Source organism: Klebsiella sp. CN_Kp100 (genome assembly GCF_040065315.1).
Classification (GTDB): domain Bacteria; phylum Pseudomonadota; class Gammaproteobacteria; order Enterobacterales; family Enterobacteriaceae; genus Klebsiella; species Klebsiella oxytoca.
Genome location: NZ_JBEAIJ010000028.1, coordinates 1 through 109,825, shown reverse-complemented (window position 1 = coordinate 109,825; position 109,825 = coordinate 1). Strand labels below are relative to the sequence as shown.

Below are 109,825 nucleotides of genomic sequence, written 5' to 3'. Positions count from 1 at the left end.
CAGGCATCAAACAAGTGAAGAGCCCATCCTGACGGATGGGCTTTTTGCGTTTTTGTCGTCTGAAAATACCAACAGAAACCTTCAGGTCGATAGATCATGGCTATGTACCTGAAAATTTACCTGCTCCTGGCTAAACCCCTTTTAACCACTGCATAATAAAAGCGGCTATCTGCGGAACATCGTTTAAATCTAACAGTGGAAGCGACGTCTCGACCGGCCTATCGCTGGCGATAGCAATCACATTATTGTCAAACACTAATTCTTCTGTACTATGCCCGCTGTTGTGCCGATAAAGCAGGATTTTGGGCACGGGTTCATGTTTAAAACCCTCAACCAGGACTAAATCCAACGTTGAGGCATCCATTCGGCTGACCAGCCATGCCAGATCCAGTGAAGGCTTATCTGGCGTTTCCGTCATTAATGCCCAACGCTGCGAACTGGCGACAATGGTCTGAGCCGCTCCGGCTTTACGCAGTTCATAACTGTCTTTACCCGGCTTATCCACGTCCATATCGTGATGGGTATGTTTAATTAGCCCTGGCCGTAAACCTTCTGCGCGCAGTGCCGGAATCAGAGCCTTCAATAAGGTTGTTTTACCTGTACCGCTCCAGGCGGCGATGGCTAAAAGTGGGATCATGATGGCACCTGCATATGTTGCAAATCGTCGAGAGTATTAACGTTTATAAATGCTGATTTTACATCGCTAAAATCGACGCTATGACCGCCAATTTTGTGCAGAAATACCATTACTCGCCGCTCTCCTGCGGCCAGATACGTTTCCAGTTCGCCGATCACCTTGCGATTTACCAGAGCAATGGCCGGATGGTCTCGTTCACCATCGTGTACCCAAACGGCCAGGGCTGATGTTTTGTGCTGCATTAAGCGAGTCGCCAGAAATGATGGGATAAATGGCGTATCGCACGGACAAAACAGAAACCATTCGCCCTCGACCTGATGCATTACGGAAAGCATGCCGGCCAACGGCCCGGGAAAGTCGTTCAGAGAGTCGGTAATAATCGGGTAGCCGCTGCTTCGCCAGCAATCAAGATTGCGGTTAGCGCTAATCACCAGCCTGGCGACCTGAGGCTGCAGCGTATCGGCGACATGACGCCACAGGGCCTTACTATTCAGCAGCTGTAATCCTTTATCTATTCCTCCCATGCGCGTGCCTCTTCCCCCCGCCAGCACGACGCCGGTTATTACCTCACCCTGCATATCAATATCGCCTCTTTCATTGTGGGTTTGTCCCTGCTAACGTACTCCTATCAAGATTAAGGAGCATTGCTATGAAATGTAAACGCCTGAATGAAGTGATTGAACTCCTCCAGCCGGCCTGGCAGAAAGAACCTGAACTGAATTTGATGCAATTCTTGCAAAAACTAGCGAAAGAAGCGGGTTATGCTGGCGAATTGAGCGATCTTTCCGACGATATTCTGATCTACCATTTGAAAATGCGCGACTCGGCAAAAGAGGCCGTTATTCCGGGTATCCAGAAAGATTATGAAGAAGATTTTAAAACCGCCTTGCTACGCGCCCGCGGCGTGATTAAAGAGTAAAAGGTTGTAAGCGCTGCCGCGGAATCGGCAATGAGATGATATCCTGTATCATTCGTACGATTATCGGATGTCAGGATGCACGATAAGGCTTTCACTTTTCAGACGCTTCACCCGGATACCATCATTGATGGTTTATTTGATCTGGGTATGCGGGTAGATTCCGGTCTTACTCCGCTTAATAGCTATGAGAACCGAGTTTACCAGTTTCAGGACGAAGATCGTCGCCGCTATGTGGTGAAGTTCTATCGTCCTGAGCGCTGGTCTGCCGAACAAATCCTCGAAGAACACCACTTTTCGCTTCAGCTCGTTGAGGACGACGTGCCCGTTGCGGCGCCTTTGTTGTTTAACGAGAGCACGCTTCACCAACATCAGGGATTCTTTTTCGCCGTTTTCCCCAGCCTGGGTGGACGTCAGTTTGAGGCGGATAATCTCGATCAGATGGAGTGGGTTGGGCGTTATCTTGGCCGTATGCATCAAACGGGACGCAAACAGCGCTTTGTCGCTCGTCCGGAGATAGGCACCAATGAGTATCTTCTGGAGCCCCGACAGGTCTTTGAGCTCTCCCCACTGATTCCTGCTGGCCTGAAAGATGCCTTTCTCAGCGCTACCGATAAACTCATTGACGCGGTAATGGCGCAATGGCACGGACGCGCCAATATTTTACGGTTACACGGTGATTGCCATGCGGGAAACATCCTCTGGCGCGATGGCCCCTTGTTTGTTGATTTAGATGATTCACGTAACGGCCCTGCTATCCAGGATCTGTGGATGCTGTTGAACGGTGATAAACCCGAGCAGCGTATGCAGCTTGAGATGATTATTGAAGCGTATGAAGAGTTTAGCCCTTTCAATACGGATGAGATTGCTCTCATCGAGCCTTTACGTGCAATGCGGTTAGTTTATTATCTGGCGTGGTTGTTAAGGCGCTGGGAAGATCCCGCTTTCCCTAAAAATTTCCCATGGTTGACCGGGGAAGATTACTGGCGCGGGCAGACAACAACTTTTCTTGAGCAGGTAAAGGTTCTGCAAGAACCGCCTCTTCAGTTAACGCCAATGTATTAATGTGATATATCCAGGAGAGAGTTAATCATGAAAAAAATTTGGCTGGCGCTGGCTGGTATGATTCTGGCTTTTAGTGCATCCGCTGCCCAGATCACCGACGGTAAGCAGTATATTACCCTCGATAAACCCGTTGCTGGTGAGCCTCAGGTGCTCGAGTTTTTCTCGTTCTATTGCCCGCATTGCTATCAGTTTGAAGAAGTCCTTCACGTATCAGATAACGTGAAGAAAAAGCTGCCGGAAGGCGTCAAAATGACAAAATACCACGTTGAGTTCCTGGGCCCACTAGGCAAGGATCTGACTCAGGCATGGGCTGTGGCGATGGCGCTGGGCGTGGAAGATAAGATCACCGTCCCAATGTTTGAAGCGGTACAGAAAAACCAGACCGTCCAGACCGTGGCCGATATTCGTAAGGTCTTCGTTGATGCCGGCGTCAAAGGTGAAGATTACGATGCGGCCTGGAACAGCTTTGTGGTGAAATCTCTGGTGGCTCAGCAAGAGAAAGCCGCTGCTGATTTCCAGCTGCAGGGCGTGCCTGCTATGTACGTTAATGGTAAATACCAGCTTAATCCGCAGGGTATGGATACCAGCAACATGGACGCATTTGTTGCCCAGTATGCTGATACCGTTAAGCAGCTGGTTGATAAGAAATAAAAAATAAACGCCGGTCACTGACCGGCGTTTTTCTTTTCTGCGTCCCAATTCACTTCTTTGCCTGCTGCATGATTTCCGTTAGCTGCCGATCTTTCTCTTCCCAGAGCGTATTTAGCCAACGCTGAAAGCGTCGCTTAAAGTTTTTATCATTTACATAGTCGCCATGCAGCTCTTCAGCTACGGGCTCAAGATGGATTCGCACCACAATGTGCGTTAATCGACCGCTCAGCATATCGTAAAACGGTCTTTGGTTATTTTCCGGGTAACACACCGTGACGTTCAACAGCTTATCAAACTGCGAGCCCAGCACGCTTAATGCCATTGCGATACCCGCCGCTTTTGGCGCTAACAGATTGTGGTATGGCGAACGGGTTAGCTGTCTCTTTTCTTCAGTAAAACGTGAACCTTCAACAAAGTTGACGATAGTGGTGGGATGCGCGCGGAATTTCTCGCAGGAGCGGCGAGTAGTTTCAACATCTCTGCCACGGCGCTCGGGATGGCGGAGTAAATAGCCTCGGGAATAACGGCGCATAAAAGGCATATCCAGCGCCCAGCAGGCCAGCCCAATAAACGGAACCCAGGCGAGCTGTTGCTTGAGGAAATATTTATTCATCGGAATATGTTTGCGGAACAGCACGCAAAGTACCACGATATCGGCCCAGCTGTGATGGTTGCTGATAAGCAGATACCAGTTCTTTTTACTCAGACCATCAAGGCCCTGTACATCCCATTTAAGCCAGGGATTAAGGCGCAGCAGCCACGCCAGTCCTTCACACCAACAGTACATCATGAAATTGCAAAAAACGGATATCGAGCGCCAGACCGCAGGAACGGGCACAAGAAGTTTAATCAGCCCGGCGATGATGATTGGCACGGAGCAGATGACGGTGACTATGATAGTCAGGGCGATACTCAGCGGGAGCGTTATCGCGGCGAGTAATCTCGGCATAGTTAAATGATTCAGAAAGTTAGGCTGATAAAGAACGCCTATAAACAGCGCAAGGGGCTGATTTTATCAGAAAATAGAGTAAATAACGGGTCTTACCAGAACAGAAAAATTTCTGGATCTTATATCCACATGGAACATCGAGTCGCCATGATGATAATAAAGCAGGTTGTGAACCTATAATTGCATGATAAATATGGAATATTTTTCCGTTATATTATTTTATTAATCATTGGTCGATCAACGTTATAAAACTATTCACAAAGTTATCCACAGGTTAGGCTGCAACGCGATCCTGGGGATCGCTGAATCTTTTCGACGAAATGTGGGAAAAATTCAGGATTTACTGTCCGTCTGTGGCATCCTTTACCGATAATCTGATAAACAGGCACGGAAAATATGGTTCAGATCCCAGAAAACCCTCTCATCCTCGTTGACGGCTCTTCTTACCTTTATCGGGCATACCACGCGTTCCCCCCGCTGACGAACAGCGCAGGCGAACCGACAGGCGCCATGTATGGCGTGCTGAATATGCTGCGAAGCCTGATCCTGCAGTATCAACCGACCCATGCTGTCGTTGTGTTTGATGCCAAGGGAAAGACTTTCCGGGATGAACTGTTTGAGCACTATAAATCTCATCGTCCACCGATGCCGGACGATCTCCGTGCGCAGATCGAGCCGCTGCATGCCATGGTGAAAGCGATGGGCCTTCCGCTAATGGCCGTTCCTGGCGTGGAAGCAGACGATGTCATCGGTACCCTGGCCCGTGAAGCTGAAAAAGTAGGGCGTCCGGTGCTGATTAGCACCGGTGATAAAGATATGGCTCAGCTGGTTACGCCGGGTATTACGCTCATTAATACCATGACTAACACCATCCTTGGCCCCGACGAAGTCGTGACAAAATACGGCGTTCCACCGGAACTGATCATCGATTTTCTGGCCCTGATGGGTGACTCCTCGGATAACATTCCGGGCGTGCCTGGGGTGGGGGAGAAAACCGCGCAGGCGCTTCTGCAGGGACTGGGTGGTCTTGATACGTTATATGCTGAGCCTGAAAAAATCGCCGGATTGACTTTCCGCGGCGCGAAAACGATGGCGGCAAAGCTGGAACAGAATAAAGAGGTGGCTTACCTCTCTTATCAGCTGGCGACGATCAAAACGGACGTTGAACTGGATTTGGGCTGTGAAGATCTGCTGGTTGAACAACCTGTTGCGGATGAACTGCTGACGCTGTTTAAAAAATATGAATTTAAACGCTGGATCACTGATGTAGAGTCCGGTAAGTGGATGCAGGCAAAAGGCGCTAAGTCTGCGGCCAGGCCGCTGGCAGCGGCTGCCGACGTGGCCGAGGCAGAAGAAGAAACCGCGACAGTGCTCTCCGCTGAAAACTACGTCACCATTCTGGATGAACAAACATTGCTCACCTGGATTGAAAATCTGAAGAAAGCGCCGCTTTTTGCCTTTGATACCGAAACCGACAGCCTGGATAACGTATCCGCCAATATGGTGGGCCTCTCCTTCGCCATTGAACCTGGCGTGGCGGCCTATGTGCCGGTCGCCCATGATTATCTGGACGCGCCGGATCAAATCCCTCGCGACCGCGTCCTGGAATTGCTGAAACCGTTACTGGAAGATGACAAGGTTCTGAAGGTTGGACAAAACCTCAAATATGACCGCGGGATCCTGGCTAACTACGGCATTGAACTGCGCGGTATTGCCTTCGATACCATGCTGGAGTCCTACATTCTCGACAGCGTGGCGGGCCGTCATGATATGGATAGTCTCTCCGATCGCTGGCTGAAGCACAAAACCATTACCTTCGAAGAAATCGCGGGGAAAGGTAAAAACCAGCTCACATTTAACCAAATTGCGCTGGAAGAAGCAGGCCGCTACGCGGCGGAAGATGCGGATGTCACCCTGCAGCTGCACCTCAAAATGTGGCCTGAACTTCAGCAAAATGAAGGTCCGCTGAACGTCTTTAAAAATATTGAAATGCCGCTGGTGCCGGTGCTATCCCGCGTGGAGCGTAACGGCGTGAAGATTGATCCGGCCGTGCTGCATGCGCATTCTCAGGAGATAGCCAAGCGCCTGATTGAACTGGAGAAGAAGGCGTACGATATTGCGGGTGAAGAGTTTAACCTCTCGTCGCCGAAGCAGCTGCAAACGATCTTGTTTGAAAAACAAGGCATTAAGCCGCTGAAGAAAACCCCTGGCGGTGCGCCTTCTACCTCGGAAGAGGTGCTGGAAGAGCTGGCGCTGGACTATCCGCTGCCGAAAGTTATCCTCGAATATCGTGGACTGGCAAAACTTAAATCCACCTATACCGATAAGCTACCGCTGATGATCAGCCCGAAAACGGGGCGGGTTCATACTTCCTATCACCAGGCGGTGACCGCTACGGGGCGTTTGTCGTCTACCGACCCGAACCTGCAGAATATTCCGGTACGCAACGAAGAAGGGCGACGTATCCGCCAGGCGTTTATTGCACCGGAAGATTATCTCATTGTCTCGGCCGACTACTCGCAAATTGAACTGCGCATCATGGCGCATCTCTCCCGCGATAAGGGTCTGCTGACCGCATTTGCGGAAGGCAAAGATATCCACCGCGCGACGGCGGCTGAGGTCTTTGGTTTGCCGCTGGAGAGCGTTAGCAGCGAGCAGCGCCGTAGCGCGAAGGCGATCAACTTTGGTCTGATTTACGGCATGAGCGCATTCGGTCTTGCGCGACAGCTCAATATCCCACGCAAAGAAGCGCAAAAGTATATGGATCTCTACTTTGAGCGCTATCCGGGCGTTCTGGAGTATATGGAGCGTACTCGCACCCAGGCCAAAGAGCAGGGGTATGTTGAAACGCTGGACGGTCGTCGTCTCTATCTGCCGGACATCAAATCCAGCAATGGCGCGCGCCGCGCTGGCGCCGAACGTGCGGCGATCAATGCGCCAATGCAGGGTACCGCGGCCGATATCATTAAACGTGCAATGATCGCGGTAGACGGCTGGCTGCTAAGCGAAAAACCTCGCGTGCGGATGATCATGCAGGTGCACGATGAACTGGTCTTTGAAGTGCATAAGGACGATCTTGAAGCGGTCGCGAAAAAGATCCACGAACTGATGGAGAGCAGTACGACGCTGGCGGTTCCGCTGCTGGTGGAAGTCGGTAGTGGAGAAAACTGGGATCAAGCGCACTAAGTATTCGTCGGGTAAGGTCATTTTTTGTAAGTGAGTAACATAACTTATCGTGTTTTGTGATGATCATTTGAATTTGCTATGTAAAGAGTGAAAAAAAACTACAAAAAATGCTTTATCCGTAACCGAAAGAAGAGTAGAGTTAAAGACGTAGGGTACAGAGGTAAGATGTTCTATCTTTCAGACCTTTTACTTCACGTAATCGGATTTGGCTGAATATTTTAGCCGCCCCGGTCATTTATGACCGGGGCGTTTTTTATTGCGCGAAAGAAAATTTTACGCATCGATGCATGCAAAGGCGGGGAGCCCGGATAAGGCTTCACGCGCCGCTATCCGGGTTTTTTGCGAACTTATTCGCCGTCTTCGGGTTCTTCCTGCGGCGGGATATCGTTATACCAGCTATCCAGCTTCTGACGCAGTTTATCCACACCTTGCTTCTTCAGGGAAGAAAACGCTTCTACCTGCACATCTCCGTTAAAGGCGATGACCGCTTCGCGAACCATATTGATCTGCGCTTTCCGCGCACCGCTGGCGAGCTTATCGGCTTTAGTCAGCAGTACCAGCACCGGGATATCGCTTTCGACGGCCCACTGGATCATCTGCTGATCGAGATCTTTAAGCGGATGACGAATATCCATCAGCACCACCAGCCCTTTCAGACAGAGGCGTTTCTCAAGATATTCACCCAGCGCGCGCTGCCACTTGATCTTCATCTCTTCCGGAACCTGGGCGTAACCATAGCCCGGCAGGTCGACAAGGCGTTTGCCCTCAGCGACTTCAAACAGGTTAATCAGCTGCGTACGCCCGGGCGTCTTCGACGTGCGCGCCAGGCTTTTTTGGTTAGTCAGCGTATTCAGAGCGCTGGATTTCCCGGCGTTAGAGCGGCCAGCAAATGCCACTTCAATACCGGTATCGGCAGGAAGATGGCGGATATCTGGCGCACTAGTGACAAAATGCGTCAGTTGATAATTCCAGTTGGTCAAGACGGTCGTCTCCGTTAAATCAGGCTATGGCGGGGATTATACCTGAACAACAGAAAAAGACTGTTTTTACCGCATCTCATTGATGTAAGTTAAAACCACACTCTTTGTGAGATATTGGCTATTGGTTATATGAGATATGAGTGAGAAAAATCCGAGCATAAATAACACAAAAGCTTATAAATCATGATATTAAGCTGAAAGAAAATTCTGAAATTAGATTTTTTTCTGTACAGTCAGTTGTAGGTTTTCCTCAAACCAGTAAAGTAGTGACCAAGGGCGAGGATGCTAACAGGATGATGACTCAGGATGAGGGGTCAGGAAGCGCCAGGAGGCGAGGACTACGGATTGTCAGGATGACAAACGTCTGGAAGACGTTTTAAAGGGAAATGGAAGTAACAGGGACCGTTAGTAGCTGAAGGAAAGACAGGGTGTGTCGTTAGCTAACAGGGAAAGTAGAAGCCCTTTAAGGGTTGTCAGTACGGAAAAAGGCGACAGAGTAATCTGTCGCCTTTTTTCTTTGCTTGCTTTCTGCTAGATTCCGCCTCAATTCTATACTGAAGAAAATGGCCTGAAGATTACCCAACATGAAAAAACCGACATCCGTACCTCGTGGCAAAAAAAATCGCAAAACGCGTGAAGAATTGAACCAGGAAGCTCGCGAGCGTAAGCATCAGAAGAAGCATCGCGGCCATGCGGCAGGCAGTCGTGCGACCGGTGGCGACACCGCTTCAGCAGCCAAAAAACAAGGTCAGCAGCAAGATCCCCGAATTGGCAGTAAAAAACCCATCCCGCTGGGCGTAACTGAAAGCGCTCCGGCGATTAAGCAGCATAAACCAAAGAGCGAGAAACCTATGCTTTCACCGCAGGCTGAGCTGGATTTTCTGGAGAACGATGAGCGCCTGGATGCGCTGCTGGAACGCCTTGAAGAGGGCGGCACCCTGAATGCTGAAGAGCAAACCTGGGTTGATGCCAAACTGGATCGCATTGATGAGCTGATGCAGCAGCTGGGCCTCTCCTATGATGATGACGAAGATGAAGAAGAGGAAGAGCGCAAAGAAGATATGATGCGCCTGCTGAAGGGTGGAAACTAACGTTTGCATCCCATCGGATTCCCGGTCCTGCTTATAACCCTTCTGGTTATATGTTATCTGCTGTGGTTATTCGTTAAACTACGACGGTTGTCGCGGCGTCAGAAATGGCTGCGCAACCGGCTCATTACCCGAGGTGCGGTTGGGCCGGGGCGGCGTACCCGCCGACGGCACCATCGGAAGGAGTGAGCATGTCTGTGCAGTTAATCGACTGGGATCTGGCCCTGATCCAGAAATATAATTATTCCGGGCCGCGTTATACTTCGTATCCCACCGCGCTGGAGTTTTCTCCAGAATTTGGCGCTGCTGAATTTGATGCGGCGGTTGCCCGCTATCCGCAGCGTCCTCTATCGCTATACGTGCATATCCCGTTTTGCCATAAACTCTGCTATTTCTGCGGCTGCAACAAAATCGTCACCCGCCAGCAGCATAAGGCTGACCAGTATCTGGATGTGCTTGAGCAGGAGATTATTCATCGCGCTCCGCTTTTTGCTGGCCGCAAGGTTAATCAGCTGCACTGGGGCGGCGGTACGCCGACGTATCTGAACAAAGCGCAAATTAGCCGCCTGATGGGGTTGCTGCGTACGCATTTCGATTTTAACGCGGATGCAGAGATTTCCATTGAAGTCGATCCGCGTGAAATTGAGCTTGATGTCCTGGATCATTTACGCGCCGAAGGCTTTAACCGCCTGAGCATGGGCGTGCAGGACTTCAACAAAGAAGTGCAGCGTCTGGTGAACCGCGAGCAGGATGAAGCATTTATCTTCGCGCTCCTTAATCACGCGCGTGATATCGGCTTTACCTCAACCAATATCGACCTGATTTACGGTCTGCCGAAGCAAACGCCGCAGAGCTTCGCTTATACGCTACAGAAAGTGGCGGAGCTTAATCCCGATCGTCTGAGCGTATTTAACTATGCGCATCTGCCAACGCTGTTTGCTGCACAGCGCAAAATCAAAGATGCCGATTTGCCCTCAGCTGAACAAAAGCTGGATATTCTTCAGGAGACGATTGCTTCGTTAACCTCTGCGGGATATCAGTTTATCGGCATGGACCACTTTGCCCGCCCTGATGATGAGCTGGCGATAGCCCAACGGGAAGGTATTCTGCATCGCAACTTCCAGGGATATACCACCCAGGGAGACACCGACCTGCTGGGGATGGGCGTGTCGGCGATCAGTATGATTGGCGATTGCTATGCGCAGAACCAGAAAGAGTTGAAACAGTATTATCAACAGGTCGATGAAACCGGGACGGCGCTGTGGCGCGGTATTGCGTTGACGCGCGATGACTGCATTCGTCGTGATGTCATTAAGGCGCTGATTTGTAACTTCCGTCTCGACTTTGCGGCGGTAGAGAAACAGTGGGCGCTCATCTACGATGACTACTTTGCCGAAGATATGAAATTGTTGGCGCCGCTGGCTAAAGACGGGCTGGTGGATGTGGATGAGAAGGGCATTCAGGTTACGCCGAAAGGCCGGCTGCTGATTCGCAATATCTGTATGTGCTTTGATGCTTACCTGCGGCAGAAAGCGCGGATGCAGCAGTTTTCTCGCGTGATATAAGCTATATCCCCTCTCCTTACCGGAGAGGGGATATATATCAGTTAAACAGCCCAACCATCGCCGCGCACAGGACGGCAGCTACCGCCGTCTGCGGCGTATGACCTGCTGCAACTCCGCTCGATATAATATTAATGAGTGATTCAAGCATGATTACCCCCCCGTCTTTCCGGGCAAGATCATACTCAATGCATAGTAACAGTAAAGTACAAAATAGCAGCAGTTTGCGCTGGATGACTATTTTTTACGCGCCGCTGCGCTGCTACTCCATTCCCAACTCTTTTAACTTACGCGTCAGAGTGTTACGGCCCCACCCTAGCAGCCGCGCCGCCTCTTGTTTATGCCCCTGAGTATGGCGTAACGCGGTGGTCAGCAGCGTACGCTCCATCTCAGGCTGCGCTTCTGAGAGCAGGTTTTGATGACCGGAGCGCAGCGCGCGATCGGCCCATTGCCCCAGCAGCGTCGCCCAGCTATCCGGCAGCATTTGCGTCGGATTATCCGGTATCGCGGTTTCAAACAGCTCACTGGGGAGATCCTGCGTCAGAACTTCCTGACCCGCGGCCATCACCGTCAGCCAGCGGCAAGTGTTTTCCAGCTGACGAACGTTGCCCGGCCACGCCAGCCGGGTTAACGCCATCTCCGTCTCCGGATGCAGCTGTTTGGCCTCCACGCCCAGTTCACGAGCGGCAATTTGCAGGAAATGCCTCGCCAGGCGAGGAATATCTTCCCGACGCTCGCGCAGCGGCGGCAGATGGACGCGAATCACGTTCAGGCGATGGAACAAATCCTCACGGAATTTCCCCTCCTGGACGCGCAGCTCAAGGTTCTGGTGGGTGGCGGCAATAATACGCACATCCACTTTCACCGGCGCATAGCCGCCCACGCGGTAAAACTGACCATCGGCCAGGACGCGCAGCAGACGGGTCTGGACGTCCAGCGGCATATCGCCAATCTCGTCAAGGAACAGCGTACCGCCGTCTGCCTGCTCAAAACGTCCCTGACGCACGGTATTGGCGCCGGTAAAAGCGCCTTTCTCGTGGCCAAAGAGCTCTGACTCAATCAAGTCTTTAGGGATTGCCGCCATATTCAGCGCAATAAACGGCGCCTTGGCGCGCGGGCTGTGGCGATGCAGAGCATGGGCAACCAACTCTTTGCCGGTACCGGATTCGCCGTTGATCAGCACGCTGATAGAAGAGCGCGACAGGCGGCCGATAATGCGAAAGACGTCCTGCATTGCCGGCGCTTCGCCGATGATATCGGCCGTTGGGCTATTAATCGGCGCATTACGCGGCTGTTGTTGCTCCTGGTAATGGCTAATTGCCCGGTCAACCAGCGCTACCGCTTCATCGATATCAAACGGTTTCGGCAGATAATCAAAGGCGCCTTGCTGATAGGCGCTTACCGCCGCATCAAGATCCGAATGCGCCGTCATTATGATGACCGGTAGCATTGGATGGCGCTGTTTAATTTGCTTTAACAGCGCCAGCCCATCCATTCCCGGCATGCGGATATCAGACAGCAGCACATCCGGGGTTTTGGTCGTGAGGGCATCAAGCACCTCGTTACCGCTCTCAAACGTTGTACAACTCAAGCCTGCCCCGGTGAGCGCGCGTTCAAGCACCCAACGGATGGAGCTATCGTCGTCAACGATCCATGCTATCCCTCGTTGCATAAACACCTCTACTTCCGAATAGGCAGGTACACCGAGAATTCGGTATGCCCTGGCCAACTGGTAAATTCAATTTTCCCGGAGTGCTGATCGATAAGGCTGCGGGCAATAGACAGACCGAGTCCGGTACCGCCTTCGCGCCCGCTCACCATCGGATAAAACAGCGTGTCCTGTAAATGAGACGGTATTCCCGGGCCGTTATCTTCAACGTCAATGCGCGCAGCGAGGCGGTAGCGTACGCCGTGTAAGGTTAACTGGAAGGCCGTGCGGGTGCGCAGAGTGATCTCGCCGCCCTCGGGTCCCAGCGCCTGCAGCGCATTACGGACGATATTCAGCAACACCTGTTCGATTTGGTCAGGGTCGTGCGGGAGTTCCGGCAGGCTGGGGTCGTAATCGCGAACCAGTTTGACGTTATCCGGCAGCTCCATCGACACCAGCTTCACTACCCGCTCAGCGACCTTATGGATGCTTTCCGTCACGTGCATCCCGGGATGCTGCGGCCCCAGCAGACGGTCGACCAGATTTCTTAACCGATCGGCCTGTTCAATAATGACTTTGGTATATTCCATTAACGCAGGATCGGGCAGCGCTTTGCTCAGCAGCTGTGCCGCTCCGCGCAAACCGCCCAGCGGGTTTTTAATCTCATGGGCCAGACCACGCACTAAGTCGCGTGCGGCAATCTGCTGTGCGTGCTGCAGCTGCTCCTGGCTCAGACGACGCTGATTATCCATCGGCGCCATTTCCAGCAGAATATAGCCTTCCGGCAGGCGCTGCGCCGTCAGGGAAAGGATATGCGAGCGGCTATCAATGACCAGCGTCACTTCATTATCGGTAAAACCTTGCCCCGCAGCGAGGCTCTCCTGCATGAGGCCGATATTCAGAGAGAAATAGCTCAACAGTTCCGGCAGCGGCGTGCCGAATAGCTTACGAGAACTTTGCGCCAGCAGCTGCTGCGCCGCCGGGTTCGCGTAATGAACCGCCAGGTCATCATCGACCAGTAAGATACTGTTGATTAAAGAGTTAAGGATCTGCCCAGCATCGGGCAGTGTGCCTGTTGCCATTCGACAGTCTCCAGAAAAAGAGTGCACCATTTTAGTGCAGTATAGCTTTTTATGAATAAAAAGCTCACGAGATCAGCGTGTTGGTGGAGAAAAAAGCCCATCCTGAGATGGGCTGAAAGTTTCCACGGCAACAAAACATCCCTGGTACCCCGCGCCACAACACGAAGCACCATGGATTTACAGCAAAATCAGACGCTGTAGTACAGCTCGAATTCAACCGGGTGCGGAGTCATACGGATGCGGTCGTTTTCTTCCATACGCAGGGCGATGTAAGCATCGATAGCGTCGTTGGTGAATACGCCGCCGGCGGTCAGGAATTCACGGTCTGCGTCCAGCGCGTTCAGTGCTTCTTCCAGAGAGCCTGCAACCTGTGGGATCTCTTTCGCTTCTTCCGGCGGCAGATCGTACAGGTTTTTATCCATGGCTTCGCCCGGATGGATTTTGTTCTTGATACCGTCAAGGCCAGCCATCAGCAGCGCGGCGAAGCACAGGTACGGGTTAGCCGCCGGGTCCGGGAAGCGCACTTCGATACGGCGCGCTTTCGGAGAGGTGACAACCGGAATACGGATAGACGCGGAACGGTTACGGGCAGAGTAAGCCAGCATTACCGGCGCTTCGTAGCCCGGGACCAGACGCTTGTAGGAGTTGGTGGTCGGGTTAGCCAGGGCGTTAATCGCTTTAGCGTGTTTGATAACGCCGCCGATGTAGTACAGCGCTTGTTCAGACAGGCCCGCGTATTTGTCGCCGGAGAACAGGTTTACGCCGTTCTTGGACAGGGACATGTGGCAGTGCATACCGGAACCGTTATCGCCAAACATCGGTTTTGGCATGAAGGTCGCGGTTTTGCCGAAACGGTGTGCGACATTGTGCACAACGTATTTGTAAATCTGAATTTCATCCGCTTTTTTGGTCATGGTGTTAAAGCGGGTGGCGATTTCGTTCTGACCGGCAGTCGCCACTTCGTGGTGGTGAGCTTCAACAACCAGGCCCATCTCTTCCATGATCATACACATGGTGGAGCGGATATCCTGAGAGGAGTCTACCGGCGGAACCGGGAAGTAACCGCCTTTCACGCCCGGACGGTGGCCTTTGTTGCCGCCTTCGTATTTGGTGGAGGAGTTCCATGCGCCTTCGATATCATCGATAGCGACGTGGGAACCGGAGATGGACGCACCAAAACGGATGTCATCGAACAGGAAGAATTCTGGTTCTGGCCCGAACAGTACGGTGTCAGCCAGGCCGGTAGAGCGCAGATACTCTTCAGCGCGCTTAGCAATGGAACGCGGGTCGCGGTCATAGCCCTGCAGAGTGCCGGGTTCCAGGATGTCGCAGCGGATGATCAGAGTCGGTTCTTCATAGAACGGGTCGATCAGCGCGGTGGTTGCATCCGGCATCAGAACCATGTCGGATTCGTTAATACCTTTCCAACCGCCAATCGAGGAGCCATCAAACATTTTGCCTTCTTCGAAGAATTCGGCATTTACCTGATGAGAAGGAATAGTTACGTGCTGTTCTTTACCTTTGGTATCGGTGAAGCGCAGATCGACAAACTTCACTTCATGCTCGTTCAGCATCGTCAAAACGTGTTCAGCGGACATACTTAAACTCTCCCGGATTGGTCTGTGTCGTCGTGGAAACGAAAACTTTTTTGCTACTAAAAGTGGCGTTGTTGCCTTAAAAAATACAAAGCGAAATCTGTGCCAACTTTTAAATTGCCCCCAAAAGGCGTTATCATGCACGTCATCGTGCAAAAGGGCTGCACCAAAATGAATGCATTGCACCAATATAGTGCATTTGTGTGAACATTGGGCACTTATTTGGTGCAATTGGACTCGAATAACCCTTTTAATGCTCCGTGAAAGCGATCACAAAGAATCTCTGCAATACTTGTTTGCGGAGGATGTTTGTGATCCTGTTTTGTACTGCGATTAATCCGTGTACAATAACGCGCTATTTCTAATGCCTGAGGCAAAGTTGTGATCGAAAATCTGCGTAATATCGCCATCATCGCGCACGTTGACCATGGTAAAACTACCCTGGTTGACAAGCTGCTACAGCAATCTGGTACGTTCGACGCGCGTACTGAAGCACAAGAACGAGTGATGGACTCCAACGATTTGGAGAAAGAGCGTGGGATTACCATCCTCGCTAAAAACACTGCTATCAAATGGAATGATTACCGTATCAACATCGTTGATACCCCTGGGCACGCCGACTTCGGTGGTGAAGTTGAACGTGTCATGTCCATGGTAGATTCTGTGCTGCTGGTGGTTGATGCCTTTGATGGTCCGATGCCGCAGACGCGCTTCGTCACCAAGAAAGCTTTTGCCCACGGTCTGAAGCCGATTGTTGTTATCAACAAAGTTGACCGTCCTGGCGCGCGCCCTGACTGGGTTGTCGATCAGGTATTCGACCTGTTCGTTAACCTTGATGCTACCGACGAACAGCTGGACTTCCCTATCGTTTACGCTTCCGCGCTGAACGGTATCGCGGGTCTGGATCACGAAGATATGGCTGAGGATATGACTCCGCTGTATCAGACTATCGTCGATCGCGTACCGGCACCGAACGTTGACCTTGATGGCCCGCTGCAGATGCAAATCTCCCAGCTGGACTACAACAACTACGTTGGCGTCATCGGCATCGGCCGCATCAAGCGCGGTAAAGTGAAGCCGAACCAGCAGGTCACTATCGTTGATAGCGAAGGCAAAACCCGTAATGGTAAAGTCGGTAAAGTTCTGACCCATCTGGGTCTGGAGCGTATCGAGAGCGACATCGCTGAAGCGGGCGATATCATCGCGATCACCGGTCTGGGCGAGCTGAACATCTCTGACACCATCTGCGATACGCAGAATGTTGAAGCGCTGCCGGCGCTGTCCGTCGATGAGCCGACCGTTTCCATGTTCTTCTGCGTTAACACCTCTCCGTTCTGCGGTAAAGAAGGTAAGTACGTTACCTCTCGTCAGATCCTTGACCGCCTGAATAAAGAGCTGGTGCACAACGTGGCGCTGCGCGTTGAAGAAACTCCGGATGCAGACGCATTCCGCGTTTCTGGCCGTGGTGAACTGCATCTGTCCGTTCTTATCGAAAACATGCGTCGTGAAGGTTTCGAAATGGCGGTTTCCCGTCCGAAAGTTATCTTCCGCGAAATCGACGGCCGTAAGCAAGAGCCGTTCGAGAACGTGACGCTGGACGTCGAAGAGCAGCACCAGGGGTCTGTCATGCAGGCGCTGGGTGAGCGTAAAGGCGACCTGAAAAACATGAATCCAGATGGCAAAGGCCGCGTACGTCTCGACTACGTGATCCCAAGCCGTGGTCTGATCGGCTTCCGTTCAGAATTCATGACCATGACCTCCGGTACCGGTCTGCTGTACTCCACCTTCAGCCACTACGATGACGTTCGTGCGGGTGATGTGGGTCAGCGTCAGAACGGCGTTCTGATCTCCAACGGTCAGGGTAAAGCGGTGGCGTTTGCGCTGTTCAGCCTGCAGGATCGCGGTAAGCTGTTCCTGGGCCACGGCGCAGAAGTTTACGAAGGCCAGATCATCGGAATTCACAGCCGTTCTAACGACCTGACGGTAAACTGCCTGACTGGTAAGAAACTGACCAACATGCGTGCGTCCGGTACTGACGAAGCAACGGTTCTGGTTCCGCCGGTTAAGATGACCCTGGAGCAGGCTCTGGAGTTCATCGATGACGACGAACTGGTTGAAGTTACCCCTACTTCCGTTCGTATCCGTAAACGTCATCTGACCGAGAACGACCGTAAACGCGCAATGCGCGGCGCGAAAGAAGAGTAATTAACGCTTCTTTTCGCTATCTGAACCCTGCCTCAATGGCAGGGTTTCTTTTTTGTACAAAGCCCTGCCACCCATAGTCAAACTCCCCCTTTCCCGCTACAGTTAATTTTCCACGGTGCAAAAGGAGAGGGCCATGCTCTATATCTTTGATTTAGGTAATGTGATTGTCGATATTGACTTCAACCGGGTGCTCGGGACGTGGAGCGATTTAACGCGGATCCCTCTTGCGACGCTGAAGCAGCATTTCACTATGGGTGAAGCGTTCCATCAGCACGAGCGCGGCGAAATTAGCGATGAGGATTTTGCGGCGGCGATGTGCCACGAAATGAACATGCCGCTTAGCTACGAGCAGTTCTCCCACGGCTGGCAGGCGGTTTTCGTCGCCCTGCGACCGGAGGTGACGGCAATTATGCAAAAATTACGCGAGCAGGGGCATCGAGTCGTGGTCCTGTCCAATACTAACCGTTTGCATACCACCTTCTGGCCGGATGAATATCCAGAAATACGCGCCGTGGCTGACCATATCTATCTCTCCCAGGAGATGGGGATGCGTAAACCCGAAGCGCGGATCTACCAGAGCGTGCTCGAATCGGAAGGTTTCTCCGCAGAGGATACGGTTTTCTTCGATGATAACGCGGATAATATTGCCGGCGCTGATCAGTTAGGTATCACGTCAATTCTGGTGACCGGAAAGGAGACGATACCGAACTACTTTGCGAAGCAGCTATGCTAAAAACCGTTCATCAAAAAACAGCGCGCCATCTGCGGCCGCTGGTGGCCTGGCTGAAGCTGCTATGGCGGCGTATTGATGAAGATCATATGACGACCCTGGCGGGAAACCTGGCCTATGTGTCGTTACTCTCCCTGGTGCCGCTTATCGCCGTTATATTTGCGCTGTTTGCGGCCTTTCCGATGTTTTCTGATGTCAGTATCCAGATTCGACACTTTATTTTTGCCAATTTTATTCCGACCACCGGCGATGTGATTCAGGGCTATATCGAGCAGTTTGTCGCCAACTCCAGTCGGATGACCGCCGTGGGCGCTTTCGGCCTGATTGTGACATCGCTGCTGCTGATGTATTCCATTGATAGCGCATTGAATACTATCTGGCGCAGCACCCGAACCCGGCCAAAAACCTACTCCTTTGCCGTCTATTGGATGATCCTCACGCTGGGGCCGCTGCTGGCGGGGGCCAGCCTTGCGATCAGCTCCTATCTCCTGTCGTTACGCTGGGCCAGCGATCTGAATAGCGTGATTGACGATGTGCTGCGTATTTTTCCGCTCATTTTATCGTGGGTGGCATTCTGGCTGCTGTACAGCATTGTGCCGACGGCCGAGGTCCGTAACCGCGATGCGATAATCGGTTCCCTGGTTGCGGCGCTGCTCTTTGAGGCGGGGAAGAAAGCTTTTGCTTTATATATCACTGCGTTCCCGTCCTATCAGCTGATTTATGGCGTGCTTGCCGTGGTACCCATTTTGTTCGTCTGGGTGTACTGGACGTGGTGTATCGTCTTGCTTGGCGCTGAAATTACTGTCACTCTCGGTGAATACCGCAAACTGAAAAAAGAAGAAACAGAACAATCATGATTGCATTAATTCAACGCGTATCCCGAGCTAGCGTTACCGTGGAGGATGAAGTGACGGGCGAAATCGGTCCCGGGCTTCTGGTGCTGTTAGGCGTCGAGAGAGACGATGATGAGCAAAAGGCGAATCGCCTGTGCGAACGCGTGCTGGGATACCGTATTTTTAGCGATGCTGAAGGCAAAATGAATCTTAACGTGCAGCAGGCTGGCGGCAGCGTGCTGGTGGTTTCACAGTTTACGCTGGCAGCGGATACCGAGCGCGGGATGCGTCCTGGATTTTCTAAAGGCGCGGCACCGGATAAAGCGGAAGCGCTGTACGAGTATTTCGTTGAGCGCTGCCGCCAGCAGAAAATGAATACGCAGACCGGGAGATTTGCTGCCGATATGCAGGTTTCTCTGGTGAATGATGGTCCTGTGACCTTTTGGTTGCAGGTATGAGCCAGCTTCCGGGCAGGCTGCGGGTAACAAAAGAGAGTACAGCTATGTATCACCTTCGCGTACCGCAAACAGAAGAAGAGTTAGAGAGCTACTACCAGTTCCGCTGGGAGATGCTGCGTAAGCCGCTGCATCAGCCGAAAGGGTCCGAGCGCGATGCGTGGGATGCGATGGCGCACCATCAAATGGTGGTCGATGAAGAGGGTAATCTGGTTGCCGTTGGGCGACTGTATGTGAACGCGGAAAACGAAGCCTCGATCCGTTTTATGGCCGTACATCCGTCAGTACAGGATAAGGGGCTGGGAACCCTGATGGCGATGACGCTGGAGTCCGTCGCCCGTCAGGAAGGCGTTAAGCGCGTGACCTGTAGCGCCCGTGAAGACGCGGTAGAATTCTTTGCCAAGCTCGGGTTTGTGAACCAGGGTGAAATCACGACGCCGACCACCACGCCGATTCGTCATTTTTTGATGATTAAGCCAATAGCCTCGCTGGACGATATTTTACATCGCGGCGACTGGTGCGCTCAGCTGCAGCAGGCCTGGTATCAGCACATCCCTCTTAGTGAAAAAATGGGCGTGCGTATTCAGCAGTATACCGGGCAAAAGTTTATCACCACTATGCCGGAAGCCGGTAACCAGAACCCCCACCATACGCTGTTTGCCGGCAGCCTGTTTTCGCAGGCAACGTTAACCGGCTGGGGGCTTATCTGGCTGATGCTGCGCGAGCGGCATCTTGGCGGCACAATTATTCTCGCAGATGCTCATATTCGTTACAGTCAGCCCATTAGCGGACGCCCCAGCGCTGTTGCCGATCTCGGCTCATTAAGCGGCGATCTCGATCGCCTGGCGCGTGGGCGCAAAGCGCGGGTTCAGCTGCAGGTTGAGCTATTCGGTGACGATCGGCTCGGCGCGGTTTTTGAGGGTATCTATATCGTGCTTCCTGCGAAGCCGTTCGGCTCTTATGAAGAGGGTGGCAACGAAGAGGAGTAGCCTCCCTTTACGCTTATCTACTGGCCCGGTGATTTTACCCGCCAGGCGATATCTCTCATCGCGCTGGCTGCCGCTGGGCTGATACCGCCCAGCTGGAAGAAGCCGTGAATCACTCCGAGATAGCGCTGACAGGTGCACTCTACGCCCTGTTCAAGCAGACGCTGGTAAAGCGCTTCGCCTTCATCACGCAAAGGATCGTATTCTGCCGTCAGAATATGCACCGGCGGTAAGCCGTTAAAGTCTTTACGCCATAGCGGGCTGGCTTCCGGGTGGTGGAGTGTCGTCGACGAAAGGTACATTTCATAGCCGCTGAGCAGAGTGTCTTCGGTGATAATGTAATCTTTACCGTTATCGATATAGCTCTTCATACTGGCGGTGGCATCCAGCATCGGATAAATCAAAACAAGCTGCGCGGGTTGCCATGCCCGGGTGGTTTTCAGCCGCAGAGCGGTGACCAAGGCCAGATGACCCCCGGCGCTATCGCCCGCAAGCGTAATACGCGAAACGTCGATGCCTAACTGCGGCGCGTGGCGGTGAATAATCAGTGCGCCTTTTTCAGCATCGTCATGGGCGGCGGGAAAAGCGTGCTCCGGCGCCAGCCGGTATTGCACGGCGATAACCCGGCAGCCGCTGTGGTAAGCCAGCTGACGGAGCTGATGGTCATGCGTGGCGAAACTACCGCTGATAAAGCAGCCGCCGTGAAAATAGATGACCGCAGGGAGAGCGCCTGAGGCGTTGAGGGGGGAGACAATGCGAAATGTCATGCCTTCGAGCTCGATATCTTCTACCTGAACGCGCTTTTCTTGCTCCCCAGCCAGTACCGTGCTGGCGATATAGCCGCGTCTCCGGTCATCAATACTCTGAGCGCGCGATGAGGGGCGACCCGCATCGATAAACTCCCGCACCTGTATTGCAATACCCTTTTCAAGCGCCATTTTTATTCCCTTAACCTGTTTGGATATACAGGTTTATAGCCTGATTGTGAGCAAAAGAAAACCGGGGATTTTCGTTGGGAAGTGATTCTGGAAAGCGGCTCGCAAAAGTGAAACCCATTGCTGGACGAAGCAGCAATCGCAGGGAGGAGTATGGGATAAAGCTGCCGGATGCCATCGTACTGGCAACAGCGCAAATAGATCGTTATGAACTGGTCACGCGCAAAGCAAAAGTTTTGCCGGCATACCGGGAGTGATTACGCCTTATCATTTGTAAGTCGGGCAGCAGAAGAGGCTGCCCGACATGCTGCTCGCCGTTACTCCCCCTCTCCCGGGAACAGGAACGGGTTGATGGAGCTGCGGGCAAAGCCCTCTTGTTCCATCCGTGCGTCCAGCACCAGTGAGGCGAGGTCGTCGGCCACGGCTTCTACTTTGGGATCCTTTTCCTGATAAAGAATCTTCAGGTAGGTACCGCAGTCGCCGCAGCTTTCGGCTTTAATGGCCGCCTGCTCGTTATCTAAAGACCAGTAGTGCAGATCGCGCGTCTGTTCGCAGTTGCTGCATTTCACGCGCACCACGTGCCACTCGGTTTCACACAGGTTGCAGTGCAAATAGCGCAGGCCCTGAGTGGTGCCAATTTGCACTATGCTGGAGACCGGCATCGAGCCGCAAACCGGGCAGAATTGACGCTGCTCACCGTATTCGGCGCGAGCTTTACCGGGTATCAGGCTGGCCATCTGCGCCCAATAGAGCGATAGCGCGGCCCAAATAAACGGTGCTTTATCGCTGCTAACGGAGGCAAAATCGGAGACAAATAGCGCGCTTGCCATCAGTTCCAGCTCTTGCTCTGACGCTTTTTCCAGATTCTCGATAACCGCCAGCGCCGGGCCGCTCATCTCTGGCTTCAGTTCGGCAATCAGCGAATGCAGTAGCTTGTGCCAGTGCTTGTCGCGCGGTAAAACGTGAATATCGAGCGGCGGTTTGCCCTGATCGTTCGCTTCTTTAATGCGTGCGGTGAGATCCATCTGCAGGGGATGATCGTACAGCACCACTTCCTGCGCGTGGGCGATAAGCGCAGCAAAGCGCAGATAATCCCCCAGCGGATTATTTTCAGCCAGTTCGCGCAGGCGCTCGGCACGACGGTTATATAAATTTTTGAGTCGAGGAAACAACAACGGTGGAATCATATCCGTCGCGCGTTTCTCGCTCTTTTCCAGCTCATCTTGCGGGATGATACGAATGCTCATTCAGTCACTTCCTGGTTTCAGCAGATTCGGCGATGGTCGCGTCCGCTCTGTGATTTGGCGGGCATCATGCGCCCGCTCTGGTGATGTCATTAATGATAACCGTAATCGGCATACGGGATATACCCATGACATCGCAATGTGTGCGCTACGATACCTGATATCGATACCCCAGACTATGCGCCGTTAGGATTAGCCATCCTGCCCCATGAGTTTACAGTGCCAATCCCGCCTGCGGTGCATGATGGCTGGAGGCGGCAAAAGCGAACGGTATCCGCAAAAAAATGGCGTCGATATACGACGCCATTTATAAGACCAGCAAAGCGCACGCTTACGACTGGCGCTTATCCTGCTTTTCGCGGACTTCACGATACCAGCGCGGATGATGCTTCTTCGCCCAGGTCTTCGTGACCCAGCCTTCCACCATCGCGGTTATCGTGCCCTTCACCCACAGCGCGGCGTAAATATGCACCATGATCACCACAATCAGCGCCACCGCAGAGAAGGAGTGCAGCATCAGCGCGAAGCGGATAACCGGGATGGAGAACGCCGGCGCAAAGTACGGACGCCAGATAATCACCCCGCTGACCAGCAGCAGCACCAGCAAGATAATCGCTGCCCAGAACACGCATTTCTGGCCGAAGTTATAGCGTCCGGTATCGCCCACTTCCTCGTTGACGACAATCTTGCGAATATTCTTCGCCCAGAAAATATCGTCCCGGTTGATCAGGTTGTGGTGCCAGTAGCGGAAGAACATGATGATGAACGAGGCAAACATGATCACGCCCACAAACGGGTGCAGAATGCGCGCCAGCTGCGGTGTGCCCATGATTTGCATCAGCCAGTTGAAGGACGGGAAGAAAAAGCCCAGCCCGCTCACCGCCGCCAGCACGAAGCAGAAGGCGGTGACCCAATGGTTGATTCGCTCCGGCGCGGTGTAGCGCACGATGGTGTCACGTCTTTTCATTTGCGCACCTCGTCTTTCTTTTCATCCAGATTGTCCTCTTCCTCTTCCGCGCGGTTCGGACCGACGCCGACGTAGTGGAAGATGCTGGCGGCGAAGGTGGCCGCAAATCCGACCGCGGCCAGCGGTTTCCAGATCCCTTTCCAGAACTTCACGGTAGCGCTGATTTCCGGATTTTCCGGCAGGCCGTGATAGAGATTCGGCTTGTCGGCGTGGTGCAGCACGTACATCACGTGCGTGCCGCCAACGCCTGCCGGATCGTACAGACCTGCGTTGTCATAACCGCGGGTTTTCAGCTCGGCGACGCGCTCGCCTGCCAGCGTTTTCATATCCTCTTTGGAGCCAAAGTGGATAGCACCGGTCGGGCAGGTTTTCACGCAGGCCGGTTCCTGGCCAACGTTAACGCGGTCCACGCACAGCGTACATTTATAGACGCGGTTGTCTTCCGGATTCAGACGCGGCACGTTGAACGGGCAGCCAGCAATGCAGTAGCCGCAGCCGATGCACTGCTCAGACTGGAAGTCGACGATGCCGTTGGCATACTGAATGATTGCCCCTTCCGCCGGGCAGGCCTTCAGGCAGCCCGGATCGGCGCAGTGCATACAGCCATCCTTACGGATGAGCCACTCCAGTTTGTCGTTCTGCTCCACTTCCGAGAAGCGCATCACGGTCCAGGATTTGGCGGTCAGATCGGCGGGGTTATCGTACACCCCGACGTTATGACCCACTTCATCACGAATGTCGTTCCACTCGGAGCAGGCCACCTGACAGGCTTTACAGCCGATACAGGTCGTGACGTCGATAAGCTTCGCCACCTCTTCCTGATGGTCCCGCGCGTGCGGCGCGGGGGTGAAGCCGTTAGTCGCGGAACGACGGATAATGTCTTGCGATTGATAAGCCATAATTCGTCTCCGTTACGCCTTTTCCACGTTCACAAGGAAAGCCTTGAACTCCGGCGTCTGCGTGTTCGCATCCCCGACAAACGGCGTCAGGGTATTGGCGATAAACCCTTTCTTCGCCACGCCTTCGTAGCCCCAGTGAATCGGAATACCGATAGTATCGATATCCTTGCCGTCCGCTTTCAGCGTGCGAATACGCTTGGTCACCACCGCCTTGGCTTTAATATAGCCGCGGTTAGAGGAGACCTTCACGGTATCGCCATGGGCGATGCCGAGCTTGTTCGCCAGCTTCTCGCCGATCTCCACAAACTGCTCCGGCTGCGCGATGGCGTTGAGAAGCGCGTGCTTGGTCCAGTAGTGGAAGTGCTCGGTCAGACGGTAAGTGGTACCGACGTAAGGGAATTTTTCCGCTTTGCCCATCTGCTCAAGGTCGCCTTTAAAGACGCGAGCGGCCGGGTTAGAGACGACATTCGGGTGCAGCGGGTTAGTGCCCAGCGGCGTTTCAAACGGCTCGTAGTGTTCCGGGAACGGCCCCTCCGCCATCTTATCGATAGCGAACAGACGTCCCATCCCTTCCGGCTGCATGATAAACGGCCCGACATCGCTGTCCGGCGCCGCGGCGCTGTAGTCTGGAATATCCACGCCGCCCCACTTCGCGCCGTCCCATTTCAGGAGCTGACGCTTCGGATCCCACGGTTTACCCTGCGGGTCAGCGGAGGCGCGGTTATACAGGATACGGCGATTAAGCGGCCACGCCCATGCCCAGCCGAGGGTATTGCCAAGGCCTGATGGATCGGCGTTATCGCGACGGGCCATCTGGTTGCCGTCAGGCGTCCAGCTGCCGGCGAAGATCCAGCAGCCGCTGGAGGTCGTGCCGTCGTCACGCAGCTGCGCAAACGAACTGAGCTGCTGGCCTTTCTTGACGATCACAGCACCGGTTGCCGGGTCGGTGATGTCAGCCAGTGCCTTGCCGTTGCTCTCCATCGCCACTTCTTCCGATGCCGGTTCATGCGGCGTGGCGTAGTTCCACGTCATGTTCAGCACCGGTTCCGGCGCCGGTCCGCCCTGTTCGGCGTACATCTTGCGCAGGCGTAAGAAGATACCGGCGAGGATTTCACCGTCGGTGGCCGCAATCCCCGGGGCGTCAGCGCCTTTCCAGTGCCACTGCAGCCAGCGGCCGGAGTTAACGATGGAACCGTTCTCTTCGGCGAAGCAGGTGGACGGCAGGCGGAACACTTCGGTCTGGATTTTCGCCGGATCGACGTCGTTCGACTCTCCGTGGTTTTGCCAGAAAGTGGAGGTTTCGGTGTTGAGCGGATCGATGGTCACCAGGAACTTCAGTTTCGACAGCGACGCAACAACCTTGTTTTTGTTCGGGAACGAGGCTACCGGGTTAAAGCCCTGGCAGATATAGCCATTCACTTTACCCTGATTCATCATCTCGAAGTATTGCAGGACGTCGTAGCCCTTGTCCCACTTCGGCAGCCAGTCAAAGCCCCAGCTGTTTTCCGCCGTTGCTTTATCGCCAAAGAAGGCCTTCATCATCGAGACGAAGAATTTCGGGTAGTTACCCCAGTAGTTCACCTGATCCTTCAACAGCGGTTTCGGTGTATTGGCGGCGAGGTAGGTTTGCAGGTCAGTCTGTTTCTCGCTCGGCAGCGTCATATAGCCAGGCAGGCTCTGCGACAGCAATCCTAAGTCGGTGAGACCCTGAATGTTGGAGTGGCCGCGCAGGGCGTTTACGCCGCCGCCCGCCATGCCCATATTACCGAGCAGCAGCTGGATCATCGCCATGGTGCGAATGTTCTGCGCGCCGATGGAGTGCTGCGTCCAACCCAGTGCGTACAGGAAAGACGCGGTTTTATCCGGAGCGCTGGTTTCCGCAATGTACTCGCAGACTTTCAGGAAGTCCGCTTTTGGCGTTCCGCAGATATTTTCAACAACTTCTGGCGTATAGCGGGAAACGTGCTGCTTCAGCAAATTCCAGACGCAGCGCGGATGCTGCAGCGTGGTATCGCGTTTAGCAAAGCCGTTTTCATCCAGCTCATAGTTCCAGGAGGTTTTGTCGTACTTGCGGGCTTCGGCGTCATAGCCGCTGAATAAACCGTCTTCAAAGCTGTAATCTTCACGCACGATCAGGCTGGCGTTGGTATAGGCTTCGGTATATTCACGGTTAATCTTTTCATTGTTCAACAGGTACAGGATGACGCCTGACAGGAAGGTAATGTCAGTACCGGAACGAATTGGGGTATAGAAATCAGCCACCGACGCGGTACGCGTAAAGCGCGGATCGATCACAATCAGCTTCGCGCCATTGTGGATCTTGGCTTCCATCGCCCAGCGGAACCCAACCGGGTGAGCTTCAGCGGCGTTGCCGCCCATCACCACGATAAGATTGGCGTTCTTAATGTCGACCCAGTGGTTGGTCATCGCACCGCGACCAAATGTTGGAGCAAGACTTGCTACCGTTGGTCCGTGTCAGACGCGCGCCTGGTTGTCGACCGCGAGCATACCGAGCGCGCGGGTAAATTTCTGGGTTAAATAACCGGTTTCGTTACTGGAGGCGGAGGCGCACAGCATACCGGTGGTCAGCCAGCGGTTGACGGTGGTGCCTTCGCTATTCTGCGCGACAAAGTTGGCGTCGCGGTCTTCTTTCATCAGCTTAGCGATACGGTCGAATGCTTCATCCCAGCTGATTTGCTGCCATTTATCAGAGCCTGGCGCGCGATATTCTGGAAATTTCAGGCGACTTTCGGAGTGGATAAAGTCTACCAGACCGGCCCCTTTAGGGCAGAGCGCACCACGGTTGACCGGATGGTCCGGATCACCTTCGATATGGAAGATAGACGCTTTGGCATTTTTTGCGCCGTCGCCGAGGCTGTACATTAACAGCCCACAGCCAACGGAACAGTAAGTGCAGGTGTTACGGGTTTCGCGGGTGCGCAGCAGCTTGTACTGCCGTGTTTCCGCTAGCGCTAAACCGGGCGCAAAGCCCAGCGCCGCTGCCGTGGTTCCTGCCATACCGCCAGCGCAGATCTTAAAGAACTGCCTTCTGCTGACCTGCATGGTTCGCTCCTTGTTTCGACATTGTCACGTATAGTTATTTGCTTTGCGGTAAGGGCCGCAAAGGTTCAGAATTGGGGGTAATTTCCCTCGTTCCCGGAGGGATATAAACAGAATACCACATTGTGTGTATGCCTGTTCCAATACGGTTAAGACAAAGTGAACAAGAAGCCTCTTGAACAAATCGAAAATGTGACCGATATCACAGGTTATCGCCAGGTATCGCTCTGGAAGCGCCCAAATTTGCAACATCCTCAGCCAGACGAGTTAGCTGAAGAGGTACCCGTTGCGCTGGTTTATAACGGCATCTCGCACGTGGTGATGATGGCGACGCCGAAAGACCTGGCGCAGTTCGCCGTCGGCTTTTCCTTATCCGAAGGGATTATAGAGAACCGGCGCGAGATTTATGGCATCGATGTCGTTCAGGCCTGTAACGGCCTGGAAGTGCAAATTGAGCTCTCCAGCCGCCGCTTTATGGGATTGAAAGAGCGCCGTCGCGCGCTAGCCGGCCGCACCGGCTGTGGCGTATGCGGCGTGGAACAGCTCAACGATATCGGTAAGCCCGTGCAGCCTCTGCCTTTTACCCAGACGTTCGATCTGGCGAACCTCGATCGCGCGTTGGCGCATCTGCGGGATTTTCAGCCGATAGGCTGCCTTACCGGCTGCACGCACGCGGCGGCTTGGGTAACGCTTTCCGGCGAGCTCGCGGGCGGCCACGAAGACGTTGGCCGCCACGTGGCGCTGGACAAACTCCTCGGACACCGCGCGGAAGATGATGGCGCCTGGCAAAACGGTGCGGCGCTCGTCTCCAGCCGCGCCAGCTATGAAATGGTGCAGAAGGCGGCGATGTGCGGGGTGGAAATTCTTTTTGCGGTCTCTGCCGCGACCACGCTGGCGGTTGAAGTTGCTGAGCGCTGTAACCTGACGCTGGTGGGCTTCTGCAAGCCGGGTAGGGCAACCGTGTACACGCATCCGCAGCGGTTAATTGCAGGTTAAAATTAAGTCAGTTTTTTTGAATGATAACAGCAAATCCTTCCACTTTTTGTTTGGCGATGTGAGGGCTACTATTTATCACATCAAGGCACGGCGCCTTATCAAAACAACTAACGTAAAGGGTTTATCTCATGAAAAGCATCAAAACTTTTGTCGCTGTTATCGCACTGTCCGCTTCTTTTGGTTCCTTTGCTGCGGAAACCGTCACCGCTACCGCAGCAACGATGGACGGTGCGGAAGCGAAGATCGCCGCTCAGGCCCAGGCCGCAGGCGCGTCGTCTTACAAAATTACCGAAGCGTTTACCGGTAACCGCGTGCACATGACCGCTGAACTGAATAAATAAGCTTAAAGCTACTGTCGAAAGAGCGCCCAAGGGGCGCTTTTTTTTTGTCTGAAATTTATTCCCTGGGGTGCTTTACGTAGGCGCCTTTGCCGTGAGGAGCGACGATATCAGCACCAAACAGGTGGAATGCAGCTTTGCGCGTAGGGCCCTACAACAATGGACAGGCAGCAGATGAGAAAGTCGTGAACCCTCCCGACGCAAAAAAATGCGCTATTTATCACATTTCCGCCTTTTCATTACCGCCGGGTTTATTGGTCGAAACCGTCAAGCTGGCCGCAGAACGGCTCATTCAGGCAACTTAATGATCTTAAAGAAAATAAAAAAATAATTGTTAAGGCGATCGCCTTTTATAAAGGAGAGATTGATCACAAAAAACGTGATGATAAACCCGGTGTCAATATTAGGTGTGTCTAAATTTATCGACATATTGTGATCTCTATTGCAAATAACAGCCTTGAAGTCGGGGAAAAATGTTGGCAGGAAAAACGGCGGGGGCAGACAATGAAAATTGGCATTGTTATTAGCGGTGGCGATGTTTCTGGAATTAATAACTTTATATTTCAGATTGCCAGACTGGCGAGCGCCGATATCACCGTTTTTAACGGGGGCATACCCGGGTTATTGGATAAAAATCATCACGAAGTTGCGTGGCGCGATCTGGTTGATTTCTCCATAACGTCTATTCCGATCATCACATCCGGTCGGACCAGCCGCAAGCTGTTGCGCAGTGAATATGAAACCATAGCTAAAAAAATTAAATCATTGCGTATCGATGTGCTGATTATGGCCGGCGGCGACGGCAGCCTGCAGTTTCTCAATACGCTGAGTGAATTTGATATTAACTGCTTTGGCGTCGGGATGACTATCGATAATGATGTATACGGCAGCGATTATACGATTGGTTTTTCTACGGCCTGCGAGCAGATTCTTAAAGAAGTTTCCCGCTTAAGAAATACCGGAAGAGCATTACCGGGTCGGGTATTTATGGTTGAAATATTAGGAGGCTATTGTGGAGAGTTAACGTTGCAATCCGCTATTAAATCTAATGCTGATATTGCCCTGATTCCGGAATCACAGATGCCGTTAGAAGCGCTGGCCGAGCGGGTGAAGCACAAGCTAAAACAGCAAAATAGCGTGGTGATCCTCTGCTCTGAAGGCTACACCAGAGAGTATTCTCCCGGTTTTCAGGGGGCCATTGATACCATGATTAAGCAGCTTGAACCGCAAATTGGCGTACGCATCCGCAAAACCATCGTGGGCTACGGTTTACGCAGCGGCGACCCGACCTGCGAAGAAATCTATCAGGGGACGATTATGGCCTGCGAAGTGGTTCGCTGCATTCAGTCCGGCATGAAAAATAAAGCCATTATAATTAATTCCAGTAACAAACCTATTCCGATTGATTTAGTCAGTATGAAAAAACGTCTGGTCGATACCGAAGGACACCATTATAAACTTGCCAAACAACTCAATATTATTTGAGGAGACCCTACATGCTGAAAATTCTTTGCGTATGTGGCTGCGGCCTCGGTTCTAGCTTTGCCATCGAAATGACGGCGAAGGCGGTTTTAAAGAAACTGGAAATTCCGGCGCAAATTGAACATACCACAATTTCCGAAGCCGGGGCGTTTAAATCAGACATGATTCTGACGCAAAAAACCTTTGCCGATATATTAACCGCAGATGCCAGTGAGGAGGAAATTAAACGTGTGGTGGTACTGCATAAACTGACGGACAAAGATGAGGTTGAAGCCAAAATCGTCGCATTCTTAAAAGAGCGTAACCTGAAGGTGGCAGATTATGAATAGCTTTGTAGAGTTTATCGTCAAAGATTTGCTCGGCCAGGCTTCGATATTAATTGCATTTATTGCGATGCTGGGCCTGATTTTACAAAAAAAATCAGCGGGCAAAACGGCGGAGGGAACCTTTAAAACGCTGCTCGGTTTCTTAATAATGATGGCCGGAATCAACATTATTGTCGCCACGCTTACGTTCCTTAACGATATCTTCACCCAGGGATTCGGCATGAAAGGCTACATTACTGATGTTGCCGCCATCGCCGGGTTAGCCAATCGTGAATTAGGTTCCGAAGTGGCGCTGACCCTGATGGTCATTTTTGCCGTTAACATTATTATCGCCCGCCTGACGCCGCTCAAATATATCTTCCTGACCGGCCAGGCTTTGCTGTGGATGGCGACCATCGGCGCGGTAATAGGCTATAAAGCCGGGCTGACCGGACTGTCGCTGATTTTAACCGGCGGTATTTTCGGCGGCGTAATGGCGGTATTGATGCCCGCTCTTGCGCAGCCGGTGGTCAGACGTGTTACCGGTTCCGATGATGTGGCGCTGGGGCACTTCTGCACCATCGGCTATCTGGTGCAGGCGGCGGTGGCTAAAGTGGTCGGGAAAGGTTCCCGCTCAACCGAAGATCTTGAGCTACCTGATAACTTTAAGTTCCTCCAGGATACCTACCTTGCGATGGCGGTGGTAATGGTGCCGATGTACCTCATTCCCGCGCTTGCCGCAGGCCCGGAATATATCGCTCAGTTCTCCGGTGGTATTAACTACCTGATGTACGCCTTTATGCAGTCTATTCAGTTTGTGGCGGGGGTATTCGTTCTCTATAGCGGCGTGCGCTTATTGCTTAACGAGCTGGTGCCGGCATTCCGCGGCATCGCCATGCGCATTGTCCCGGACGCAAAACCCGCGCTGGATTGCCCGGTACTGTTCCCCTATGCGCCCAATGCGGTGATTGTCGGCTTCCTGGCAACGACCGTCGGTTCCATTATCGGCATGCTGGTATTCCCGATGTTTGGTCTGGCGATGATCCTGCCTGGCCTGTTAACCAACTTCTTTGCCGGCGGTACGGCAGGCGTGTTTGGCAACGCGCTGGGCGGCCGGCGCGGAGCGATGATTGGCGGCGTCATTCACGGCCTGTTTATTACCTTTCTGCCCGCCATTTTAGTGCCGATGCTGGAAAGCTACGGCTTTACCGGCGTCACTTTCAGCGATTCTGACGTCATTAGTTCCGGTCTGGTATTGGGCCACGCCTTCCAGAATAACTGGCTATTTGTTGCTCTGTTCATTGTTTTTGTTGCCGCACTGGCATGGTTCGTAAACGGTAAATCAGCTAAGCCAAAAGGGGAAAATATTCATGAGTCTGTATAACTTCAACGCGATTCTGCGCATTGCCCGGGAAAGGAATTTTAAAGCCATTGGCTCGTTTAATTTGCACTGTATTGAAATGCTGCCGGCGTTTTTTAAAGCGGCGCAAAAAAGCGATAGCCCATTAATGATTCAAATCTCTACCGGGACGGCGGAATATCTCGGCTATCGTTTACTGGTGGATGCCGTGCGCTCGCTCGCGGAAAGTGAAAACGTGCCGACCTGTCTGCATCTGGATCACTGCTCTGATATCAGCGCCATTGAAACGGCAATGGATGCCGGATTTTCATCAGTGATGTATGACGGCTCCCATCTGGGGCTGGAGGAGAATATCGGCAATACGCGTATCGTGGTGGAGATGGCGCGCCCGCGGAATATCACGGTAGAAGGCGAGCTGGGGGCAATAGGCGGCTCGGAAGATGGCAAAGCCGTTGCCGCAGAAGATATTTGTTTCACCACGGTGGAAGACGCCAAACGCTTTGTGAAGGAGACGCAGGTGGATATGCTGGCGGTCTCCGTAGGCACGGTACATGGCCTCTATACCGGCAAAGCGCAGATCCAGCATCAGCGGCTGAAAGAGATTAGCACCGCCACAGGCGTACCGTTAGTGCTCCACGGCGGTACCGGCGTCAGCGATGATGATATGCGCCTGGCCGTAACGGAAGGCATCAACAAAGTGAACGTCGGTACTGAAATGAACGTTCAGTGGGTCGATCAATGTAAAACCACTTTTGAAAAAGGCAAAGTTAACGACAGCGTGCGCAAATTCTTAATTCCGGCGAATAATGCGGTCACCCAGGTATTAATGGAAAAAATCGCGCTATTTAAATAATACTTTATTTTTAATCGTATTCCGTTGCCCTGCTGTCCGTCAGGGAGGAGCTCGCTATGTTTGAATCTTTGAAAACGCTGTGGAAAAAAGAGAGTAGCCCGCCGCAGGATTATGACGCACAGTCCCGCCAGCTGGCGGGGGAAATCGCCAGGCTGGAAGGCGAATTACGGGGCGACCCGGGAAATGGCGAAGTACAGAAAGCATTAATGCTGGTTTATAACCGGGCGCTGTCGGTATATGCCAAAAGCCATACGCATCGCCAGGAAATAGATGCGCTTTTTGTGCGCATTGATGAGTTACGTAATGTTATTCGCCGTAATATATAGGAAGTGATAATGACGATAAAAGAACTGCTTATTGAGGCCGATGCGATTCAGGTCGGCGTCACGGAGTCCGACTGGCAGAAGGTGATCCAACTGGCGGCCAGCCCGCTGGTGGCAAAGGGATATATCTCGGCAGATTACGGTCAGGCGGTGATCGATAATACCCTGCATCATGGCGCCTATTACGTTTTTGATGAGGGCATCGCCATCCCGCATGCCAGACCGGAGTGCGGCGTAAAGCGCAACTGCTTTAGCCTTGTTGTGCTGGATAAGCCAATTCAGTTTGCTGATAGCGAGAAGGCGGATATCGTCATTATGTTCGGCGCGCAGGACAGCAATGCCCATATAGAAGAGGGGATTCGTGCGATTGTCGCTCTGCTCGATAATAACGAGACCATGGAGAAGCTGCGGGCCGCCAGCAGCAAGGAGGAGGTCGTTGCGTTGCTATGAACAGATATCTCACACCCGGCTGCAAAACGGTAATTTTAATTAACGGCATTCCCGCCTCGGGTAAAAGCACCGTCACCCGGCAGCTATCGGCAGCGTTTAATCTGCCGCAGCTGGCCATCGACGGTATTAAAGAGCCGTTTATGGCGTGCTTTACCGGGATCGATCGGTCCTTCAACCGGCAGCTGGGCTGCGCCGCGTATGAAGTGATATGGTCGATTGTCGGTCAGTCACCGGCAGGCTGCATCTGGCTCATTGACGCCTGGTTTGGCTTTCAACCGCGCGACACGCTGCTGCAGCTGCTACAACAAGCGGGCGTTGAAAAGGTTCTGGAGGTCTGGAATCACATCCCGCCTGAGCTTGCGGTGGCGCGCTATGCCAGCCGGTTACACGATCGTAAGCCGGGGCATCCGGGCGAAGAGTATCTGCCGGAACTGGCTCGGCTGGCGCAGCAGGCGGAACCAATGCGGCTGGGGCCGGTATTGACCGTGGATCAGCAAAAACCGCTGGATATCGAGCGCGTTATTCTTTGGATTGCAGCACAGATTTAGTCAGGCTAAATAACATCATTAGTTTAAAAGCGCCTGCGGGCGCTTTTTTTGTATCGGCATAAAACGATTATGCGATATGATTTATCCTCCTGTCTTTAGATTGGTTTAATTGTTTTTAATAAAGGATAGTTATGAAAAGGAATTTATTGGCGGCAGCAATAAGCTGCGTCTTATTAATGGGGCTTGTTGGATGCGACGATAATAAATTACCCGAAAGCGCTCCTGCTCCTGCAGCAGCTCCGGCTAGTCCATCCGCATCTTCAGGTGCAGATAACAAGGAAGTTAAAAACGCCAGCCCAGACCGCATTATTAGCGAAAAGATGAGCGTATATATTGAGTGTTATAATGATATCGATGAAGATATTTATCGTAGCATTAAATACTATGCTCGCTGGTTAGACGATCTGAAGGTCGGTCCCACCGGAAAAGAAAAGAGTGTTGGTGGTATCACGGATGTTTCCGCAGAGTTTGATCAGTGCCTGGCCAATATGACGCACGTTTCGAGTTTAAAGCCGTCGCTGGATCCTATCGATAATCTCGCTTTACCTTATATTAATTCATCCATTAAGCTGGCAGAAGTCATCAATAAGATGAATAAATATTACGAACAGCAAGATTATAAAGATGATGCTTTCGCTAAAGGCAAAGCGCTGCATACTCAGTTTATTCAGGCATTAGCCGCGTTCAAACCCGCATCAGATGCTTACTCAGAAGCGATTCATGAAATTAATAACCGCCGTCAGGAACAGCAGTTGAAAAAGATTGAGGCCAAAGAAGGCAAGTCTTTTGATTACTATTCGCTATCCATTATGTTGACCAGCAAAAAGGTTAACCAGGCGCTTGAGGCGGATAAATTTGATACCGATGCTGCGATGAAACTCGTCCAGGATCTGGGTGAACAAATTGAGCAATTGAAATCAAAACAGGGCGAAACCAAAAAAGGTCCCCGGATGCGTGAGATCAGAGCCCCGACGTTTATCGAAGCGGCGGAAAAGTACCTTCTGGATGCCAAAACGCGCGTCCGCCGCGTTCGCGATAACACGCCGCTGACGTCTGGGGAAGCCATGTTGATGGATGGCGCCCCGCAAATGGTGGATGGCTCTTTTGAACATCTCATGGCGAGCTATAACCAGCTCGTAAGATGGTTTAATACATTGAGTGATTAACCTGGCTGAAGAATGATAAAAGCGCCTGTGGGCGCTTTTATCGTAAACCCGCCATCCGCAGCAGCGCCGTCACCACGGCAGCGGCGATAATCACCACGATCAGCGGCATCTTACGCCAGGCAAGAAATACCGCAAAGCCCACGCCCAGCACCCGCGCCATCCCGGCAAAATGTTCACCTTCGTAGAAGGTGGTTGCCAGCGCGACGGAAAAGAGCAGCACCGTTGCCGCATCGGAGAGTAGCGCCTGTGAGCGCTCAGAAAAGGCCAGCCGACTGCCGAGCTTCGCTCCGCCTAAGCGCATTAAGTAAGTGCCCAGCGACAGAATCGCGATACCGGCGATAAATAGCGTCATATTGCCCATTATTTTCTCCTCGTCAGCAGGCCAAACAGCGACAGTAAAACCGGCAGACCAACCGGCGCAAAAGGTACGGCGGCCAGCGACAGAGCTGCTCCGCTGCAGGCGCGGATCAGGGTGGTGCGATTTTTAAATGCCGGAACCACCAGCGCCAGCAGAATGGCCGGAAAGACCGCATCGAGGCCAATGGTTTCCGGAGCCGGGAGCAGTTTGCCGACCCCCGCGCCCAATAGCGCGCCCAATGGCCAGATCAGCGCCACGCCCAGACCGCACAGCCAGTAGGCCGCCCGCCGCTGCTCGGGGGTTTTCTGCGACAGACCAAACACCACGCTTTCATCGTTCATAATATGGCAGCCGAGGAAGCTGGCGGCGCGCTGGCCGACCAGGTCGCGAACCGTCACGCCGAAGGGAATATGACGAGCGTTGACCAGTAAACCGGCCGCCGCCGCCGCCAGGGGATTTCCGCCGCTGGCGACAATGCCGATAAACATAAACTCCGAGGCGCCCGCCAGGACGCTGACCGAAAGCACAAAGGGCACCCAAATCGGGAAACCGTAGGCAATGGCCAGCGAGCCATAGGACATACCAACGATGCCCACTGCAAGGCAGACTAAAACAATTGCTCTGAGGGTGTCGCCTTTAAGACTGGCGAAGTGATGTTTCATACTCTTTAGCCATATCGAACGAATTTCCATTATAATGAACGCAACAGAATCGTATTTCAAGACGAACGAAACGTTCGTTATAAAAAACACGGAGGGCTGGATGACTCAGCCAATTAGCCTGATTGCCAAAAGCCTGGTTCGTGAACGCGCGCGCACCGGTCTTTCCCTTGCTGAAGTTGCGCGACGGGCGGGAATTGCCAAATCAACGTTATCGCAGCTGGAGTCCGGTAACGGTAACCCGAGTCTGGAAACGCTGTGGGCGCTGTGCGTGGCCCTCGATATTCCTTTTGCCCGGCTGCTGGAGCCGCAGGTCAACACCACCCAGGTGATCCGCCGCGGCGAGGGGACGAAAGTGATTGCCGAGCAGGCAAACTATCAGGCAATTTTACTCGCCGCCTGCCCGCCGGGCGCGCGGCGCGATATCTATCTCCTGCTAACCCAGCCGGGGGCTGACCGTATCTCTCACCCTCATCCACCGGGTTCCGTGGAACATATTATTATCACCCAGGGGCGGGCGCGGGTCGGCCTCACGGAGGCGCCGGAAGAGTTGGGAGAGGGGGATTACATCTGCTATCCCGCCGATCGGGAGCACGTTTTCCAGGCGCTGGAACCGGATACCCAGGCGCTATTGGTCGCCGAGCAGAACTAGTCACGGCGGCAGGGTGGACGCCATGCCCGTATTGCGGGACACTAGCCGCATTCTCCCGCGAAGACAGGGAAACTTATGTCGCTGAAAGCCATTGCTAAAGAACTTGGGATCTCGGTTACAACCGTCAGCCGCGCGTTGAACGGCTATGACGACGTGTCGCAGGAGACGCGCGCCCGCGTCGAGGCCGAAGCGCAGCGTCGCGGCTATCGGCCAAACACCTTTGCGCGCCGCCTGAAAATGGGCAAAATCGACGCCGTCGGCCTGGTGTTCCCCGTGCGTCCCGCGCCGTTGAATAACAACGTCTTTCTCGAAATGGTAGGCGAAATCAGCCACGAGCTGGCGCGCTATGAGATCGATTTACTGCTGATAGCCGATGACGAACAGGCCGATAAACACGGTTATATGCGTATGGTGCAGAGTCGTCGTGTTGATGCGCTGATTGTTGCCCATACCCTGGACGATGATCCGCGCCTGATTCAGCTGCTCTCTTCCGGCTTTCCTTTTCTCGCCCTGGGGCGCAGCCGTCTGCCACAGCCCTATGCCTGGTTTGATTTCGATAACCAGGCGGGAACGTACCGCGCAACCCGCCATCTGATTAGCCAGGGGCACCAGCGTATAGCGCTGCTGAGCGAAAATAACAATCAGGCGTTTATTACGCAGCGCCGCAATGGTTACCTGCAAGCTCTGCGCGAAGCGGGGCTGGCTGAAACCTGGCTGCGCAGCGTGTCGCCCACCCGCCGCGGAGGGTTTCAGGCGACGATGGAGCTGCTGCGTCTGCCCGAACCGCCTACGGCGATAGTCACCGATTGCAACACCCACGGCGACGGCGCGGCGATGGCACTTGCTCAGCTCGGGCGTCTTACCGGCTCCGATCGCGTCTCACTGGTGGTTTATGATGGCTTGCCGCAGGACAGCATCATCGAAACTCCGGTGGGCGCGGTGATCCAGTCCACCCGGCAGGGCGTGGGCCGCCAGATAGCCAGCATGGTTCGCCGCTTAATCGCCGGCGACGATCTCGCCTCTCTCCAGGTGCTCTGGCAGCCTGAATTTATCCCCGGCGAAACTGCCTGATTCCCCTCCCGTCAGATTAATTTCCTGAACTCGATCACGGATCCGAAACGTTTTGGTTGGCGTCCGAAACGTTTCGGATCAACAGTAAGCTATTCCTTGTTGTGGAGAAGTCTGATGTCTGATTCGATTTTACGCCTGCAAAGCGCAGCGGTTGATGTGGTGATCAAAACCCGCCCGTTCGCCGAAATTATCTACTGGGGGCCGCATTTAAGCCATTTTTCGCCGCAGGATGCCCTGAGCATTGCCCGCCCGGTGGCCAATGGTCGTCTTGATGTGGATTCACCGGTGACCTTAATGGCTGAGCTGGGTCACGGCCTGTTCGGCGCGCCGGGCATCGAAGGCCACCGTCATGGGCTGGACGCTTCGCCGATGTTCACCACGACCGAGGTGGCGCAGGATGGGCAGAATTTAACCATCATCAGTGAAGATGCTCAGGCAGGCCTGCGGTTATGCAGTGAAATTCAGCTTGATAACAGCGGCGTGCTGAGCGTTCGCCATGGCTTGACCAACCTGCGTCCGCAGCCGTGGCAGGTAGATCGCCTGGCCGTCACGCTACCGGTCGCCGAGCGCGCCCGCGAAGTCATGGCCTTTCATGGCCGCTGGATCCGCGAATTCCAGCCCCATCGTCTGCTCCTTGAACATGACAGCTTCGTGCTGGAAAACCGTCGCGGACGCACTTCCCATGAACATTTTCCGGCGCTGATTACCGGCAGCCAGGCCTTTAGCGAGATGCAGGGGGAAGTATGGGGCGTGCATCTGGGCTGGAGCGGTAACCATCGCCTGCGGGCGGAAGTGAAAACCGATGGCCGTCGCTACCTGCAGGCGGAAGCGCTCTATCTGGCGGGCGAAATGGCGCTGGCGGAGGGGGAAACCCTCTGGACTCCGCACCTCTACGGTAGCTATTCAGCGCAGGGGCTGAACGGCATGAGCCAGCAGTTCCATCGTTATCTGCGCGAACGGATTATTCGCTTTCCGGGTAACAAACCGCGCCCGGTGCATCTCAATACCTGGGAAGGGATCTATTTCGACCACGACCCGCAGTACATCATGCGCATGGCGGATGAGGCGGCGGAACTGGGCGTTGAGCGCTTTATCATTGATGACGGCTGGTTTAAAGGGCGCAACGACGACTGGGCGGCGCTCGGCGACTGGTATCTTGATGAGCAAAAATATCCACACGGTCTGACCCCGGTTATCGACCACGTAAAATCGCTGGGCATGGAGTTCGGCATCTGGGTTGAGCCAGAAATGATTAACCCTGACTCCGATTTATACCGCGCGCATCCTGACTGGGTGCTGGCGCTGCCGGGCTATACGCCGCTTCCCGGGCGCCATCAATTTGTGCTGAATCTGAATATCCCGGAAGCCTTTGATTATCTGCTGGAGCGGATGAGCTGGCTGCTGGGCGAGCACGCGGTGGATTATGTGAAGTGGGATATGAACCGCGAACTGGTACAGCCCGGGCATAACGGTAAAGCTGCCGCCGATGCGCAAACCCGCCAGTTCTATCGCCTGCTCGATACGCTGGTGGCTCGCTTCCCGCATATTGAATTTGAGTCCTGCTCCTCCGGCGGCGGGCGAATCGACTACGAAGTGCTGAAGCGCAGCCATCGCTTCTGGGCTTCAGATAATAACGATGCCCTGGAGCGCAACACTATCCAGCGCGGCATGAGCTACTTCTTCCCGCCGGAAGTCATGGGCGCGCATATCGGCAACCGCCACTGTCACGCCACCTTCCGCCAGCACAGCATTGCGTTTCGCGGCCTGACGGCGCTGTTCGGCCATATGGGGCTTGAGCTGGACCCGGTAAGCGCTGACGAACAAGAGCGTGCCGGCTACCGCAAATACGCGGCGTTGCATAAGCAGTGGCGCGATGTGATTCATCACGGCGTGCAGTGGCGTATCGATATGCCGGACGCCACGACGCTGGCGCACGGCGTGGTAAGCGAAGATCGAAGCCAGGCGATTTTCCTCGTCAGCCAGCTGGCGATGCCGGACTACACCCTGATGGCGCCGCTGCGCGTGCCGGGACTGGAAGCGGGAGCGCGCTACCAGGTCACGCTGCTCGACCATCCGAATATTCAGATTACGGGAGAGGGCGGCCACACCATGCGTAAGCTGCCGGAATGGATGACGACGCCGCAGACCGTAAGCGGCGAGTGGTTGCAACTGGCGGGGCTGGCGCTGCCAATCCTTGACCCGGAAAGCGCCATTTTGATTGGCCTGCAACGCGTGTGATGACGACGGGCCGCGCGGCGGCCCTTTTTGAGGAATACACTATGAACCCGACCGTCTGTACCCATAAAAACAACCCCAATTTCTGGATTTTCGGGCTGTTCTTCTTTCTCTACTTTTTCATTATGGCCACCTGCTTTCCGTTTTTGCCGATCTGGTTATCGGATGTCATCGGCCTGAATAAAACCGAGACCGGGATTGTTTTCTCCAGCCTGTCGCTGTTTGCTATCTGTTTTCAGCCGATACTGGGCGTGATCTCCGATAAGCTGGGGCTGAAAAAGCATCTGATGTGGATTGTCACCGTGCTGCTGGTGCTGATCGCGCCCTTTTTCCTCTACGTTTTTGCGCCGTTGCTGAAAACCAATATCTGGCTCGGCGCGCTGAGCGGCGGAGCCTATATTGGCTTTGTGTTCTCCGCCGGCGCCGGGGCGATGGAGGCCTATATCGAACGCGTGAGCCGCAATAGCGGGTTTGAATACGGCAAGGCGCGGACTTTTGGCTGCCTCGGCTGGGCCCTGTGCGCCACCACGGCGGGGATGCTGTTCAGCGTTAACCCGGAGTGGGTGTTCTGGATGGGCTCCGCCGCCGCGCTGGTACTGGTTGTGCTGGTGGCTATCGCTAAACCGCAGGCCAGTCAGAGCGCACAGGTGATGGATTCTTTAGGGGCTAATCGTCCGGCGGTGGATTTAAAAACTGCCGTGAGCATGTTCCGCCAGCGCAAAATGTGGATGTTTATTCTGTACGTCATCGGCGTCGCCTGCGTTTATGACGTCTTCGATCAGCAGTTTGCCACCTTCTTTAAATCCTTTTTTGCCACCCCTGAATCGGGCACCCGCGCTTTTGGTTTTGCGACCACCGCCGGGGAAATATGCAACGCGATTATTATGTTCAGCTCGCCGTGGATTATTAACCGCATCGGGGCGAAAAATACGTTACTGATTGCCGGAATGGTGATGGCGGCAAGGATGATCGGTTCATCGTTTGCCACGACGGCTGCGGAAGTGGTGGCGCTGAAAATGCTCCACGCGCTGGAAGTGCCGTTCCTGCTGGTGGGGGCCTTTAAATATATCACCGGCGTATTTGACGTCCGCCTGTCGGCGACGATTTATCTGGTTGGCTTCCAGTTTTCCAAACAGGTGGCGGCGATCTTCCTCTCCGCTTTTGCCGGCAACATGTATGACCGCATCGGCTTCCAGGACACCTATATGATCCTCGGCGGAATTGCCCTGGCCGTTACGCTAATATCCGGCTTTACCTTATCGGGTAAGGCAAAGCCGGAAAAGATTAGCGATAGCGCTATGACGGTTTAGCCAACGGAGCAATTATTCACCGTGACAGGAGCGGTTTGTATGATGGATATGAAAGAAAGAATGAACAGCGGCGAGCTCTATATTGATTCAGGATATGGCTTACCGCAGCAGCGGTTGATGGGGAAGGCGCGAGCCTATGAGTACAACCACTCCCATCCGTTTAACCAGGAATTAAGAAACGACATTATTCAGCGGATGTTTGCCCGCGTGGGTAAAGAATGCTGGATAGAACCACCGATTAATTTTGCCTACGGAACTCACATCTCCATTGGCGATAATTTTTACGCTAACTTTAATCTGACGCTGGTTGATGATGCTGAGATCACCATTGGTAATAACGTGATGTTTGCGCCAAATGTGACGATTTCAACCGCCGGCCACCCGATCCATCCGGATCTGCGCCACACCCAGCAGCAGTTCTCTTTGCCGGTGGTTATTGAAGACGGCGTCTGGCTGGGCACCGGGGTGATTATCAATCCTGGCGTCACTATCGGAAAAAACTCGGTCATTGGCGCCGGGAGCGTGGTGAACCGTTCCATACCGGCAAATGTTGTCGCCGCAGGCGTCCCTTGTCGGGTATTAAGAGACATTACCGATGAGGATAAAAATAAATATCAGCTGTTCGTAGGCTGAAATTCAATAATAAAACAGAAAATCTTCCTGATATAAAAAATAAAAATATATACGGGTGAGTTTATAACTCACCTGGCCCTCTTTTACCTCCGGAAAATAAAAATGAATAAAACAGCATTATCGATAGCCATAGGTTTGTCTTTGATAACCGGTTCAGCGGTAGCGAAAAATAATCATCTGACGCTGGAACAAAGGATGGAGCTGCTTGAAGCGCGGCTTGCCGCCGCTGAAAGCCGGGCGGCGGTGGCCGAAGGCCAGGTGCGGGATTTACAGGCGAAGCAGAATTCCGCTATACAGGCGGCGCAAACCAGCGTAGCGGTTAAAAGCATGGCCCCTACCGCTGAGAGTAAAAAAAATATTTCAGTTCCTGAGCTGAAATTATCCGGCTATGGCGATCTGAAAATCTACGGCGATGTCGAATTCAATATGGATGCGGAAAGCAAACATGGCTTGCTGGCCATGACCAATGCCGACGTTGGCAGCGATACAACCTATGATAAGTGGGATTTAAACGGCCGCATTCTGCTCGGTTTTGACGGTATCCGTAAAATGGAAAACGACTATTTTGCCGGGTTCTCTATCCAGCCGCTAGCGGACATGACCGGTTCGATGAACCTTGATGATGCGGTTTTCTTCTTTGGTCAGGAGAACGACTGGAAGGTGAAAGTGGGGCGTTTTGAGGCGTACGATATGTTCCCGCTAAATCAGGATACCTTCGTTGAGCACTCAGGAAATACCGCTAACGACCTGTACAGTGACGGACATGGCTATATCTATATGATGAAAGAGGGACGCGGTCGTTCTGACGCAGGCGGTAACTTCTTGCTGAGTAAACAGTTAGATAACTGGTATTTTGAGCTTAATACACTGTTGGAAGACGGTACTTCGTTGTATAACGACGGCGGTTATCACGGTCGCGACATGGAGCAGAAAAAGAACGTGGCGTACCTGCGTCCGGTGGTGTCCTGGGCAAAGGATGAATTTTCCGTTGCGGCGGCCGTGGAAGCGAACGTGGTACAGAATGCCTACGGCTATAAAGATACGCAGGGTCACTTCGTCGATCAGTCTGACCGCACCGGCTATGGCCTGACCATGACCTGGAACGGCCTGAAGAGCGACCCGGCGGATGGTGTGGTAGTAAACCTGAATACCGCTTATATGGATGCCAATAACGAGAAGGATTTCACCTCCGGGGTGAACGCGCTATGGCGGCGCTTTGAGCTGGGATATATCTACGCGCATAATAAAATCAGCGATTATGCCGGCGTGATTTGCGAGAACGACTGCTGGATTAAGGACCAGGGCACTTACAATATTCATACTTTGCACGCCTCGTATCAAATTCCGAACGTCATGAACATGCAGAACTTTAATATTTATCTCGGCGCTTATTACTCCTTTCTCGACAGCGACGACAAGCTGAGTCAGGGGGATGATGACGATCGCTACGGCGCGCGGGTGCGCTTTAAGTATTTCTTCTGATAATTATCGTTATAGCCAGAGTACATTCTATTAAATTGCACATTACTTTAACGAACGGTAGCCGCTATATATAATTAAGCCAGCACTTCTCATGCCTCATCCTGAGTGAAGATGTCATCTGACACTCTGTCGTTTACTCGGCAAAAAGGATGAGGTGCCTTCATGCGTTCAATACCTTTCAGCTAAATCCCACACGACCACCAGCAATATTTTTTTGACATAATATATTATTCTTTTACGCTGATTTATGCTTTTGTATAGTCCGGTCTTTAAGCTATGTAAGGAATAATAAAATTGCGAAGGCTAAACGTCATTCCATGTAACGCGACAACATGTGAACTGGCTTACATTTTCGATTTAGCTCACAATTTATAGTGAGCTCCAGAAGTCAGAAGGCGTATTCAATTACCATGGCATCGATTAAAGACGTAGCAAAAAGAGCTGGGGTCTCGACGGCAACCGTATCACGAGTCCTGAATAATCATCCCAGCGTGGTCGCGGAAACGCGTAAGGCGGTGCGGGAGGCGATGGATTATCTTTGCTATGTTCCCAGCAAAAGTTCGTTTCAGCTTAGCGGTAAATGTTCCGGACTGATTGGTGTGGTTGTGCCTAATCTGGTCAATCCTCACTTCTGTGAACTGTTGGCGACAGTGGAAGAAGAGGCCCGGTACATCGGTAAATCGGTGATCGTCAAAACGCACCAGAATCAACCGCAACAAGATAAGCATATTATTCATACCCTGGTGGGGATGGGCATTGACAGTTTGCTATGGGTGCCGACAGAAGCAGAAGCCGGTCTTTCAGAATGGTTAACTATTACCCGAATCCCGGTTGTCGTCGTTACGCAGGTGTCCCGGTTCTTTAATTCTGTATCGATTAATCAGGATCGCGGGGCTGAAAGTATTGCGGAGCATTTCATACACACCGGACATGTTGCATTTGGTTTTGTTGCCCAGGAAGGCGTTGATAACCGCAAGGTATCGTCGTACAGCAAAAAAATAGCGAGTCATGGTTTAAAGCTTGCCAAAGATAATTCGTTCTGGATAACAAAAGGTGAGGGTGAGAAGGTCTCAGGTCATATAAGCATTCTTGATGATATTATTGAGAAACTCAGCGAGCCGAAGCGAACCTGTACATGTCTGTTAGTTTATAACGATATTGCGGCAAACTATCTTATCGATGGGCTAGAAGCAAAAGGCATCGCCGTTCCAGAAGATATTGCGATTGCCAGTTTTGATAATACCTTGCTGGCGCAAACAAAAAGAATTACCAGCGTTGCGCAGCCGGTAAGTGAAATCGCTCATCTCGCTTTCCAGATGGTGAAATATCAACAGCAGCCGGACAGTATTGAAATGCACGAAATTGTCTCTCGGTTAATTATTCGTGAGAGCAGCGTAAAAATTAATATTACTACCCTGTAAAAGATTTATGTTTAGCAATGGCGCGACGACTGGCGCCATGGGTCCCTTTTAATAAAAAAATAGGTATATTTATGTCTGCTACCGCAATGGAAAGGCCGAGCGCTTATGAAAAGCTGGGGCTGAGGGAGAAGATCGGCTACGGCATGGGTGACGCCGGATCAGGAATGATATGGAGCGTGCTGGCACTGTATCTGACCTGGTTTTATACCGACGTGTATGGCTTAAGTGCCGGAGTTGTGGGGACCTTATTCCTGGTTATCCGTATCTTTGACGCTTTTAGCGATCCGCTGATGGGGGCCATCTGCGACCGCACCGTGACCCGTTGGGGTAAGTTCCGCCCATGGTTATTATGGATGGCGTTTCCGTTTGGGCTGGGTGCGGTGCTGATGTTCACTACGCCAGAACTAAGCATGAATGGCAAGATTATCTATGCCTGGGTCACCTATTTAATGATGTCGCTGATTTATACCGCGATCAATATTCCCTATTGCTCGGTTGGCGGCGTGATTACTCTCAATCAGAAAGAGCGTATGGGCTGCCTGTCATGGCGTTTTTTCCTTAACGGACTGGCAACGTTAATTATCTCCTCATCTATTTTGCCGTTAACGGACTGGCTGGGTAATGGCGACCGCGCCTCCGGTTTCCAGCTGACGATGATGATTATGGGCGGTGCGGCAACCCTGATGTTCCTCTTCTGCTTTTCCAGCATAAAAGAGCGCGTGGTGTCGGTTAAGGAAAACGAGTCATTAAAGAAAGACCTGCGGGATATTATCAAGAACGATCAGTGGCTATTGATGATCTCTATAACCTTTCTAAATGTTTTCCCGGCCTTCATCCGCGGCGGCGTCACCATTTATTATGCTACCTATGTGATGAAGGCCTCTGTCGGATTTATCACATTGTTTATGGCGCTGGGTGTGGCCTGTAATATGCTGGGCAGCGTGCTTGCCAAACCGCTGACCGATCGCTTTGATAAACTCGCGCTGTTCCGCATTATTAATATTATTCTCGGTGTTCTGTCATTTGCGCTGTGGTTTATCGATCCGCAATCCCTGACCCCGCTGATGGCGTTATTCATCATTATTAACGTTCTGCATTTAATTCAGTCAGGCCCGATTCTGTGGGCGATGATGTCCGACGTTGATGACTACGGTGACTGGAAGTTCGGCAAGCGCCTGACCGGTATCTCCTTCGCGGGTAACCTTTTTATGCTGAAAATGGGTTTGGCGGTGGCCGGCGCTATCGTCGCGTGGATTCTGGCGTTTACCGGCTATGTCGCTAATGAGCCGCAGCAAAATGCGCAGACCATTCAGGGCATCATCATGATGTTCTCACTACTGCCGATGGTGAGCTATTTCATCAGCGCGTATCTGGTGCGCTACTTCAAGCTGAATAACGCGTTCCTTGAAAAAATCAAAGCCGATCTTGCAAAACGTGAACTGGAAAAAGGACGCGATTAATCGCCAGCGGATCAGGCTATCCGTATTATTTATCATTAAATATCAGTGTTAATCAAAACAGTTTTTTAATTGATTTTCTGTTCATAGCAGAGGAGGTTCTTCATGACGCATAATAATTATTATGACGTGACGCAGTGGCATATCGGTAATCCGTATAAGGATATCGGCGAAGTTATCAACAGTATTATTCTCGATATTAAAAATCGGCAAACCGCAACCGACATGAATAATGGTGGAAAACCCGGCGCCGCTATCTATATCCCGCCCGGCGATTATCATCTGACGACTCAGGTTTTGATTGATATCAGTTATTTAAAAATAATGGGCGCCGGACACGGGTTTGTCTCTTCAAGTATTCGCTTTAATACGCCGGCTGACGAGTGGGCGAATTTGCATGATATATGGCCGGGTGGTAGCCGTATCCTGGTCGATCTTTGCCCGCAGCCCGGTGATGAAGAACACGCTGGCGCTGCATTTTACGTGAAACGCAGCGGAGCACCGCGAATAAGTTCAGTGGCGTTTGAAAACTTCTGTATTGATGGCTTGCATTTTATTGATGATGGGCTGGGAAACAACGATCCGGAAAATAGCTATATTAACGGCAAAACCGGGATTTATATCGCCAGCGCTCAGGATGCTTTCCGGATTACCGGCATGGGATTTATCTATCTTGAGCATGGTCTCACGACGTACAATAGTGATGCTATGGCGATCCATAATAACTTTATCGCCGAATGCGGCAACTGCATCGAGCTTCGTGGCGCTGGACAGGCTTCTAAAATAACCGATAACCTGATTGGCGCAGGCTATAAAGGCTATTCGATTTATGCCCAAAACTTTGGTGGGTTATTAATTTCTGGCAATAATATCTTTCCGCGTGGCGCCAGCAGCGTTCATTTATCTGGCGTTGTTCGTTCTACCGTGACCGGTAATCGGTTGCACTCATTTTATCCAGGGATGTTGGTACTGGAGAATAACAGTGCGGAGAATCTCATCGCGGCCAATCATTTTTTCCGCGATCGCGAACCCTGGCCGCCGATGCAGACCTATGACAACGGCCTGGATGATGCCTATGGTCTGCTGCATATCAATGGTAATCATAATTCGTTGATTGCCAATCATATTTCCGAAACGATTGATATCCAGTATCTCAAGCCGCTGGGAATAAAACCGGTCATCATCCGGCTGGTTTCCGGGAAAGGGAATTATATTGCGAATAACCATATCGTGGCGACCACGGAGACGTCAGCGGCGCAGGCGCAGCCCTCCGAAGAGGATGCCTGCTTTGCGGCGCAGGTCAGCGCTTTGCTGACGACGGCCAGGTTAAAGGAGCTTGATGCGGTTGCCGTGCAGGTAGAAAAAGAATCCGCGCAAAACACGATACTGGATAGCGGAAGCGACGATCGGGTGCTGATGGACAGGGCGGTAAACGCCTTCAGGGCCACGCCCGTTCCCGGAACGATGTAACGCTCTTCGGTCTGAAGCGGTGGCCCCGCTAAATGCAGCGGGGCCGTCATGGATTTAATCGAGATAAAACACCTCTTTGAGCTCCGCGCTTACCGGACTGTTGTCCGGATTGGCCGGCATAACATCGCGCATATACTGCCACCAGCGCTGACACACCTCTGTCCCGGCGACGGCGTTCCAGCGCGCTTCGGATTCAATCTCCACCGTGGCGAACAGCAGATGGCGCTCTTTATCGAGATAAATCGCGTAATGGTGCGCGCCGTGGGCTTTCAGCACCGCTTCCAGCTCCGGCCAGATGGGATTATGGCGGCGCTGATACTCTTCATGCGCGTCCGGGTTTACCTGCATCACGAAAGCTTTGCGGATCATAATGCCTCCAGATACAGGTCGCGGACTTCGTCGCGGCTGGCGGTGCGCGGGTTGCACGGCGCGCACGGGTCGGCCAGCGCTTTGTCCAGCCAGCCTTCGATATCGGCTTTGCTAACGCCAAGCTGACTAAAGCCTTGCGGGATGCCGACGCGTTTACTCAGCGCGCGGATGGCGTTGATGGCCTCCATGCTGGCTGCCTCATCGCTCATGCCGCGGGTATCGACGCCCATCGCCTGCGCGACGCGAGCGAAACGGGCAACCGCGTTCGGGCGATTAAAGTTTTCGATGATCGGCAGCAGGATGGCGTTGCACACGCCGTGCGGCAGGTTGTGGGTAGCGCCTGGCTGATGAGCCAGCGCATGCACCAGGCCAAGACCGGCGCTGTTAAACGCCATGCCCGCCAGATACTGGCCAAACGCCATTTGCTCGCGGGCTTCAAGATTGTGCCCGTCGTCCACGGCTTGCGGCAGCCATTGGTTGATCAGGCGAATCGCTTCCAGGGCATTGGCATCGGTCAGCGGGTGCGCGCCAACGGAAACAAAAGCTTCAATGGCGTGGGTCAGCGCGTCCATGCCGGTGGCGGCGGTAATGGACGGCGGGATATCCAGCATCACGCTGGCGTCATCGACGGCAATATCGGGAATGATATTGGGGTCGATGATCACCTCTTTCACCTGACGTTCGGCGTCGATAATGACCGCATTGCTGGTCATCTCCGCGGCTGTTCCTGCTGTGGTGTTGATTGCTACCAGCGGCACCCCGGCGTTTTTCACTTTGCCGACGCCGGAGTAGGCGGTCGATGGCCCCGGGTTGGCGGTGAGGATTTTCACCGCTTTAGCGGTATCGATCGGGCTGCCGCCGCCGAAGGCGATAAGGTAATCACACCCGGCCTCGCGATACGCCGCGTAGCCTTTTTGCACCAGCGCTTCCGTTGGGTTAGGGAACACCTCATCAAACAGATGATAAGACATTTGCTGTTCATCCAGGGCGGTAAACAGGCTGTCGAGCAGACCCATCTTGACCAGATGACCGTCGGTGACGATCAGCGCTTTACCCCACCCTTTACCTGCCACCAGCTTAACCATATCACCGATTGCGCCCGCGCCGTGGAGGCTGATTTTGGGTAGTGCCAACATAAAACTCATGATAATTCTCCTTAATGTTGATTTGGGTAATCCGTTTCCCTTCACCCGCTCCCGGGTCGCGGCTGGCGCCTTACCCGGGCTACAGGTTCACTGGCGTCTGCAGGCCGGTAGCCAGGACAGGTGCGTAGCACCGCCTCCGGGATTTAGGGTGAAGGGGAAATTAAATCCGTCTTCGTTGCAAAATCCGCCGGGTAATAATCGGCAGCGAAATAACCACAATCAGCATCGCGCCGATGATGATCGACATCACGATGCCCGGCACGTTGAGCAGGCTCAGGCCAAACGTCACCAGCCCCATCAGGAAAGCGGCGATAATCACCCCCACCATGCTGCCGGAACCGCCGAGAATATTGACGCCGCCGAGTACCGCCATCGTGACGACCGCCAGCTCCCAGCCCATCGCCAGCGTCGGGCGGGTACTACCGAGCCTTGAGGTCAGCAGAACCGCCGCCAGGCCGGCCATCAGTCCGACCAGCGCGAACAGCACCAGGTTGTGGCGCTTGACGTTAATCCCGGAGTACCAGGCTCCGGTCGGGTTATTGCCGATGGCGTAGGTCCGGCGGCCAAAGTTGGTTTTATGCAGCAGGAAGGTAAAGGCGGCAGCAAGAAGGATAAACAGCGCAAACTCAAAAGAGAGCGCGCCCCACACGTAGCCCTGGCCAAACCAGGCGAAGCTGTCCGGGTAGTGATTGAGCGCCTTGTCGCCCAGCAGAATGTAGGTTATCCCGCGATACAGGCTCATGGTGCCGATGGTGATCACAATCGACGACAGGTTAAAGCGCGTCACCAGGATACCGTTGAACAGGCCGCACAGCAGCCCCACACCCAGCCCGACGGCCACCAGCAGCGGCGTATCCATACCCGCTGCCGCGCAGAAGCCCATCGCCGTTGAGCTCAGCGCCATCGTCGAGGCTACCGAAAGGTCGATCTCTCTGGCGATAATCAGCATCGCCATCGGCAGCACGATGATCGCTTTTTCGGTGAAGTTAAACGTGGCGTCCGACAGATTCCAGATATTAAGGAACCAGGGGGATGCCAGGGCGTTAACCATAAATACCGCCAGGGTTACCGCCAGCAGAAAACCTTCCCAGCACAGCAAGCGGCGCAGCGGCGACGGCGCGGCCGGGACGCTTTTCATCTCTTCAGACATCATCATTTTGCTCATGATTTCACCGCCTGTTTCTGTCGGGCTAATGCCGCGTCGCGCAGGATTAACCGTCCGTGGCCTTTATTGCCTCGTTCGTTAAGCAGCACCGCAATGACGATCACCGCGCCGGAAATGGCCATTTGCCAGAACGGCGAAATACCGATCACCGGTAGCGCGTTATTAATCACTCCAAGGAACAGCGCCCCGCACAGGCAGCCGAGCACGCGACCGGTTCCGCCCATGGTGCTGATGCCGCCGATGACGCAGGCGGCGACCACCTGCAGTTCAAAACCGTTGGCGACATCGACATAGGCGACAGCGAAACGTGAGATCCACAAATAGCCGCAGAACCCGGCCAGCGCGCCGGAGAGGCAGAAGCTGACAAACTGCATCTTCCCGGCGTTAATCCCGGTGTAGTACGCCGCCGTCGCGTTGCCGCCCGCGGTGTACAAGGCCCGGCCGGTGCGGCTGTAGCGCAGGAAATAGCCTACCAGCAGCAGCGCGGCGATGGCGCACCAGCTCAGCAGCGGCATTCCCAGCAGCGAGGCGCGCGGCAGGCCGAGAAAATCGGCGCTCATCTGGTGCGAGTTAACCCAGCTACCCTCGGAAAGCAGAAAGATAATCCCGCGATAAATACTCATGGTGCCCAGCGTGACCACGATGGCCGGAATACCGAGCCGCCAGACCAGCAGGCCGTTAATCATCCCCATCAGCAGGCCAAGCAGGGTCGCCAGCGCCAGCAGCGCCGCCACCGGGATACCCGGATAGTGGGCGTTGAGCAGAGCGACGATCATTCCGGTCAGCGCCAGATTGGCGGCCATCGACAGATCGATGCCTTTGGTGAGCAGCACCATCATCTGCCCGAGGGCGAGGATGATCAGAATGGCGGTGTCGTTAAACATCTCCACCAGATTGCCCGGCGAGACGAACGACGGCGCCCGGCTGCCGATAGCGCCGATCATCAAAATGATCACCGCCGCCAGCAGCGCTTCGCGGTGTTTAAGCAGCTGTTTGCCCATTACGCTGCCTCCTGATTCACGCCGCTGGCGGCGCTGACGATGGTTTCCGCCGTCGCTTCACCGGCGCGATACTCGGCCACCATCAGCCCCTCGTGCATCACGATAATCCGGTCGGCCATACCCATCACTTCCGGCAGCTCCGAAGAGACCATAATGACCGCCAACCCCTGGCTGACCAGTTCGGACATAAACTGGTGCACCGCCGCTTTGGAACCGATATCGATGCCTTTGGTCGGTTCGTCGAGGATAATCACCTCGGGATGGGTCGCCAGCCATTTGCCGATCACCACTTTTTGCTGATTGCCGCCGGAAAGGGTTTCCACCGCCTGCCGCCAGCTAAAAGCTTTGACCTGTAAGCGCGAAGCGTACTCATCCGCCAGCCGCCATTCGCGGGCGTCGTTCAGTACGCCGTTGGGGTTGAGTTTGCTGAGCTGCGGCAGGCTGATGTTCTGGGCGATCGGCAGGGCGATAATCGCTCCTTGCTTCTGCCGCTCTTCCGGCACGCAGACGATACCGGCGTTGATGGCGTCGGCCGGCTGGCGAAAGCGCATCGCTTTGCCCTTCAGTACGATGTTGCCGGAGGAGGGGGTCGAGACCCCGGAGAGCGCCTGCATCAGCTCGGTGCGCCCGGCGCCCACCAGGCCGTAAAAGCCAAGAATCTCCCCTTTGCGCAGGCTGAAATTGATATGGGCAAACTCGGTGGGGTGACAGAGGTCTTGCACCTCCAGCACCGTTTCCCCTGGGGTACAGTCAACTTTCGGGTAGGTTTGGGTAATCGCGCGGCCCACCATCATCGCCACCATCCGCTCTTCGGTGATGTCGTTTATCGCTCCGGAGCTGACGTAAACGCCGTCGCGCAGAATGGTGTAGTAGTCCGCCAGCTCGAAAATCTCATCAAACTTATGCGAGATAAAAAGAATCGCTTTGCCGTCCTGCTTCAGGCGCTCAACGATTTGATAAAACTCCAGAATTTCATGCTGTGAGAGCGCGGCGGTCGGCTCATCGAGGATCACCACCTGGGCTTCAAAGGAGAGCGCCCGGGCGATGGCCACCATATGGCGCTGGGCGATGCTGAGGGTTTTCAACGTCGCGCGCGGGTCAATCTGCACCTCCAGGCGGGTGAGAATCTCGCTGGCTTTGCGGTACATGGCGGGCCAGTCGAGCCTCTTCAGCAGACCGCGATGCAGATACTGGCCGACGAAAATATTTTCAGTGACCGACAGCTCGTCGAACAGCACGGTTTCCTGATGAATGGCGGTGATCCCGACCTTGTGCGCTGACTCCGGGGTCGGCAGCTGGATAGGGATCGCTTTATAGAGAATCTCGCCCTCTTCGGGCTGATAAATACCGGTCATCACTTTGACCAGCGTGGATTTGCCCGCGCCGTTTTCGCCGATTAAGGCGGTGACTTTGCCGGGCCAGAGATCGAGCTGTACGTTCTCAAGTGCGCGCACGCCGGGGAAAACCTTGGTGATGCCCTTAAGCGACAGCAGTGGGGTGGATGCTGACATGATAGTTCTCCGTAAAATCACCCTAACCCTCTCCCTAAAGGGGCGAGGGAACCGCTCAGAGCTCTCTGCCAACATTGCGCAGAGGGCCTGGCTTTCTCCCTCTCCCTTCGGGAGCGGGCCGGGGTGAGGAAGCAGGGTTAGAATATCTTCGAGAACTTATCGATATTGCTCGCATCGTAGACGAACGGTTCGGCCATCGCGCCGCTACCGTCGGCGTCGAGCTTCACTTTGCCCAGCTTGCCCATATTGGCTTCGGTTTTGGTCGCCGTGCCTTTAACTAAATCGTCGGCCAGATACGTGGCGGCATAGCCAAGGTCGATCGGATTCCAGATAGCAAAGCTTTTGCTGGCGCCGGACCTAATCGCCCCCGCCATTTCCGATGGCAGCCCCAGGCCAGTCACGTAGACCTTGCCGATTTTGCCCTGATCTTTCACCGCCTGCGCGGCGGCAACGATCCCCACCGACGAAGGCGAAACAATCACTTTCAGGTCAGGATATGACTTCAGCAGGCCCACCGCTTCGCGGTAGCTTTTATCCGACAGATCGTCACCGTAGGCGACGGTCACCAGATTGACGGACGGATACTGCGGCAGCACCTTTTTCATCTCCTCAATCCAGATGTTCTGGTTGGTGGAGGTTGGGGTGGCGCTTAAAATCGCCACATCGCCTTTTTCCACGTTCAGCGCCTTCAGCGCATCGGCGGCGAGCTTAACGTTGGTTTCGCCAATCAAGGCGTTATTGGACGGATTAAGATGGATCTGGCGTCCCGCCGGCGCGACGCCGGAGTCCCAGGAGACCACCTTAATGCCGCGCTGCATCGCTTTCTTCAGCACCGGCACCACGGCATCGGGATCGTTAGCGGAAATGGCGATCGCATCCACCCCTTGGGCGATCAAACCATTCAGCACTTCGATCTGTGCTTCGGCGGTGGTGGTGGTCGGGCCGGTATAGATCACTTTGACATCGCCTAACTCTTTGGCCGCTTCCTGCGCGCCGACGTTCGCTGCTTCGAAGAATCCATTTCCCAATGATTTCGCCACGAGGGCGATTTTGACTTCGGCTAAAGCGGAACCGGACAACGCCAGGATGGCAACGGTGAGGATCAAGCTTGTCTTTGTTTTCATTGCTTTTACTCCACAAGAGTCAGTTTGGTAGGGTTTGCAGGTGATGTTTCGCCCCGTCTCGGTGAGCGGGGCGCGATGTTGTTATTGATAAAGGTCTAACGCGGACTGCATCGGTTGAACGTTGAAGCGTTTGCCAAGAGCGACCAGCTCTTCGCGGGTGATGGTTTGTTTCATCCCGCCCATTGAATAGACTTTCACCAGTACCTCAGCGGATTTCTCGGCGGTATCGATCAGGCCGAAGGTTTCATCCAGATTGGGGCCGCTGCCGAAAACGCCGTGGAACGGCCACAGCACCAGCGAGTGTTTCTGCATCGCCTCAGCGGTGGCCTTGCCGATTTCGTCGGTGCCCGGCACCATCCACGGCAGAATGCCGACGCCGTCCGGGAAGACCACCAGGCATTCGGTACTGCCTTCCCAGAGCTTACGGGTGAACAGATCGCTGTTGTTCTCCAGCACGTAGGTCAGGGCAATCAGGTTAGTGGCGTGGCAGTGCATGATCACCCGGTCTTTGCCGTTGGTCAGGCGGATGCGCTCGCTGTGCGACAGGAAGTGCGCCGGTAGCTCGGATGTCGGTACCGCATCGTTGGTCAGACCCCAAAGAATATGGTATCCCGCGCCGTCGCTGTCGACTTTCACCACGCCGAGGTTCGCCGCCGGGTCGAGCTGGACGTTACGGAAGAATTTACCGGAACCGGTGACGATAAACGGCTGGTTGGCCAGCGTTGGCATCGGCTGGCTCAGGGCGATATAGCGCGGTTTAGCGTGGAAATCCGCCGCGTAGGGTTCAATATCCGCTTCGTCGAGGCGCAGCGTCAGGTTGCCGCCGTTGCGCTCGTCCCAGCCTTTCAGCCAGGCGTCGGAAGTGGCTTTAATCATGCCCTGGACGAACCAGGCGTCGATAATGGTCTGCATAGTCTTGTCTTTCCTGTTGATTCGGCGCGGGGTTGGCCCCTCGCCCTGAATATGTGCGAGCCCCCGGATTGCGCCGTAAATGGCTTATCCGGGCTACCGGTTCGTAGCCCGGCTGCGTCCGGGGAAGTCCAGGCATTACCCGCGCTGGCTCAGAACCGCATTTTCATAAGCGCGTACGTTATCCAGCCACTGGCTGCCTGCCGGCGTATCGTGACGCTGACAGTACATTTCCCAGATGGCCTGCCACGGCAGGCACTTCTGCTCTTCCAGCAGCGCCAGACGGGCGGTGTAATCGCCGTCGAGCTCCAGCTGACGCAGCTGCTCGGTTGGTTCCAGCAGAGCGCGCAGCAGCGCTTTCTTCATATTGCGGGTACCAATCACCCACGCCGCGATGCGGTTGATCGAGGCGTCGAAGAAATCGAGACCGATATGCACGCGGTCGAACAGATCGTGGCGGATGATTTCGCTGGCGATGGCCTGGGTTTCATCATCCAGCAGCACCACGTGGTCGCTGTCCCAGCGTACCGGACGGCTTACGTGCAGCAGCAGACGCGGGATATAGAGCATGGCGGCGGAAATCTTATCGGAGATGACCTCCGTCGGATGGAAGTGGCCGGCATCCAGGCACAGGGCAGTCTGGCGGCTGGTGGCGTAGCCCATATAGAACTCATTGGAACCGACGGTGTAGCTTTCCGCGCCGATACCGAACAGTTTGCTCTCTACGGCGTCAATATGGTGCGCCGGGTCGAGCTTCTCGCTGATCACTTCATCAAGCGCGTTCAGCAGGCGCTGGCGCGGCGCGAAGCGGTCAACGGTAATATCCTTCATGCCGTCCGGGATCCAGATATTCATCACCGACGGCGTGCCCAGCTGCTCGCCGAAGTAAGCGGAAATACGGCGGCTGGCCTTGCAGTGATCGATCCAGAACTGGCGGATTTCATCGTTGGCGTGCGACAGCGTAAAGCCGTCAGCGCTCAGCGGATGCGAGAAGCAGGAGGGGTTAAAATCCAGCCCCAGCTTGTTGGCTTTCGCCCACTCAACCCAGTTTTTAAAGTGCTCTGGCTTAATTTCATTACGCGCTACCGGCGCGTCGGATTCCAGATAGAGGGCGTGCAGGTTCAGGCGTTTTGGCCCGGGGATCAGGCTCAACGCCTGCTCAAGGTCGGCGCGCAGCTCGCTGGCGTTACGCGCTTTCCCCGGGTAGTTGCCGGTGGCCTGAATACCGCCGGTCAGGCTTCCTTCCGGGTTTTCGAAACCGACGACGTCATCGCCTTGCCAGCAGTGCATGGAAACGGGCAGGCGGTCCAGCTGGCGCAAGGCCTCCTCGACATCCACGCCGACGCTGGCGTAGCGCTGTTTGGCAATTTCCCAGGCTTGTTCAAGTTGAGTGGTCATGCGCAAAGCTCCTTGGTCTGTTGTGGCTGAAACTGCGCGCTAAAGCGGGCAATTTCACTTTCATGATTGGGGGTAAAGGTGGTGAGGGCGTAGTTTTGCCGCACGACCTGACGGAATTCATCGACGTTGTGCAGCTCGTCCAGGGTCATCAGCTGAATGCCGATATTGCCCAGGGTGGAGGCCTCAACCGGGCCAGCGACCACGGTGATGCCGCAGGCGTCGGCGCAAAGCTGATTGAGCAGTTCGTTCTGGCAGCCGCCGCCGACAATATGCAGCTGGCTGAACGGCTGACCGCGCAGCGCCGCCAGTTCGTTAAGCACCCGAGCGTAGAGCAGCGCCAGGCTGTCGAAAATGCAGCGGGCCAGCTCGGCGTCGCCGGCAGGAACCGGCTGCCCGGATTCGCGGCAGGCGGCCTGGATTTCCGCGCTCATGTTGTCCGGGTTGATAAAGCGGTCATCGTTACAGTCGATAACGCAGCGGCAGGCCGGAAGCGCAGCAGTGCGTGCGATCAGCGCCGGCAGGTCGCTGACGTTTTGCTCCTTGAGCACCCGCTGCAGCAGCCAAAGACCCATAATATTTTTCAGTACCCGATAGCGGCCTTCGGCCCCGCCTTCGTTGGTGATATTGGCCTTTAGCGCCGCATCGCTGGTGCAGGGGGTTTTGCTTTCAAAGCCCATCAGTGACCAGGTGCCGGAAGAGAGATACGCGGCGTTTTTGCTGGCCAGCGGCGAGGCGATAACCGCGCTGGCGGTATCGTGACTGGCGACGGCGACCACCGGGATGTTATTGCCCTGCGGACATATCCAGTGGCCGATAACGTTGCCGGGGTGCGTCGGCGTACCGAACCATTCGCGCGGCGCGCCGCTCCAGTTCAGTAGCTCTTCATCCCAGTTATCGCTGTTAATGTTGACCAGCTGCGTGGTGGTGGCGTTGGTGTACTCCCAGTTCATGTTGCCGGTCAGGCGGAAGCTAAAGTAGTCCGGGATCAGCAGCGCATGCGCGGCCTGGCTGACCAGTTCCGGCTGTTGTTCAACCAGCGCGCGGAGCTGGTAAAGGGTGTTAAACGGCAGAAACTGAATGCCGCTGCGGCGGTAGATCTCCGCCCGGCCCAGCTGCTCTTCGGCATGGCGCATCAGCCCCTGGGTACGAGAATCGCGATAGGAAACCGGCAGGCCGACGCGCTGGCCCGCTTTATCCAGCAGGACATAATCCACGCCCCAGGTATCGATGCCGATGCTGTCGATCAGGATGCCCTGTTCGCAGACCTTCTCCAGACCGCGGCGAATTTCCCCTTCCAGGCTATCGAGATCCCAGCAGTCGAAACCATCCACCTTCTGCAGGCTATTGGTAAAACGGTGAATTTCACGCAGCGCCAGCGTTTGCTGCCCGGGTTGATAACCGGCGAGCATCACCCGCCCGCTGGAGGCGCCTAAATCAACGGCGACACAATGACGAAAACTCATGGGAAGATCCTTGTGAAAATCATTGCATGCAGTCTAAAAAAGTCGCCTCAGGCTCACCTTCTTGTTACTGACAGGGAAAATTGGCCGCTGGCAAGAAAGCAAAGGTGACCGTGAGAGAGGTCACAGTTTCGTTTTATCTGCGCTGCATGGAGGGATGTGATGTTGTCCGCAGTTCCCGATCTTTCCCGCCATTTCTTGAAAAAGCGGCAGGCTTTACGAATTTTGCGGTCAAAAATTGAAGGCCGGATCGCCGCCCCTTAATTACTATTTGCTCCACTGATTGATAACTTTTCTCATTTCGAGGAGCGGCTATGACTATGTTGCACAGTGTGGATTTCTTTAAGTCCGGCGTTTCAGCTGTCGCCATTGAGCCGCGGCTCCCGCAATCCGCTTTTCCTGAGCATCATCATGATTTTCATGAGATTGTTATTGTGGAGCACGGCACCGGGATTCACGTTTTCAACGGCCAGCCCTATACCATCAGCGGCGGATCGGTGTGCTTTATCCGCGATCACGATCGTCATCTCTACGAGCACACGGATAATTTATGCCTGACTAATGTGCTCTATCGCGCGCCGGACGCATTTCGCTTTTTGTCCGGCCTGAACGAACTGTTGCCGCAAGAGCAGGAGGGGAACTATCTCTCACACTGGCGGGTGAATCAGAATGCATTGCAGCAGGTGCGGCAGATTGTGGAGCAGATGGAGAACGTTGGCGCGGATGCGGATATGCATGCCATCGCCAGCCGCGAGATTTTATTTATGCAGCTGCTGGTGCACCTGCGTAAAAGCAGCCTCGCCGAAGGCGCAGCCAACAATGACGCGCGGCTCAACCATTTAATGGCCTGGCTGGAAGATCATTTTGCCGAAGATATCTGCTGGGAAGAGGTGGCGGCGCGGTTTTCGCTCTCTTTGCGAACTCTGCATCGTCAGTTAAAACAGCAAACCGGACTGACGCCGCAGCGCTACCTGAATCGGGTGCGGTTGATGAAAGCGCGCCATCTGCTGCGCCACAGCGATGACAGCGTGACCGATATCGCCTATCGCTGCGGATTCGGCGACAGTAACCACTTTTCGACGCTTTTTCGCCGTGAATTTGACTGGTCTCCGCGCGATATTCGCCAGGGGCGCGACGCCATTCTTCAGTAACGGGAGAGCAGTCAACGTTTTAGCAGACATAAACGCGAATAATGAAACGTTATTTATGTTCGGAGTTGATGTCGTGGCAGGTCAGCTGATTCTTCGCAAAGATGAATTTTTTGCCTCCCCCGCTCAGGCGGTGGCGGTAGCGGATCGCTATCCGCAAAATGTCTTCGCCGAGCACACCCATGAGTTCTGCGAACTGGTGCTGGTGTGGCGGGGAAACGGCCTGCACGTTCTTAACGATCGCCCGTGGCGCATTACCCGCGGCGATCTGTTCTATATCCGCGCGGAAGATAAGCACTCCTACGCCTCGGTAAACGATCTTGTCCTGCAAAACGTCATTTATTGCCCGGATCGGCTGCGGCTTAACTTTGACTGGGCGGCGCACATTCCGGGTCTGTTCGGCACCCCGTGGATCCCACACTGGCGAATCGGCAGCAGCGGTATGGCCCAGGTCAGACAGGTGATTACCCAACTGGAGCATGAGAGCTGTCGTAGCGATGCCCAGGCCAATAATATGGCCGAACTGCTGTTTGCGCAGCTGGTGCTTATTCTTCAGCGCTATCGCTACGCCACCGATAATCTGGCGGCAACTCAAAGCGAAGCGCTGCTCGATAAGCAGCTCACCAAGCTGGCGGGCAGCCTCAATCGTCCCTTCTTTCTTGACCGTTTTTGCGAGCGGGAAGGGTGCAGCGAGCGCGCGCTGCGCCAGCAGTTTCGTCAGCAGACGGGGATGACTATCAACCACTACCTGCGCCAGCTGCGTATTTGCCACGCGCAGTATCTGCTGCAGCATACCGAACGGCTGATTGGCGAAGTGGCGATGCAGTGCGGGTTTGAAGACAGTAACTACTTTTCGGTGGTGTTTAACCGCGAGATAGGCATGACGCCGGGGCAGTGGCGGCAGCGCAGTCGCGCCGCCGCCTGACGACGCTAGTTCGCCATTCCCAGACCGACGATATTGGCGGCGATGATAATCACCACGCAGCCGAGGCTGAGGACGCCCACCGGACGACGACCGGCGTTGTTCCACTCTTTGAGGATCAGGCCTACCAGCCCGCCGCACAGCACATAGAAGCTCATATGCAGCATCCAGCTCATGTAGTCGTACTGCGCCGGGATGCTGGCGTGGCCCCAGGCGTAGAAGAAGAACTGGAGATACCACATCAGGCCGCCTAACGCGGAAAGCAGGATATTGCTGATGATGAGCGGTTTTGCCAGCGAGAAGTCGGCTTTTATCGACAAATTTTTCACTTTTGCCAGCCGGATAAAGCAGAAGCCGAGGTTAACCAGCGCGCCGCCGCCCATGATCACCACATAGCTTGGCAGCGCGGTGTAAAGCGGGTCGACGCCGAGCGCGGCGGCGGCTTCGTGCATCGGCTTGGCGGCGTTCATGGCGAACGACATACCTGCGGAGAAGATGCCGCACATTACCGCCAGCAGCAGGCCCTTTTTCAGATTGAAGTCTTCGGCCTTGATGCCCATTTTGCGTTCTTTCAACTGGCCTGCACGGGTGACGATGCCCACGCCAATCACCGCAACCAGCACGCCGAGCAGCGTCATCTGGCCGCCTTTAGTGTTAATGAGAACATCAAACTGACCATTGAGAATCGGGGTCATGAGCGTACCGACAATCAACGTAATACCAATGGCGATGCCGATCCCCATCGACATGCCGAGATAGCGCATCGTCAGGCCGTAGTTAATATTACCGATGCCCCACATGGCGCCGAACAGGAAAACGGGCAGAAGCGTGGAGGCGTTAAAAGAACCGTAATAGGCCCAGAAGTCGGGCAGCAGCATGGCGCTGATGGCCCAGGGGAGGATCAGCCAGGAGACGATCCCGCCGATTGACCACATTGTTTCCCAGGACCAATGTTTAACTTTCTTGAACGGGGCATAGAAACAGGCTGCACTGGCTGCACCTATCAAATGCCAAAAAATACCCATCGTAATCGCATGATTCATTGATTTTATCCTCATCTATTTTTTATCGGATAAATCTTCTTCCGACCCGATGAGTGTAAAAATCGGTCAGTTTTTCCGCCTTTAAGCTGTTGCCACCAGAAGGCGGAACCTGGCAACCAAAAACTTAATTAGTTGTTCTGTATCACAAAACTACATCTATTCCCCCTTGTTATAACCTTATTAAAAATACGGCATTGATAAGCGTTTTCAATATCATTTAATTAACTATAATGAACCAACTGCTTACGCGGCATTAACACTTTCCGCCGCTCGACAATAATGGAGATGATTATGAGTTATACACTGCCTGCCCTGCCGTACGCTTATGACGCCCTGGAACCGCATTTTGACAAGCAGACGATGGAAATCCATCACACTAAACACCACCAGACCTACGTTAATAATGCCAACGCAGCGCTGGAAAGCCTGCCTGAATTCGCGAACCTGTCCGCAGAAGAGCTGATTACCAAACTGGATCAGCTGCCGGCAGACAAAAAAACCGTGCTGCGTAACAACGCCGGCGGCCACGCTAACCACAGCCTGTTCTGGAAAGGCCTGAAAACCGGTACTACCCTGCAGGGCGACCTGAAAGCGGCTATCGAGCGTGATTTCGGTTCCGTTGACAACTTTAAAGCGGAATTTGAAAAAGCGGCTGCTACCCGTTTCGGCTCCGGCTGGGCGTGGCTGGTGCTGAAAGGCGACAAGCTGGCGGTGGTTTCTACCGCTAACCAGGACTCCCCGCTGATGGGCGAAGCAATCTCCGGCGCTTCCGGCTTCCCGATTCTGGGCCTGGACGTATGGGAACACGCTTACTACCTGAAATTCCAGAACCGTCGTCCGGACTACATTAAAGCGTTCTGGGACGTGGTGAACTGGGACGAAGCCGCAGCGCGTTTTGCCGCCAAAAAATAAGGTTGCATTGTGCTGAGCGAGAAGCGAGTCTGATGACTCGCTTTTTTTATATCCGCAGCAAAGGAGCAGCGATGCACTATCCGGTGAATGTCTTTGTGGGCAAGGTAAGGGATTACGACGGCAGCCGTCCAAGCGCCATCGGTAAAATTCAGATCGACGGTGAACTGACCCTCGGCGATTTGGGGCTGGAGGGCGATGAGCAGGCGGAGAAGAAAATTCACGGCGGGCCGGACCGCGCGCTGTGCCACTATCCCCGTGAACACTATGCCCACTGGGCCCGTGAACTTCCGCAGCAGGCGGATCTTTTCTGCGCCCCGGCGTTTGGCGAAAATCTCTCGACCGAAGGGCTGACGGAAAAAAATGTCTATATTGGCGATATCTTCCGCTGGGGAGAGGCGCTGATTCAGGTGACGCAGCCGCGATCGCCGTGCTTCAAGCTTAACTACCATTTTGCCGTCAGCGACATGGCGCAGCTTATGCAGAATAGCGGCAAAACCGGCTGGCTGTATCGGGTAGTGGCGGGCGGACGAGTGTCCGGCGATGCGCCGCTGGCGCTGGTTTCCCGCCTCAGCGACGTTAGCGTTCACGAGGCGGGAGCTATTGCCTGGCAAATGCCGTTCGATGACGAGCAGTATCACCGCCTGCTATCGGCGGCGGGGCTGTCGGTAAGCTGGAGCCGTACCATGCAGAAACGGCGCCTGAGCGGGAAGATCGAAAATAATTCGCGGAGATTGTGGGGGAAATAGCGCTTCCGTGCGCGTTCCCGGATGGCGGCGCGTTGCGCCTTATCCGGGCTACCCGTTTCGAACCCGGCCTGGCGAAGCGCAGGCCGGGGGAGTCAGGTACGCTTGTACAGCGGCAGCCACAGGGTTAAGCGCAAGCCGCCCAGCGGGCTGTCGTCGGCTTTTACCCAACCGCGATGCTGCTGGATTGCCGCTTCGACAATCGCCAGCCCCAGCCCGGTACCGCCAGACTCGCGATCGCGCGCCTCATCGGTACGGTAGAACGGACGGAAAATCTGCTCGCGATCCTCCGGACTTACGCCCGGGCCGTCATCATCGACGTTAACCGTGATGCCATCTTTATCCACCGAGAAGCTTACCGAAATTTTGGTATGCGAGTAGCGCAGCGCGTTACGCACGATATTCTCCAGCGCGCTTTCCAGCGCGTTGGGGTTACCGTACAGCGGCCAGGGTCCTGGCGGATACTCGACGGTGAACGATTTCCCCATCTGTTCGGCTTCAAAGGCGGCGTTATCCAGCACCTCGCCCCACAGCTGGTTGGCTTTCACCGTCTCGCTGACCAGCGCGGTTTTGGCCTGATTGCGCGACATCACCAGCAGGTCGTTGATCATGCTATCCAGCCGGTGCGCTTCCATCTCAATCCGCTCCAGCTCTTTGCTTTCCCCGCTGCGGCGGCGCAGCAATGCGGTGCCTAACTGCAGGCGGGTCAGCGGCGTGCGCAGTTCGTGCGAGATATCGGACAGCAGACGATGCTGGCTGGACATCATGCGCTCCAGCGCGGTCACCATCTGGTTAAAACTGGTCCCGGCGGCTAAAAACTCCTGCGGACCGGCTTCCAGCTCCGGATGCTGACGCAGGTTGCCCTGGGCGACTTCATCGGCGGCATTTTTCAGCTTACGCGCGGGTTTCGCCAGGCTCCACGCCAGCCATAGCAGCAGCGGGGCGCTGACTAACATCGTGACGATGAGCAGCAACAAAGGCCGGTCGAACAGCAGATTGATGAAGTCTGATTGTGAGGTATTAGCAGGGCGAATCAGATAGAGCTGGTAGTTATCTTCTCCATCCCTGACGGAAAAAGGCCCGACCATTTCCAGACGACCATAGCGTTTTTTCTGCGGATGGTCGGCGTTATCCGCCTGGCCGATAAAGTTGCGGATAATCTGCATTTCGTTGCGTTCCGCGCCGATGACGCGCCCCTCGCTGGTGACCAGCAGCAAACGCTGGCCCGGCGGAGCCCACTTATCGATAGCGCGAAACAGACGACGCCACCACATCAGGTCGTTCGGCGGATCGTTCGCCAGTTCGGCCTCGACGTGCTGTTCAATCATGATGCCCTGACGTTGCTCGCTCTCCAGCAGCTCGGTCATCTGGCGCGAGTCCAGCTTGGGCAGCATCAGAACCAGCATCAACACCAGCGCCAGCGTGAGCCAGAAAATAGCGAAGATGCGTGCGGTTAAACTTCCAATCATGAAGCCGATACCATCAGATAGCCGCGTCCGCGCAGCGTTTTAAACCACGGATGGCCGTCCTTGCGCTCCGGCAGCTTACGCCGCAGGTTGGAGATGTGCATATCGATTGCGCGGTCGAATGGCGTCAGGCGTTTACCTAATACTTCCTGGCTAAGATGTTCACGCGATACCACCTGGCCAAGATGCTGCGCCAGAAGATAGAGCAGGGTGAACTCGGTGCCGGTCAGTTCCAGGGTCACGCCATCGAAGCTGGCTTCCTGGCGACCGGGGTTAAGGCTTAGCGCATCCACTTCCAGCGTCGGTGAACCGGCTTCGGTTGTCTGCTGCTGCTCGCTCCAGTGCGATCGGCGCAGAATAGCGCGTATACGCGCTACCAGCTCACGATCGTTGAACGGCTTAGGCAGGTAATCGTCCGCGCCCAGCTCGAGGCCGAGAACGCGATCCAGCTCGCTCCCGCGGGCCGTTAGCATGATAACCGGGGTCTGGTGCGTCTGACGCAACTCTTTGAGTGTATCGATACCGTTTTTCTTCGGCATCATCACATCAAGCAAAAGTAAATCGATGCTGTCGTCCAGAAGGGCCAGCGCCTGTTCCCCGTCATGGGCTACGAGCACATTAAAACCTTCCATATCGAGCAGCTCTTTTAACAGGGAGGTGAGCTCCCGGTCATCATCTACTAACAGGATTTTATTCATTGTTTAAATACCTCCGAGGCAGAAATTACGTCATCAAGGCTCGCTAATCCATGACTTTACGTTGTTTTACACCCCCTGACGCATGTTTGCAGCCTGCATCGTAAACTCTCTATCGTTGAATCGCGACACAAACGTTTTGGGAGTATGTGATGCGCAATGTTATCGCTGCCGTCATGGCCTCAACGCTGGCGCTAAGTGCATATAGCCAAGCCGCTGAAGTCGTCACCAGCGTTAACTGGCTCCCCGGAGACGAAGGGGTCCAGCGCAGCAGCCAGAGCCATATGTTTGACGGCATAAGTTTAACTGAACACCAACGGCAACAGTTACGAGATCTTATGCAGCGGGCACGCCACGAAAGGCCACCCGTTAATGTTAGCGAAATGGAGACAATGCATCGCCTTGTCACCGCAGAAAATTTTGATGAAAACGCTGTACGCGCTCAGGCAGATAAGATGGCGCAGGAACAGGTTGCCCGCCAGGTTGAAATGGCAAAAGTTCGCAACCAGATGTACCACCTGTTAACGCCAGAGCAGCAAGCGGTTTTAAACGCTAAGCACCAGCAACGAATGAACCAGTTGCGTGAGGTTGCAAGGATGCAAAAAGGCTCAGCGATGATGCTTTCGAGTAGTAGCAATACCCTGCAACCCCAGTAACAACCCTGTTTTCCTTGCCATAGACACCATCCCTGTCTTCCCCCACATGATGTGGGGGTTTTTTTTGCCTGTTATTCAGCCTCTTCCCGGCTCCCCGTCGCGGTAAATTATCGGGTTATACTAAGCGCATCGCGAAGTAAGGAGCGTTTATGAATCAATCCTATGGGCAGCTGGTGAGTCGCGCGGCGATTGCGGCGACGGTGATGGCCTCTGCGTTACTTTTAATTAAGATTTTTGCGTGGTGGTATACCGGCTCAGTGAGTATTCTGGCGGCGCTGGTTGATTCGCTGGTGGATATCGCCGCCTCGTTAACCAACCTGCTGGTGGTGCGTTATTCGCTACAACCCGCCGATGAAGAACATACCTTTGGTCACGGCAAGGCGGAATCGCTGGCCGCGCTGGCGCAAAGCATGTTTATTTCCGGATCGGCACTGTTTCTGTTCTTGACGGGTATCCAGCATCTCGTGCGGCCTGAGCCGATGAACGCGGCGGGTGTCGGGATGGTAGTGACGCTGGTTGCGCTGATAAGCACGCTGGTGCTGGTGACCTTTCAGCGCTGGGTAGTGAGAAAAACGCAAAGTCAGGCGGTGCGGGCGGATATGCTTCATTATCAGTCTGATGTTATGATGAACGGCGCAATCCTGGTGGCGCTGGCCCTCTCATGGTACGGCTGGCATCGTGCTGATGCGCTGTTTGCATTAGGTATAGGCGTCTATATTTTATATAGCGCGCTGCGCATGGGTTATGACGCCGTTCAGTCGTTATTAGACCGCGCGTTACCTGATGAGGAACGCCAGGAAATTATCAATATCGTGACCGCATGGCCAGGCGTCAGCGGGGCGCACGATCTACGTACGCGGCAGTCAGGGCCGACTCGCTTTATTCAGATTCATTTGGAAATGGAAGATAATCTCCCGCTGGTTCAGGCACATGTGATTGCCGATCAGGTGGAGCAGGCGCTGTTGCTCCGATTCCCGGGTTCCGATGTGATTATCCACCAGGACCCCTGTTCGGTGGTGCCGTTAGCGCAGCAGGGTGTTTTATGATCTTTAAGTTGTTATCTGTAAACTCGATGTAAAAATGTGGGGCGGATCGGCATTATTTGTATAAATTACCGCCATTTGGTCTGACCTGAATCAATTCAGCCAGAAGCGTTTGATATACTATTGCAATTATCGTTGTGCACTCCTGGTGAGGGGCGCTTCAGGCAACAGGATTATTTTTTGCTTCCTAAGTTCAGAGGTAGTCATGATTAAGAAAATCGGTGTGTTGACAAGTGGCGGTGATGCCCCGGGCATGAACGCAGCAATTCGCGGCGTTGTGCGCGCGGCATTAACGGAAGGTCTGGAAGTTTTTGGAATCTATGACGGTTACCTCGGCCTGTATGAAGATCGCATGGTTCAGCTCGACCGCTACAGCGTTTCCGATATGATCAACCGCGGCGGCACCTTCCTGGGTTCGGCGCGTTTTCCAGAATTCCGCGAAGAACATATTCGCGCCGTCGCGATTGAAAATATGAGAAAGCGCGGCCTCGATGCGCTGGTAGTCATCGGCGGTGACGGTTCTTATATGGGCGCCGTACGCCTGACTGAGATGGGCTTCCCTTGCATCGGTCTGCCGGGCACCATCGACAACGATATTAAAGGCACCGACTACACCATCGGTTTCTTTACCGCTCTGAGCACCGTGGTTGAGGCTATTGACCGTCTGCGTGATACTTCTTCCTCTCACCAGCGTATTTCCGTTGTTGAAGTGATGGGCCGTTACTGCGGCGACCTGACCCTGGCGGCAGCCATCTCCGGCGGCTGCGAATTCATCATGGTTCCTGAGGTTGAGTACACTCGCGACGATCTGGTTGCTGAAATCAAGGCGGGTATCGCGAAAGGCAAAAAACACGCGATTGTGGCGATCACCGAGCATATGTGCGACGTCGACGAACTGGCTCACTATATTGAGAAAGAGACCGGCCGTGAAACTCGCGCAACCGTACTGGGCCACATTCAGCGCGGCGGCTCCCCGGTTCCTTATGACCGTATTCTGGCATCCCGCATGGGCGCGTACGCGATTGACCTGCTGCTGCAGGGATTCGGCGGCCGTTGCGTCGGTATTCAGAACGAGAAGCTGGTTCACCACGACATCATCGACGCTATCGAAAACATGAAGCGTCCGTTTAAAAGCGACTGGCTGGATTGCGCTAAGAAGCTGTACTAAGCTCAGACGCAAACAAAAAGGCCTTCTCAGAGAGAAGGCCTTTTTTATGGGCGGGACACGCTACTCGATATCCAGAGCATCCTCCGAAAGGATGATCCCGGTGTTATCGGCGTAGAGATGGTCGCCGGAAAAGAAGGTGACGCCGCCGAAGTTGACGCGAACGTCGCTTTCGCCGATGCCTTCCCCTGCGGCGCCAACGGGAATGGCGGCCAGCGCCTGGATACCGATATCCAGATCTTCCAGATCGTCAACCTGACGCACTGCGCCATAGACGACCAGCCCTTCCCACTCGTTTTGTACGGCCAGACGCGCCAGGTCAGCGTCAATCAATGCGCGCCGAACGGAACCACCACCGTCAACTAACAGGACATGGCCACGGCCGTTCTGTTCGAGCATATCGTAGAGCAACCCGTTATCCTCGAAACATTTTACCGTGATGATTTGTCCACCAAACGACGAGCGCCCCCCAAAGTTGGAGAACAGAGGTTCCACGACGTTGACATCCTCCTGGTAGATGTCACAAAGCTCGGAAGTATCGTATTTCATAGGCTTAACGTTCAGTTGCTGCGAGAATTTTCAGTATATCTCGTGAATCGTGCTGTTGGCAAAATCATCAATTGTTAATTGATATTTGTCAGTTAAGCCGCGAGTCGGCTGCAAATAATCCCGATAACAAACAGCAGGTTGGTTAACAGGGCGCCTTTTACGGTTCTTTCCAGCATTGGGCGCATGGCGACCGGATCGCGCTCGCGCATGACATAACGCGCCTGCTTAACCAGCAGCGGGGTGGCCAGCAGGAACAGCCAGCCCCACGGATTATGCAGTGAGATCAGATTAAACAGCGCCAGGCATAGCAGCGCGCCAAGCAGCAGGCAGGCATGATAGCGACGAGCGTTAACCGGCCCGAGGCGTACCGCAAGGGTGTTTTTACCGTTTTCACGATCGCTGTCGATATCACGCAGATTGTTAATATTCAGCACCGCCGTCGCCAGCAAACCGCAGGCAGTGGCGGGTAAGAAAATGACCGCTTCCACGCTGTGCGCCTGAAGATACCAGCTTCCCACGACGCTCAGCCAGCCGAAGAAAATCAGCACTGAAATGTCGCCAAGGCCGATGTAGCCGTAAGGACGGGTGCCGACGGTATAGGTAATTGCAGCAACGATTGAGAGTCCGCCAAGCACCATAAAACCGATAAAATCGGCCATGGTTTGCCAGGCCAGGAATAGCAGCGCCAGGCCAGAAAGGCAAATCAGCGCTACGGTGAGTATCAACGCGCGTTTCATCTGCGCCTGGGTAATTGCCCCTTTCTGCATGCCGCGCAGGGGGCCGATACGGTCGGGCTTATCGCTGCCTTTTACCGCGTCGCCATAATCATTGGCCAGATTGGAGAGGATTTGCAGTAAACCGGCGGTAATGATTGCCAGCAGGGCAACCCAGGGATCGAAACTTCCCTGATGCCAGGCCAGAGCGGAGCCGACAATAATGGCGGCAAAGGCCAGAGGCAACGTTTTGGGGCGCAGGCTTTCCAGCCAGGCCTGAGTGCGAGTGATAGCGTGTTCGGTCATAAGTCCCGGCCAATAAAAAATGGGGCTCTACCCTTGATACGTCAAGCTGCAGGTGCGTTGGCTACGCTCATTCAACCCAGCCATGTACTCAGGTACACTGCCGGGAAAAATGAGGGCACTCAGCCAAAGGCCGCCTTGCGACAACTCGAATTATTTAGGGTATCTATAGCCCCATCTATAGTGATGAAAATATATTGAACCGGATTATAAGATAAAACGACTCAGATCTTCATCTGCCACCAGAACATCCAGATGCTTACCGACATATTCCGCATCAATGGTGACGGTTTGGCCATTCATTTCGCTGGCATCGTAGGAGATATCTTCGATCAGACGCTCCAGGACGGTATGCAGGCGACGCGCGCCGATGTTCTCGGTGGTTTCGTTGACCTGCCAGGCAGCCTGCGCGATACGCTTGATGCCGTCATCCGTGAATTCGATATTGACGCCTTCGGTGGCCATCAGCGCTTTATACTGTACGGTGATGGACGCGTTCGGCTCGGTCAGAATACGTTCGAAGTCGTGGGTGGTCAGCGCTTTCAGCTCAACGCGAATCGGCAGACGACCCTGTAGTTCAGGAATCAGGTCGGATGGGCTGGCTACCTGGAACGCGCCGGAGGCGATAAACAGGATGTGATCGGTTTTCACCATGCCGTGCTTGGTGGAAACGGTGCAGCCTTCAACCAGCGGCAGCAGATCGCGCTGTACGCCTTCACGAGAGACATCAGGACCGGACGAGTTGCCGCCGCGCTTACAAATTTTGTCGATCTCATCGATAAACACGATACCGTGCTGTTCAACGGCGTCGATGGCATCCTGCTTCAGCTCTTCCGGATTGACCAGCTTAGCCGCTTCTTCTTCGATCAGCAGCTTCATCGCGTCTTTGATTTTCAGCTTACGCGGCTTTTGCTTCTGTCCGCCCAGGTTCTGGAACATCGACTGCAGCTGGCTGGTCATCTCTTCCATGCCCGGAGGGGACATGATTTCTACGCCCATCGGCGCGGCGGCGAGGTCGATCTCAATCTCTTTGTCGTCGAGCTGCCCTTCGCGCAGTTTTTTACGGAAAGACTGGCGCGCGGCGGAGGGTTCCTGAGGCTGTTCAGCCTGGCCCCAGTTGTTTTTCGCCGGTGGGATCAGCACGTCGAGGATGCGCTCTTCCGCCAGCTCTTCGGCACGGTAGCGGTTTTTATCGATGGACTGCATGCGTACCATTTTGATCGCCGCATCGGTCAGATCGCGGATAATCGAGTCCACTTCCTTACCAACATAGCCCACTTCGGTGAATTTAGTGGCTTCCACCTTGATGAACGGCGCGTTGGCGAGCTTTGCCAGACGACGGGCGATTTCTGTTTTACCGACGCCGGTCGGACCGATCATCAGAATGTTTTTTGGCGTGACTTCGTGACGCAGCTCTTCGTTGAGCTGCATACGACGCCAGCGGTTACGCAGAGCGATGGCGACGGAGCGCTTGGCTGCGTCCTGGCCGATAATGTGTTTGTCCAGTTCGCTGACAATTTCGCGTGGGGTCATTTCAGACATGGGAGATCCTTACGCTTTAGACGGTAATTCTTCGATGGTATGGAAGTGGTTGGTATAAATGCAGATATCACCTGCAATATTCAACGCTTTCTCTGCGATATCGCGTGCGCCCATATCGGTATTTTCCAGCAGGGCGCGAGCCGCGGCCTGGGCGTAAGGACCGCCGGAGCCGATAGCAATCAAATCATTTTCTGGCTGCACCACGTCACCGTTACCGGTGATGATGAGGGATGCGTTTTCGTCAGCCACGGCCAGCAAGGCTTCCAGCTTGCGCAGCATGCGGTCGGTACGCCAGTCTTTCGCCAGCTCAACGGCGGCTTTCACCAGATGGCCCTGATGCATTTCCAGCTTACGTTCAAACAGTTCGAACAGCGTGAAGGCGTCAGCGGTGCCGCCCGCAAAGCCGGCGATCACTTTGTCGTTGTACAGGCGGCGCACTTTTTTCACGTTGCCTTTCATTACGGTGTTGCCCAGCGTAGCCTGGCCATCACCGGCAATAACGACATGGCCATTACGGCGAACACTTACAATTGTAGTCACGAGCAGACCCCTTGGTTGCAAAAGCGGAATAGGGGCCCCGCGGTTTACGCGGGGCAGAATGCAATTATAGATGGGGGGGTTTTTAAGGGTTTCAACCCCTGGCGGCGAGACGAATGCAGTTTGCGTGTCCGGCCATCTTCAGCCGTTCAATCATATTGCTGGCGTTTTCTTTGCCCTTCAGCGGCCCAATCACTACGCGGTTCCAGCCGTTATTGGTGGTGATATGCGAGGCGAAGCCTTCAAACGCCAGCTGCGCGCGAACGGTCTCCGCCTGCTCTGCGCCTTTAAAGGACCCGCACTGGATCATCCAGCTGCGATCGTCTTTTTTCTCCGCGGTAGCGGTTTTAGGCGCTTCTTCAACGCGGGTTACCGGCGCGGCGGCCTGCGTTTTTGGCTGGGCGGTGCTGGTATGCGCCGGCGTTTGCAGCAGATCCTGATACGGCTGCTGATTCGATGCCGTTTGCTTCGGCTGCTGCTGTACCGGTTTGGCCTGCTCGACGGCCCGAGGCTGCGTACGCGGTTGCTGTAACTGCGTCTGGGCCTGCGCTAACTGCTGTTGCTGCACCTGCTGTTGCGCTAAACGCTGACGCTGTAGGGTTTGCTGGCGCTGCGCCGGGGTTTGTTCATTCCACGGCACCTCGGTCAGCTGCGTAGGCTGCTGACGCATATCGGCCTGCATTTGCGCTAACAGCTGGCGCTGCTCGTCCGTCAGCTGCTCCGGTTTCATGACTTCACCGCCTGCCGTGGGTTCCGTAGGCGCGCGGACGCCGGGCTGGCGACTCTCCAGCTCTTTAATATAGCGCCAGCGTTCTTCGGGTTTCGGCGGCAAGCCATTGCCCGCCGCCTGGCGATTCTGCAGCGCTTCAGCTTCTTCTTTCTTGTGGTGCGTGATGAAGTACAGTCCACCGATAAAGGCCACCAGCACCGCCGCGGCGATCGCCACCATAGCAGGTGAAACCGCCGAAAGGCCGCCTTGCTTGTTCCTTGAGCTTCGGGAGTTGCTCTTTTTGCGCCGCGAAGAAGCCGGTTGGCTGCGGCGTACATAATCTCGTTGTGCCACTATCGTTTCGCTGTCTTATTCGTTTTTCAGCCCGCCATGTTACTTAAGCGGCGGGCCTTTGACCAGAAGAGCAGGCCCGAAAGCCTGAAGATTATGTTCGGATTTTGCGCGTACTGCCGCGAACGATAAGCTCGCAGTCGAGCAATCGTGACCCGCTGCTGACGCTGTGGCCGTGCAGTTGATCCAGTAAAAGTAGCATCGCTTCGCGGCCAATATCAAAACGTGGTTGCGAGACCGTCGTCAATGGCGGATCGCAAAATTCAGATAAAGAGATGTTATCAAAACCAATAATAGACAGATCTTCAGGAACTTTCAGGCCGCGACGCTTCGCCAGCGATAATGCGCCCAGCGCCATGATATCGCTATGGCAGAAAATCGCCGTCGGTGGTTCCGGGAGCGTCAGCAACTGCTCCAGGGCGTTGGCGCCGGCTTCATAGGTAAAATTACCGCGGGCGATATAGTGCGGATCGACGGTTATTCCGCTCCGGCGTAGCGCCTGGACATAGCCCTGCAGGCGGTAATGGCATAACGGCATCTCTTCCGGACCGGCGATACAGCCAATGCGGCGATGCCCCAGTTCGTGCAGATAGTTAACGGCGTTGAACGCGGCGGTGAGGTTGTCGATATGCACCGTCGGCAGTTCCAGCTCGGGAGCGAATTCATTGGCCATGACCATCGGCGGCAGGTTGCGCTGTTCTTCTACGCCCGCATCGAAGGGCAGACGAGAGCCCAGCAGCAGCATGCCGTCGATCTGCTTGGTAATAATCAGGTCAATAAAGGTCTTTTCCTGACGATTCTGATGGGCGCAATCGCCAATCAGTACCAGATACTCTTGCTCCGCCGCGGTGACTTCAATGCCGCGAATAATCTCGCTAAAGAAGGGATCGCAGATATCCGGCACTATCACCAGAATGGTGCGCGACTCGTTGCGTTTCATGTTGCGCCCGAGCGATTGCGGTAAATAGCCGACTTCAAGCGCGGCCTGTTCAACCCGGTTGCGCGTGCTCTGCGAAACCTTATCCGGGTTCATTAACGCTCGGGATACGGTTGCCGTGGAGACGTTTGCCTTCTGGGCGACGTCTTTCATGGTGGCGGCAACGATCTGTTTTTTGGGCTTCACCTGTTTTCTCCTCGCTGGCTTGCGCAGACACATCCCTGGCGTTCTGACATCAGCCACATTTTTAACAGATAGTACATCCAGAGAGTTACAGAATTTTCATGAAAAACGTGATGGTGGTTGAATTTTTCGATCCGCCTCGCAACAGAAGCCTTAACCTTCAATAGGATCGACATCCAGAACCCATTTCACTTTTCGCGCTTCCGGCAGCGTGTTGATCAACGCCAGCGTCCCGCTGACGATATGCTGTAGCTGACTACGCGACGGATGCTGCAGGAGTATTTGCCAGCGCCAGCGGCCTCCGCGCTTTGGCGCCAGCGCCGGAACCGGACCGAGCACCCAGAGCTTGTTATCCGCCAGCGGGCTGGCCTGCAGTAAATTCCGCAACTGCTGTAAAAAGAGCGGCGCCTGCTGATTGTTATGGTCTTCGGCGCGAATCAGCACGTGGCTGGTCCACGGCGGCAGCTGCATGCTTTGCCGCTCCGCCAGCGCCTGCTCAGCAAACGCGTCGTATCCTTTATAGAGGAGCGTTTGCAGCAGCGGATGTTCAGGATGATGGGTCTGCAGGATCACCTCGCCCTGTTTGCCGGCACGGCCTGCGCGGCCCGATACCTGGGTATAAAGCTGAGCGAAGCGTTCCGCCGAGCGGAAATCGGCGGAGAACAGCGCACCGTCAACGTCCAGCAGGGAAACCAGGGTGACATCCGGGAAGTGGTGACCCTTCGCCAGCATCTGTGTGCCGATAAGAATGCGCGCGCCGCCGCGATTAACATCGGCAAGATATTGCTCAAGCGCGCCTTTGCGGCTGGTGGTATCTCTGTCGATACGGGAAATCGGGATATCGGGGAACAGCGGTCCCAGCGCCTGTTCAAGCTGCTCAGTGCCCAAACCTACCGGCACCAGATGCGTAGAGCCGCAGGAGGGGCACTGGCGCGGGATCGGACGCTGGCTGTCGCAGTGGTGGCAGCGCAGATGATGCTGAGCCTGATGCAGCGTGTAGTAGCTGTCGCAGCGCGGGCACTCTGCTATCCAGCCGCAGTCGTGGCACAACAGCGCCGGCGCGAATCCGCGGCGGTTCAAAAACAGAATGACCTGGTTATCGGCCTGCAGATGCTGGCGCATGCGGCTAATCAGCGCCGGGGACAGCCCGGCCTGCAGCTGCTGGCCTTTTAAATCCAGGACATGCTGTTGAGCCGGCCGCGCATTTCCCGCGCGCCTGGTCAGCTTGAGCTGGCGATACTTGCCCTGGCGGACGTTATGAAGCGTTTCCAGCGCCGGGGTTGCCGTGCCCAGGATGATCGGGATTTGCTCGCTGTGGGCGCGCCAGACCGCCAGATCGCGCGCATGGTAGCGCCAGCCCTCCTGCTGTTTGTAAGAGCTGTCGTGCTCTTCATCGATCACGATTACCCCGAGGTCTTTAAAAGGGGTAAATAGCGACGAGCGGGTTCCAATCACAATCGCCGCTTCGCCGTTTTTGGCTTTTAGCCACGCGGAGAGGCGCTCGCTGTCGTTCAGCCCGGAGTGCAGGACCTCTACCGGGGCGTTAAAACGGTGGCGGAAACGGGCGATTGTCTGCGGCGTCAGGCCGATTTCCGGCACCATTACCAGCGCCTGGCGCCCCTGCGACAGCACGTTTTCAAGGACGCTCAGATAAACTTCCGTTTTGCCGGAGCCGGTGATCCCGGCCAGCAGCCAGGCGGAAAAACGGTCCGAGGCGCTATGAATCGCGCCAACGGCGGTGGCCTGTTCGGTATTAAGCCGCAGGCGCTCTCCGGGCACCGAGAAGCCTGTTCGCCAGTCGGTGATAGCGGGCGCTTCGCTGGCGAGTTCGGCAAGGCCTTTACCCCGCAGCGCCTGCAGCGCGGCATCGTTAAATTCCAGTTCGGCAACCTGATGGCGCCAGATTTTTCCCTGACGCAGCGCCGCCAGCGCCTGCTGCTGTTTGCGCGAGCGCTTAAGGCTATTGATATCAACCGCTTGCCCCTGTTCGGTGGCAAACCAGTACCACATTGGCGCCGCGCTGGCGGGTTTCCCCTGGCGCAGCATGATCGGTAGCGCGTGAAACAGTACATCGCCGATGGGGTGGTGGTAATAGTCCGCCGCCCACAGCAGCAGCCGCCAGACCGAAGAGGAGAAGACCGGCTCGGCATCAAGAACTTCGGCCACCGGCTTGAGTTCGTCAAGCGGCAGCTCGCTGCGTTCGCTGACTGCCGTCACGATACCTATCCGCTCCTGCTTGCCGAACGGAACGCGCACGCGACAGCCCGCTTTGACCGGCATACCTTCAGGCAGCAAATAGTCAAAAGTGCGGGGCAGCGGAACGGGCAGGGCAACATGAGCGACGGGCATTTAATCTTCCTGACTTGAAATCTGGCGGGTTAGTATACACATTGTGATAAGGGCTCGCGGATCAGTTTGCATATGCTGGTCAAATTCTGTATGATTCGCCGCCTTTGATGTGCTTCGTGCAGCATCAAAATCTATTACCCGGTAGTGTAATCGCTCCGGGAATTATTAACATCGCGTGGTGTCTGGCGTTAGGGCTGGAAGAGCGACGCGGCCTTAACTGAGGTTCTCCCATGAAAAAAGATATTCATCCGAAATACGAAGAAGTTACTGCTTCCTGCTCTTGCGGTAACGTCATGAAAATCCGTTCTACCGTAGGTCACGACCTGAACCTCGACGTGTGCGGTAAATGCCACCCGTTCTACACTGGCAAACAGCGTGATGTTGCTACCGGTGGTCGTGTTGACCGCTTCAACAAGCGTTTCAGCGTACCGGGTACCAGCAAGTAATTTGCTGAAGAAGCCGCCTCAGGGCGGCTTTTTTGTCTCTGCTTTACAGAGGATAGCAGTATCGATTCAGACAGCTTTTATTCTCTTCTACCGCCTTCATCACGCTTCCCGCCGTCAGTTTTAACGAAGTGTTCATGGTCATTCCCGCGCTTTCCAGTCCCTTTGCCGTCCATTTATTACAGGTATTAAATATCCCGTAGCGGCCGTTTGCTGCGTAAAACTGGCTGTCGCCGTAGATCCCTTTTTTCAACGGTATCAGCTCCCCTCGTTCATTACGGGCAAAGCTGCGACCGATGTAGCGCAGCAGGCTATTATTCTGGCCCGGGGTAAGACTTAATGCCGTCATTGCGCTTGCGGAAAAATAGCTTTCGGGCGCTCCTGAAAAGGCGACTACGTGCATTACCGCGCCGGATGACCAGAACATAGCCTGCAGCGTAAGTCGGGTGGTTATCTCCTGCGATTGATAAAAACCTTTATCGCCCCAGCCGATCTCATACCACTGTTCCCGCTGAGGAAAGCGTACGTTAAGCTGCGGCAGAATTTTGTTCACGTCATTGGCGGCCAGGATAATCCCGGTGTGCCAGCCGTGATTGACGATATAGATTTCTGGCCCGGACGACGGTTTTTCTGGCATCGGTTTGATGGCCTGAGGATAGGTGGCGCAGCCGTAAAGCAGGAGGACTATCCAGGCAACAAGCAGATTTTTCACGATCAATTACCTCGGGAACAGAGGCCAGTTTTTTTCAACGGTTTCCAGCTGCGGCGCGTCAAAGAGCGCCTGCGGCGAGATGACGGTTTCGTCCATCGGGATCGCCTGACCGTAACGCTCTCTGAGTCTGGCACGAACGAGCGGCGATCTGAGGTCGAATTCGCTCAGCTTTTGCAGCGGCGTGTAAACCACGGGCCCGATGGCTTCAAAGACGTAAGGTTTTTTATGACGGATCACCACCATACCGGTGTGGCTGTAAGCGGAATGGGTCGCCAGCTGAATGGCTTTCCTTTGCGATGAGCGGGAGATTTGAAAAACGATATCGCCGGTTTGCGGCACCCAGGCGTGCGCCGGAAAGGCTGACGCCAGGCTCAGCGCCAGTACGCAGTATTTCATGGCATAACATCCTTGTTATCCAACTAAAAGAGCGGCTGGTTTACCCCGCCGCCCTGAGTGATTTTAGTATTCCCACGTATCCGGGTCGATGCCCAGTTCGCGCATAATCTCTTTTGCCGCTTCCGGGATTTCATCGCTGCGCTCTTTACGCAGGTCTTCATCGTTAGGCAACGGTTGACCGGTAAAGGCATGCAGGAACGCTTCGCACAGCAGTTCGCTGTTAGTCGCGTGACGCAGGTTGTTCACCTGACGACGCGTGCGTTCATCGGTGAGGATTTTTAACACCTTCAGAGGAATGGAAACCGTAATTTTTTTTACTTGTTCACTCTTCTTACCGTGCTCAGCGTATGGGCTGATATATTCGCCGCTCCATTCAGCCATGAGTTACCTTTAATCCTCTATTCATTAGTTAAGGGCCTGAACGTGGGTCCCGGCCATAATTGCGCGTAGTTTACCGTAGAGGGGCGCTTCTGACACCAAACAAGCCGCCACGGATGTGCGCTAATGCATATAATTTTAACGGCTATTTCCGGTTTGCTCAATCTATACGCAAAGAAGTTTAGATGTCCAGATGTATTGACGTCTATTATAACAATGATTACTCTGACACCTGACTTTTCACCGACTCAGCCAGGAACTCCCCAACATGACGCGTAAACAGGCCACCATCGCAGTGCGTAGCGGTTTAAATGACGACGAGCAGTACGGTTGCGTTGTCCCGCCCATTCATCTCTCCAGCACCTATAACTTCACCGGGTTTAACGAACCGCGCGCCCACGACTACTCTCGTCGCGGTAATCCGACACGTGATGTCGTGCAGCGCGCGCTGGCGGAACTGGAGGGCGGCGCAGGGGCGGTCCTGACGAATACCGGGATGTCGGCAATTCTGCTGGTGACTACCGTCTTCCTGAAACCGGGCGATCTGTTGGTGGCGCCTCACGACTGCTACGGCGGCAGCTACCGTCTGTTTGATAGCCTGGCGAAGCGTGGCTGCTATCGCGTGCTGTTTGTCGATCAGAATGACGAACAGGCGCTGCGCGCCGCACTGGCGGAAAAACCGAAGCTGGTTCTGGTCGAAAGCCCAAGTAATCCATTGCTGAGAGTTGTGGATATTGCGAAAATCTGCGGTCTGGCGCGTGAGGCTGGAGCGGTCAGCGTGGTTGATAACACCTTCCTGAGCCCGGCTTTGCAGAATCCGCTGGCGCTGGGCGCCGATCTGGTGTTGCATTCATGCACCAAATATTTGAACGGTCATTCTGATGTGGTGGCCGGGGTGGTTATCGCCAAAGATCCGGCGACCGTCACCGAACTGGCATGGTGGGCGAATAATATCGGCGTCACCGGCGGGGCGTTTGATAGCTATTTGCTGCTGCGCGGTTTACGTACGCTTTCTCCGCGTATGGAAGTGGCGCAGCGCAACGCGCTGGCGATTGTCGGCTACCTGAAAACCCAGCCGCTGGTGAAAAAACTGTACCATCCGTCCCTGCCGGAAAACCAGGGGCATGAGATTGCGGCGCGTCAGCAAAAAGGCTTTGGGGCGATGTTAAGCTTCGAGCTGGATGGCGATGAGCAGACGCTGCGTCGTTTCCTGAGCGGGTTATCGCTATTTACGCTGGCGGAATCGCTGGGCGGCGTGGAAAGCCTGATTTCTCACGCCGCGACGATGACCCATGCGGGCATGGCGCCTGAAGCGCGTGCGGCCGCCGGGATCTCAGAAACGCTTCTGCGTATTTCGACCGGTATTGAAGATGGTGAAGATTTAATTGCCGACCTGGAAAATGGCTTCCGGGCAGCAAACGAGGAATAAACATGAGTGTGATTGCGCAGGCAGGGGCGAAGGGTCGTCAGCTGCACAAATTTGGTGGGAGTAGTTTAGCGGATGCGAAATGTTACCTGCGCGTCGCGGGTATCATGACGGAGTATTCGCAGGCGGGCGATATGATGGTCGTCTCCGCCGCCGGCAGTACCACCAACCAGTTGATCAGCTGGCTGAAGCTCAGCCAGACCGATCGCCTCTCTGCGCATCAGGTGCAACAATCGCTTCGTCGTTATCAGATGGAGCTGATTTCCGGACTGCTTGCTCCGGACGCTGCCGACGCGCTAATCGCCACGTTTATTCTGGATCTTGAACGCCTTGCCGGGCTGCTTGATGGCGGCGTAACGGACGCGGTCTATGCCGAAGTCGTCGGCCACGGCGAAATCTGGTCGGCCCGCCTGATGGCGGCGGTGTTGAATCACCTGGGCGTAGAAGCCGCCTGGCTGGATGCGCGTAGCTTCTTACGCGCCGAGCGCTCCCCACAGCCGCAGGTGGATGAAGGTTTATCCTATCCGCTTTTGCAGCAGCTGATAGCGCAGCATCCGAATAAACGCCTGGTTGTAACCGGCTTTATCTCGCGTAACAACGCCGGGGAAACCGTACTGCTCGGGCGTAACGGTTCCGACTATTCCGCCACCCAGATCGGCGCGCTGGCCGGGGCGTCCCGCGTCACTATCTGGAGCGACGTGGCCGGGGTCTACAGCGCGGATCCGCGCAAAGTGAAAGATGCCTGCCTGTTACCGCTGCTGCGTCTTGATGAAGCCAGCGAACTGGCCCGTCTGGCGGCTCCGGTACTGCACGCCCGTACGCTGCAGCCGGTTTCCGGCAGCGATATCGATTTACAATTACGCTGTAGCTACACCCCGGATCAGGGCTCTACGCGCATCGAACGCGTACTGGCTTCCGGTACCGGCGCGCGAATCGTTACCAGCCATGATGATGTCTGCCTGATTGAGTTCCAGGTGCCCGGCGGCCAGGATTTCAAACTGGCGCATAAAGAGCTGGACGCGATTTTAAAACGCGCTCAGCTGCGTCCACTGGCGGTTGGCGTACATGCCGACCGTAAGCTGCTGCAGTTCTGCTACACCTCTGAAGTCGCCGACAGCGCCCTGAAGCTGCTCGACGAAGCGGGGTTGCCGGGCGAGCTGCGCCTGCGTCAGAAGCTGGCGCTGGTGGCGATGGTCGGCGCTGGCGTGACCCGTAACCCGCTGCACTGCCACCGCTTCTGGCAGCAGCTAAAAGGCCAGCCGGTAGAGTTCACCTGGCAATCAGAAGAGGGGATTAGCCTGGTCGCGGTGCTGCGCGCCGGGCCGACAGAAAGCCTTATCCAGGGCCTGCATCAGTCGCTGTTCCGCGCGGAAAAACGCATTGGTCTGATACTGTTTGGTAAAGGCAACATTGGTTCCCGCTGGCTGGAGCTGTTTGCTCGCGAGCAGACCACGCTTTCCGCCCGCACCGGGTTTGAATTCATCCTTGCCGGCGTCGTGGATAGCCGCCGCAGTCTGCTCAATTATGAAGGGCTAGACGCCAGTCGCGCGCTGGCTTTCTTTAATGATGAGGCCGTTGAGCAGGATGAAGAGTCGCTGTTCCTGTGGATGCGCGCGCATCCGTATGATGATTTAGTGGTGCTGGATGTAACCGCCAGCGAGCAGCTGGCCGATCAGTACCTCGATTTTGCCAGCCATGGCTTCCACGTTATCAGCGCGAATAAGCTGGCTGGCGCCAGTAGCAGCAGTAAATATCGCCAGATCCACGATGCGTTCGAGAAAACCGGGCGCCACTGGCTGTACAACGCCACCGTCGGCGCCGGTCTGCCGGTCAACCATACGGTGCGCGATTTGATTGATAGCGGCGATACCATTTTGGCGCTGAGCGGTATTTTCTCCGGCACTCTCTCGTGGCTGTTCCTGCAGTTTGACGGCACCGTACCGTTTACTGATCTGGTCGATCAGGCCTGGCAGCAGGGGCTGACGGAACCGGACCCGCGCGTCGATCTTTCCGGGAAAGACGTCATGCGTAAGCTGGTGATCCTGGCACGAGAAGCGGGCTACGACATCGAGCCGGATCAGGTGCGCGTAGAATCGCTGGTGCCCGCCCACTGTGAAGAAGGTTCGGTGGATCACTTCTTCGAGAACGGTGAAGCGCTGAACGACCAGATGCTGCAGCGTCTGGAAGCAGCGCGCGAGATGGGGCTGGTGCTGCGCTACGTGGCGCGTTTTGACGCCAACGGTAAAGCTCGCGTCGGCGTGGAAGCGGTGCGCGAAGAGCACCCGCTGGCGGCGCTGCTGCCGTGTGATAACGTCTTTGCCATTGAGAGCCGCTGGTATCGCGATAACCCGCTGGTGATCCGCGGCCCGGGCGCTGGTCGCGATGTGACCGCCGGGGCGATACAGTCGGATATCAATCGTCTGGCGCAGCTGCTGTAAGCGTCGCGTTATACTCTTGAGCCAATGAGACCAGTATTTGCGTCACCCGCCCTGCTGAAAACAGGGCGCTTCGCGTGAACTCGGGTCTCTTTTCCAGCCAGGTTGTGAAGCGTCGGCTGGCCGTGAGGTCAGGGGGCGAGGCGTTCTCGTCCGGCGTTCCGGCAAGCTGGCAGACCATTTTTCGGTTCTCTCCCTGCGTCCAGAGCTGCCACGGATTTTGCCACCAGCCATGATGCGTTTTGCCCTGCAGCCGCCACGGTGCCGAACTGGCGGGGTTGTTTATCTCTTCCTCCACATACCACAGCTCTCCTTTCCGCTGGCGAAACAGAGGCGCCCAGGCAACGATCGCCGCGCCGCGTAAAAAACATTCATGAGCAATGATGTGCGTTTTTATCGCTGGAAAACGATGGCTGAGCAGCTTGAAATGACCGTGTGCGGCGATGACCGGGCGCAGAATGGCGCCGCGGGAATGACGCTTTGGCGCGGCGCTGCCGTACTGTATTTCATCGAATTGACTGCGCTGTAAAAAGCCCGCTTCGGTCTGAGAGATTCGCTGAACGATATCGCCCGCAATGCCCTGAGGCGCTTCTCTTCCCCGCCAGCGATAGCGTAGTGATGCGCCAACCGGAAAAGGCGTGAAGTTCGACGAAAGATGGAGAACATTGCCGCGTACGGCGTCGAAGCTGAGTAAGAGATAGAGTTTCTGCCCGGCCTCATGACCCTGAAACGGCACAATCAACGGTACGCTGCAGATATGCTGCGGGTACTCCATTACCGGGCTATGGTGATGTTTTGGCGTCCAGACTTTTTCACAGCGGCGGCACTGAAGCCGCTGGGTTCCCTTCGGGTTGTAGCCATAGCGAATTATATCTCGCCGATAACAGGCCGGGCAAAAATAGCCAGAGCGCCGGGCGTTATCCGTCAGATAGGCGGCCAGCCAGGGTCGGAACTCATCATCATTAAACAGCGGTGGATAGCTGCCGCAGGCTGCGCAGTACAGCGCGGGATAACCCAGCCGATAGTCCGGAAAACGGTAGTCGGCCGCAGAGGATAAACCCAGGTTACGGCAACCGTAGGTTTTACAGGCGTTAATGGTAAAAAGAGTCTCCACGAGCGGGCCAGCACCAACGATTTTTGCAGGTCGTTAATTTTGCCCTGCTCAGGTTGCATACAAATGTGAATACTCTCACATAAAAAAGTCTTTCAGAACGTAACTTAGCGCTTCTTGACCTCTCTGAAAGGAACTCCGATGAAATTAAAAACAATTAGCGCCGCCCTCCTGCTGACTTTGCCTTTCTGGGCCTGCGCCAAAGATGTCACCCTCATTTACACCAACGATCTCCATGCCCACGTCGAACCCTATAAAGTGCCGTGGATTGCCGACGGTAAACGGGACATCGGCGGCTGGGCGAATATCACCACGATGGTTAAGCAGGAAAAGGCGAAAAATAGCGCGACCTGGTTTTTTGATGCCGGCGACTATTTTACCGGACCCTATATCAGCAGCCTGACAAAGGGCAAAGCAATTATCGATATCATGAACACCATGCCCTACGATGCGGCGACGATAGGTAACCATGAGTTCGATCACGGCTGGGACAATACGCTGCTCCAGCTTAGCCAGGCGAAATTCCCGATTGTGCAGGGCAACATTTTTTATCAGAACAGCGATAAAGCGTTCTGGGATAAGCCCTATACCATTATCGAAAAAGAGGGCGTGAAAATCGGCGTGATCGGCCTGCACGGCGTTTTTGCCTTTGACGATACGGTATCCGCCGCAACGCGGGTGGGTATCGAAGCGCGCGACGAGGTGAAATGGTTACAGCACTATATCGATGAACTGAAAGGTAAAGTGGATCTGACGGTAGCTCTGATTCACGAAGGCGTCCCGGCACGCCAGTCGAGTCAGGGGGGGACCGATGTACGGCGTGCGCTGGATAAAGATATTCAGACCGCAAGCCAGGTCAACGGGCTGGACATTTTGATTACCGGCCATGCCCATGTCGGCACGCCGGAACCGATTAAAGTCGGTAATACGTTAATTCTTTCTACCGATAGCGGCGGCATCGACGTAGGGAAACTGGTGCTGGATTATCAGGAAAAACCGCATCAGTTCACCGTGAAGAACTTCGAGCTGAAGACTATCTATGCCGATAAGTGGAAACCTGACCCGCAGACGCAGCAGGTCATCGACGGCTGGAATAAAAAGCTGGATCGCGTGGTGCAGCAGGTTATTGCTCAAGCGCCGGTCGAGCTTACTCGCGCTTATGGCGTCTCTTCACCGCTGGGCAACCTTGCCGCGGATGCCTTGATGCAGGCGGCAGGTAAGGAGACGCAGCTGGCGTTAACTAACTCAGGCGGTATTCGTAATGAAATTCCCGCCGGGGCAGTGAGCATGGGAGCCGTTATCAGTACCTTCCCGTTCCCTAACGAGCTGGTCACCATGGATTTAACCGGGAAGCAGCTACGTAGCCTGATGGAGCATGGCGCGGGATTAAGCAACGGCGTGCTGCAGGTCTCCAGAGGCCTGGAAATGAACTACGACAGCAGTAAACCGGTGGGCCAGCGCGTCGTATCGTTTTTGCTCAATGGTCAGCCGATTGAAGATGCCACGGTTTATCATATTGCCACCAACAGCTTCCTTGCCGATGGCGGCGATGGTTTTGCCGCGTTTACCCAAGGGCAAGCGCGTAATACTTCCGGCGGCTACTACGTTTCAAATGCGGTAGTGGACTACTTCAAAGCCGGAAATAAGGTGACGGACGAGCAGCTTAACGACATGCGTGTCGTCGATGTGAAGAAATAGTCGTTTCAGGCCGGGCGGTTAGTCCGGCCTGCCGATCGCTGCGCTGCGAAAACTTCTTTAGCGGCAAACAGGCCATTCAGGGCCGCCGGGAATCCGGCATAGACCGCCATTTGCATGATAACTTCCGTCATCTCTTCTTGCGTCAGACCGACATTTAATCCGGCGGCGATATGCACTTTTAGCTGCGGCGCGGCGTTGCCGAGAGCCGTAAGCGCCGCGATGGTCGCGATTTCCCGGCTGCGTAAATCGAGCCCTGGCCTGGCATAAATATCGCCGAAGGGAAACTCAATCAGATAGCGGGCGAAATCGGGGGCAATATCCTTCAGGCTATTGACGACGGCATCACCGCCTTTGCCATCCACGCGCTGTAGCATTTCTTGTCCGATAGTAAAACGTTCGCTGGTCATCGCTTTTTCCTCAGTGTGATTGTGCATAGCGATGAAGGTTAGGTAAGTTTACCGGGCTTGAGTAATACCCTTTTCGTGATACCTTTTCAGTATGACAAATTCACGTTTACAGAATCTGGATATTCGCCTGCTGCGCTACTTCGCCGTGGTTGCGGAGGAAAACAACATCAGCCGGGCGGCGCAGCGGCTATTTATTTCGCAGCCGCCGCTGAGCCGTCATATCCGCCATCTCGAGGCGCAGCTGGGGCTGACGTTATTTTTGCGCCATACCAAAGGCCTGATTCTTACCGAAGAGGGAAGGCGAGTGCTGGACATGGTCCGGCCGCTGCTGGCGCTTCAGGAACGCACTCTGGCAGCGCTGAGCCAGCTCTCGGCACACTCGCAGCAGCCTCTTCGTCTGGGCCTGACGACCGCTTTTGAACAAGGAGTTTTCGCCGCCGCAGAAGCTGCTTTGGGCGAACATAACCGCGCTTTGCATATTACCCGTCAGCCCTCGCCGGCGCTGGCTCAGCGGGTGCGCAAGGGTACACTCGATGCGGCGCTGATCGCCCTGCCGCTGAATACCGATGGCCTTCACCTGCGCGCTTTATCGTATTATGAACCGCTCATCGCGGCCCTACCGGCAGCCTGGCCAGAGGTCGGTCAGGCGGATCTGGCGTTAAGCGCGCTCAATCACCGGCCGCTGTTTTGGTTTAAACGCGAGCGTAATCCCGATTTTTTTGACTATACGCGACGCATTTTTGACCGGGCTGGCTATACGCCCGCCTACGTGGAGGAGCCCGCCGAGCACGATGTTCTGCTGGCGCGGATTGCGCGTGGGGAAGGGATGATTTTACTGCCGGCATCCTTTTCTGCTATTCAGCGTCAGGGTGTGGTTTTCTGTCCTCTTCAGGATGCCAGTCAGCAGCTTCCGCTCAGGCTGGGCGTGGTCACGATGCCGGCAAATAAGATGTTGTTGGAAGAGTTGACCGCAGTACTTGAAAAATCATTGCCTTAGTAAAGAGGAGATGAATTAATTTCATCCAGGCTGAATATTCCTCACTGTTTACGCTGATTTTTCTATTGACGCCAGTGTCCTTTTCCGTCATTTTTACATCTGGACGTCTAAACGTATAGAAGTTCGCGATACAACAAACAATAAAATGCGATTGATGAGGTAAGGTATGAGCTTTTTTCACGCCAATCAGCGGGAAGCCCTGAATCAGAGCCTGGCGGAAGTACAGGGCCAGATTAACGTCTCCTTTGAATTCTTTCCGCCGCGCACCAGTGAAATGGAGCAAACCCTCTGGAAATCCATCGATCGCCTCAGCATCCTGAAGCCGAAGTTTGTCTCCGTAACCTACGGCGCCAACTCCGGTGAACGTGACCGTACCCATAGCATTATCAAAGGTATTAAGGAGCGTACCGGACTTGAGGCCGCGCCGCATCTGACCTGTATCGACGCCAGCCGTGATGAGCTGCGTACCATTGCCAAAGATTACTGGGATAGCGGGATCCGCCATATTGTTGCGCTGCGCGGCGACTTGCCGCCGGGCAGCGGAAAGCCGGATATGTATGCCGCTGACCTGGTGACTCTGCTGAAAGAGGTCGGGGATTTTGATATTTCCGTCGCGGCTTATCCGGAGGTTCATCCCGAAGCCAAAAGCGCGCAGGCAGACTTGCTCAACCTGAAGCGTAAAGTCGAAGCCGGAGCAAACCGCGCGATTACCCAGTTCTTCTTCGATGTGGAAAGCTACCTGCGTTTCCGCGACCGCTGCGTCTCCGCGGGTATCGATGTCGAAATCATTCCGGGTATTCTGCCGGTCTCTAACTTTAAGCAGGCGAAAAAATTTGCCGACATGACCAACGTGCGTATCCCGACGTGGATGGCGAAAATGTTTGAAGGTCTGGACAATGACCCCGAAACCCGCCAGCTGGTAGGGGCGAATATCGCAATGGATATGGTGAAGATTTTAAGTCGTGAAGGGGTGAAAGATTTCCACTTCTATACCCTGAACCGCGCGGAAATGAGCTACGCGATTTGCCACACGCTGGGCGTGCGTCCGGCGTAAACAAGATTCTGTTTCCTCCCCTTATCTTCCTTCTTTTCTCTGCGGTGCCGAAAACGCATTCGACGCCGCTGCTTTTGGTTTATCGTCCCGCCAGCAAAGCGAGTATAGTGCCCGCAAAATATTCATGATGGTTGGATGATGATTATGGCAGGGAAAAATAGCCCGTTGGCCTTCGGCGGCCTGATTGTGCTGACGCTTATCTGGAGCTACAGCTGGATTGCGATGAAGCAGGTGACGCTCTATATCGGCGCGTTCGATTTTACCGCGCTGCGCTGTATTTTGGGGGCGGCTTTGCTGTTTATCGTTTTGCTGCTGCGCGGTCGCGGAATGCGGCCCACGCCATTTGGCTACACGCTGGCGATTGCCCTGCTGCAGACCTGCGGGATGGTTGGGCTTGCCCAGTGGGCGCTGGTCAGCGGCGGGGCCGGGAAGGTTGCGGTTCTAAGCTATACCATGCCGTTTTGGGTGGTCATGATGGCGGCGCTATTTTTAGGCGAACGCATGCGGCGGCTGCAGTATGCCGCGATAGGCGTGGCGGCGCTGGGTTTATTGCTGGTGCTGCAGCCGTGGCAGCTCGATTTTTCGTCGATGAAAAGCGCCCTGCTGGCAATCCTCTCTGGCATAAGCTGGGGGGCCAGCGCGATTGTGGTGAAGCGGATGTATGCCCGCTATCCGCGCGTGGATTTACTGGCCTTGACCAGCTGGCAAATGCTGTATGGCGCGCTGGTGATGAGCGCCGTCGCCTGGCTGGTGCCGCAGCGCAGCATTGACTGGCAGCCTGGGGTTTTTTGGGCGTTGGGATATAGCGCGATTCTGGCCACGGCGCTGGCCTGGTGCCTCTGGTTATTTGTGTTACGCAATTTGCCCGCCAGCGTCGCGGGGCTGAGCACCCTGGCGGTCCCGGTCTGCGGAGTCCTGTTTTCATGGTGGCTCTTAGGGGAAAACCCGGGTCCGGTTGAAGGCGCCGGTATTGTTCTGATTGTCCTGGCTCTGACCCTAATCAGCCTCAGGAAGCGTGACGCTCGGGGGCAGGACGCATAAGTATTATCAACGCAAAACGCTCAATTACCCCTATGCGGACGCCGGGCCATCAGAAGCGATTTTCAGCCAGCAGTAGCTGTACGTTTTGCCTGTCCATCAGAGAGAGAATATCGGCGGAAAGACCGGACTGGCAAACGGCGAAGTCAAGGTCTGCCAGACGGCCGTAACCCGCAAGAAACGTTTGGCCAAATTTCGTTTTGTCCGCCAGCAGGATTTTCTGTCTTCCGGCCCGCATCAGCGTTTGCTTGACGTGCGCGCCGGCCATGGTTGCTACCGTCAGCTCGCCCTCGTCGTTGATTCCCTGAGTGCCAAGGAAGACCTTGTCGGCATGGATGTTATGAAAGAAGTCGGCGGTACTGAAAGAAATCATTCCCTGAGCCTCCTCGTCATATTCGCCAGGCGCTACGATCAATTTAATATTTTTACGCCCTTTCAGCAGATTAACGACCGGGAAGGAATTGGTTATCACCATGATTCTTTTATCTAAAATAAACTGAGCGAGCGCCAGCGGCGTGGCGCCGCAGTCGATAATAAGGGTATCGCCATCTTCAATCAGTTCGGCGGCTTTCTGGCCTATGAGATGCTTATCATCATCCATTTGAATCGAGTTCAGCAGAAAGCTGTGACCGGCGCTGGCGCCGCTGGTCAAATAGGCTCCGCCGTAGGTCGTTTTAACAATACCTTGTTTTTCAAAGAAGGAGAGGTCGCGACGGATGGTCATTTTAGTGACAGCGAACTTTGCGGCGAGCTCATTGACGACGACTTTTTTGTCCTGCTGCAGAATAGCGTAAATGCTCATTCTTCGATCTGATGACTGCATATCTACGACTCACCCAAAGGAAAATCGCACTATAAAATACATCGTTTTGGCGGGCAATGGCGGGCGAAAAGAAGATACCCGCCTGCTGGCGGGTATGTCGGGAGGGGTTATTCCCACTCTTGCAGGAAGCGTTGACCGTACTGGTCGGCAACCAGAAGCGCGGCATAAACCTGATCCGGCGTTGCGCCGCCGGGCATATTATGGATGGTTTCGCCTTCTGCGCAGGCGGCTTCCGCTACGGTACGCATTTTGCCTGGGATATCGGCTTTAATATCCAGCTGCGCCAGGGTGATAGGCAGTCCGACGCTATGGCACAGCGCCGCTACGGTTTCGATCTCTTCTACCGGCGCGTTTTCCAGTACCAGCTGCGTGAGCGTACCGAAAGCTACTTTTTCACCATGATAGTAATGGTGAGCATCCGGGATCGCGGTCAGGCCGTTGTGGATAGCGTGCGCAGCCGCCAGGCCGCCGCTTTCAAAGCCGACGCCGCTCAAGTAGGTGTTGGCTTCAATTACCCGCTCCAGCGCTGGCGTCACAACGTGCTGCTCTGCCGCCAGCATCGCTTTTTCACCTTCTTCAATCAGCGTGTTGTAGCACAGTTCAGCCAGCGCCAGCGCTGCCTGAGTACATTTGCCGCCCGCCATGGTGGTGGCGCCGCTGCGGGAGCAGGCACGCGCTTCAAACCAGGTCGCCAGCGCGTCGCCGATACCGGCCGCCAGCAGGCGCGCCGGGGCTCCGGCAACGATTTGCGTATCGACAATGACCATGTTCGGGTTGCGCGGCAGCATCAGGTAGCTATCAAACTCGCCGTCATCGGTATAGATGACAGAGAGCGCGCTGCAGGGGGCATCGGTGGAGGCAATCGTCGGGGCAATCACCACCGGCAGATTCATAAAGTGTGCTAATGCTTTTGCGGTATCCAGCGTCTTGCCGCCGCCGATACCCAGCACAGCTGTGCAGCGGGCGGAACCGGCAATATCACGCAAGCGGTTGATTTCATTGTGTGAGCATTCGCCGCCAAACGGCGCGATTTCGCCAACCAGATCGGCATCCGCCAGGCTTTTACGCAGTTTTTCTTCGGCAAAACCGAGTACAAATTTATCGCCAACGATGAGCCAGCGCTCAGCCAGCGGTTTGAGGTATCCGCCAAGGCGAGAAATTGCGTCCGCGCCCTGAATGTACTTACCGGGTGATTGAATAATGCGATCCATTTCTATTCCTCCTGGATGACCGGGATGCCGCCTCCTGGGGCGGTCCGCCGATCGGGTTACAGGTTCAGAGTTCCAAAAGCGTTATTCCAGTCCTGCTCAAACTTCTCAATGGCTGACTCTACCGCAGGGGTGCCGAGCATTTGTTGCGCTACATCTAACGGCAGGGTAATAGCTTCGCAACCGGCTAACAGGCAATCCAGCGCCTGGCGCGGCGTCTTAAAGCTGGCGGCCAGCACTTTGCTTTCCGGCGCATGCAGCTCCAGCAGAGATTGCAGCTCCTGGACCATGCGGATGCCGTCGCCGCCCTGGGCGTCGACGCGGTTTACATAAGGTGCAACGTATTTTGCCCCGGCCAGCGCAGCCAGCAGGCCCTGAGATGCGCTATAGACCGCCGTACCAAGCGTGGGGATACCTTCTTTTTTCAACAGTTTGATCGCAGCGAGGCCTTCGGCAGTCACCGGAATTTTTACCACGATACCGGGAACGGCGTTGCTCAGACGCTTGGCTTCTTCCACCATGCCCTGCGCGTCGCGGCTCATGGTCTGGGCGAACAAAATACCTTCCGGGCCGACGGCTTTTTGCAGGCGCGGCAGAACATCCCAAACCGGCGTTTTGCCTGCGGCGATAATGCTCGGGTTAGTGGTCACGCCTGCCAGCGGGTAAATACGGGCCAGGCGTTCAACTTCTGCTACGTTTGCGGTGTCCAGATAGAGTTCCATATTGCTTTCCTCAGTGCTTAATTCGTGGTGTCGTTGAGGTAAGAATACGGCTTTCACTCGAAGGGTCGCCAGATGACAAATTTGCCAAAAACTGGATAAATGTACGCATTACGACTAAGGGTGATTTAGATCACATTTATCTCGAGAGCAGGATCAACAGTGGGATAAAACTACGTACAAAAGTCAGGTTTAACACACAAAAATCTAGTTTTCCGGCGAAGCGGTTTTTTCCGTCAACTGGCTATGATACTGACGGCGATACTCTGACGGCGAGCGTTCGGTGTTTTTGCGGAACAGGCGGCAGAAGTAGTTGCTGTCGGCAAAACCGCAGGCATGGGCGATATCTTTCACTTTCATATCGTGGCCTTTTAACAGCATTCTGGCCTGTTCCAGGCGAATATGATTCAGGTATTCGTTAAACCCCATTGGCCCGCATTTCTGGAACAGATGGGAAAGATAGTTAGGCGAGAGATAAAACGCTTGCGCCACCGACTCCCGGGTTAACGGATCGGCAAAGTGGGCATCAATATGCTTACGAATCGCTTCAAACAGCGCCTGGCTGCGCGATGACGTTTGCACCTGACTGCCCAGCAGATCGGCGCAGTGGCTGAGCAGGCTGGTGACGATACAGCGGGCCGTGTGCTGTTCCTGCGGCTGCATCTGCATTTCATTTAGCGCCTGCAGAAGAAAAGAGCCGACCCGGGGGCCGCGGCGCGGAACCTGCTGTTTATCCAGCACGCTAAGCGCGCCGCCGTCCCAGCGGCGCAGGGCGAATTCCAGCTGTTGTTTACCGAACAGGATGGTTAACAGCGTGGAGGGCACCAGCCATTGAGGAGCGTTCCATCCACCAGCCGGAATATAGAGCACATCGTGCGGCATGAGCCGGGCGCAATCGGCTTTAATCGCCGGATCCTGAAGCTGACCCTCAAGCATGATTTCGAGGCGCGGAAAATCGACGCATAGCGCTTTTTCAGAAGCCGGTCTGGACTCTGTGGGAAAATGGACTTTGCCGATTACCGCCTGACCTTTAATAAAAGAATCAATAACCTGATTGATGCCGTTATCCATTATCGCTCCGCAAAACATGCTTTATCTGCATCATACCGAACATCGTGGAAAAGGCAGAATACCAGAGGGTGGCATAAGATACTCCATCCAAGCAGGATTATTCTTCGGCTCTGTCTGTTTTTATATTTTTGCAATCATGTGCTTACAAGTTATTTCTGCGTACGGCGGATTGCTTCTGGCGGCATCACATATCAGGATTTTTCATTACTTAACATGGGAGTGAGCGAGGGGAATATCTTGTCGACAATCAGCTAACGGAAAGAGAGCTGGCTTAACCAGGAGGTTAGTCCAGTCTCTTTTGTTTATTGCCTGGTCAGTGACTGATTGAGGCCAGATTGTACTTCCATAAGCTCATTTTTGGCTTCTTGTAGCTTCTTCTCTTTTTTTCTGATTTTTTCTGGATCGCCTGAAGCCTGGGCGTGGCGTAGTTCTTCCATGCGCTCGCGGACCTTACTCTCCTTGTCCGCAACCTTCTCTTGCCACTCAGAAGTAAGTTTACCGTCTGTGCAGTAGCGTTGTACTTTTGTCAGCGCGCTTTCCAGCCCCCTGATTCTATGTATATTTCCGTAAGCTTTGGCATACTCCAGCTGTTTTTGAATTTGATATTCTTTTTCCGCACAACCAGACCATTTATCGGATGCAGTGGCTGCGGCAGAAACAAAAGGGCTAAGTAATATAAAACAGGTAAGTGATTTAATTATAAACTTCATGATAAGTCCTTTATCAATTTAAACAGTAAGGGCGAGAGTTTTGTAGTTATTTAATATTGAATGTTATTTGAGAAAAGAGACCCGGTCAATAACCATTGGCCAGGATTTCTCTTATAATTATATGATGTAAAGTTAATTGTTAACTTTATGATTTATAATCAAAAATATAAAATACAACAATCCCGTTGAGTTGCGTGTGGCTACCTCGCTGGTAAAATATAAAGTAAAAGGTGCGCGGACATTCAGATGATGGTTTTAATAAATCAATCACTTTATTTTTTTAGAAATATTGATATCTATGAGGTTTATTTGTTTGTCGATGTTTTGCCCTTTTGCAAGAAAATGCACAACCACTATTGATGGATAAATCAGGCATAGGTTTTTTCATGATATCTGCTGTTTTTTTATCTGGCCACTGAAAACCCATCTGCTAAAACAGATCTCAGGGATTATTTTCTGACCAAAGCGGCTGCTTTTCGGCGCAATGGGTATCCCGAAAAGGGGAAGTCAGGGTATGAAAGTGTGTTGCATAATATTAATGTTATGTTATACCGTAACATATTATTGCTAACCTAAACTCAGGAGAGAGTGATGACCCGAAAGATTTCCGCGCTTATGCTTGGTATGAGCCTGGTCCTGGCGAGCAGCCAGGCTGTTGCCCACGGCCACCATAGTCATGGCCCGGCGCTGACCGAAGCAGAGCAAAAGGCGAGTGACGGCATTTTTGCCGACCAGGATGTAAAGGACAGGACGCTGAGCGACTGGGACGGTATCTGGCAGTCGGTAAATCCCTATCTGCTGAACGGCGATTTAGATGCCGTGCTGGAGCAGAAGGCCAAAAAAGCCGGTAAAAGCGTGGCGGAATATCGGGAATACTATAAGAAGGGCTATGCCACCGATGTGGACCAGATTGGTATCGAAGATAACGTCATGGAGTTTCACATTGGAAAAACCGTGAATACCTGTAAGTACGCCTATTCCGGTTACAAAATCCTGACCTACGCATCCGGTAAAAAAGGCGTGCGCTACCTCTTTGAATGCCAGCAGGCGGATTCAAAAGCGCCAAAGTTCGTCCAGTTTAGCGATCACACCATTGCGCCGCGCAAATCCCAACATTTCCATATCTTTATGGGCAATGAGTCGCAGGAAGCGCTGCTGAAAGAGATGGATAACTGGCCGACCTACTACCCTTACGCGCTGCATAAAGAGCAGATTGTCGACGAAATGCTGCATCACTAATAAAAAGCCCCGGTAAACGCGATGCTTACCGGGGCCGAGGTTTTTAACCCGGCTCGCGCTACGCACGCTTAGCCGGGCTACAGGTTTCTCAAGGCGAATTAGCCGGTGTTACGCATACCAGCCGCAACGCCTGCGATGGTGACCATCAGCGCTTGTTCAACGCGCGGATCCGGTTTTTCACCTTTCTCTTCCGCCAGGCGTGAACGATGCAGCAGTTCGGCCTGGAGTACGTTCAGCGGGTCGGTATAGATATTACGCAGCTGGATGGACTCCGCGATCCACGGCAGGTCGGCCATCAGGTGGGAATCGTTGGCGATGGCCAGCACCACGTTGATGTCAGCAGACAGCAGTTCGCGCAGCTCTTCTCCCAGCTTCCACAGTTCGGGCTTCACCAGACGCTGATCGTAATATTCCGCCAGCCACAGATCGGCTTTTGAATAGACCATCTCCAGCATGCCGAGACGAGTAGAAAAGAACGGCCAGTCGCGGCACATGCTCTCCAGCTCGCTCTGCTTGCCGCCTTCGACGACTTTTTGCAGCGCAGCGCCGGCACCCAGCCAGGCTGGCAGCATCAGGCGGTTTTGCGTCCATGCGAAGATCCACGGAATGGCGCGCAGCGACTCGACGCCGCCGGTCGGGCGACGTTTGGCCGGGCGCGAGCCCAGCGGCAGTTTGCCCAGCTCCTGCTCCGGCGTCGCGGAACGGAAGTAAGGAACGAAATCTTTATTTTCACGCACGTAGCCGCGGTACATCTCGCAGGAGACGTCGGACAGCTCGGCCATGATGTCGCGCCATTGCGCTTTTGGCTCTGGCGGCGGCAGCAGGTTGGCTTCCAGAATCGCGCTGGTGTAGAGCGACAGGCTGCTGATGGTGACTTCCGGCAGACCGTATTTAAAGCGGATCATCTCGCCCTGTTCGGTGACGCGCAGGCCGCCTTTCAGGCTTCCCGGAGGCTGAGAGAGCAGGGCCGCGTGCGCCGGCGCGCCGCCGCGACCGATAGAACCACCGCGGCCGTGGAACAGCGTCAGCTCAATGCCGGCCTTTTCACAGGTTTTAATTAACGCGTCCTGCGCCTGGTACTGCGCCCAGGAGGCGGCCATTACGCCCGCATCTTTCGCCGAGTCGGAATAGCCGATCATGACCATCTGCTTGCCCTGGATAAAGCCGCGATACCAGTCGATATTCAGCAGTTGGGTCATAACGTCGTCGGCGTTATTCAGGTCGTCCAGGGTTTCGAACAGCGGAGCGACCGGCAGCGCAAAGCCGATACCGGCTTCTTTCAGCAGCAGATGTACTGCCAGGACGTCTGACGGCGTTTTGGCCATCGAAATCACATAGGCTGCAATAGAGCCGCGCGGCGCTTCGGAGATGACTTTGCAGGTCTCAAGCACTTCGCGGGTTTCTTCGCTCGGCTCCCACTGACGCGGCAGCAGAGGACGTTTGGAATTCAGTTCGCGGATCAGGAAGGCCTGTTTGTCAGCTTCTGACCAGCTTTCATAGTCGCCGATGCCGAGGTAGCGGGTCATCTCGCCCAGCGCTTCGGTGTGACGGGTGCTTTCCTGACGGATATCGATACGCACCAGCGGTACGCCAAAGGCTTTTACGCGGCGCAGGGTATCGAGCAGCTCGCCGTTGGCGATAATTCCCATACCGCAGGCCTGGAGCGACTGGTAACAGGCGTAGAGCGGTTCCCATAGCTGCTCGTTTTGCGTGATAAGGCCCGCCGGTTTCGGCAGCTTCTGCCCCTTCAGGCGCGCTTCCAGCCAGGCCTGCGTCTCCATCAGTTGCGTGCGCAGTTTTTTCATCAGGTAACGATAGGGTTCCTGCGCGCCTTCCGCGCCTGCCAGTTCACGAAGCTCGTCGGTACACTCGACCATTGACAGCTCGGAAATCAGCAGCTGTACGTCTTTCAGGAACAGATCGGTGGCTTTCCAGCGGCTGAGCAGCAGGACGTGGCGGGTAATGTCGGCGGTTACGTTCGGGTTGCCGTCGCGGTCACCGCCCATCCACGAGGTAAAGCGGACCGGGACAAAATCCACCGGCAGCCGATAGTTCAGGTTATCTTCCAGTTGCTCATTCAGCTCACGCAGGTAGTTTGGTACGCCTTCCCACAGGCTATTTTCGACAACCGCGAAGCCCCATTTGGCTTCATCCACCGGGGTAGGGCGATGCTTACGGATTTCATCGGTATGCCAGGACTGGGCAATCAGCTGGCGAAGACGGCGCATGACCTGGTGGCGCTCATAGTCAGCAATATCGTTATTATCGAGCAGCTTCAGGCAGTTGTTGATCTCGCCCATCTTGTGGATCAGCGTACGACGCGTGATTTCTGTCGGGTGTGCGGTCAGCACCAGTTCCAGCGACAGGGATTCAACGGCTTGTTTAATAATCGTTTCGTTGAGATTCGGTTGCTCTTTGAGCTTTCTCAGGGTGCGGGCAATCACTTCAGGATTACTGGCCGCTTCGCCTTTTGGCGAAATGCTGTGGTATTGCTCAGCGGTATTGGCCAGGTTCAGAAACTGGCTAAAGGCGCGCGCCACCGGCAGCAGCTCGTCGTTGGACAAGTTTTGCAGCGTGGTGAGCAGCTCCTGGCGGTTGGCTTCATTGCCAGCGCGAGAAGATTTGGACAACTTACGGATAGTTTCGACACGATCAAGAATGTTTTCTCCTAGCGCATCCTTGATGGTGTCGCCCAGCACCTTACCGAGCATACTGACATTACTACGCAAAGCGGAATATTGTTCGTTCATGTTACCCCAGACACCCCATCTCATTTTATTTTGTTATATCCGGCGCTCGAAAATTTGAGCAGTGGATAAGCAACCGTCTTTTATAAAGCCACGTAAAACCCCCCGCGTCAATTGTTGCGAAATCGCTTCAGCAAACGAATAAATAGCGGCAATTTGCGAAATTTAACTCAGAGGTCGCTTGATAAGTGTTGCTTATGAAAGCGTGATAATTGTCACCCTCTCGTGCGGAAAAAAATCACCAGAGGGCGCGCGTTTTAATGCCAGCAGAAATGGTGGACCACCTGGGTAATGAGCTCGCGGGTTGGCTTAATAAAGCGCGTTTCCAGATACTCATCCGGCTGGTGGGCCTGGTTAATCGAGCCCGGGCCTAATACCAGCGTCGGACAGAGGGTCTGAATAAACGGCGCTTCGGTGCAGTAGTTGACCACGTCGGTCTGCGCGCCGAGCAGTTTTTCGACTACCTCAACCAGCTTATGGTCCGGTGGGCATTCGTAGCCAGGGATCGGCGGATGCAGTTCAGCAACGGTCAGGCGACCTGGCCAACGCTCACTCACCGGTGCCAGCGCCTCGTTCAGCAGCCCGTTAAGATCGTTGAGGGTCATTCCGGGCAGCGGGCGAATATCCATATGCAGTTCGCAACAGGCGCAAATGCGGTTGGAGGCATCGCCGCCGTGAATGGCCCCAAGGTTAAGTGTGGGATACGGGACGGTAAATGCGGCGTAGTGATAACGCTCTTTCAGGTCATCGCGCAACTGCATGATGCGGCCGATGGCATCGTGCATTAGCTCAATGGCGTTGACGCCGCGTGCCGGGTCGCTGGAGTGGCCAGACTGCCCCTGAACGCGAACGGCAGTAGAGATATGGCCTTTGTGCGCGCGTACCGGCTGCAGCGAAGTCGGTTCGCCGATAATGGCGCAGTCCGGCCGCAGTTGGGTCGTTTCGGCGAAATAGCGCGCGCCGGCCATGCTGGTCTCTTCATCGGCCGTCGCCAGAATATAGAGCGGCTTTTTCAGTTTAGCCACATCGACGTCGCGCAAGGCATCGAGAATAAAGGCGAAGAAGCCTTTCATATCCGCAGTGCCCAGGCCGTATAGCTTATTGTCGTGCTCGGTCAGGGTAAAAGGATCGCGAGTCCAGCGGCCATCATCAAACGGGACGGTATCGGTGTGCCCGGCAAGCAGCAGGCCGCCTGCGCCGTGGCCGGTACTCGCCAGCAGGTTGAATTTATTACGCGTATCCGGCACCGGCTGAACTTCAACATTAAAGCCGATATCACGGAACCAGCCCGCCAGTAAATTGATTAAAGACTCATTGCTTTGATCCAGCGCCTCTTCGGTTGCGCTGATGGAAGGTGTGGCGATCAGCGCGCGGTAAATCTCGATAAAGGGCGGTAAATTGTTTTTCATTGTTGACACACCTCGGGTCGTGATAGTATCAATATTCATGCATTATTTGTGAATAAAAATACATTATCGTTGAGCGTAAGGAAACCCATCGAACGTAAGGATGATGCGCTTACGGCTCAACAGGGTGGGGAAGGCAACGGTCTTCCAGGGCAAATATACGTAAGCAAGAAGGTGAAGAGCCCCAATGTTGAACACGCTGATTGTGGGCGCCAGCGGTTATGCCGGCGCAGAGCTAGTGGCCTATGTAAATCGCCATCCTCATATGACCATAACCGCTTTGACGGTCTCCGCGCAAAGCAATGATGCGGGAAAATTAGTTTCCGATTTGCATCCGCAACTGAAAGGCATTGTCGATCTGCCGCTGCAGCCGATGTCTGATATCAGCGAGTTTAGCGCCGGAGTCGATGTCGTTTTTCTGGCTACCGCCCATGAAGTGAGCCACGATCTGGCGCCGCAGTTTCTCGCGGCGGGCTGCGTGGTGTTCGATCTCTCCGGGGCGTTCCGCGTGAATGACGGCGCCTTCTATGAAAAATATTATGGTTTCACTCATCAGCACCCTGAACTGCTTGAACAGGCGGTTTACGGCCTGGCCGAGTGGAGAGTCGAAAAGCTAAAAGAGGCAAATCTGATTGCCGTACCCGGCTGCTACCCGACGGCGGCTCAGCTATCGTTAAAACCGCTGATCGATGCGGGACTGCTGGATCTTAACCAGTGGCCGGTGATCAACGCGACCAGCGGGGTCAGCGGCGCCGGGCGTAAAGCCTCTCTCGGTAACAGCTTCTGCGAAGTCAGCCTGCAACCCTACGGCGTTTTCAATCACCGCCATCACCCGGAAATCTCCACCCACCTGGGCGCGGACGTTATTTTTACCCCGCATCTGGGCAATTTTAAGCGTGGGATTCTGGAAACCATTACCTGTCGTCTGAAGCCCGGCGTCAGTAAAGAACAGGTCGCGGCGGTGTTCCAGCAGGCCTATGCGGATAAACCGCTGGTACGTTTATACGATCGTGGGGTCCCTGCATTGAAAAATGTCGTGGGTCTGCCATTCTGTGATATCGGTTTTGCAGTCCAGGATGAACATATCATCGTGGTGGCGGCGGAAGATAACCTGCTGAAAGGTGCGGCCGCGCAGGCCGTACAGTGCGCTAATATTCGTTTCGGCTTCGCTGAGACGCAGTCTCTTATTTAAGGTGTGATGATGAATCCTTTAATTATCAAACTCGGCGGCGTCCTGCTGGACAGCGAAGAAGCGCTGGAGCGCCTGTTTACTGCCCTGGTGAACTACCGTGAATCACATCAGCGCCCGCTAATTATTGTGCACGGCGGCGGCTGTGTGGTGGATGAACTGATGAAGCAGCTCAATCTGCCGGTGAACAAGAAAAATGGTCTGCGGGTCACCCCGGCGGATCAGATCGACATTATTACCGGCGCGCTGGCGGGAACCGCCAATAAAACGCTGCTGGCGTGGGCGAAGAAACACGGCCTGGCTTCCGTTGGGCTATTCCTCGGCGATGGCGATAGCGTCAAAGTGACGCAGCTTGATGAAGAGCTTGGCCATGTCGGATTTGCTCAGCCGGGTTCTCCGGCGCTGATTAACACGCTGCTGGCGGGCGGTTATCTGCCGGTTGTCAGCTCCATCGGCGTTACCGATGACGGTAAGTTAATGAACGTCAACGCCGACCAGGCGGCGACCGCGCTGGCGGCAACGCTTGGCGCAGACCTGATTCTGCTGTCAGACGTGAGCGGCATTCTCGATGGCAAAGGTCAGCGTATTGCTGAAATGACCGCCGGGAAAGCTGAACAACTGATCGAGCAGGGCATTATCACCGACGGAATGATCGTCAAAGTGAATGCGGCTCTGGACGCGGCGCGGACATTAGGCCGCCCGGTCGATATCGCCTCCTGGCGGCACGCAGAGCAGCTCCCTGCGCTGTTTAACGGTACGCCGATCGGCACGCGTATTCTGGCATAATCAATTTATCATTTTGTCGGCCCGGTAAGCGCAGCGCCGCCGGGCAATAAAATTCAAAGATATTAAGGAAGCATGTTATGGCACTTTGGGGTGGGCGTTTTACTCAGGCAGCGGATCAGCGGTTCAAACAGTTCAACGACTCTTTGCGCTTTGACTATCGCCTGGCGGAGCAGGATATCGTTGGCTCTGTTGCCTGGTCCAAAGCGCTGGTGACGGTGGGCGTACTGACCGCTGATGAACAGCAGAAGCTGGAAGAGGCGCTGAACATTCTGCTGGAAGAAGTACGGGCTAATCCGCAGCAGATCCTCGAAAGCGATGCGGAAGATATTCATAGCTGGGTAGAAGGTAAACTGATCGACAAGGTTGGCCAACTGGGCAAAAAGCTGCACACCGGGCGCAGCCGTAATGACCAGGTCGCAACGGACCTGAAGCTGTGGTGCAAAGATACCGTGGTGGAACTGCTGTCGGCGAATCGTCAGCTGCAAAGCGCGCTGGTTGAGACGGCGGAGGCTAATCAGGACGCGGTCATGCCGGGCTATACTCACCTGCAGCGCGCGCAGCCGGTGACGTTCGCTCACTGGTGTCTGGCCTATGTCGAAATGCTGGCGCGTGATGAAAGCCGCCTGCAGGATGCGCTGAAGCGTCTGGACGTCAGCCCGCTGGGCTGCGGCGCGCTGGCGGGGACCGCCTATGAAATCGATCGCGAACAGCTTGCCGGCTGGCTGGGTTTCGCAACGGCGACCCGCAATAGCCTGGACAGCGTGTCCGATCGCGATCACGTCCTGGAACTGCTGTCTGATGCCTCAATCGGCATGGTCCACCTGTCGCGTTTTGCCGAAGATCTGATCTTCTTTAATACCGGCGAAGCGGGCTTTGTGGAGCTTTCTGACCGCGTGACGTCGGGTTCATCCCTGATGCCGCAGAAGAAAAACCCGGATGCGCTGGAGCTGATCCGCGGTAAATGCGGCCGCGTGCAGGGTGCCCTGACCGGCATGATGATGACCCTTAAAGGGCTGCCGCTGGCCTACAACAAAGATATGCAGGAAGATAAAGAAGGCCTGTTTGACGCGCTTGATACCTGGCTCGACTGCCTGCATATGGCGGCGCTGGTGCTTGACGGTATTCAGGTGAAACGCCCGCGCTGTGAAGAAGCCGCGCAGCAGGGATACGCGAATGCCACCGAGCTGGCGGACTATCTGGTAGCTAAAGGCGTACCGTTCCGTGAGGCGCACCATATTGTGGGTGAAGCGGTAGTAGAAGCCATTGCCCAGGGCAAACCGCTGGAAGATCTCCCTCTGGCCGATTTACAAAAATTTAGCGGCGTTATTGCTGATGACGTCTATCCGATTCTTTCGCTGCAGTCGTGTCTGGATAAGCGAGCGGCTAAAGGCGGCGTTTCTCCGCAGCAGGTTGCTCAGGCGATTGCCGACGCTAAATCGCGCCTGGTTTGAGCTATCTGTTCGCTGCCTGAAAGGCATTAAATAAAGGAAGCTCGGGTAACTCCGGGCTTTTTTATGCAAAAAAAAAGCGGACACAAGGTCCGCAAAAGTTCACGTTGGCTTTAGTTATCCGGGTAGAGAACTGATGAGGAAGCTCAATGATTTTCTGCAGTTTTCCTCATTTATGGGTTTATTATTGAACAGAAACCTTGATAGGGATAATCGTTCGTTGCTATTCTATCTATCGCCATGGACTATCGTGGCGATGGAGGATGAATAATGAATATTCGCGATCTTGAATATCTGGTAGCGCTAGCTGAACACCGCCACTTCCGCCGTGCGGCGGATTCTTGCCACGTCAGTCAACCTACGCTTAGCGGGCAGATCCGTAAGCTGGAGGATGAACTCGGCGTGATGTTGCTGGAGCGCACCAGCCGTAAGGTTCTGTTCACCCAGGCAGGGCTGCTGCTGGTGGATCAAGCGCGTACCGTGCTACGCGAAGTCAAAGTGCTTAAGGAAATGGCGAGCCAGCAGGGAGAGACCATGTCCGGGCCATTGCATATCGGACTGATCCCGACCATTGGCCCTTATCTGCTGCCGCTGATTATCCCCATGCTGCACCAGACCTTTCCGAAGCTGGAAATGTATCTGCATGAAGCGCAAACCCATCAGCTGCTGGCCCAGCTTGATAGCGGTAAGCTCGACTGCGCAATTCTGGCGCTGGTCAAAGAGAGCGAAGCTTTTATTGAGGTGCCGCTGTTTGATGAGCCAATGATGCTGGCTATCTATGAAGATCATCCGTGGGCAAACCGCGAGTGCGTGCCGATGTCGGATCTGGCCGGTGAAAAACTGCTGATGCTGGAAGATGGCCACTGCCTGCGCGATCAGGCGATGGGCTTTTGCTTTGAAGCCGGCGCCGATGAAGACACCCACTTCCGTGCGACCAGTCTCGAAACGCTGCGTAACATGGTGGCTGCTGGTAGCGGCATCACCCTGTTGCCCGCCTTAGCCGTGCCGCAGGAGAGAAAGCGCGATGGCGTGGTCTATGTGCCTTGCATTAAGCCGGAACCGAGACGTACCGTTGGGCTGGTTTATCGCCCGGGTTCTCCGCTGCGTAGCCGTTATGAACATCTGGCGGAGGCCATCCGCAGTAAAATGGATGGCCATTTCGACGCGGCGTTAAAACAGGCGGTTTAAGCCATTCAACGCGGCTACCCGATAGGCTTCCGCCATTGTCGGATAGTTAAAGGTGGTGTTAACGAAGTACTCAATGGTGTTACCGCCGCCTTTCTGCTCCATTATCGCCTGGCCGATGTGAATAATTTCGGCCGCGCGCTCACCGAAACAATGAATGCCGAGGATCTCTTTCGTTTCGCGATGAAACAGGATCTTCAACGTACCGACGCTCATACCGACAATCTGCGCTCGCGCCAGGTGCTTGAACTGCGCGCGCCCGACCTCATAAGGCACCTTCATTGCCGTCAGCTGCTGCTCGGTTTTGCCGACCGAGCTGATTTCCGGAATGGTGTAAATCCCGGTAGGAATATCCTCAATCAGATGCGCAGATGCTTCGCCTTTCACCAGCGCCTGGGCCGCAATGCGCCCCTGATCGTACGCGGCGGAGGCCAGGCTCGGATAGCCAATCACATCGCCGACAGCATAGATGTGCGGCAGGGCGGTCTGGTACATGCTGTTGACCTTTAGCTGACCGCGGCTATCGGTCTGCAGACCGATATTTTCCAGCGCCAGAGAGTCGGTATTCCCGGTACGGCCGTTGGCGTAGAGCAGGCAGTCCGCCTTGAGCTTTTTGCCGGATTTCAGATGCATGATGACGCCGTCATCAACGCCTTCAATCTTTTCGTACTCTTCGTTGTGACGAATTACCACGCCGCTGTTCCAGAAGTGATAGGAGAGCGAATCAGACATCTCTTGATCGAGAAACGCCAGCAGACGATCGCGGGTGTTGATCAGATCCACTTTGACCTCCATCCCGCGGAAGATCGACGCATATTCGCAGCCGATCACCCCGGCGCCATAAATGATCACATGGCGCGGTTCGTGATGCAGGCTGAGGATCGAGTCGCTGTCATAAATGCGCGGATGATGAAAGTCGACGTCTGCCGGGTGATAGGGGCGTGAACCGCAGGCAATGACGAACTTTTCCGCCGTCACCGTCTCCACGGTACCGTCGTGGCATTCCAGCGCGATAGTGTGTTCATCGACAAAATGGGCGTTGCCCTGCAGGATTTCACAGTGGTTGCGCTCGTAGAAACCCTGACGCATATGGGTTTGCTGGTTAATGACGCTGTCGGCATGGTTCAGGATATCGGCGAAGGAAGAACGAAGAAGACGGGAATGGTCGCTGTAGAGGGGGTTTTGGTTAAACTCGATAATACGGCTGACGGCATGGCGGAGGGCTTTTGACGGGATGGTACCCCAGTGGGTACAACCGCCGCCGACGTTATGGTAGCGCTCGATGACGGCAACGCGTGCTCCCTGTTTCACCAGCCCCATGGCGGCACCTTCTCCGCCCGGACCGGAACCAATCACAATTGCATCATAATCCCAAGAGTGTGACATGGCATTACTCACCTGTTTTATACATAAAATAAACACGATGATAACATTCGGCGCGCTTTAACCCAATTATCGTTGTGCTTTTTTGCGGCATAAAAGCAGAAACAGCTCGTAAACAATCATTCACAATCCAGTGTAAACCGATTAGTTCTAATCTCTGGTATAGTGCCGGAAGGGCTTATGGAAGGATTCAGACAACGTGATGGGCGTAAGAGCGCAACAAAAAGAAAAAACCCGGCGTTCGCTGGTGGAAGCAGCATTTAGCCAGCTAAGTGCTGAACGAAGTTTTGCCAGCTTGAGCCTGCGCGAAGTGGCGCGGGAAGCCGGGATCGCCCCAACGTCCTTCTATCGCCATTTCCGCGATGTCGATGAGCTGGGTTTGACCATGGTGGATGAAAGCGGGCTGATGCTGCGTCAGCTGATGCGTCAGGCGCGGCAGCGTATCGCCAAAGGGGGCAGCGTCATTCGTACCTCTGTTTCCACCTTTATGGAATTCATCGGTAACAATCCGAATGCCTTCCGTCTGCTGCTGCGTGAACGCTCCGGTACATCCGCGGCGTTTCGTGCCGCCGTGGCGCGTGAAATTCAGCATTTCATCGCGGAACTTGCCGACTATTTAGAAATCGAAAACCATATGCCGCGCGCCTTTACCGAAGCGCAGGCTGAAGCTATGGTCACCATCGTATTTAGCGCCGGCGCCGAGGCCCTGGATGTAGGTCCGGAGCAGCGTCGGCAGCTGGAAGAGCGCCTGGTGCTGCAGCTCAGAATGATCTCGAAAGGCGCGTATTATTGGTATCGCCGTGAACAAGAAAAAATTTCAAATCATTCCGAATAACGTGAAGGACGAGCAATGAAACACTCAGTACAAGATAGAGGCACGCTGCTGCTGGCGCTGATCGCAGGTTTATCCATTAATGGAACCTTCGCTGCGCTATTCAGTTCAATTGTCCCTTTTTCCATTTTCCCTGTTTTGTCGCTGGTGCTGACGGTTTACTGTCTGCATCAGCGCTATCAAAATCGTAGTATGCCCGTGGGTCTGCCGGGGCTTGCCGCCGCCTGTTTTATTCTCGGCGTGCTGGTTTATAGCACCGTTGTGCGCGCGGAATATCCGGACATCGGCTCTAACTTCTTCCCGGCGGTTCTGTCGGTGATTATGGTGTTCTGGATTGGCTACAAAGTGCGCAACCGCAAGAGCGCGATCGCTGAATAATCTATCGCCCGGCAACAGCGCTGTTGCCGGGTTTCCTGCCGCAGCTTTACTTCTTCGTTAACAATACGCCGCATTCCATATGGTGGGTATACGGAAACTGGTCGAACAGCGCCAGGCGCGTGATCTCGTGGGTATCACTGAGCGTTTCCAGGTTCTGGCATAGGGTCTCCGGATTGCAGGAGATATACAGAATACGCGGATACGCCTGCACCATTTTCTCCGTTTCGCTATCCAGCCCGCTGCGCGGCGGATCGACAAAAATCGTCTCGCACTGATAGCTCTTCAGATCGATGCCCTGCAGGCGATTAAACTCCCGCACGCCGTTCATCGCTTGAGTAAACTCTTCCGCCGACATGCGGATAATCTGCACATTATCAATGTGGTTCGCGGCAATGTTGTATTGCGCTGCTGCGACGGATGGTTTAGCAATCTCTGTTGCCAGCACGCGATCGAAATTACGCGCCAGCGCCAGCGAAAAGTTGCCGTTGCCGCAATACAGCTCAAGCAGGTCGCCGGTTGCGCCTTTCGTGGTATCAATAGCCCACTCCAGCATCTGGATGTTCATCGCTGCGTTCGGCTGGGTGAAGCTATTCTCTACCTGGCGATAGACCATTTCACGCCCGCCAACCGGTAAGCGTTCATCAATATAATCCTGATCCAGCTCGATTTTCGTCTTCGTTGCGCGGCCAATCAGATGCACATTCAGGTTTTGCGCCCGCAGCGCATCGCGCAAACGCTCCGCCTGCTGGCGCCACTCGTCGTCGAGCTTTTTATGATACAGCAGCGATATCACCGCCTGGTTGCTTAGGGTGGTCAGATAATCCACCTGAAACAGTTTATGGCGCAGTACCGGGTTATCGCGTACGCCGGCAATCACGGCAGTCATCAATTGATTAATAAATTCACTGGCGGCCGGGAAGGTATCGACGCGAATACGGGATTTGGTCTGCTGATCAAACATAATGTGGTACAGGTCATCGCCATCGTGCCACAGGCGGAACTCTGCGCGCATGCGATAGTGGCTGACCGGCGAACGAAACACTTCCGGAACCGGGGCGCTGAAAGGCGCCATCATTTTCTGCAAACGGACGACTTTCTCTGCCAGCTGCGCTTCATATTGTTCGGTAGGAAGGTGTTTGGGGGTCATGATGTATCCTGAATAAAATAAGTACGCGGGGATTGTAGGGAAAGCGCTGGGGATGTCCAGCCCTGATAATATCAGGAAATATCACCGTAGAAGTCTGGACATCTATATGTTTCTGATTATAGCATCGTGTTACCGGTCCTATGAGTTAATAGGGAATCCAGTGCAAATCTGGAGCTGACGCGCAGCGGTAAGGAAAAGTGGGATGAGCGCATAGTGCAGACACTGCGGTTATTTAGCGGGAAGTCCTCATCCATTAAACACCCCAAGCCCGAAGACCTGCCGGAATACGTCGCATTTGGTTTCTATCATCGCGTGCTATTGATAGAGCCGGCGGCATCCTTTGCATATTACGGATGCTTTTAAAATGATTAAAAAAGCTTCGCTGATGACGGCGCTCTCCGTCACGGCTTTTTCCGGCTGGGCGCAGGACAGCAATTCAGATACGTTAGTGGTGACAGCAAATCGTTTTCAACAACCGGTCAACACGGTCCTTGCGCCGACCGATGTTGTGACGCGGGAAGAGATCGATCGCTGGCAGGCGAAAGATTTGAACGATGTAATGCGCCGATTGCCAGGTGTGGACGTCGCGCAAAATGGGGGGATGGGGCAATCTTCCTCGCTCTTCATCCGTGGTACCGAAGCCAAACAGGTGCTGGTTCTGGTTGATGGCGTTCCCATGGCCCGACCGGGTATCACCAATAATCCTGACCTGAACCAGATTCCGCTATCGCTGGTGCAGAGAGTTGAATATATCCGCGGCCCGCGTTCGGCGATTTATGGTTCCGGCGCAATGGGCGGCGTGATTAACGTCATTACGCATTCCGATAAAGAACAATCCAAAATTACCGCTGGGGTGGGTTCTAAAGGGTACCAACAATATGACGGTACTCTGCGCCATCGCTTTGGCGATACGGTCGCGACAGTTGCGGGCTCTTATGAGGGCAATAAAGGCTTTAACGTTCAGCCTGATTCAACCTGGGATCACGACGGCGATCGCGATGGTTTCCGTAATAAAACGTTTTGGGGCAGTCTTGAGCATAAATTTAACGAGAATTTTGACGGTTTCTTCCGCGGACACAGCTACACCAACAACTCTGATTACGATCTTGGAAGCCCGCCGTATAGTCCGGCCAACAGCGCAGATGAAAACCAACTCTATAACCAAAGCTGGGATGCCGGGCTGAACTTCAATTCCGGTATTTACTCCTCTCAGCTTATCGCCAGCTATCAGAAGGTAAAGGACTATAACTACAGCAGTATTTATGGTCGTTATAATGATGGGACGACGCTCGACAGGATGACGCAGCGTAATCTTCAATGGGGCAATAACGTTATTGTCGGTCACGGCTCGGTCAGCGCAGGGGTCGATTGGCAGCAGCAGCGTTTAACGTCGTCAGATACGGCGCTGTCGGATACCTACAAGCGTGATAACACGGGGCTGTATCTGACGGGCCAGCAGCAAGTGGGTGATGTCACCCTCGAAGCTTCCGGACGTGAAGACCACGATGAGCAGTTTGGCTGGCACGGTACCTGGCAGACTACCGCAGGATGGGAGTTTGTTGAAAATTATCGCCTGACTATCGGTTACGGTACCGGCTTCCTTGCGCCTTCTTTAGGACAACAGTTTGGCTCAACCCGATTTGGTATCAACGCGAATCCTAATTTGAAACCTGAAGAGTCGAAACAGTGGGAGGCGGGGCTGGAAGGGCTTACCGGCCCAGTTGACTGGCGCTTATCCGCGTACCATTACAAGATTAGTAATCTGATTACCTATTACTCCGATCCTGTTACCTATGAGGGGGAGTACGACAATATCAATGCCGCCACGATTAAAGGCGTGGAATGGACGGGAAGTATTGATACCGGTATTTTTAGCCATCGCGTAACGTTGCAGTATGTTGATCCGCGTAACGATGATAACGGTGAAGTGCTGGCCCGGCGTTCTAAACGACAGGCAAAATATCAGCTGGACTGGTCCGTGTTTGATGTCGATATGGATGTGTCGTGGCAGTATTATGGGAAGCGTTACGACAACAACACCTCCCAATACAACAATACGCAAAGAATTTTGCCGAGCTACAGCACGGTAGACGTTTCTGCAGCGTATCCGATCACCGATCGACTGACAGTTCGTGGTAAAATAGCTAACCTGTTCGATAAAGATTACGAGACAGCTTATGGCTACCAAACTGCAGGACGAGAATACTACTTGTCTGGCAGCTACACCTTCTGATCCACGTCCCACCGTGCTGGTGTTTGATTCCGGCGTCGGTGGGCTGTCGGTTTACAATGAGATTCGGCAGCTTTTGCCGAATCTGCATTATATCTACGCTTTCGACAACGTTGCTTTCCCCTACGGCGAGAAAAGCGAAGAGTTTATTGTTGAACGCGTTCTGGAGATTGTCACCGCGGTTCAGCAGCGTTACCCCCTGGCGCTGGCCGTCATTGCCTGTAATACCGCAAGTACCGTTTCCCTCCCCGCCTTGCGCGACAAATTTGCGTTTCCGGTTGTCGGCGTGGTTCCTGCGATAAAACCCGCGGCACGATTAACGGCGAATGGCGTTGTTGGTCTGCTGGCGACGCGCGGGACGGTAAAACGTCCTTATACGCGCGAACTGATTGCTCGTTTTGCGAATGAATGCAAAATCGAAATGCTGGGATCGGCAGAGCTGGTTGAGCTGGCAGAAGCCAAGCTGCACGGCGAGCCGGTTCCGCTGGATGAGCTGCGACGTATTCTGCGTCCCTGGCTGCGAATGCAGGAGCCGCCTGATACGGTTGTGTTGGGCTGTACGCATTTCCCTCTATTACAAGAGGAGCTGCAGCAGGTTCTGCCGGAAGGGACAAGAATGATCGACTCCGGGGCGGCGATTGCGCGTCGAACCGCCTGGCTATTAGAGCATGAAGCGCCTGATGCAAAATCGGGTGATGCCAATATTGCGTACTGTATGGCGTTAACGGCTGAAACTGAACAGCTTTTGAGCGTTTTGCAGCGTTACGGCTTCGAATCGCTGGAAAAATTACCGCTTTCATAGCCTTTTGCACAAAAAAGAGACGGTTGAAAGATTTTTTGCAAACAGGGCTTGTCAACGTCTCAGAACTCCCTATAATGCGCCTCCACTGACACGGAACAACGGCTTACAGCCCGCCGGGTCAGCGGGATTCAGCGATG

Annotated in this window: 101 protein-coding genes, 1 pseudogene and 1 riboswitch; of the genes and pseudogenes, 54 read left to right on the top strand and 48 right to left on the bottom strand. The window is 54.5% G+C overall.

Annotated elements, in window-relative coordinates; genetic code table 11:
• Positions 1 to 130 precede the first annotated feature (130 nt).
• Together mobB and mobA are read right to left on the bottom strand one after the other, a co-directional pair.
• Positions 131 to 637: a molybdopterin-guanine dinucleotide biosynthesis protein MobB gene (mobB, locus tag ABLV12_RS09295; protein WP_064398875.1), complete on the bottom strand. Its 507-nt coding sequence runs from the start codon at positions 635 to 637 to the stop codon at positions 131 to 133.
• Complete coding sequence (gene mobA, locus ABLV12_RS09290; RefSeq protein WP_064398874.1) at positions 634 to 1,215, bottom strand: molybdenum cofactor guanylyltransferase MobA; 582 nt, start codon at positions 1,213 to 1,215, stop codon at positions 634 to 636. The genes mobB and mobA overlap by 4 nt, the downstream gene beginning before the upstream one ends.
• A 71-nt stretch (positions 1,216 to 1,286) precedes the next feature.
• Here mobA and ABLV12_RS09285 point away from each other — a divergent pair, with 71 nt between their 5' ends.
• The 3 genes from ABLV12_RS09285 to dsbA all read left to right on the top strand — a co-directional run bounded on the left by ABLV12_RS09285 (position 1,287) and on the right by dsbA (position 3,269).
• The gene (locus ABLV12_RS09285) at positions 1,287 to 1,556 is read left to right on the top strand and encodes a YihD family protein (RefSeq protein ID WP_004107333.1); all 270 of its coding nucleotides are present in this window, start codon (positions 1,287 to 1,289) and stop codon (positions 1,554 to 1,556) included.
• A gap of 75 nt (positions 1,557 to 1,631) precedes the next feature.
• Positions 1,632 to 2,618, top strand: coding sequence for a serine/threonine protein kinase (locus ABLV12_RS09280; protein ID WP_004107336.1), 987 nt, complete (start codon positions 1,632 to 1,634; stop codon positions 2,616 to 2,618).
• 27 nt (positions 2,619 to 2,645) lie between these two features.
• The gene (gene dsbA, locus ABLV12_RS09275; protein WP_004107338.1) at positions 2,646 to 3,269 is read left to right on the top strand and encodes a thiol:disulfide interchange protein DsbA; all 624 of its coding nucleotides are present in this window, start codon (positions 2,646 to 2,648) and stop codon (positions 3,267 to 3,269) included.
• Positions 3,270 to 3,318: 49 nt separating this feature from the next.
• Here dsbA and ABLV12_RS09270 read toward each other — a convergent pair whose 3' ends face one another.
• On the bottom strand, positions 3,319 to 4,218 hold the full coding sequence (locus ABLV12_RS09270) for an acyltransferase (protein ID WP_004116774.1): 900 nt from the start codon (positions 4,216 to 4,218) through the stop codon (positions 3,319 to 3,321).
• Positions 4,219 to 4,614: 396 nt separating this feature from the next.
• Here ABLV12_RS09270 and polA point away from each other — a divergent pair, with 396 nt between their 5' ends.
• Positions 4,615 to 7,404 carry a DNA polymerase I gene (polA, locus tag ABLV12_RS09265; RefSeq protein WP_016809594.1) on the top strand — a complete coding sequence of 930 codons (2,790 nt, stop codon included), beginning with the start codon at positions 4,615 to 4,617 and terminating at the stop codon, positions 7,402 to 7,404.
• A gap of 347 nt (positions 7,405 to 7,751) precedes the next feature.
• Here the strand turns inward: polA and yihA are convergent, their stop codons facing one another.
• Positions 7,752 to 8,384, bottom strand: a complete 633-nt coding sequence (yihA, locus tag ABLV12_RS09260; protein WP_004107344.1) for a ribosome biogenesis GTP-binding protein YihA/YsxC — start codon at positions 8,382 to 8,384, stop codon at positions 7,752 to 7,754.
• A gap of 584 nt (positions 8,385 to 8,968) precedes the next feature.
• On the opposite strand from yihA, the gene yihI reads away from it, so the two are divergent.
• Together yihI and hemN are read left to right on the top strand one after the other, a co-directional pair.
• Complete coding sequence (yihI, locus tag ABLV12_RS09255) at positions 8,969 to 9,475, top strand: Der GTPase-activating protein YihI (RefSeq protein ID WP_064398872.1); 507 nt, start codon at positions 8,969 to 8,971, stop codon at positions 9,473 to 9,475.
• A gap of 188 nt (positions 9,476 to 9,663) precedes the next feature.
• Complete coding sequence (gene hemN, locus ABLV12_RS09250) at positions 9,664 to 11,037, top strand: oxygen-independent coproporphyrinogen III oxidase (protein ID WP_004107348.1); 1,374 nt, start codon at positions 9,664 to 9,666, stop codon at positions 11,035 to 11,037.
• 37 nt (positions 11,038 to 11,074) lie between these two features.
• On the opposite strand, the gene ABLV12_RS09245 is transcribed toward hemN, so the two are convergent.
• The 4 genes from ABLV12_RS09245 to glnA form a co-directional block, all read right to left on the bottom strand.
• Positions 11,075 to 11,185 carry a YshB family small membrane protein gene (locus ABLV12_RS09245; protein ID WP_016809591.1) on the bottom strand — a complete coding sequence of 37 codons (111 nt, stop codon included), beginning with the start codon at positions 11,183 to 11,185 and terminating at the stop codon, positions 11,075 to 11,077.
• A gap of 111 nt (positions 11,186 to 11,296) precedes the next feature.
• Positions 11,297 to 12,706: a nitrogen regulation protein NR(I) gene (gene glnG / locus ABLV12_RS09240; protein ID WP_004107350.1), complete on the bottom strand. Its 1,410-nt coding sequence runs from the start codon at positions 12,704 to 12,706 to the stop codon at positions 11,297 to 11,299.
• Between the two features lie 8 nt (positions 12,707 to 12,714).
• Positions 12,715 to 13,764: a nitrogen regulation protein NR(II) gene (gene glnL, locus ABLV12_RS09235; RefSeq protein WP_004107353.1), complete on the bottom strand. Its 1,050-nt coding sequence runs from the start codon at positions 13,762 to 13,764 to the stop codon at positions 12,715 to 12,717.
• A 188-nt stretch (positions 13,765 to 13,952) separates the two neighbouring features.
• On the bottom strand, positions 13,953 to 15,362 hold the full coding sequence (glnA, locus tag ABLV12_RS09230) for a glutamate--ammonia ligase (RefSeq protein ID WP_004107355.1): 1,410 nt from the start codon (positions 15,360 to 15,362) through the stop codon (positions 13,953 to 13,955).
• 378 nt (positions 15,363 to 15,740) lie between these two features.
• Between glnA and typA the strand changes: the two genes are divergently transcribed.
• From typA to fabY, 5 genes are all read left to right on the top strand, one after another.
• The gene (gene typA, locus ABLV12_RS09225; protein WP_004107356.1) at positions 15,741 to 17,564 is read left to right on the top strand and encodes a ribosome-dependent GTPase TypA; all 1,824 of its coding nucleotides are present in this window, start codon (positions 15,741 to 15,743) and stop codon (positions 17,562 to 17,564) included.
• A 133-nt stretch (positions 17,565 to 17,697) separates the two neighbouring features.
• A complete protein-coding gene (yihX, locus tag ABLV12_RS09220; protein ID WP_004107358.1) occupies positions 17,698 to 18,297 on the top strand; it encodes a glucose-1-phosphatase in 600 nt (199 codons plus the stop codon).
• Complete coding sequence (locus tag ABLV12_RS09215; RefSeq protein WP_004107366.1) at positions 18,291 to 19,151, top strand: virulence factor BrkB family protein; 861 nt, start codon at positions 18,291 to 18,293, stop codon at positions 19,149 to 19,151. Before yihX ends, ABLV12_RS09215 begins: the two co-directional genes overlap by 7 nt.
• Positions 19,148 to 19,585: a D-aminoacyl-tRNA deacylase gene (gene dtd, locus ABLV12_RS09210; RefSeq protein WP_004107369.1), complete on the top strand. Its 438-nt coding sequence runs from the start codon at positions 19,148 to 19,150 to the stop codon at positions 19,583 to 19,585. Before ABLV12_RS09215 ends, dtd begins: the two co-directional genes overlap by 4 nt.
• 44 nt (positions 19,586 to 19,629) lie before the next feature.
• On the top strand, positions 19,630 to 20,571 hold the full coding sequence (gene fabY / locus ABLV12_RS09205) for a fatty acid biosynthesis protein FabY (RefSeq protein WP_004107372.1): 942 nt from the start codon (positions 19,630 to 19,632) through the stop codon (positions 20,569 to 20,571).
• A gap of 17 nt (positions 20,572 to 20,588) precedes the next feature.
• Here fabY and ABLV12_RS09200 read toward each other — a convergent pair whose 3' ends face one another.
• Positions 20,589 to 21,506, bottom strand: a complete 918-nt coding sequence (locus ABLV12_RS09200) for an alpha/beta hydrolase (RefSeq protein ID WP_004107374.1) — start codon at positions 21,504 to 21,506, stop codon at positions 20,589 to 20,591.
• 110 nt (positions 21,507 to 21,616) lie between these two features.
• Here ABLV12_RS09200 and ABLV12_RS09195 point away from each other — a divergent pair.
• Positions 21,617 to 21,780 (top strand): annotated as a pseudogene (locus tag ABLV12_RS09195) (VapC toxin family PIN domain ribonuclease); the annotation flags it as partial.
• Between the two features lie 40 nt (positions 21,781 to 21,820).
• Here the strand turns inward: ABLV12_RS09195 and fdhE are convergent.
• The 4 genes from fdhE to fdnG all read right to left on the bottom strand — a co-directional run bounded on the left by fdhE (position 21,821) and on the right by fdnG (position 27,676).
• Positions 21,821 to 22,750 carry a formate dehydrogenase accessory protein FdhE gene (gene fdhE, locus ABLV12_RS09190; RefSeq protein ID WP_004116785.1) on the bottom strand — a complete coding sequence of 310 codons (930 nt, stop codon included), beginning with the start codon at positions 22,748 to 22,750 and terminating at the stop codon, positions 21,821 to 21,823.
• 328 nt (positions 22,751 to 23,078) lie between these two features.
• Positions 23,079 to 23,714, bottom strand: coding sequence for a formate dehydrogenase cytochrome b556 subunit (gene fdoI, locus ABLV12_RS09185; protein ID WP_004116787.1), 636 nt, complete (start codon positions 23,712 to 23,714; stop codon positions 23,079 to 23,081).
• Positions 23,711 to 24,613, bottom strand: a complete 903-nt coding sequence (gene fdxH, locus ABLV12_RS09180; protein ID WP_160887285.1) for a formate dehydrogenase subunit beta — start codon at positions 24,611 to 24,613, stop codon at positions 23,711 to 23,713. The genes fdoI and fdxH overlap by 4 nt, the downstream gene beginning before the upstream one ends.
• Positions 24,614 to 24,625: 12 nt before the next feature.
• Positions 24,626 to 27,676 carry a formate dehydrogenase-N subunit alpha gene (gene fdnG, locus ABLV12_RS09175; protein ID WP_094298909.1) on the bottom strand — a complete coding sequence of 1,017 codons (3,051 nt, stop codon included), beginning with the start codon at positions 27,674 to 27,676 and terminating at the stop codon, positions 24,626 to 24,628.
• 156 nt (positions 27,677 to 27,832) lie between these two features.
• On the opposite strand from fdnG, the gene fdhD reads away from it, so the two are divergent.
• The 10 genes from fdhD (at position 27,833) to ABLV12_RS09125 (ending at position 35,494) form a co-directional block, all read left to right on the top strand.
• Positions 27,833 to 28,669 (top strand): formate dehydrogenase accessory sulfurtransferase FdhD, encoded by an 837-nt coding sequence (fdhD, locus tag ABLV12_RS09170; RefSeq protein WP_049591436.1) that lies wholly within the window; start codon positions 27,833 to 27,835, stop codon positions 28,667 to 28,669.
• A 128-nt stretch (positions 28,670 to 28,797) separates the two neighbouring features.
• Positions 28,798 to 29,010 carry a YdgH/BhsA/McbA-like domain containing protein gene (locus tag ABLV12_RS09165; protein ID WP_004107394.1) on the top strand — a complete coding sequence of 71 codons (213 nt, stop codon included), beginning with the start codon at positions 28,798 to 28,800 and terminating at the stop codon, positions 29,008 to 29,010.
• 501 nt (positions 29,011 to 29,511) lie between these two features.
• A complete protein-coding gene (locus tag ABLV12_RS09160) occupies positions 29,512 to 30,492 on the top strand; it encodes a 6-phosphofructokinase (RefSeq protein WP_160887283.1) in 981 nt (326 codons plus the stop codon).
• An 11-nt stretch (positions 30,493 to 30,503) separates the two neighbouring features.
• Complete coding sequence (locus ABLV12_RS09155; protein WP_004107427.1) at positions 30,504 to 30,818, top strand: PTS sugar transporter subunit IIB; 315 nt, start codon at positions 30,504 to 30,506, stop codon at positions 30,816 to 30,818.
• The gene (locus ABLV12_RS09150) at positions 30,811 to 32,178 is read left to right on the top strand and encodes a PTS sugar transporter subunit IIC (RefSeq protein WP_348866997.1); all 1,368 of its coding nucleotides are present in this window, start codon (positions 30,811 to 30,813) and stop codon (positions 32,176 to 32,178) included. The genes ABLV12_RS09155 and ABLV12_RS09150 overlap by 8 nt, the downstream gene beginning before the upstream one ends.
• Positions 32,165 to 33,007: a class II fructose-bisphosphate aldolase gene (locus ABLV12_RS09145; RefSeq protein ID WP_160887279.1), complete on the top strand. Its 843-nt coding sequence runs from the start codon at positions 32,165 to 32,167 to the stop codon at positions 33,005 to 33,007. The genes ABLV12_RS09150 and ABLV12_RS09145 overlap by 14 nt, the downstream gene beginning before the upstream one ends.
• Positions 33,008 to 33,063: 56 nt before the next feature.
• The gene (locus ABLV12_RS09140; protein WP_024274856.1) at positions 33,064 to 33,333 is read left to right on the top strand and encodes a hypothetical protein; all 270 of its coding nucleotides are present in this window, start codon (positions 33,064 to 33,066) and stop codon (positions 33,331 to 33,333) included.
• A gap of 9 nt (positions 33,334 to 33,342) precedes the next feature.
• A complete protein-coding gene (locus ABLV12_RS09135) occupies positions 33,343 to 33,780 on the top strand; it encodes a PTS sugar transporter subunit IIA (protein ID WP_004107437.1) in 438 nt (145 codons plus the stop codon).
• Complete coding sequence (locus ABLV12_RS09130; RefSeq protein ID WP_004116811.1) at positions 33,777 to 34,328, top strand: hypothetical protein; 552 nt, start codon at positions 33,777 to 33,779, stop codon at positions 34,326 to 34,328. The genes ABLV12_RS09135 and ABLV12_RS09130 overlap by 4 nt, the downstream gene beginning before the upstream one ends.
• Positions 34,329 to 34,459: 131 nt before the next feature.
• Positions 34,460 to 35,494, top strand: coding sequence for a YiiG family protein (locus tag ABLV12_RS09125; RefSeq protein ID WP_348866995.1), 1,035 nt, complete (start codon positions 34,460 to 34,462; stop codon positions 35,492 to 35,494).
• A 37-nt stretch (positions 35,495 to 35,531) separates the two neighbouring features.
• On the opposite strand, the gene ABLV12_RS09120 is transcribed toward ABLV12_RS09125, so the two are convergent.
• Both ABLV12_RS09120 and ABLV12_RS09115 read right to left on the bottom strand, forming a co-directional pair.
• Positions 35,532 to 35,855 (bottom strand): AzlD domain-containing protein, encoded by a 324-nt coding sequence (locus ABLV12_RS09120; RefSeq protein ID WP_004107443.1) that lies wholly within the window; start codon positions 35,853 to 35,855, stop codon positions 35,532 to 35,534.
• Positions 35,855 to 36,514 carry an AzlC family ABC transporter permease gene (locus ABLV12_RS09115; protein ID WP_016809579.1) on the bottom strand — a complete coding sequence of 220 codons (660 nt, stop codon included), beginning with the start codon at positions 36,512 to 36,514 and terminating at the stop codon, positions 35,855 to 35,857. Before ABLV12_RS09115 ends, ABLV12_RS09120 begins: the two co-directional genes overlap by 1 nt.
• Before the next feature lie 100 nt (positions 36,515 to 36,614).
• On the opposite strand from ABLV12_RS09115, the gene ABLV12_RS09110 reads away from it, so the two are divergent.
• The 9 genes from ABLV12_RS09110 (at position 36,615) to ABLV12_RS09070 (ending at position 48,242) form a co-directional block, all read left to right on the top strand.
• A complete protein-coding gene (locus ABLV12_RS09110; RefSeq protein WP_004107447.1) occupies positions 36,615 to 37,163 on the top strand; it encodes an XRE family transcriptional regulator in 549 nt (182 codons plus the stop codon).
• 75 nt (positions 37,164 to 37,238) lie between these two features.
• Positions 37,239 to 38,234 (top strand): substrate-binding domain-containing protein, encoded by a 996-nt coding sequence (locus ABLV12_RS09105; protein WP_004107449.1) that lies wholly within the window; start codon positions 37,239 to 37,241, stop codon positions 38,232 to 38,234.
• A gap of 114 nt (positions 38,235 to 38,348) precedes the next feature.
• On the top strand, positions 38,349 to 40,472 hold the full coding sequence (locus ABLV12_RS09100) for an alpha-galactosidase (RefSeq protein ID WP_348866994.1): 2,124 nt from the start codon (positions 38,349 to 38,351) through the stop codon (positions 40,470 to 40,472).
• A gap of 41 nt (positions 40,473 to 40,513) precedes the next feature.
• Positions 40,514 to 41,779, top strand: a complete 1,266-nt coding sequence (locus tag ABLV12_RS09095; protein ID WP_233679406.1) for an MFS transporter — start codon at positions 40,514 to 40,516, stop codon at positions 41,777 to 41,779.
• 39 nt (positions 41,780 to 41,818) lie between these two features.
• On the top strand, positions 41,819 to 42,412 hold the full coding sequence (locus tag ABLV12_RS09090) for a maltose acetyltransferase domain-containing protein (protein ID WP_348866993.1): 594 nt from the start codon (positions 41,819 to 41,821) through the stop codon (positions 42,410 to 42,412).
• Between the two features lie 102 nt (positions 42,413 to 42,514).
• Positions 42,515 to 43,894, top strand: a complete 1,380-nt coding sequence (locus tag ABLV12_RS09085) for a carbohydrate porin (RefSeq protein WP_348866992.1) — start codon at positions 42,515 to 42,517, stop codon at positions 43,892 to 43,894.
• A gap of 410 nt (positions 43,895 to 44,304) precedes the next feature.
• Positions 44,305 to 45,315, top strand: coding sequence for a LacI family DNA-binding transcriptional regulator (locus ABLV12_RS09080; protein ID WP_004107460.1), 1,011 nt, complete (start codon positions 44,305 to 44,307; stop codon positions 45,313 to 45,315).
• Between the two features lie 71 nt (positions 45,316 to 45,386).
• Complete coding sequence (locus ABLV12_RS09075; protein ID WP_004107462.1) at positions 45,387 to 46,775, top strand: MFS transporter; 1,389 nt, start codon at positions 45,387 to 45,389, stop codon at positions 46,773 to 46,775.
• Positions 46,776 to 46,877: 102 nt separating this feature from the next.
• Positions 46,878 to 48,242, top strand: a complete 1,365-nt coding sequence (locus ABLV12_RS09070; RefSeq protein ID WP_348866991.1) for a NosD domain-containing protein — start codon at positions 46,878 to 46,880, stop codon at positions 48,240 to 48,242.
• 54 nt (positions 48,243 to 48,296) lie between these two features.
• Here the strand turns inward: ABLV12_RS09070 and rhaM are convergent, their stop codons facing one another.
• The 9 genes from rhaM to rhaB all read right to left on the bottom strand — a co-directional run bounded on the left by rhaM (position 48,297) and on the right by rhaB (position 58,327).
• Entirely contained in the window at positions 48,297 to 48,611 is a 315-nt protein-coding gene (gene rhaM / locus ABLV12_RS09065; RefSeq protein ID WP_004116822.1) for an L-rhamnose mutarotase, read from the bottom strand.
• Positions 48,608 to 49,756: a lactaldehyde reductase gene (fucO, locus tag ABLV12_RS09060; RefSeq protein ID WP_004107467.1), complete on the bottom strand. Its 1,149-nt coding sequence runs from the start codon at positions 49,754 to 49,756 to the stop codon at positions 48,608 to 48,610. Before fucO ends, rhaM begins: the two co-directional genes overlap by 4 nt.
• Before the next feature lie 160 nt (positions 49,757 to 49,916).
• Entirely contained in the window at positions 49,917 to 50,921 is a 1,005-nt protein-coding gene (locus ABLV12_RS09055; RefSeq protein WP_004116827.1) for an ABC transporter permease, read from the bottom strand.
• Positions 50,918 to 51,922, bottom strand: coding sequence for an ABC transporter permease (locus tag ABLV12_RS09050; RefSeq protein ID WP_004107471.1), 1,005 nt, complete (start codon positions 51,920 to 51,922; stop codon positions 50,918 to 50,920). The genes ABLV12_RS09055 and ABLV12_RS09050 overlap by 4 nt, the downstream gene beginning before the upstream one ends.
• Positions 51,922 to 53,433 (bottom strand): sugar ABC transporter ATP-binding protein, encoded by a 1,512-nt coding sequence (locus tag ABLV12_RS09045; protein WP_016809651.1) that lies wholly within the window; start codon positions 53,431 to 53,433, stop codon positions 51,922 to 51,924. Before ABLV12_RS09045 ends, ABLV12_RS09050 begins: the two co-directional genes overlap by 1 nt.
• A gap of 137 nt (positions 53,434 to 53,570) precedes the next feature.
• Complete coding sequence (rhaS, locus tag ABLV12_RS09040; RefSeq protein WP_348866989.1) at positions 53,571 to 54,557, bottom strand: rhamnose ABC transporter substrate-binding protein; 987 nt, start codon at positions 54,555 to 54,557, stop codon at positions 53,571 to 53,573.
• A gap of 81 nt (positions 54,558 to 54,638) precedes the next feature.
• Positions 54,639 to 55,469 (bottom strand): rhamnulose-1-phosphate aldolase, encoded by an 831-nt coding sequence (gene rhaD / locus ABLV12_RS09035; protein ID WP_004116843.1) that lies wholly within the window; start codon positions 55,467 to 55,469, stop codon positions 54,639 to 54,641.
• Positions 55,470 to 55,604: 135 nt separating this feature from the next.
• A complete protein-coding gene (rhaA, locus tag ABLV12_RS09030) occupies positions 55,605 to 56,864 on the bottom strand; it encodes an L-rhamnose isomerase (protein WP_004107479.1) in 1,260 nt (419 codons plus the stop codon).
• Positions 56,861 to 58,327: a rhamnulokinase gene (gene rhaB, locus ABLV12_RS09025; protein WP_016809652.1), complete on the bottom strand. Its 1,467-nt coding sequence runs from the start codon at positions 58,325 to 58,327 to the stop codon at positions 56,861 to 56,863. The genes rhaA and rhaB overlap by 4 nt, the downstream gene beginning before the upstream one ends.
• A gap of 311 nt (positions 58,328 to 58,638) precedes the next feature.
• On the opposite strand from rhaB, the gene rhaS (ABLV12_RS09020) reads away from it, so the two are divergent.
• Together rhaS (ABLV12_RS09020) and rhaR are read left to right on the top strand one after the other, a co-directional pair.
• The gene (rhaS, locus tag ABLV12_RS09020; protein WP_004107487.1) at positions 58,639 to 59,475 is read left to right on the top strand and encodes an HTH-type transcriptional activator RhaS; all 837 of its coding nucleotides are present in this window, start codon (positions 58,639 to 58,641) and stop codon (positions 59,473 to 59,475) included.
• Positions 59,476 to 59,548: 73 nt separating this feature from the next.
• Positions 59,549 to 60,397, top strand: a complete 849-nt coding sequence (gene rhaR / locus ABLV12_RS09015; protein ID WP_348867000.1) for an HTH-type transcriptional activator RhaR — start codon at positions 59,549 to 59,551, stop codon at positions 60,395 to 60,397.
• Positions 60,398 to 60,402: 5 nt separating this feature from the next.
• Here rhaR and rhaT read toward each other — a convergent pair whose 3' ends face one another.
• Complete coding sequence (rhaT, locus tag ABLV12_RS09010) at positions 60,403 to 61,437, bottom strand: L-rhamnose/proton symporter RhaT (protein WP_004107493.1); 1,035 nt, start codon at positions 61,435 to 61,437, stop codon at positions 60,403 to 60,405.
• 291 nt (positions 61,438 to 61,728) lie between these two features.
• Here rhaT and sodA point away from each other — a divergent pair, with 291 nt between their 5' ends.
• Together sodA and yiiM are read left to right on the top strand one after the other, a co-directional pair.
• A complete protein-coding gene (gene sodA / locus ABLV12_RS09005; RefSeq protein ID WP_004107495.1) occupies positions 61,729 to 62,349 on the top strand; it encodes a superoxide dismutase [Mn] in 621 nt (206 codons plus the stop codon).
• A gap of 71 nt (positions 62,350 to 62,420) precedes the next feature.
• Complete coding sequence (gene yiiM / locus ABLV12_RS09000; protein WP_004107502.1) at positions 62,421 to 63,095, top strand: 6-hydroxyaminopurine reductase; 675 nt, start codon at positions 62,421 to 62,423, stop codon at positions 63,093 to 63,095.
• Positions 63,096 to 63,187: 92 nt separating this feature from the next.
• On the opposite strand, the gene cpxA is transcribed toward yiiM, so the two are convergent.
• Both cpxA and cpxR read right to left on the bottom strand, forming a co-directional pair.
• Positions 63,188 to 64,561, bottom strand: a complete 1,374-nt coding sequence (cpxA, locus tag ABLV12_RS08995; protein WP_004107505.1) for an envelope stress sensor histidine kinase CpxA — start codon at positions 64,559 to 64,561, stop codon at positions 63,188 to 63,190.
• Positions 64,558 to 65,256: an envelope stress response regulator transcription factor CpxR gene (gene cpxR / locus ABLV12_RS08990; RefSeq protein WP_004107514.1), complete on the bottom strand. Its 699-nt coding sequence runs from the start codon at positions 65,254 to 65,256 to the stop codon at positions 64,558 to 64,560. The genes cpxA and cpxR overlap by 4 nt, the downstream gene beginning before the upstream one ends.
• 149 nt (positions 65,257 to 65,405) lie before the next feature.
• On the opposite strand from cpxR, the gene cpxP reads away from it, so the two are divergent.
• The 3 genes from cpxP to pfkA all read left to right on the top strand — a co-directional run bounded on the left by cpxP (position 65,406) and on the right by pfkA (position 68,120).
• Positions 65,406 to 65,909 (top strand): cell-envelope stress modulator CpxP, encoded by a 504-nt coding sequence (gene cpxP, locus ABLV12_RS08985; RefSeq protein WP_004107516.1) that lies wholly within the window; start codon positions 65,406 to 65,408, stop codon positions 65,907 to 65,909.
• 149 nt (positions 65,910 to 66,058) lie between these two features.
• Positions 66,059 to 66,955 carry a CDF family cation-efflux transporter FieF gene (gene fieF / locus ABLV12_RS08980; RefSeq protein ID WP_004107519.1) on the top strand — a complete coding sequence of 299 codons (897 nt, stop codon included), beginning with the start codon at positions 66,059 to 66,061 and terminating at the stop codon, positions 66,953 to 66,955.
• A 202-nt stretch (positions 66,956 to 67,157) separates the two neighbouring features.
• On the top strand, positions 67,158 to 68,120 hold the full coding sequence (gene pfkA, locus ABLV12_RS08975) for a 6-phosphofructokinase (protein ID WP_004107521.1): 963 nt from the start codon (positions 67,158 to 67,160) through the stop codon (positions 68,118 to 68,120).
• 60 nt (positions 68,121 to 68,180) lie between these two features.
• On the opposite strand, the gene rraA is transcribed toward pfkA, so the two are convergent.
• The 7 genes from rraA to priA all read right to left on the bottom strand — a co-directional run bounded on the left by rraA (position 68,181) and on the right by priA (position 76,290).
• Positions 68,181 to 68,666 carry a ribonuclease E activity regulator RraA gene (gene rraA, locus ABLV12_RS08970; RefSeq protein WP_004107523.1) on the bottom strand — a complete coding sequence of 162 codons (486 nt, stop codon included), beginning with the start codon at positions 68,664 to 68,666 and terminating at the stop codon, positions 68,181 to 68,183.
• 92 nt (positions 68,667 to 68,758) lie between these two features.
• Entirely contained in the window at positions 68,759 to 69,685 is a 927-nt protein-coding gene (menA, locus tag ABLV12_RS08965; protein ID WP_004107525.1) for a 1,4-dihydroxy-2-naphthoate polyprenyltransferase, read from the bottom strand.
• 204 nt (positions 69,686 to 69,889) lie between these two features.
• A complete protein-coding gene (hslU, locus tag ABLV12_RS08960; protein WP_004107529.1) occupies positions 69,890 to 71,224 on the bottom strand; it encodes an HslU--HslV peptidase ATPase subunit in 1,335 nt (444 codons plus the stop codon).
• Between the two features lie 9 nt (positions 71,225 to 71,233).
• Entirely contained in the window at positions 71,234 to 71,764 is a 531-nt protein-coding gene (gene hslV, locus ABLV12_RS08955) for an ATP-dependent protease subunit HslV (protein WP_004107530.1), read from the bottom strand.
• Positions 71,765 to 71,855: 91 nt separating this feature from the next.
• A complete protein-coding gene (gene ftsN / locus ABLV12_RS08950) occupies positions 71,856 to 72,824 on the bottom strand; it encodes a cell division protein FtsN (protein WP_348866987.1) in 969 nt (322 codons plus the stop codon).
• 91 nt (positions 72,825 to 72,915) lie between these two features.
• Positions 72,916 to 73,944 (bottom strand): DNA-binding transcriptional regulator CytR, encoded by a 1,029-nt coding sequence (gene cytR / locus ABLV12_RS08945; protein ID WP_004107539.1) that lies wholly within the window; start codon positions 73,942 to 73,944, stop codon positions 72,916 to 72,918.
• 150 nt (positions 73,945 to 74,094) lie between these two features.
• Entirely contained in the window at positions 74,095 to 76,290 is a 2,196-nt protein-coding gene (gene priA / locus ABLV12_RS08940; RefSeq protein WP_004107541.1) for a primosomal protein N', read from the bottom strand.
• Positions 76,291 to 76,520: 230 nt separating this feature from the next.
• On the opposite strand from priA, the gene rpmE reads away from it, so the two are divergent.
• A complete protein-coding gene (gene rpmE, locus ABLV12_RS08935) occupies positions 76,521 to 76,736 on the top strand; it encodes a 50S ribosomal protein L31 (RefSeq protein WP_004107543.1) in 216 nt (71 codons plus the stop codon).
• 43 nt (positions 76,737 to 76,779) lie between these two features.
• Here rpmE and ABLV12_RS08930 read toward each other — a convergent pair whose 3' ends face one another.
• From ABLV12_RS08930 to metJ, 3 genes are all read right to left on the bottom strand, one after another.
• On the bottom strand, positions 76,780 to 77,445 hold the full coding sequence (locus ABLV12_RS08930; protein ID WP_160887265.1) for a TIGR02117 family protein: 666 nt from the start codon (positions 77,443 to 77,445) through the stop codon (positions 76,780 to 76,782).
• 6 nt (positions 77,446 to 77,451) lie between these two features.
• Positions 77,452 to 77,841, bottom strand: a complete 390-nt coding sequence (locus tag ABLV12_RS08925) for a YiiX/YebB-like N1pC/P60 family cysteine hydrolase (RefSeq protein ID WP_160887263.1) — start codon at positions 77,839 to 77,841, stop codon at positions 77,452 to 77,454.
• Positions 77,842 to 77,904: 63 nt separating this feature from the next.
• Positions 77,905 to 78,222 (bottom strand): met regulon transcriptional regulator MetJ, encoded by a 318-nt coding sequence (gene metJ, locus ABLV12_RS08920; protein ID WP_004107547.1) that lies wholly within the window; start codon positions 78,220 to 78,222, stop codon positions 77,905 to 77,907.
• Between the two features lie 265 nt (positions 78,223 to 78,487).
• Between metJ and metB the strand changes: the two genes are divergently transcribed.
• Both metB and ABLV12_RS08910 read left to right on the top strand, forming a co-directional pair.
• Positions 78,488 to 79,648 (top strand): cystathionine gamma-synthase, encoded by a 1,161-nt coding sequence (gene metB / locus ABLV12_RS08915; protein ID WP_064398838.1) that lies wholly within the window; start codon positions 78,488 to 78,490, stop codon positions 79,646 to 79,648.
• 2 nt (positions 79,649 to 79,650) lie between these two features.
• On the top strand, positions 79,651 to 82,083 hold the full coding sequence (locus ABLV12_RS08910; protein WP_004107549.1) for a bifunctional aspartate kinase/homoserine dehydrogenase II: 2,433 nt from the start codon (positions 79,651 to 79,653) through the stop codon (positions 82,081 to 82,083).
• Here the strand turns inward: ABLV12_RS08910 and ABLV12_RS08905 are convergent.
• Positions 82,058 to 83,194, bottom strand: coding sequence for a cytoplasmic protein (locus ABLV12_RS08905; RefSeq protein WP_348866986.1), 1,137 nt, complete (start codon positions 83,192 to 83,194; stop codon positions 82,058 to 82,060). The genes ABLV12_RS08910 and ABLV12_RS08905 overlap by 26 nt on opposite strands.
• 138 nt (positions 83,195 to 83,332) lie before the next feature.
• Between ABLV12_RS08905 and ABLV12_RS08900 the strand changes: the two genes are divergently transcribed.
• A complete protein-coding gene (locus ABLV12_RS08900; RefSeq protein WP_335270551.1) occupies positions 83,333 to 84,889 on the top strand; it encodes a bifunctional UDP-sugar hydrolase/5'-nucleotidase in 1,557 nt (518 codons plus the stop codon).
• Positions 84,890 to 84,894: 5 nt separating this feature from the next.
• On the opposite strand, the gene ABLV12_RS08895 is transcribed toward ABLV12_RS08900, so the two are convergent.
• The gene (locus ABLV12_RS08895) at positions 84,895 to 85,296 is read right to left on the bottom strand and encodes a carboxymuconolactone decarboxylase family protein (RefSeq protein ID WP_004107552.1); all 402 of its coding nucleotides are present in this window, start codon (positions 85,294 to 85,296) and stop codon (positions 84,895 to 84,897) included.
• Between the two features lie 91 nt (positions 85,297 to 85,387).
• Here ABLV12_RS08895 and ABLV12_RS08890 point away from each other — a divergent pair, with 91 nt between their 5' ends.
• From ABLV12_RS08890 to ABLV12_RS08880, 3 genes are all read left to right on the top strand, one after another.
• Positions 85,388 to 86,293 carry a LysR family transcriptional regulator gene (locus ABLV12_RS08890; protein ID WP_024274867.1) on the top strand — a complete coding sequence of 302 codons (906 nt, stop codon included), beginning with the start codon at positions 85,388 to 85,390 and terminating at the stop codon, positions 86,291 to 86,293.
• Between the two features lie 166 nt (positions 86,294 to 86,459).
• Positions 86,460 to 87,347: a methylenetetrahydrofolate reductase gene (metF, locus tag ABLV12_RS08885; RefSeq protein ID WP_017145150.1), complete on the top strand. Its 888-nt coding sequence runs from the start codon at positions 86,460 to 86,462 to the stop codon at positions 87,345 to 87,347.
• Between the two features lie 144 nt (positions 87,348 to 87,491).
• A complete protein-coding gene (locus ABLV12_RS08880) occupies positions 87,492 to 88,388 on the top strand; it encodes a DMT family transporter (RefSeq protein ID WP_160887294.1) in 897 nt (298 codons plus the stop codon).
• Positions 88,389 to 88,437: 49 nt separating this feature from the next.
• On the opposite strand, the gene ABLV12_RS08875 is transcribed toward ABLV12_RS08880, so the two are convergent.
• The 5 genes from ABLV12_RS08875 to ABLV12_RS08855 all read right to left on the bottom strand — a co-directional run bounded on the left by ABLV12_RS08875 (position 88,438) and on the right by ABLV12_RS08855 (position 92,916).
• On the bottom strand, positions 88,438 to 89,187 hold the full coding sequence (locus ABLV12_RS08875) for a DeoR/GlpR family DNA-binding transcription regulator (RefSeq protein ID WP_024274868.1): 750 nt from the start codon (positions 89,185 to 89,187) through the stop codon (positions 88,438 to 88,440).
• 128 nt (positions 89,188 to 89,315) lie between these two features.
• Positions 89,316 to 90,419 carry a glycerol dehydrogenase gene (locus ABLV12_RS08870; RefSeq protein WP_004107557.1) on the bottom strand — a complete coding sequence of 368 codons (1,104 nt, stop codon included), beginning with the start codon at positions 90,417 to 90,419 and terminating at the stop codon, positions 89,316 to 89,318.
• A gap of 56 nt (positions 90,420 to 90,475) precedes the next feature.
• Positions 90,476 to 91,138, bottom strand: coding sequence for a fructose-6-phosphate aldolase (gene fsa / locus ABLV12_RS08865; RefSeq protein ID WP_004107558.1), 663 nt, complete (start codon positions 91,136 to 91,138; stop codon positions 90,476 to 90,478).
• A gap of 204 nt (positions 91,139 to 91,342) precedes the next feature.
• Positions 91,343 to 92,206, bottom strand: a complete 864-nt coding sequence (locus tag ABLV12_RS08860; RefSeq protein WP_348866985.1) for an AraC family transcriptional regulator — start codon at positions 92,204 to 92,206, stop codon at positions 91,343 to 91,345.
• A gap of 302 nt (positions 92,207 to 92,508) precedes the next feature.
• Complete coding sequence (locus ABLV12_RS08855) at positions 92,509 to 92,916, bottom strand: DUF1090 domain-containing protein (protein WP_064344082.1); 408 nt, start codon at positions 92,914 to 92,916, stop codon at positions 92,509 to 92,511.
• A gap of 591 nt (positions 92,917 to 93,507) precedes the next feature.
• Here ABLV12_RS08855 and zinT point away from each other — a divergent pair.
• Positions 93,508 to 94,155, top strand: coding sequence for a metal-binding protein ZinT (gene zinT, locus ABLV12_RS08850; RefSeq protein ID WP_348866984.1), 648 nt, complete (start codon positions 93,508 to 93,510; stop codon positions 94,153 to 94,155).
• Positions 94,156 to 94,253: 98 nt separating this feature from the next.
• On the opposite strand, the gene ppc is transcribed toward zinT, so the two are convergent.
• Together ppc and argE are read right to left on the bottom strand one after the other, a co-directional pair.
• Positions 94,254 to 96,905 (bottom strand): phosphoenolpyruvate carboxylase, encoded by a 2,652-nt coding sequence (ppc, locus tag ABLV12_RS08845; RefSeq protein ID WP_004107564.1) that lies wholly within the window; start codon positions 96,903 to 96,905, stop codon positions 94,254 to 94,256.
• 254 nt (positions 96,906 to 97,159) lie between these two features.
• Positions 97,160 to 98,311, bottom strand: coding sequence for an acetylornithine deacetylase (gene argE, locus ABLV12_RS08840; RefSeq protein ID WP_004116916.1), 1,152 nt, complete (start codon positions 98,309 to 98,311; stop codon positions 97,160 to 97,162).
• Between the two features lie 184 nt (positions 98,312 to 98,495).
• Between argE and argC the strand changes: the two genes are divergently transcribed.
• From argC to oxyR, 4 genes are all read left to right on the top strand, one after another.
• Entirely contained in the window at positions 98,496 to 99,500 is a 1,005-nt protein-coding gene (gene argC, locus ABLV12_RS08835) for an N-acetyl-gamma-glutamyl-phosphate reductase (protein ID WP_348866983.1), read from the top strand.
• 6 nt (positions 99,501 to 99,506) lie between these two features.
• Positions 99,507 to 100,283, top strand: a complete 777-nt coding sequence (gene argB, locus ABLV12_RS08830) for an acetylglutamate kinase (protein WP_094298910.1) — start codon at positions 99,507 to 99,509, stop codon at positions 100,281 to 100,283.
• A gap of 77 nt (positions 100,284 to 100,360) precedes the next feature.
• Positions 100,361 to 101,734 (top strand): argininosuccinate lyase, encoded by a 1,374-nt coding sequence (gene argH / locus ABLV12_RS08825; protein ID WP_004116920.1) that lies wholly within the window; start codon positions 100,361 to 100,363, stop codon positions 101,732 to 101,734.
• A gap of 267 nt (positions 101,735 to 102,001) precedes the next feature.
• Entirely contained in the window at positions 102,002 to 102,919 is a 918-nt protein-coding gene (gene oxyR / locus ABLV12_RS08820) for a DNA-binding transcriptional regulator OxyR (RefSeq protein WP_004107578.1), read from the top strand.
• On the opposite strand, the gene sthA is transcribed toward oxyR, so the two are convergent.
• Positions 102,902 to 104,302, bottom strand: coding sequence for a Si-specific NAD(P)(+) transhydrogenase (sthA, locus tag ABLV12_RS08815; protein ID WP_004116922.1), 1,401 nt, complete (start codon positions 104,300 to 104,302; stop codon positions 102,902 to 102,904). The genes oxyR and sthA overlap by 18 nt on opposite strands.
• A 196-nt stretch (positions 104,303 to 104,498) precedes the next feature.
• On the opposite strand from sthA, the gene fabR reads away from it, so the two are divergent.
• Both fabR and ABLV12_RS08805 read left to right on the top strand, forming a co-directional pair.
• Positions 104,499 to 105,134: an HTH-type transcriptional repressor FabR gene (gene fabR, locus ABLV12_RS08810; protein ID WP_004107582.1), complete on the top strand. Its 636-nt coding sequence runs from the start codon at positions 104,499 to 104,501 to the stop codon at positions 105,132 to 105,134.
• A gap of 15 nt (positions 105,135 to 105,149) precedes the next feature.
• Positions 105,150 to 105,509, top strand: coding sequence for a YijD family membrane protein (locus ABLV12_RS08805; RefSeq protein WP_004107583.1), 360 nt, complete (start codon positions 105,150 to 105,152; stop codon positions 105,507 to 105,509).
• Positions 105,510 to 105,555: 46 nt separating this feature from the next.
• Here ABLV12_RS08805 and trmA read toward each other — a convergent pair whose 3' ends face one another.
• A complete protein-coding gene (trmA, locus tag ABLV12_RS08800) occupies positions 105,556 to 106,656 on the bottom strand; it encodes a tRNA (uridine(54)-C5)-methyltransferase TrmA (RefSeq protein WP_064398831.1) in 1,101 nt (366 codons plus the stop codon).
• A gap of 116 nt (positions 106,657 to 106,772) precedes the next feature.
• Positions 106,773 to 106,955, top strand: a riboswitch (cobalamin riboswitch).
• A 65-nt stretch (positions 106,956 to 107,020) separates the two neighbouring features.
• Here trmA and btuB point away from each other — a divergent pair.
• Together btuB and murI are read left to right on the top strand one after the other, a co-directional pair.
• Positions 107,021 to 108,889: a TonB-dependent vitamin B12 receptor BtuB gene (btuB, locus tag ABLV12_RS08795; protein WP_049593888.1), complete on the top strand. Its 1,869-nt coding sequence runs from the start codon at positions 107,021 to 107,023 to the stop codon at positions 108,887 to 108,889.
• Entirely contained in the window at positions 108,834 to 109,688 is an 855-nt protein-coding gene (gene murI / locus ABLV12_RS08790) for a glutamate racemase (protein WP_004116931.1), read from the top strand. The genes btuB and murI overlap by 56 nt, the downstream gene beginning before the upstream one ends.
• Positions 109,689 to 109,825: the final 137 nt, after the last annotated feature.

What these genes read in the sequence shown, in the direction of transcription:
- cpxP (WP_004107516.1), top strand. Translation starts at nt 65,406, where the DNA reads ATGCGCAATGTTATCGCTGCCGTCATGGCCTCAACGCTGGCGCTAAGT.
- ABLV12_RS08900 (WP_335270551.1), top strand. Translation starts at nt 83,333, where the DNA reads ATGAAATTAAAAACAATTAGCGCCGCCCTCCTGCTGACTTTGCCTTTC.
- ABLV12_RS09160 (WP_160887283.1), top strand. Translation starts at nt 29,512, where the DNA reads ATGAAAATTGGCATTGTTATTAGCGGTGGCGATGTTTCTGGAATTAAT.
- ABLV12_RS08895 (WP_004107552.1), bottom strand. Translation starts at nt 85,296, where the DNA reads ATGACCAGCGAACGTTTTACTATCGGACAAGAAATGCTACAGCGCGTG.
- ABLV12_RS09145 (WP_160887279.1), top strand. Translation starts at nt 32,165, where the DNA reads ATGAGTCTGTATAACTTCAACGCGATTCTGCGCATTGCCCGGGAAAGG.
- ABLV12_RS09080 (WP_004107460.1), top strand. Translation starts at nt 44,305, where the DNA reads ATGGCATCGATTAAAGACGTAGCAAAAAGAGCTGGGGTCTCGACGGCA.
- argB (WP_094298910.1), top strand. Translation starts at nt 99,507, where the DNA reads ATGATGAATCCTTTAATTATCAAACTCGGCGGCGTCCTGCTGGACAGC.
- ABLV12_RS09150 (WP_348866997.1), top strand. Translation starts at nt 30,811, where the DNA reads ATGAATAGCTTTGTAGAGTTTATCGTCAAAGATTTGCTCGGCCAGGCT.
- ABLV12_RS09095 (WP_233679406.1), top strand. Translation starts at nt 40,514, where the DNA reads ATGAACCCGACCGTCTGTACCCATAAAAACAACCCCAATTTCTGGATT.
- ABLV12_RS09125 (WP_348866995.1), top strand. Translation starts at nt 34,460, where the DNA reads ATGAAAAGGAATTTATTGGCGGCAGCAATAAGCTGCGTCTTATTAATG.
- ABLV12_RS09270 (WP_004116774.1), bottom strand. Translation starts at nt 4,218, where the DNA reads ATGCCGAGATTACTCGCCGCGATAACGCTCCCGCTGAGTATCGCCCTG.
- ABLV12_RS09245 (WP_016809591.1), bottom strand. Translation starts at nt 11,185, where the DNA reads ATGCTTGAATCACTCATTAATATTATATCGAGCGGAGTTGCAGCAGGT.
- zinT (WP_348866984.1), top strand. Translation starts at nt 93,508, where the DNA reads ATGACCCGAAAGATTTCCGCGCTTATGCTTGGTATGAGCCTGGTCCTG.
- ABLV12_RS09070 (WP_348866991.1), top strand. Translation starts at nt 46,878, where the DNA reads ATGACGCATAATAATTATTATGACGTGACGCAGTGGCATATCGGTAAT.
- yiiM (WP_004107502.1), top strand. Translation starts at nt 62,421, where the DNA reads ATGCACTATCCGGTGAATGTCTTTGTGGGCAAGGTAAGGGATTACGAC.
- argE (WP_004116916.1), bottom strand. Translation starts at nt 98,311, where the DNA reads ATGAAAAACAATTTACCGCCCTTTATCGAGATTTACCGCGCGCTGATC.
- ABLV12_RS08880 (WP_160887294.1), top strand. Translation starts at nt 87,492, where the DNA reads ATGGCAGGGAAAAATAGCCCGTTGGCCTTCGGCGGCCTGATTGTGCTG.
- ABLV12_RS08855 (WP_064344082.1), bottom strand. Translation starts at nt 92,916, where the DNA reads ATGAAGTTTATAATTAAATCACTTACCTGTTTTATATTACTTAGCCCT.
- ABLV12_RS09050 (WP_004107471.1), bottom strand. Translation starts at nt 51,922, where the DNA reads ATGGGCAAACAGCTGCTTAAACACCGCGAAGCGCTGCTGGCGGCGGTG.
- fdhE (WP_004116785.1), bottom strand. Translation starts at nt 22,750, where the DNA reads ATGAGCATTCGTATCATCCCGCAAGATGAGCTGGAAAAGAGCGAGAAA.
- ABLV12_RS09100 (WP_348866994.1), top strand. Translation starts at nt 38,349, where the DNA reads ATGTCTGATTCGATTTTACGCCTGCAAAGCGCAGCGGTTGATGTGGTG.
- ABLV12_RS09285 (WP_004107333.1), top strand. Translation starts at nt 1,287, where the DNA reads ATGAAATGTAAACGCCTGAATGAAGTGATTGAACTCCTCCAGCCGGCC.
- ABLV12_RS09130 (WP_004116811.1), top strand. Translation starts at nt 33,777, where the DNA reads ATGAACAGATATCTCACACCCGGCTGCAAAACGGTAATTTTAATTAAC.
- metF (WP_017145150.1), top strand. Translation starts at nt 86,460, where the DNA reads ATGAGCTTTTTTCACGCCAATCAGCGGGAAGCCCTGAATCAGAGCCTG.
- fieF (WP_004107519.1), top strand. Translation starts at nt 66,059, where the DNA reads ATGAATCAATCCTATGGGCAGCTGGTGAGTCGCGCGGCGATTGCGGCG.
- dtd (WP_004107369.1), top strand. Translation starts at nt 19,148, where the DNA reads ATGATTGCATTAATTCAACGCGTATCCCGAGCTAGCGTTACCGTGGAG.
- ABLV12_RS09280 (WP_004107336.1), top strand. Translation starts at nt 1,632, where the DNA reads ATGCACGATAAGGCTTTCACTTTTCAGACGCTTCACCCGGATACCATC.
- ABLV12_RS09090 (WP_348866993.1), top strand. Translation starts at nt 41,819, where the DNA reads ATGATGGATATGAAAGAAAGAATGAACAGCGGCGAGCTCTATATTGAT.
- yihI (WP_064398872.1), top strand. Translation starts at nt 8,969, where the DNA reads ATGAAAAAACCGACATCCGTACCTCGTGGCAAAAAAAATCGCAAAACG.
- rhaB (WP_016809652.1), bottom strand. Translation starts at nt 58,327, where the DNA reads ATGAGTTTTCGTCATTGTGTCGCCGTTGATTTAGGCGCCTCCAGCGGG.
- mobB (WP_064398875.1), bottom strand. Translation starts at nt 637, where the DNA reads ATGATCCCACTTTTAGCCATCGCCGCCTGGAGCGGTACAGGTAAAACA.
- argC (WP_348866983.1), top strand. Translation starts at nt 98,496, where the DNA reads ATGTTGAACACGCTGATTGTGGGCGCCAGCGGTTATGCCGGCGCAGAG.
- dsbA (WP_004107338.1), top strand. Translation starts at nt 2,646, where the DNA reads ATGAAAAAAATTTGGCTGGCGCTGGCTGGTATGATTCTGGCTTTTAGT.
- yihX (WP_004107358.1), top strand. Translation starts at nt 17,698, where the DNA reads ATGCTCTATATCTTTGATTTAGGTAATGTGATTGTCGATATTGACTTC.
- cpxA (WP_004107505.1), bottom strand. Translation starts at nt 64,561, where the DNA reads ATGATTGGAAGTTTAACCGCACGCATCTTCGCTATTTTCTGGCTCACG.
- polA (WP_016809594.1), top strand. Translation starts at nt 4,615, where the DNA reads ATGGTTCAGATCCCAGAAAACCCTCTCATCCTCGTTGACGGCTCTTCT.
- ABLV12_RS08805 (WP_004107583.1), top strand. Translation starts at nt 105,150, where the DNA reads ATGAAACACTCAGTACAAGATAGAGGCACGCTGCTGCTGGCGCTGATC.
- ABLV12_RS09215 (WP_004107366.1), top strand. Translation starts at nt 18,291, where the DNA reads ATGCTAAAAACCGTTCATCAAAAAACAGCGCGCCATCTGCGGCCGCTG.
- ABLV12_RS08925 (WP_160887263.1), bottom strand. Translation starts at nt 77,841, where the DNA reads ATGAAATACTGCGTACTGGCGCTGAGCCTGGCGTCAGCCTTTCCGGCG.
- ABLV12_RS09135 (WP_004107437.1), top strand. Translation starts at nt 33,343, where the DNA reads ATGACGATAAAAGAACTGCTTATTGAGGCCGATGCGATTCAGGTCGGC.
- ABLV12_RS09120 (WP_004107443.1), bottom strand. Translation starts at nt 35,855, where the DNA reads ATGGGCAATATGACGCTATTTATCGCCGGTATCGCGATTCTGTCGCTG.
- ABLV12_RS09075 (WP_004107462.1), top strand. Translation starts at nt 45,387, where the DNA reads ATGTCTGCTACCGCAATGGAAAGGCCGAGCGCTTATGAAAAGCTGGGG.
- glnA (WP_004107355.1), bottom strand. Translation starts at nt 15,362, where the DNA reads ATGTCCGCTGAACACGTTTTGACGATGCTGAACGAGCATGAAGTGAAG.
- menA (WP_004107525.1), bottom strand. Translation starts at nt 69,685, where the DNA reads ATGACCGAACACGCTATCACTCGCACTCAGGCCTGGCTGGAAAGCCTG.
- ABLV12_RS09165 (WP_004107394.1), top strand. Translation starts at nt 28,798, where the DNA reads ATGAAAAGCATCAAAACTTTTGTCGCTGTTATCGCACTGTCCGCTTCT.
- fdoI (WP_004116787.1), bottom strand. Translation starts at nt 23,714, where the DNA reads ATGAAAAGACGTGACACCATCGTGCGCTACACCGCGCCGGAGCGAATC.
- sodA (WP_004107495.1), top strand. Translation starts at nt 61,729, where the DNA reads ATGAGTTATACACTGCCTGCCCTGCCGTACGCTTATGACGCCCTGGAA.
- ABLV12_RS09085 (WP_348866992.1), top strand. Translation starts at nt 42,515, where the DNA reads ATGAATAAAACAGCATTATCGATAGCCATAGGTTTGTCTTTGATAACC.
- ABLV12_RS09200 (WP_004107374.1), bottom strand. Translation starts at nt 21,506, where the DNA reads ATGGCGCTTGAAAAGGGTATTGCAATACAGGTGCGGGAGTTTATCGAT.
- rhaT (WP_004107493.1), bottom strand. Translation starts at nt 61,437, where the DNA reads ATGAATCATGCGATTACGATGGGTATTTTTTGGCATTTGATAGGTGCA.
- ppc (WP_004107564.1), bottom strand. Translation starts at nt 96,905, where the DNA reads ATGAACGAACAATATTCCGCTTTGCGTAGTAATGTCAGTATGCTCGGT.
- rhaA (WP_004107479.1), bottom strand. Translation starts at nt 56,864, where the DNA reads ATGACCACTCAACTTGAACAAGCCTGGGAAATTGCCAAACAGCGCTAC.
- priA (WP_004107541.1), bottom strand. Translation starts at nt 76,290, where the DNA reads ATGCCCGTCGCTCATGTTGCCCTGCCCGTTCCGCTGCCCCGCACTTTT.
- ABLV12_RS09055 (WP_004116827.1), bottom strand. Translation starts at nt 50,921, where the DNA reads ATGAGCAAAATGATGATGTCTGAAGAGATGAAAAGCGTCCCGGCCGCG.
- ABLV12_RS08870 (WP_004107557.1), bottom strand. Translation starts at nt 90,419, where the DNA reads ATGGATCGCATTATTCAATCACCCGGTAAGTACATTCAGGGCGCGGAC.
- metB (WP_064398838.1), top strand. Translation starts at nt 78,488, where the DNA reads ATGACGCGTAAACAGGCCACCATCGCAGTGCGTAGCGGTTTAAATGAC.
- oxyR (WP_004107578.1), top strand. Translation starts at nt 102,002, where the DNA reads ATGAATATTCGCGATCTTGAATATCTGGTAGCGCTAGCTGAACACCGC.
- trmA (WP_064398831.1), bottom strand. Translation starts at nt 106,656, where the DNA reads ATGACCCCCAAACACCTTCCTACCGAACAATATGAAGCGCAGCTGGCA.
- ABLV12_RS08910 (WP_004107549.1), top strand. Translation starts at nt 79,651, where the DNA reads ATGAGTGTGATTGCGCAGGCAGGGGCGAAGGGTCGTCAGCTGCACAAA.
- ABLV12_RS08860 (WP_348866985.1), bottom strand. Translation starts at nt 92,206, where the DNA reads ATGGATAACGGCATCAATCAGGTTATTGATTCTTTTATTAAAGGTCAG.
- argH (WP_004116920.1), top strand. Translation starts at nt 100,361, where the DNA reads ATGGCACTTTGGGGTGGGCGTTTTACTCAGGCAGCGGATCAGCGGTTC.
- ABLV12_RS08890 (WP_024274867.1), top strand. Translation starts at nt 85,388, where the DNA reads ATGACAAATTCACGTTTACAGAATCTGGATATTCGCCTGCTGCGCTAC.
- rhaM (WP_004116822.1), bottom strand. Translation starts at nt 48,611, where the DNA reads ATGATCCGCAAAGCTTTCGTGATGCAGGTAAACCCGGACGCGCATGAA.
- ABLV12_RS08875 (WP_024274868.1), bottom strand. Translation starts at nt 89,187, where the DNA reads ATGAGCATTTACGCTATTCTGCAGCAGGACAAAAAAGTCGTCGTCAAT.
- ABLV12_RS09115 (WP_016809579.1), bottom strand. Translation starts at nt 36,514, where the DNA reads ATGAAACATCACTTCGCCAGTCTTAAAGGCGACACCCTCAGAGCAATT.
- pfkA (WP_004107521.1), top strand. Translation starts at nt 67,158, where the DNA reads ATGATTAAGAAAATCGGTGTGTTGACAAGTGGCGGTGATGCCCCGGGC.
- hemN (WP_004107348.1), top strand. Translation starts at nt 9,664, where the DNA reads ATGTCTGTGCAGTTAATCGACTGGGATCTGGCCCTGATCCAGAAATAT.
- rraA (WP_004107523.1), bottom strand. Translation starts at nt 68,666, where the DNA reads ATGAAATACGATACTTCCGAGCTTTGTGACATCTACCAGGAGGATGTC.
- rhaS (WP_348866989.1), bottom strand. Translation starts at nt 54,557, where the DNA reads ATGAAAACAAAGACAAGCTTGATCCTCACCGTTGCCATCCTGGCGTTG.
- fsa (WP_004107558.1), bottom strand. Translation starts at nt 91,138, where the DNA reads ATGGAACTCTATCTGGACACCGCAAACGTAGCAGAAGTTGAACGCCTG.
- fdxH (WP_160887285.1), bottom strand. Translation starts at nt 24,613, where the DNA reads ATGGCTTATCAATCGCAAGACATTATCCGTCGTTCCGCGACTAACGGC.
- fabY (WP_004107372.1), top strand. Translation starts at nt 19,630, where the DNA reads ATGTATCACCTTCGCGTACCGCAAACAGAAGAAGAGTTAGAGAGCTAC.
- murI (WP_004116931.1), top strand. Translation starts at nt 108,834, where the DNA reads ATGGCTACCAAACTGCAGGACGAGAATACTACTTGTCTGGCAGCTACA.
- mobA (WP_064398874.1), bottom strand. Translation starts at nt 1,215, where the DNA reads ATGCAGGGTGAGGTAATAACCGGCGTCGTGCTGGCGGGGGGAAGAGGC.
- btuB (WP_049593888.1), top strand. Translation starts at nt 107,021, where the DNA reads ATGATTAAAAAAGCTTCGCTGATGACGGCGCTCTCCGTCACGGCTTTT.
- ABLV12_RS09045 (WP_016809651.1), bottom strand. Translation starts at nt 53,433, where the DNA reads ATGTCAGCATCCACCCCACTGCTGTCGCTTAAGGGCATCACCAAGGTT.
- ABLV12_RS09155 (WP_004107427.1), top strand. Translation starts at nt 30,504, where the DNA reads ATGCTGAAAATTCTTTGCGTATGTGGCTGCGGCCTCGGTTCTAGCTTT.
- glnL (WP_004107353.1), bottom strand. Translation starts at nt 13,764, where the DNA reads ATGGCAACAGGCACACTGCCCGATGCTGGGCAGATCCTTAACTCTTTA.
- ABLV12_RS09140 (WP_024274856.1), top strand. Translation starts at nt 33,064, where the DNA reads ATGTTTGAATCTTTGAAAACGCTGTGGAAAAAAGAGAGTAGCCCGCCG.
- fucO (WP_004107467.1), bottom strand. Translation starts at nt 49,756, where the DNA reads ATGAGTTTTATGTTGGCACTACCCAAAATCAGCCTCCACGGCGCGGGC.
- cpxR (WP_004107514.1), bottom strand. Translation starts at nt 65,256, where the DNA reads ATGAATAAAATCCTGTTAGTAGATGATGACCGGGAGCTCACCTCCCTG.
- rhaS (WP_004107487.1), top strand. Translation starts at nt 58,639, where the DNA reads ATGACTATGTTGCACAGTGTGGATTTCTTTAAGTCCGGCGTTTCAGCT.
- hslU (WP_004107529.1), bottom strand. Translation starts at nt 71,224, where the DNA reads ATGTCTGAAATGACCCCACGCGAAATTGTCAGCGAACTGGACAAACAC.
- metJ (WP_004107547.1), bottom strand. Translation starts at nt 78,222, where the DNA reads ATGGCTGAATGGAGCGGCGAATATATCAGCCCATACGCTGAGCACGGT.
- sthA (WP_004116922.1), bottom strand. Translation starts at nt 104,302, where the DNA reads ATGTCACACTCTTGGGATTATGATGCAATTGTGATTGGTTCCGGTCCG.
- ABLV12_RS09105 (WP_004107449.1), top strand. Translation starts at nt 37,239, where the DNA reads ATGTCGCTGAAAGCCATTGCTAAAGAACTTGGGATCTCGGTTACAACC.
- rhaD (WP_004116843.1), bottom strand. Translation starts at nt 55,469, where the DNA reads ATGCAGACCATTATCGACGCCTGGTTCGTCCAGGGCATGATTAAAGCC.
- rpmE (WP_004107543.1), top strand. Translation starts at nt 76,521, where the DNA reads ATGAAAAAAGATATTCATCCGAAATACGAAGAAGTTACTGCTTCCTGC.
- ABLV12_RS09110 (WP_004107447.1), top strand. Translation starts at nt 36,615, where the DNA reads ATGACTCAGCCAATTAGCCTGATTGCCAAAAGCCTGGTTCGTGAACGC.
- glnG (WP_004107350.1), bottom strand. Translation starts at nt 12,706, where the DNA reads ATGCAACGAGGGATAGCATGGATCGTTGACGACGATAGCTCCATCCGT.